Origin of the sequence: Kitasatospora sp. NPDC090091, from assembly GCF_044747365.1 — a bacterium.
Taxonomy (GTDB): domain Bacteria; phylum Actinomycetota; class Actinomycetes; order Streptomycetales; family Streptomycetaceae; genus Kitasatospora.
The window spans coordinates 1-115,343 of record NZ_JBIVDY010000011.1 but is presented as its reverse complement, the minus strand read 5'-3'; the positions used below and the strand labels follow the sequence as shown (position 1 = coordinate 115,343).

General features: G+C 72.5%; 78 protein-coding genes, 1 tRNA gene, 2 pseudogenes and 1 riboswitch. Of the genes and pseudogenes, 42 read left to right on the top strand and 39 right to left on the bottom strand.

From position 1 onward, the window contains the following. Window positions 1–114 precede the first annotated feature (114 nt). Window positions 115–1,941 carry a glutamine--fructose-6-phosphate transaminase (isomerizing) gene (gene glmS / locus ACIPSC_RS20425; protein ID WP_400827298.1) on the top strand — a complete coding sequence of 609 codons (1,827 nt, stop codon included), beginning with the start codon at window positions 115–117 and terminating at the stop codon, window positions 1,939–1,941. A 172-nt stretch (window positions 1,942–2,113) separates the two neighbouring features. Beyond that, entirely contained in the window at window positions 2,114–3,475 is a 1,362-nt protein-coding gene (locus ACIPSC_RS20420) for an aldehyde dehydrogenase family protein (RefSeq protein WP_400827297.1), read from the top strand. A gap of 101 nt (window positions 3,476–3,576) precedes the next feature. Here ACIPSC_RS20420 and ACIPSC_RS20415 read toward each other — a convergent pair whose 3' ends face one another. From ACIPSC_RS20415 to ACIPSC_RS20405, 3 genes are all read right to left on the bottom strand, one after another. Further along, window positions 3,577–4,620, bottom strand: coding sequence for a DUF1648 domain-containing protein (locus tag ACIPSC_RS20415; protein WP_400827296.1), 1,044 nt, complete (start codon window positions 4,618–4,620; stop codon window positions 3,577–3,579). Then, window positions 4,617–4,964 (bottom strand): GntR family transcriptional regulator, encoded by a 348-nt coding sequence (locus ACIPSC_RS20410; protein ID WP_400827295.1) that lies wholly within the window; start codon window positions 4,962–4,964, stop codon window positions 4,617–4,619. The genes ACIPSC_RS20415 and ACIPSC_RS20410 overlap by 4 nt, the downstream gene beginning before the upstream one ends. 147 nt (window positions 4,965–5,111) lie before the next feature. Further along, window positions 5,112–6,941: a beta-galactosidase family protein gene (locus ACIPSC_RS20405; RefSeq protein ID WP_400827293.1), complete on the bottom strand. Its 1,830-nt coding sequence runs from the start codon at window positions 6,939–6,941 to the stop codon at window positions 5,112–5,114. Between the two features lie 168 nt (window positions 6,942–7,109). Between ACIPSC_RS20405 and ACIPSC_RS20400 the strand changes: the two genes are divergently transcribed. Continuing rightward, window positions 7,110–8,528: an amidase gene (locus tag ACIPSC_RS20400; protein WP_400827292.1), complete on the top strand. Its 1,419-nt coding sequence runs from the start codon at window positions 7,110–7,112 to the stop codon at window positions 8,526–8,528. Between the two features lie 44 nt (window positions 8,529–8,572). On the opposite strand, the gene ACIPSC_RS20395 is transcribed toward ACIPSC_RS20400, so the two are convergent. From ACIPSC_RS20395 to ACIPSC_RS20380, 4 genes are all read right to left on the bottom strand, one after another. Further along, complete coding sequence (locus tag ACIPSC_RS20395; RefSeq protein WP_400827290.1) at window positions 8,573–10,603, bottom strand: FUSC family protein; 2,031 nt, start codon at window positions 10,601–10,603, stop codon at window positions 8,573–8,575. A 131-nt stretch (window positions 10,604–10,734) separates the two neighbouring features. After that, window positions 10,735–12,027 carry an MFS transporter gene (locus ACIPSC_RS20390; protein WP_400827289.1) on the bottom strand — a complete coding sequence of 431 codons (1,293 nt, stop codon included), beginning with the start codon at window positions 12,025–12,027 and terminating at the stop codon, window positions 10,735–10,737. After that, window positions 12,024–12,683: an ArsR/SmtB family transcription factor gene (locus ACIPSC_RS20385; protein WP_400827288.1), complete on the bottom strand. Its 660-nt coding sequence runs from the start codon at window positions 12,681–12,683 to the stop codon at window positions 12,024–12,026. The genes ACIPSC_RS20390 and ACIPSC_RS20385 overlap by 4 nt, the downstream gene beginning before the upstream one ends. Before the next feature lie 150 nt (window positions 12,684–12,833). Further along, window positions 12,834–13,916 carry a hypothetical protein gene (locus ACIPSC_RS20380; protein ID WP_400827287.1) on the bottom strand — a complete coding sequence of 361 codons (1,083 nt, stop codon included), beginning with the start codon at window positions 13,914–13,916 and terminating at the stop codon, window positions 12,834–12,836. Window positions 13,917–14,382: 466 nt separating this feature from the next. Between ACIPSC_RS20380 and ACIPSC_RS20375 the strand changes: the two genes are divergently transcribed. Further along, window positions 14,383–15,630 carry an RNA-guided endonuclease InsQ/TnpB family protein gene (locus tag ACIPSC_RS20375; protein ID WP_400827286.1) on the top strand — a complete coding sequence of 416 codons (1,248 nt, stop codon included), beginning with the start codon at window positions 14,383–14,385 and terminating at the stop codon, window positions 15,628–15,630. A 134-nt stretch (window positions 15,631–15,764) separates the two neighbouring features. Then, the gene (locus tag ACIPSC_RS20370; RefSeq protein ID WP_400827284.1) at window positions 15,765–16,508 is read left to right on the top strand and encodes a PIG-L deacetylase family protein; all 744 of its coding nucleotides are present in this window, start codon (window positions 15,765–15,767) and stop codon (window positions 16,506–16,508) included. Between the two features lie 58 nt (window positions 16,509–16,566). Here ACIPSC_RS20370 and ACIPSC_RS20365 read toward each other — a convergent pair whose 3' ends face one another. The 3 genes from ACIPSC_RS20365 to ACIPSC_RS20355 all read right to left on the bottom strand — a co-directional run bounded on the left by ACIPSC_RS20365 (window position 16,567) and on the right by ACIPSC_RS20355 (window position 18,520). Next, entirely contained in the window at window positions 16,567–17,367 is an 801-nt protein-coding gene (locus tag ACIPSC_RS20365; RefSeq protein WP_400827283.1) for a DedA family protein, read from the bottom strand. Between the two features lie 49 nt (window positions 17,368–17,416). Then, window positions 17,417–17,611, bottom strand: coding sequence for a DUF1918 domain-containing protein (locus ACIPSC_RS20360; protein WP_313766838.1), 195 nt, complete (start codon window positions 17,609–17,611; stop codon window positions 17,417–17,419). Between the two features lie 231 nt (window positions 17,612–17,842). Next, window positions 17,843–18,520, bottom strand: coding sequence for a TetR/AcrR family transcriptional regulator (locus ACIPSC_RS20355; protein ID WP_400827281.1), 678 nt, complete (start codon window positions 18,518–18,520; stop codon window positions 17,843–17,845). Between the two features lie 459 nt (window positions 18,521–18,979). Between ACIPSC_RS20355 and ACIPSC_RS20350 the strand changes: the two genes are divergently transcribed. Together ACIPSC_RS20350 and ACIPSC_RS20345 are read left to right on the top strand one after the other, a co-directional pair. Continuing rightward, a complete protein-coding gene (locus tag ACIPSC_RS20350) occupies window positions 18,980–20,932 on the top strand; it encodes a glycoside hydrolase family 5 protein (RefSeq protein ID WP_400827280.1) in 1,953 nt (650 codons plus the stop codon). Between the two features lie 249 nt (window positions 20,933–21,181). Continuing rightward, window positions 21,182–23,242 carry a phosphocholine-specific phospholipase C gene (locus ACIPSC_RS20345; protein ID WP_400827279.1) on the top strand — a complete coding sequence of 687 codons (2,061 nt, stop codon included), beginning with the start codon at window positions 21,182–21,184 and terminating at the stop codon, window positions 23,240–23,242. Between the two features lie 133 nt (window positions 23,243–23,375). Here ACIPSC_RS20345 and ACIPSC_RS20340 read toward each other — a convergent pair whose 3' ends face one another. Together ACIPSC_RS20340 and ACIPSC_RS20335 are read right to left on the bottom strand one after the other, a co-directional pair. Next, window positions 23,376–24,575 (bottom strand): PP2C family protein-serine/threonine phosphatase, encoded by a 1,200-nt coding sequence (locus ACIPSC_RS20340; protein WP_400827278.1) that lies wholly within the window; start codon window positions 24,573–24,575, stop codon window positions 23,376–23,378. 199 nt (window positions 24,576–24,774) lie between these two features. Continuing rightward, entirely contained in the window at window positions 24,775–29,100 is a 4,326-nt protein-coding gene (locus ACIPSC_RS20335; RefSeq protein ID WP_400827277.1) for a LamG-like jellyroll fold domain-containing protein, read from the bottom strand. A gap of 342 nt (window positions 29,101–29,442) precedes the next feature. Between ACIPSC_RS20335 and ACIPSC_RS20330 the strand changes: the two genes are divergently transcribed. Next, window positions 29,443–36,699, top strand: coding sequence for an RHS repeat-associated core domain-containing protein (locus ACIPSC_RS20330; RefSeq protein ID WP_400827275.1), 7,257 nt, complete (start codon window positions 29,443–29,445; stop codon window positions 36,697–36,699). A gap of 25 nt (window positions 36,700–36,724) precedes the next feature. Then, on the top strand, window positions 36,725–37,003 hold the full coding sequence (locus tag ACIPSC_RS20325) for a hypothetical protein (protein WP_400827273.1): 279 nt from the start codon (window positions 36,725–36,727) through the stop codon (window positions 37,001–37,003). Window positions 37,004–37,186: 183 nt separating this feature from the next. Here the strand turns inward: ACIPSC_RS20325 and ACIPSC_RS20320 are convergent, their stop codons facing one another. Next, a complete protein-coding gene (locus tag ACIPSC_RS20320; RefSeq protein ID WP_400827272.1) occupies window positions 37,187–38,131 on the bottom strand; it encodes a LysR substrate-binding domain-containing protein in 945 nt (314 codons plus the stop codon). A 115-nt stretch (window positions 38,132–38,246) separates the two neighbouring features. Between ACIPSC_RS20320 and ACIPSC_RS20315 the strand changes: the two genes are divergently transcribed. The 3 genes from ACIPSC_RS20315 (at window position 38,247) to ACIPSC_RS20305 (ending at window position 41,159) form a co-directional block, all read left to right on the top strand. After that, complete coding sequence (locus ACIPSC_RS20315; protein WP_400827271.1) at window positions 38,247–39,059, top strand: inositol monophosphatase family protein; 813 nt, start codon at window positions 38,247–38,249, stop codon at window positions 39,057–39,059. Window positions 39,060–39,107: 48 nt separating this feature from the next. Continuing rightward, window positions 39,108–39,752: an NADPH-dependent F420 reductase gene (locus tag ACIPSC_RS20310; protein ID WP_400827270.1), complete on the top strand. Its 645-nt coding sequence runs from the start codon at window positions 39,108–39,110 to the stop codon at window positions 39,750–39,752. A gap of 66 nt (window positions 39,753–39,818) precedes the next feature. Beyond that, entirely contained in the window at window positions 39,819–41,159 is a 1,341-nt protein-coding gene (locus ACIPSC_RS20305) for a GH1 family beta-glucosidase (RefSeq protein WP_400827268.1), read from the top strand. 130 nt (window positions 41,160–41,289) lie between these two features. Here ACIPSC_RS20305 and ACIPSC_RS20300 read toward each other — a convergent pair whose 3' ends face one another. Then, entirely contained in the window at window positions 41,290–41,727 is a 438-nt protein-coding gene (locus ACIPSC_RS20300; protein ID WP_400827267.1) for a hypothetical protein, read from the bottom strand. Between the two features lie 706 nt (window positions 41,728–42,433). On the opposite strand from ACIPSC_RS20300, the gene ACIPSC_RS20295 reads away from it, so the two are divergent. The 9 genes and pseudogenes from ACIPSC_RS20295 to ACIPSC_RS20255 all read left to right on the top strand — a co-directional run bounded on the left by ACIPSC_RS20295 (window position 42,434) and on the right by ACIPSC_RS20255 (window position 56,127). Beyond that, a complete protein-coding gene (locus ACIPSC_RS20295; RefSeq protein WP_400827266.1) occupies window positions 42,434–47,107 on the top strand; it encodes an AAA domain-containing protein in 4,674 nt (1,557 codons plus the stop codon). After that, entirely contained in the window at window positions 47,104–47,955 is an 852-nt protein-coding gene (locus ACIPSC_RS20290; protein ID WP_400827265.1) for a hypothetical protein, read from the top strand. Before ACIPSC_RS20295 ends, ACIPSC_RS20290 begins: the two co-directional genes overlap by 4 nt. Window positions 47,956–48,013: 58 nt before the next feature. After that, a complete protein-coding gene (locus ACIPSC_RS20285; protein WP_400827264.1) occupies window positions 48,014–49,366 on the top strand; it encodes a hypothetical protein in 1,353 nt (450 codons plus the stop codon). Window positions 49,367–49,684: 318 nt separating this feature from the next. After that, on the top strand, window positions 49,685–51,787 hold the full coding sequence (locus tag ACIPSC_RS20280; RefSeq protein ID WP_400827497.1) for a DEAD/DEAH box helicase: 2,103 nt from the start codon (window positions 49,685–49,687) through the stop codon (window positions 51,785–51,787). 363 nt (window positions 51,788–52,150) lie between these two features. Further along, a complete protein-coding gene (locus tag ACIPSC_RS20275; RefSeq protein ID WP_400827263.1) occupies window positions 52,151–52,471 on the top strand; it encodes a hypothetical protein in 321 nt (106 codons plus the stop codon). A gap of 431 nt (window positions 52,472–52,902) precedes the next feature. Further along, complete coding sequence (locus ACIPSC_RS20270; RefSeq protein ID WP_400827262.1) at window positions 52,903–53,769, top strand: hypothetical protein; 867 nt, start codon at window positions 52,903–52,905, stop codon at window positions 53,767–53,769. A 135-nt stretch (window positions 53,770–53,904) separates the two neighbouring features. Then, a pseudogene (locus ACIPSC_RS20265) lies at window positions 53,905–54,033 on the top strand (family 1 glycosylhydrolase); the annotation flags it as partial. 309 nt (window positions 54,034–54,342) lie between these two features. Further along, on the top strand, window positions 54,343–54,708 hold the full coding sequence (locus ACIPSC_RS20260) for a hypothetical protein (protein WP_400827260.1): 366 nt from the start codon (window positions 54,343–54,345) through the stop codon (window positions 54,706–54,708). A 6-nt stretch (window positions 54,709–54,714) separates the two neighbouring features. Next, complete coding sequence (locus tag ACIPSC_RS20255; RefSeq protein ID WP_400827259.1) at window positions 54,715–56,127, top strand: caspase domain-containing protein; 1,413 nt, start codon at window positions 54,715–54,717, stop codon at window positions 56,125–56,127. 360 nt (window positions 56,128–56,487) lie between these two features. Here ACIPSC_RS20255 and ACIPSC_RS20250 read toward each other — a convergent pair whose 3' ends face one another. Beyond that, window positions 56,488–56,664, bottom strand: coding sequence for a hypothetical protein (locus tag ACIPSC_RS20250; RefSeq protein WP_400827258.1), 177 nt, complete (start codon window positions 56,662–56,664; stop codon window positions 56,488–56,490). 212 nt (window positions 56,665–56,876) lie between these two features. On the opposite strand from ACIPSC_RS20250, the gene ACIPSC_RS20245 reads away from it, so the two are divergent. From ACIPSC_RS20245 to ACIPSC_RS20230, 4 genes are all read left to right on the top strand, one after another. Then, window positions 56,877–56,953 (top strand) — tRNA-Met (locus ACIPSC_RS20245). A gap of 171 nt (window positions 56,954–57,124) precedes the next feature. Beyond that, the gene (locus ACIPSC_RS20240) at window positions 57,125–57,298 is read left to right on the top strand and encodes a hypothetical protein (RefSeq protein WP_400827256.1); all 174 of its coding nucleotides are present in this window, start codon (window positions 57,125–57,127) and stop codon (window positions 57,296–57,298) included. A gap of 316 nt (window positions 57,299–57,614) precedes the next feature. Beyond that, window positions 57,615–58,355, top strand: a complete 741-nt coding sequence (locus ACIPSC_RS20235; protein WP_400827255.1) for an SDR family oxidoreductase — start codon at window positions 57,615–57,617, stop codon at window positions 58,353–58,355. A 280-nt stretch (window positions 58,356–58,635) separates the two neighbouring features. After that, window positions 58,636–61,350 (top strand): ATP-binding protein, encoded by a 2,715-nt coding sequence (locus ACIPSC_RS20230; RefSeq protein ID WP_400827253.1) that lies wholly within the window; start codon window positions 58,636–58,638, stop codon window positions 61,348–61,350. A gap of 97 nt (window positions 61,351–61,447) precedes the next feature. On the opposite strand, the gene ACIPSC_RS20225 is transcribed toward ACIPSC_RS20230, so the two are convergent. The 4 genes from ACIPSC_RS20225 to ACIPSC_RS20210 form a co-directional block, all read right to left on the bottom strand. Continuing rightward, window positions 61,448–62,290, bottom strand: a complete 843-nt coding sequence (locus ACIPSC_RS20225; RefSeq protein WP_400827251.1) for an alpha/beta fold hydrolase — start codon at window positions 62,288–62,290, stop codon at window positions 61,448–61,450. 334 nt (window positions 62,291–62,624) lie between these two features. Further along, entirely contained in the window at window positions 62,625–63,392 is a 768-nt protein-coding gene (locus ACIPSC_RS20220) for a MerR family transcriptional regulator (protein WP_400827250.1), read from the bottom strand. A gap of 96 nt (window positions 63,393–63,488) precedes the next feature. Continuing rightward, window positions 63,489–63,680, bottom strand: coding sequence for a hypothetical protein (locus ACIPSC_RS20215; RefSeq protein WP_400827249.1), 192 nt, complete (start codon window positions 63,678–63,680; stop codon window positions 63,489–63,491). Further along, the gene (locus ACIPSC_RS20210; RefSeq protein ID WP_400827248.1) at window positions 63,677–64,762 is read right to left on the bottom strand and encodes an alpha/beta fold hydrolase; all 1,086 of its coding nucleotides are present in this window, start codon (window positions 64,760–64,762) and stop codon (window positions 63,677–63,679) included. The genes ACIPSC_RS20215 and ACIPSC_RS20210 overlap by 4 nt, the downstream gene beginning before the upstream one ends. 160 nt (window positions 64,763–64,922) lie before the next feature. Here ACIPSC_RS20210 and ACIPSC_RS20205 point away from each other — a divergent pair, with 160 nt between their 5' ends. Continuing rightward, window positions 64,923–65,807 (top strand): alpha/beta hydrolase, encoded by an 885-nt coding sequence (locus ACIPSC_RS20205; RefSeq protein ID WP_400827246.1) that lies wholly within the window; start codon window positions 64,923–64,925, stop codon window positions 65,805–65,807. An 11-nt stretch (window positions 65,808–65,818) separates the two neighbouring features. Here the strand turns inward: ACIPSC_RS20205 and ACIPSC_RS20200 are convergent, their stop codons facing one another. Next, window positions 65,819–68,566, bottom strand: a complete 2,748-nt coding sequence (locus ACIPSC_RS20200) for an AAA family ATPase (protein WP_400827245.1) — start codon at window positions 68,564–68,566, stop codon at window positions 65,819–65,821. A 27-nt stretch (window positions 68,567–68,593) separates the two neighbouring features. Next, window positions 68,594–69,199 carry a VOC family protein gene (locus tag ACIPSC_RS20195; RefSeq protein WP_400827243.1) on the bottom strand — a complete coding sequence of 202 codons (606 nt, stop codon included), beginning with the start codon at window positions 69,197–69,199 and terminating at the stop codon, window positions 68,594–68,596. 240 nt (window positions 69,200–69,439) lie between these two features. On the opposite strand from ACIPSC_RS20195, the gene ACIPSC_RS20190 reads away from it, so the two are divergent. Further along, entirely contained in the window at window positions 69,440–69,895 is a 456-nt protein-coding gene (locus ACIPSC_RS20190) for an SRPBCC family protein (RefSeq protein WP_400827242.1), read from the top strand. Between the two features lie 63 nt (window positions 69,896–69,958). Further along, window positions 69,959–70,087 (top strand): annotated as a pseudogene (locus tag ACIPSC_RS20185) (family 1 glycosylhydrolase); the annotation flags it as partial. A gap of 73 nt (window positions 70,088–70,160) precedes the next feature. Here the strand turns inward: ACIPSC_RS20185 and ACIPSC_RS20180 are convergent. The 4 genes from ACIPSC_RS20180 to ACIPSC_RS20165 all read right to left on the bottom strand — a co-directional run bounded on the left by ACIPSC_RS20180 (window position 70,161) and on the right by ACIPSC_RS20165 (window position 74,158). Beyond that, window positions 70,161–70,655, bottom strand: coding sequence for a universal stress protein (locus ACIPSC_RS20180; RefSeq protein ID WP_400827241.1), 495 nt, complete (start codon window positions 70,653–70,655; stop codon window positions 70,161–70,163). Between the two features lie 577 nt (window positions 70,656–71,232). After that, window positions 71,233–71,586 (bottom strand): DUF6086 family protein, encoded by a 354-nt coding sequence (locus tag ACIPSC_RS20175; protein ID WP_400827240.1) that lies wholly within the window; start codon window positions 71,584–71,586, stop codon window positions 71,233–71,235. Beyond that, window positions 71,583–73,529, bottom strand: coding sequence for a polymorphic toxin-type HINT domain-containing protein (locus ACIPSC_RS20170; protein WP_400827239.1), 1,947 nt, complete (start codon window positions 73,527–73,529; stop codon window positions 71,583–71,585). Before ACIPSC_RS20170 ends, ACIPSC_RS20175 begins: the two co-directional genes overlap by 4 nt. Beyond that, entirely contained in the window at window positions 73,526–74,158 is a 633-nt protein-coding gene (locus tag ACIPSC_RS20165; RefSeq protein ID WP_400827238.1) for a sensor domain-containing protein, read from the bottom strand. Before ACIPSC_RS20165 ends, ACIPSC_RS20170 begins: the two co-directional genes overlap by 4 nt. A 544-nt stretch (window positions 74,159–74,702) precedes the next feature. On the opposite strand from ACIPSC_RS20165, the gene ACIPSC_RS20160 reads away from it, so the two are divergent. Then, complete coding sequence (locus ACIPSC_RS20160) at window positions 74,703–78,008, top strand: AfsR/SARP family transcriptional regulator (RefSeq protein WP_400827237.1); 3,306 nt, start codon at window positions 74,703–74,705, stop codon at window positions 78,006–78,008. Between the two features lie 152 nt (window positions 78,009–78,160). Here ACIPSC_RS20160 and ACIPSC_RS20155 read toward each other — a convergent pair whose 3' ends face one another. The 6 genes from ACIPSC_RS20155 to ACIPSC_RS20130 form a co-directional block, all read right to left on the bottom strand. Beyond that, window positions 78,161–79,417: a VWA domain-containing protein gene (locus tag ACIPSC_RS20155; RefSeq protein WP_400827236.1), complete on the bottom strand. Its 1,257-nt coding sequence runs from the start codon at window positions 79,415–79,417 to the stop codon at window positions 78,161–78,163. Between the two features lie 18 nt (window positions 79,418–79,435). Beyond that, window positions 79,436–80,371, bottom strand: a complete 936-nt coding sequence (locus tag ACIPSC_RS20150) for an AAA family ATPase (RefSeq protein WP_400827235.1) — start codon at window positions 80,369–80,371, stop codon at window positions 79,436–79,438. Then, the gene (locus tag ACIPSC_RS20145; RefSeq protein ID WP_400827234.1) at window positions 80,368–81,354 is read right to left on the bottom strand and encodes an XdhC family protein; all 987 of its coding nucleotides are present in this window, start codon (window positions 81,352–81,354) and stop codon (window positions 80,368–80,370) included. Before ACIPSC_RS20145 ends, ACIPSC_RS20150 begins: the two co-directional genes overlap by 4 nt. A gap of 100 nt (window positions 81,355–81,454) precedes the next feature. After that, entirely contained in the window at window positions 81,455–83,830 is a 2,376-nt protein-coding gene (locus ACIPSC_RS20140) for an aerobic carbon-monoxide dehydrogenase large subunit (RefSeq protein WP_400827233.1), read from the bottom strand. Then, window positions 83,827–84,321, bottom strand: coding sequence for a (2Fe-2S)-binding protein (locus ACIPSC_RS20135; protein WP_400827232.1), 495 nt, complete (start codon window positions 84,319–84,321; stop codon window positions 83,827–83,829). Before ACIPSC_RS20135 ends, ACIPSC_RS20140 begins: the two co-directional genes overlap by 4 nt. Before the next feature lie 40 nt (window positions 84,322–84,361). Continuing rightward, window positions 84,362–85,243 carry an FAD binding domain-containing protein gene (locus ACIPSC_RS20130; RefSeq protein WP_400827231.1) on the bottom strand — a complete coding sequence of 294 codons (882 nt, stop codon included), beginning with the start codon at window positions 85,241–85,243 and terminating at the stop codon, window positions 84,362–84,364. Window positions 85,244–85,416: 173 nt separating this feature from the next. On the opposite strand from ACIPSC_RS20130, the gene ACIPSC_RS20125 reads away from it, so the two are divergent. The 4 genes from ACIPSC_RS20125 to ACIPSC_RS20110 all read left to right on the top strand — a co-directional run bounded on the left by ACIPSC_RS20125 (window position 85,417) and on the right by ACIPSC_RS20110 (window position 90,398). Next, window positions 85,417–86,424, top strand: a complete 1,008-nt coding sequence (locus ACIPSC_RS20125; RefSeq protein WP_400827230.1) for a LysR family transcriptional regulator — start codon at window positions 85,417–85,419, stop codon at window positions 86,422–86,424. Between the two features lie 145 nt (window positions 86,425–86,569). After that, a complete protein-coding gene (locus tag ACIPSC_RS20120; RefSeq protein WP_400827228.1) occupies window positions 86,570–87,397 on the top strand; it encodes an SRPBCC family protein in 828 nt (275 codons plus the stop codon). Beyond that, the gene (locus tag ACIPSC_RS20115) at window positions 87,390–88,577 is read left to right on the top strand and encodes an XdhC family protein (protein WP_400827227.1); all 1,188 of its coding nucleotides are present in this window, start codon (window positions 87,390–87,392) and stop codon (window positions 88,575–88,577) included. The genes ACIPSC_RS20120 and ACIPSC_RS20115 overlap by 8 nt, the downstream gene beginning before the upstream one ends. A 276-nt stretch (window positions 88,578–88,853) precedes the next feature. Beyond that, window positions 88,854–90,398 (top strand): GMC family oxidoreductase, encoded by a 1,545-nt coding sequence (locus tag ACIPSC_RS20110; RefSeq protein WP_400827225.1) that lies wholly within the window; start codon window positions 88,854–88,856, stop codon window positions 90,396–90,398. Window positions 90,399–90,576: 178 nt separating this feature from the next. Here ACIPSC_RS20110 and ACIPSC_RS20105 read toward each other — a convergent pair whose 3' ends face one another. From ACIPSC_RS20105 to ACIPSC_RS20070, 8 genes are all read right to left on the bottom strand, one after another. Further along, window positions 90,577–90,981, bottom strand: coding sequence for a hypothetical protein (locus ACIPSC_RS20105; protein WP_400827223.1), 405 nt, complete (start codon window positions 90,979–90,981; stop codon window positions 90,577–90,579). A gap of 57 nt (window positions 90,982–91,038) precedes the next feature. Further along, complete coding sequence (locus ACIPSC_RS20100) at window positions 91,039–94,095, bottom strand: AfsR/SARP family transcriptional regulator (protein ID WP_400827221.1); 3,057 nt, start codon at window positions 94,093–94,095, stop codon at window positions 91,039–91,041. A gap of 377 nt (window positions 94,096–94,472) precedes the next feature. Beyond that, on the bottom strand, window positions 94,473–95,903 hold the full coding sequence (locus ACIPSC_RS20095; protein WP_400827220.1) for a BTAD domain-containing putative transcriptional regulator: 1,431 nt from the start codon (window positions 95,901–95,903) through the stop codon (window positions 94,473–94,475). Window positions 95,904–96,053: 150 nt separating this feature from the next. Further along, complete coding sequence (locus ACIPSC_RS20090) at window positions 96,054–96,788, bottom strand: DUF899 domain-containing protein (RefSeq protein WP_400827219.1); 735 nt, start codon at window positions 96,786–96,788, stop codon at window positions 96,054–96,056. 274 nt (window positions 96,789–97,062) lie between these two features. Next, entirely contained in the window at window positions 97,063–98,130 is a 1,068-nt protein-coding gene (locus ACIPSC_RS20085; RefSeq protein WP_400827496.1) for a polyprenyl synthetase family protein, read from the bottom strand. Between the two features lie 74 nt (window positions 98,131–98,204). After that, a complete protein-coding gene (locus ACIPSC_RS20080; protein ID WP_400827217.1) occupies window positions 98,205–100,571 on the bottom strand; it encodes an FtsX-like permease family protein in 2,367 nt (788 codons plus the stop codon). Window positions 100,572–100,575: 4 nt separating this feature from the next. Then, a complete protein-coding gene (locus ACIPSC_RS20075; protein WP_400827215.1) occupies window positions 100,576–101,337 on the bottom strand; it encodes an ABC transporter ATP-binding protein in 762 nt (253 codons plus the stop codon). Then, on the bottom strand, window positions 101,334–101,837 hold the full coding sequence (locus tag ACIPSC_RS20070; RefSeq protein ID WP_238864452.1) for a PadR family transcriptional regulator: 504 nt from the start codon (window positions 101,835–101,837) through the stop codon (window positions 101,334–101,336). The genes ACIPSC_RS20075 and ACIPSC_RS20070 overlap by 4 nt, the downstream gene beginning before the upstream one ends. A gap of 144 nt (window positions 101,838–101,981) precedes the next feature. On the opposite strand from ACIPSC_RS20070, the gene ACIPSC_RS20065 reads away from it, so the two are divergent. The 9 genes from ACIPSC_RS20065 to ACIPSC_RS20025 all read left to right on the top strand — a co-directional run bounded on the left by ACIPSC_RS20065 (window position 101,982) and on the right by ACIPSC_RS20025 (window position 114,893). Next, complete coding sequence (locus ACIPSC_RS20065; RefSeq protein WP_400827213.1) at window positions 101,982–103,289, top strand: ABC transporter substrate-binding protein; 1,308 nt, start codon at window positions 101,982–101,984, stop codon at window positions 103,287–103,289. A gap of 196 nt (window positions 103,290–103,485) precedes the next feature. Further along, complete coding sequence (locus ACIPSC_RS20060; RefSeq protein ID WP_400827211.1) at window positions 103,486–105,189, top strand: alpha-amylase family glycosyl hydrolase; 1,704 nt, start codon at window positions 103,486–103,488, stop codon at window positions 105,187–105,189. Between the two features lie 52 nt (window positions 105,190–105,241). After that, window positions 105,242–106,570: an ABC transporter substrate-binding protein gene (locus ACIPSC_RS20055; protein WP_400827209.1), complete on the top strand. Its 1,329-nt coding sequence runs from the start codon at window positions 105,242–105,244 to the stop codon at window positions 106,568–106,570. A gap of 6 nt (window positions 106,571–106,576) precedes the next feature. Next, window positions 106,577–107,890, top strand: a complete 1,314-nt coding sequence (locus tag ACIPSC_RS20050) for a carbohydrate ABC transporter permease (RefSeq protein ID WP_400827208.1) — start codon at window positions 106,577–106,579, stop codon at window positions 107,888–107,890. Further along, complete coding sequence (locus ACIPSC_RS20045; protein ID WP_400827206.1) at window positions 107,887–108,810, top strand: carbohydrate ABC transporter permease; 924 nt, start codon at window positions 107,887–107,889, stop codon at window positions 108,808–108,810. Before ACIPSC_RS20050 ends, ACIPSC_RS20045 begins: the two co-directional genes overlap by 4 nt. A 225-nt stretch (window positions 108,811–109,035) precedes the next feature. Beyond that, the gene (locus tag ACIPSC_RS20040; RefSeq protein WP_400827204.1) at window positions 109,036–109,767 is read left to right on the top strand and encodes a heparin lyase I family protein; all 732 of its coding nucleotides are present in this window, start codon (window positions 109,036–109,038) and stop codon (window positions 109,765–109,767) included. Window positions 109,768–109,875: 108 nt separating this feature from the next. Then, complete coding sequence (locus ACIPSC_RS20035) at window positions 109,876–112,194, top strand: ATP-binding protein (RefSeq protein ID WP_400827202.1); 2,319 nt, start codon at window positions 109,876–109,878, stop codon at window positions 112,192–112,194. A 282-nt stretch (window positions 112,195–112,476) separates the two neighbouring features. Further along, entirely contained in the window at window positions 112,477–113,685 is a 1,209-nt protein-coding gene (locus ACIPSC_RS20030; RefSeq protein WP_400827200.1) for a GDSL-type esterase/lipase family protein, read from the top strand. Between the two features lie 154 nt (window positions 113,686–113,839). Then, window positions 113,840–113,982: riboswitch (SAM riboswitch) on the top strand. 197 nt (window positions 113,983–114,179) lie between these two features. Beyond that, a complete protein-coding gene (locus ACIPSC_RS20025) occupies window positions 114,180–114,893 on the top strand; it encodes an IclR family transcriptional regulator (RefSeq protein ID WP_400827198.1) in 714 nt (237 codons plus the stop codon). The last annotated feature ends 450 nt before the right edge of the window (window positions 114,894–115,343 follow it).

Here is a 115,343-nt window from a genome sequence, read left to right as displayed (position 1 = left end):
CGGCGTCCCCTCGCCGGCCGCGCCCGACCCGCCCGGGTCGGCCCGCCGCGCGGTCCGGCCGCGCCACCCGGAACACCCGGCCCTCCCACGCCACCCCAGAAGGAGTCCACTCAGATGTGCGGAATCGTGGCCTACATCGGCCCCAAGGACGCGACGCCCTTCCTGCTGGAGGGTCTCGCCCGGCTGGAGTACCGCGGCTACGACTCCGCGGGCGTGGCCGTCGCCGGTCGCACCGGCGGCATCAAGGTCCGCAAGGTCAAGGGCCGGGTCGCCGACCTCGCCGCCGCCGTCCCGGCCCGCTTCAAGGGCGGCACCGGGATCGGCCACACCCGCTGGGCCACCCACGGCGTGCCCAGCGACGCCAACGCCCACCCGCACCAGGACAACGCCGAGCGCATCGCCGTCGTCCACAACGGCATCATCGAGAACGCCGACGAGCTGCGCGCCCGGCTCACCGCCGAGGGTGCCGTCTTCCGCTCCGAGACCGACACCGAGGTGCTCGCCCACCTGATCGCCGCCCACGCGACCGAGGGCGTGGAGCTGGAGGAGGCGGTCCGCGCCGCGCTCGGCAAGGTGGTCGGCACCTACGGCATCGCCGTCCTGGACGCCGAGCAGCCCGACCGCATCGTGGTCGCCCGCAACGGCAGCCCGATCGTGCTCGGCATCGGCGAGAAGGAGATGTTCGCCGCCTCCGACGTGTCGGCCCTGGTCCGCTACACCCGCCAGGTCGTCCACCTGGAGGACGGCGAGCTGGCCACCGTCCGTGCCGACGGCTTCCGCACCTTCACCGAGGACGCCCGCACCACCCACCGCCAGCCGTCCACGGTGGACTGGGAGATCGACTCCTACGACACCGGCGGCTACGAGCACTTCCTGCTCAAGGAGATCCACGAGCAGCCCGGCTCGGTCGAGCGCACCCTCAGCGGCCGCCTCGACGAGCGCTTCGCCACCGCCCACCTCGGCGGCCTCAACCTGGACGCCCGCGAGCTCCGGGAGATCCGCCGGGTGAAGATCCTCGGCTGCGGCTCCGCGTACTACGCGGGCGAGATGGGCGCCCAGCTGATCGAGGAGCTGGCCCGCATCCCCGCGCACAGCGAGCCGGCCTCGGAGTTCCGCTACCGCAACCCGGTGATCGAGGCGGACACCCTCTACATCGCGGTCAGCCAGTCCGGCGAGACCTACGACACGCTGGCCGCCGTCCAGGAGGTCAAGCGCAAGGGCGGCCGGGTGCTCGGTGTCGTCAACACCGTGGGCAGCGCCATCGCCCGGGAGTGTGACGGCGGGATCTACCTGCACGCCGGCCCGGAGATCTCGGTCGCCTCCACCAAGGCGTTCACCTCCACGGTCATCGCCTTCGCGCTGCTCGCCCTGCACTTCGGCCGGATCCACGACCTCTCGCCCGCCGACGGGCGCCGCATCGTGGCCGCCCTCAAGGCGCTGCCGGACCAGATCCGGGAGGTCCTCGCGCAGAGCGACGAGATCGCCGGGCTCGCCGCCGAGTACGCCGACTCCGAGGGGATGATGTTCATCGGCCGGGTCCGCGGCTACCCGGTGGCCCGCGAGGGTGCGCAGAAGCTCAAGGAGATCTCCTACGTCCACGCCGAGGCCTACCCGGCCAGCGAGCTCAAGCACGGCCCGCTCGCGCTGATCAGCCCCGAGCTGCCGACCGTCGCCCTGGTGCCGGACGACGAGCTGCTGGACAAGAACCTCACCACCCTCGGTGAGATCAAGGCCCGCTCCGGCCGGGTGCTGGCCGTCGCCCACCGCGCGCCGGAGGCCAAGCTGGCCGACCACTGCATCGTCGTCCCGAAGAGCGAGCCGGAGCTCGACCCGCTGCTGCTGAACATCCCGCTGCAGCTGCTCGCCTACCACGCCGCGGTCGCGCTGAAGCGGGACGTCGACAAGCCGCGCAACCTGGCGAAGAGCGTCACGGTGGAGTAGACGGTGGAGTAGGCGGCGTCCGATCGCCGAGGGAGGGCCGGTCCCGGACGGGGCCGGCCCTCCGCGCATCCAGATGCTTGACTTTGCCAACCATTCGGACCTACCGTCGGGGGCAAGTGCTTGATGTTGGCAACTATCAAGCAGCTGAAAATTTCTCGCCGGGAGTACTGTCATGAAGGCCACCACCCACCCCGCCCCCGCCGACCCGGCCGCCGCCGGGCCCGTGGCGGCCCCCGACCCGGCCGCCGTCGTCGCCGGGCTGCGCGCCGCCTTCGCGAGCGGCCGGACCCGCCCGCCCGCCTGGCGCCGGGAGCAGCTCGCCGGGCTGCGCACCCTCCTCACCGAACGGAGCGAGGAGCTCCTCGCGGCCCTCCGCGCCGACCTCGGCAAGGGTCCCGCCGAGGCGCACCGGACGGAGATCGCCTTCACCGTCAACGAGCTGGACCACACCGTCCGGAACCTCGACGAGTGGCTCCGGCCGAAGCCCGCCGCCGTCCCCGACGCCTTCCGCCCCGCCACCGCGCGGGTGGTCCGGGAGCCGCTCGGCGTGGTCCTGGTGATCGCCCCCTGGAACTACCCGCTGCAGCTCGCCCTGGCCCCCGTGGTGGGCGCGCTCGCGGCCGGCAACGCCGTCCTCGTCAAGCCCAGCGAGCTGGCCCCGGCCACCTCGGCGGCGATCGCCCGGCTGCTCCCGCAGTACCTGGACCCCGAGGCGGTCGCGGTAGTCGAGGGTGCGGTGCCCGAGACCACCGCCCTGCTGGAGCAGCGCTTCGACCACATCTTCTACACCGGCAACGGCGCGGTCGGCCGGATCGTGATGGCCGCCGCCGCCCGCCACCTCACCCCGGTCACGCTCGAACTCGGCGGCAAGAGCCCGGTGGTGGTCGATCCGGGCGCCGACCTGAAGGTCACCGCGCAGCGGCTGGCGGCGGGCAAGTTCCTGAACGCCGGGCAGACCTGCGTGGCCCCCGACTACGTCCTCGCCGTCGGCGGCACCGGCCCCGAGCTGGCCGCGGAGCTGGCGGAGGCCGTGCGCGGGCTCTACGGAGAGGACCCGGCCGCCCACCCCGAGTACGGACGGATCGTCAACGACCGGCACTTCGACCGCCTCGCCGCGCTGCTCGGCGACGGCCGGGTGGTCACCGGCGGCACCCACGACCGCGCCGCCCGCTACATCGCGCCCACCGTGCTGGCCGACGTCCGGCCGGACGCGCCGGTGATGCGGGAGGAGATCTTCGGCCCGGTGCTGCCCGTCCTGGAGGTGCCCGACCTGGACGCGGCCATCTCCTTCATCACCGACCGGGAGAAGCCGCTCGCCCTCTACGCCTTCACCGCCTCGGAGGCGACGAAGGAGCGGCTGGCCGCGGAGACCTCGTCCGGTGCGCTGGTCTTCGGGCTGTCCGTGTCCCACCTCGCGGTGCCCGAGCTGCCGTTCGGCGGGGTCGGGGAGAGCGGCATGGGCAACTACCACGGCGAGTACTCGATGACCACCTTCAGCCACACCAAGGCGGTGCTGGACAAGCCGCTGGGGTGAGGGCGGCGGGGGTGGCGCCGGGGGCGTGTACGGGGCGGCGTCGCGGCGGGTGGCCGCGGCGCCGCCCCGTGGCGGTGTCCGGGCCGGGCGCGGTGTCCGGGTCAGGCGGCGGAACTGCGGCGGGCCGCGAGGGAGTTGAGCAGCGCGGCGCCCCGCTCCGCGTCGTCCAGGCTCACCGCGAACTCCGCGCCCGTGTGCGGGTGGATCACCAGGCACGGGCCGCCGCGCAGCATCACCGTGGTGCCCAGGCCGCTCAGCCGGTAGCCCCAGCCGCCGACCTGGGCGGGGGTGCGGTCCTCCGCCCGGGCCGACTCGATCTGCTCCAGCGGCCAGCGGCGGACCGGCCGGCCGAACGGGCCGAAGGAGACCTCCAGCCCTGTCGGCGACACCACGGCCTGGACGGCGGAGCAGCCGAGCGTCGCCAGGGCGACCACCGCGAGCGGGGCGACGGCCGCCCAGAGCCCGTCGGCCAGGCCGGCCGCGGCGGCGATCGCCAGCGCGGCGGCGGCCGTACCCGAGACGGCCGCGGTCAGCCGGAGCCAGGGGTTGACGGTGCGGGAGAGCCAGGCGAAGCGCTCGCCGTCGGGGAGGTCGAGCTGCGGCCCGGAGGCCGGGCCGGCCGCCGCGGCGCCCGCGGCGGAGCCGGCCGGGGCGGCGGTGCGCCGGGCGGCCAGGTGGCCGAGCAGGCCGGCCGCGGCCGCGGCGAGCAGGACGAGGACGACGTCCGGGCCGACGCCGCTCGCGTCGTGCCAGTCGGTGCGGTCGAGGTTGGCGTGCACGATCGAGGCCTGGGCGCCGATGAGCAGCACGCCGGCCGACGGCAGCGCCGTGGCGTACCAGAGCCGCCGCACCGACGGGCCCAGCATCCGGGCGGTCAGGGCGAGGGAGAGCGCCAGGACGGCCCAGAGCGCCGCCGGGCCGAGCGTCGCGGCCCAGAACGGCATCGAGCCGTCCGGACCGCCGCTGCCGGACCAGTGGGTGGCGAGCCGCTCGGGCAGCCGGCCGGCCGCCACCAGTGGCAGGGCGAGCAGCGCCGCGAGGACGGCGACGGTCCCCAGGGCGGCGCTCCGGCCGGTGCTCGTCCGTGCGGCGCCCGGCCGTTCCCCGGCCCGTTCGCCCGGTGTTCCGGTCCCCCCGCTGGTCATGGCAGCCTCCTGATCAGTTCCACGAGATCCTCCCTGCTGTAGCCCAGCCGTGCGGCCTCCGCCACCAGCTCGGCGGCCCGGCCGGCGAGCTCGGCCCGCCCGTCGGCGCCGCCGGCGACGGTCACGCCCCGGCCCCGGCGGAACTCCAGGACGCCCTCGTCCCGCAGCGCCCGCAGACCGCGCAGCACGGTGTTGGAGTTGACGCCCAGCGCCCGCGACAGCTCCCGGGCGGGCGGCAGCCGGTCGCCCGGTGCGCACTCGCCCTCGGCGATCGCGCGCCGGATCGCACCGGCCACCTGCTCGTGCAGGGGCCGGGTGTCGGTGAGGTCCAACTTCAGCAGCATGATGCTATCGACAGTAGCACCATCTCGGCGCGCGGTCGCCGGTGCCGGAAGCGATGGGCCGGGACGCACCGCGGCCGGCCGGCTCCCGGAGGGTCCGGGAGCCGGCCGGCCGCGGGCCGGGCCGCCGTGCGGTTCGAAGGGGTCCGGTCAGTAGTCGACGCTGGGGGCGGTCGTGGTGGAGCCGAGGTCGGGCCGGTCGCACAGTTCCAGGGCGGTGCCGTGGGTGGCGAGTTCGAGGACGATCAGCTCGTTCCCGCCCGCGCGCCAGAGCGGCCCGGGGGCGTAGAGGGTGTGCTGCGGGCTGTCGGGGGAGTAGCGGCCGAGCAGGAAGCCGTTGAGCCAGAGCAGGCCGCGGCCCCAGCCGGGCAGGGCGACGAAGGCGTCGCCGGGCGCGTCGAGGTGGGCCTCGAAGCGGTGGAACGCCGGGTCCTCGTCGGCGGCCCCGACCGCGGGGTCGAAGGCCAGGGCGGAGAGGTCGGTGAGCGGCAGCGGCCGGATCTCCCAGTCGAACAGCCGTTGCTGACCGTGCGAGACGCCGCGGCCGATGCCCTTGCGGTCGTCCATCAGCGGTCCGTAGTTCACCCGGCCGAGCGCCTCGACCAGGATGTCCAGGGTCGCACCGGTCGGCCCGGTCTCCAGCGGCAGCGTCCGGCCGGGGGCGTTGCGCTCCAGGACGCCGAGCGGCGCGCCGTCGGCGAAGACCTGGGCGCGGTCGCCGATGCCGTCGATCCGCAGCGGCAGCGCGCCCCGCGGCCCGGGGACGCGGGTGCGGTAGTGGATCAGGCCGAGCGACTGGCCGACCCGCTCCATCGGCTCCGGCGCGGCCCGGCGGACCGGCTCGGAGAGGGCGTCGAGGGAGTCCAGCAGACGGGCCCGGCCGGTGGGGCCGTCCAGCCGCTGCGGTGCGATCCGCGGCGGCGGTGCCGGCAGTTCGACGTCGGGCAGCGGTACGTACTTGCCGATGACCGCCCGGAAGGCGTGGAACTTCTCGGTGAGTTCACCGGCCTCGCCGATCGGCGCGTCGTAGTCGTAGCTGGTGACGTCCGGCTCGTGGCCGGCGTCGTACGGGTGGGCGCCGGTGTGGTTGGCGCCGGCCCAGAAGCCGAAGTTGGTGCCGCCGTGCGCCATGTAGAGGTTGACGGAGGCGCCGGTGGCGAGCAGGTCGTCCAGGGACCGGGCGGACTCCTCGGCATCGCGGACGTGGTGCGGCGCGCCCAGGTGGTCGAACCAGCCGATCCAGAACTCCATCGCCGTGAGCGGACCCTTGGGCTGGTGACGGCGGAGCACCTCGAAGCGCTCGGCCGCCCGGGAGCCGAAGGTGGCGGTGGCCAGCAGGCCCGGGATCCCGCCGCCCTGCTGCATGGTGTCCTCGGCGCCGTCGGCGGTGAACAGCAGGCAGTCGACGCCCCGGGCCACCAGGCCGTCGTGCAGGTGGGCCAGGTAGGCGGCGTCGTTGCCGTAGCTGCCGTACTCGTTCTCGATCTGGACGGCCACCACCGGGCCGCCCCGGCTCGCCAGCAGCGGCAGGAACTCCGGCACCACGGCGTCGAACCAGCCGTCCACCTCGGCCAGGTAGGCCGGTTCGGCGCAGCGCAGCCGCAGGCCGTCGACGGTGAGCAGTCGGGCCGGGAAGCCGCCGAACTCCCATTCGGCGCAGATGTACGGGCCGGGGCGCAGGATCACGTCGAGGTCGTTGGCCCGGGCGAGCCGGAGGAACCGGCCGAGGTCCCGCCAGCCGGTGAAGTCCTTCTCGCCGGAGGGGAGTTCGTGGAAGTTCCAGGGGACGTAGGTGTCGACGGTGTTGGCGCCCATGGCGCGCAGCCGGCGCAGGCGGTCGTCCCAGAGGTCGGGGTGGACGCGGAAGTAGTGCACCGCGCCGGAGATGATCCGGTGCGGTGCGCCGTCGCGGCGGAATCCGCTGTCGTCGTAGTCGAGCATGAAGACCGGCTTTCGGGTGCGGGAGGCGTGGGGGAGCACGGTTTTCGGGTTACCGGGAAGGATAGTTGGGCCCGGCGCGCCGCGGGTGCGGTACGCGCGGAGCGGCGGCGGCCGTCACCCCCGCCCGCGGGGTGTTCCCGTGACCGGGCCGGGCCTAGACTGCGGAGCTCGCGCGGTATTACCGGCCGGTAGGGATGGGGAAGTCGCATGGCGGACGAGCGGGTCCACGCTTTCGGGGACGACGCGCTGGGGGAGCACGACGCGGTGGCGCTGGCGGCGCTGGTGCGGGCGCGCGAGGTCAGCCCGGCCGAGCTGGCGGCGGCCGCGGCGGCACGCGCCGAGCGGGTCGACGCCGCCCTGGCGCCGGTCGCCTTCGCCGCCCCCGGCGGTCCGCGGACGGCCCCGTCCGGCGACGGCGGCGCGCTCTACGGCGTGCCCAGCTACCTGAAGGACAACGTCGACCTCCGCGGGATGCCCACCACGCACGGCAGTTCGGCGTTCCGTGCCAAGCCCGCGCGGCGCACCGCCGGGTTCGCCGAGCAGTTCCTCGGCACCGGCCTGGCCGTACTGGGCAAGACCCGGCTGCCGGAGTTCGGCCTCAACGCCTCGACCGAGTTCGCCGAGGCCCGGCCGGTCCGCAACCCGTGGCGCACCTCGCACTCGCCGGGCGCGTCCTCGGGCGGCTCGGCGGCGCTGGTGGCGGCCGGCGTCGTGCCGATCGCGCACGCCAACGACGGCGGCGGCTCGATCCGGATCCCGGCGGCCTGCTGCGGGCTGGTCGGGCTCAAGCCCACCCGCGGCCGGCTGGTGCCCAACGACCAGGGCCGGCGGCTGCCGATCGACCTGGTCACCGACGGCGTGCTGACCAGGTCGGTGCGCGACACCGCCGCCTTCTTCGCGGCGGCCGAGCGCCACCACCGCAACCCGGCGCTGCCCCCGCTGGGCCTGGTGGAGGGGCCGGGCGACCGCCCGGTGCGGATCGGGCTGGTGGTGGACTCGCCGCTGGCGGTCAGCGACGAGCCGACCCGCCGCGCGGTCGAGCGGACCGCGGAGCGGCTGGAGGCGATGGGGCACAAGGTCGTCCCGGCGACGCTGCCGTTCGGCGAGGAGTTCTCCCGGGACTTCACCAGCTACTGGGGCTACATCGCCTTCCTGATCGCCACCACCGGCAAGCTGCTCCTGGACCCCGGCTTCCAGGCCGGGAAGCTGGACGGCCTCACCACCGGCCTGCGGCGCTCCTTCCACCGCGAGTTCCACCGGACGCCCGGCGTGCTGCGCCGGCTCCGCCGGGCCGAGGCGGCCTACGCGGGGCTCTTCCGCGACCACGACGTGATCCTCTCGCCGGTGCTCGCGCACACGCCGCCGCCGATCGGGCACCTGAGCCCGAACGTCGCCTTCGACGAGCTGCTGGAGCGGTTGCGGCGCTACGTGGCGTTCACACCGGTGAACAACGTGACCGGCGGTCCGGGGATCGCGCTCCCCGGTGAGGCGGCCGGCAACGGCCTGCCGGTCGGCGTCCACCTCTCGGCGGCGCACGGCCAGGAGCGGGTGCTGCTGGAGCTGGCCTTCGCCCTGGAGGCGGACCGGCCGTGGCGGCGGATCCAGGACACCGCGGCCGGGGCCTGAGGGGGCCTGAGGGGGCCGGGGTCCGAGGGGCGGCGGTCGGCTCGTCAGCCCGGCGCGGGGGCGGCGATCGCCCGGGCGGCCCGGACCTCTCGCCGCAGCGGGTCCAGCACACCCTCCGCGCCGTCGGCGGTGTCCGGCCCGGCCCTTTCGTCCGCCCCTCCGTCCGTCCCGCCCGGAACGCCCGGCACGGCCGCGCCGGTGCGCAGCGCGCCGGCGAGGTCGTCCAGCTCCCGGGTGATCTCCGCGACCTCCGCCGCGGGCGGCGCCGGCACCCCGTGGTCCACCCGGACCCGGGTGGCCGTGGTGGCCTCGACGATCCGCTCGACCGCGATCACCAGCGGCCACCAGGCCGCCGCCAGCGCCCCGGTCGGCGGCGGCTCGGTGAGGGCCCGCTGGAACTCCGAGCGCACCGCGGACAGGTCGCGGTAGAGCCCGCGCCGGTGCCGCAGCCGCGCCGGGTGGTCGCGCCCGGGGGCTGCGGCGAAGGCCAGCGAGACGTAGGCCGCGGTGTCCGCGACGGCGTCGGCGAGCCGGTCGCCGATCCGGGTGTGCCAGGACTCCGGCCAGAGCAGGTACCCGGCCACCAGTGAGATCGCGCAGCCGATCAGCGAGTCGTAGAGCCGGGGCAGCACCAGCTGGAAGCCCTGATGGTTGAGCTGGTCGGAGAGCAGCAGGATGACCGGGGTGATCGCGGCGGTCTGGAAGGCGTAGCCCTTCGCCGAGAAGGCCGGGATCAGCATCGCCAGCAGCGCGAGTGTCGGCACGTCCCACCACCCGCGCGGCACCTCGGCGAGCACCGGGATCGCGATCAGCAGCCCCGCCGCGGTGCCGAGCGCGCGGAGCACGGCCCGGGAGAAGACCGAGCCGAAGTCGGGCTTCATGACGAAGGTGACGGTGAGGGTGACCCAGTACGAGCGGGGCACCGCGATCACCGAGACCAGCGCCTGGGCCAGGCCGATGCAGAGCGCGATCCGCAGCCCGTACCGCCAGGACGCCTCGGACAGCAGGGCCGCGCGTGCCGTGCGCCGGGCCCGGATCCTGAGCTCGGCGGGCCGGCCGAGGCGGTCGGTGGCGCCGAACGGGTCGGGCGTGTCCTCCTGCATGACCTCGGCCGCGTACCGCAGCGCCCGGTCGACGGCCCGCTCGGTGGGGCCGGTGGGCGGCGGCAGGCCGAGGACGGGGGAGCTGCGGCCGGGGAGGGCGGTGCCGGGCGGACGGCTGCCGGCGGTGCCCCGCTCCACCGCGTCGGCCAGCCGTCGGGCCGCCGCCGGGTACGCCGGCGCCAGCGGGCCGAGCGAGGCCGGGCGCAGCTTCGCCGAGGAGGCCGCCTCCACCAGCGGGATCACGGCGTTGAGCTGGGCGGTCAGCCGGGCGAGCGCGGGGGAGCGGCCGTGCCGCCGGGTGCGGTGCGAGAGCAGCAGGTCGTACGAGCGGTTCAGCGAGAGCGTGACGGCCTGCCGCCGCTCGTCGTGGGCGGGGCCGCCGGCGGCCTCCAGGAACCCGGCGACGCTGCGGTACGTCCCGGCGACCGCCGACCGCTCCGGCACGCCGCCGCGCAGCGGCCAGCCGAACAGGGCGAGCCCCAGGACGACCAGTCCGCCGAGGGCGAGCAGCAGTGGCGGCTTCCACCAGGGGCTCGGCATCGGCAGGCCGGCACCGACGACGGCGTTGAGCAGGAGCAGCAGCCCCGACGCGGAGGCGACGGCACCGATCGACGAGATCATGCCGGAGACCAGGGCGACGGCCGTGACCACGGCGACGGCCGTCCACCCCTGGCCGAAGACCAGCGTGCCGAGAGTGACGCCCAGGGCACCGAACAGCTGCGGGACGGCGATGTTGAACAGCCGCATCCGGTAGGCGTCCGCGGTGTCGCCGATGACGGCGGACAGCGCGCCCATGGACGCCAGCGCGCCGTAGGCGGGCCGTCCGGCGGCCATGCCGACCGCCAGCGGTGTCGCGAGGCCGACCGCGGCCCGGGCGACGGCGGCCCGGGGGACCGGCGCCGGGTGCGGGCGCAGGCCCTGGGCGAGCCAACTGGGTGGTGCGAGCCGACCGGCCCGCGCGCTCCGTGCCACGGTCCCACGCTAGGCCCTGTCTTGTGGATCAGCCCGGAGCCGCAGCCTGATCCGACCTGATCCGCAGGACGGGCCCTGGGCCCTGCCCGGCCGATACCGCCGTCGGCCGCGGGACCGCGCCCGGGTGGGCGTCAGTGCGCCGAGCCGGCCGGGACGCCGGCGGGGTCGGCCGTGAGCCGGGGTGCGGGGCGGTCCGGGAGGTCGCGCAGCCGGGCCAGTGGGCAGAGGAACAGGGTGGCGGCGGCGAGCGGGACGGCCGCGGTGGCCAGCCACATCGCCGGCCCGACTCCGAACGCGGTGGCGAGCGCCCCGCCGGCGAGTGCGCCCACCGGGATGGTGCCGTAGTTGAGGAACGCGCCGCTGGCGCTGACCCGGCCGCGCAGGTCGGCGGGGACGTAGCTCTGCTGGAAGGTGGCGCGCAGGATGTTTCCGGCCACCACCCCGGCGGCGACGGCGCCGGCGCCGACGACGTAGCAGGCCACGCCGGCGCCCGGCCCGGTGAGCGGGATCAGCAGGGCGAGGGTCGGCAGCCCGAGCTGGAAGAGGAGCATGGCGCGCGCCGTCCCGATCGCGGCGGCCGTCCGGCGGGCCACGGCGGCGCCGGCGATGCCGCCGGCGCCGGCCAGCCCGAGCACGGTGCCGATCGCGCCTTCCCCGAGGTGGGCCCGTTCGACCAGGAAGACGATCTGGATCGCCTGGTAGGACATCAGCACCATGTTGCACAGGGAGCCGTGGAGGACGAAGGTGCGCAGCCACACGTCGCCGGCGATCAGGCGCAGGCCCTGGGCGACCTCGCGGCCCAGCGCCCGCTCGCGCCGCGGCACCGGGGCCTCCCGGTACCGGATCCGGCTCAGGCAGACCAGCGAGACCAGGAAGGTGACGGCGTTGGCGAACATCCCGTTGGCCGCGCCCGCCGCCTGGGCGATCAGGCCGCCGGAGCCGAGGCCGGCGAGCTGGGCGGCCGAGCCGCTGCCGTGCAGCTTCGCGTTGCCCTCGGCCTGGTCGGCGGGCCCGACCAGGCCGGGCAGGTAGGCGGTGTAGGCGGTCTGGAAGAAGACGCCGGCGGTGCCCACCAGCAGCGCGACCGCCAGCAGCAGGCCGACGCTCAGCGCGTCCAGCCAGGCCGCCACCGGCACGGTGGCGAAGAGCAGCAGGGAGGCCGCTGCGGAGGCCAGCATGATCGGCCGTCGGGGTAAGCGGTCCACCCAGGCGCCGACCGGCAGACCGATCACCAGCCACGGCACCCAGGCGGCGGCGCTCAGCAGGCCGATCTGGAACGTGCTCGCGTGCAGGTCGGCGACGGCGATCAGCGGCAGCGCCACCGCGGTGACCGAGGAGCCGAACCGGCCGGCCGTCTCGCCGCACCAGAGCAGCCGGAAGTCCCGGTGGCGGCGGAGCAGCCCGCCGCGCGCGTCGCGGCTCATTCGGCACCTCGCGGCCGGCGCGGGAACGCCTGGATCTGGACGATGACCGGCAGTGCCTCCGGATCGGGTTCGGCGTCCGGGTCGGGGGCGTAGCGGTTGACGAGGTCGGTCAACTCACGGTTGAGGGACTTTAGCTGACTCGGCGTCATGTGCAGGTTGCTCCAGTTGGAGAGGGTGCCGGAGTTGCGCCACTCGTTCTCCCACTCCTCGCCGAGGTAGGAGGTGACGCGGTTGAAGGACTGCTGCACCATCTCGTGCAGGTAGAGCGAGAGCGCGCCGCGGCTGTCCGGATCGTCGCGGAAGTCCACGGTGTCGAGCCGGTTGGACACCGGCACCCGCCGCCACCAGCGCTCGCGCTTGGTGCCGCGGCCGGTCTCCTCCTCGATGAAGCCGTGCTCGGCCAGGTGGCGCAGGTGCCAGCTGACGGTGCCGGTGTTCTCGCCGAGCCGCTCGGCGAGCCGGGTGGCGGTGGAGGCGCCGTCGAGGTTGAGCAGTTCGACGATCTCCATACGCAGCGGGTGGGCGAGTCCGCGCAGGCTGCGGGCGTCGAGCCGGCGCTCGGGCCGGCCGCCGCGGCGCTGCTCGGAGCCTGCCACCGACTGGGGCTCGGGCTGGGGCCGGGAGGGGGTGGCCGGGGGTTCGGGGCGCTCGGTCATGCCGTCAGCCTATGTTGCAGAGAACTCTCTGCATAGGGGAATCTGCAGAGAAACCTCTGCAAGTTGGGTGCGGGGTCGGAGCGGGTCGGACGGCGCGGGTCGGACGGCGCGGGTCGGACGGCGAGGGTCGGACGGCGAGGGCGCCGGGCCTCAGAGCCCGGCGGGCCCGTAGAGCACGTCGACGGTCAGCTGTCCGTCGAACTGGCGGGCCACAGCGGTGTTGGCGACCACCGTGATCAGGGCGTTGGAGTTCTTCGAGGTGAAGACGCAGACCCGGTCGCCCGGCGCGAACCCGTGCGGCGCGTAGCCACTGGCGAACCGGTTGGTCGCGGCCAGGCAGGCGTCCCGGGTGGCGGGCGCGTCGCTCGGGAGGAAGGCCGCCGCGTCCTTGTAGCCGGCGAGCTCGCTGCCGTCGTCGGCCTTGCCGTACCAGCCGAAGGTCTCGTTGGGGCCGTCCCACTTCGACACCGCCGGGCTGTTCGGGTTGCCGAGGTCGACGGCCGTCCCCTGGGGGATGACGGTCCGGTAGCCGCCGGTCCAGCCGGTGGGGGGCGGCGTCGGCGTGGCGACCGGGCTCGGCGCCGGGGTGGCCGGCCGCGAGGTGGCGGGCGCCGGCGGGGCGCTCTGGGCCGGCGGCGGCGCCGGCAGGGGGACGACCTGGGTGCCGCCCCCGCCCGCCCCGGCGCCGCCGTTGGCCGCGCCGGCACCGCTGCCGCCACTCGCGCCGCCGCCCCCGGCGGCGCTGCCGCCGCCGGCCGAACCGCCGCCCGTCCCGGAACCGCCCGTCGCGCCGCCGGCGCTCCCGACGCCGCCGGCCTTGCTGGTGCCGCCTGTGCCGTTGCCGCCGCCGCCCTGCCCGCCGTTGCCCGCGCCACCGGCGGCGGCACCGCCGTTTCCGCCGTTGCCGCCGACGGCGCCGTTCGAGGTCCCCGCGGTGGGCGGGTTCTGCGGCCCGTCCTGGACCGGCGGCGTGGCGTCCGGCCCGGACGGCGTCCCGGCGCCGGTCGGGCGGTCGGTGGCCGTGGCCGCGGCCGTCACCGGGGCCGAGCCCGCCTGGCTCCCGCCGCCCCGGCCGCGACCGCCGGAGGTCAGCGCCACGGTGGCGCCGAGCACCGCCAGGCACACGGCCGTCACGATCAGCGCGACCACGCCGCGCCGGGAGAGCCGCCGACCCGCCCGGGGTACGGTCGGCGCGGCCATGTTGACCGTCGCCGTCTCGCTCTGCACGGTCACGCCGTTCGTGGTGCTGTCGCGAATGGTGCTGCGAACGCTGCTCCGGTCCTCCCCGGCACCGGTCGGGCCGGAACGCGCCGTCCTGCCGTCCTTCTCCCAGTTCACGTGCCGACCCCCACGTCTCCCCGCGGATGTGCGATCCGCCCCGGTGGAGTCCTGCCCGGCCCGGCCCGCTCCCCAACCGGCCCGTCGGGCACGAACATGATCCGGGCCCCCGCCCGCGGCGGCTCTGGCGCGCGTCCGTCCGGATCTGCGCCCGACGGCCGGAGTCCCCTGGCCGGAAACGGGACTGACGGACTGTCCGGCGCCCGTTCGGCCCCGTGATCGGGTAATTCCTCGCCGCAAACCCCGGCGTTCACGCCGGGGACAAGGCGATCCTTGGCCCGGAGCCGCGAAGCGGCGCAGTTCTCTGCGTTGTCAGTGTCCTGTACTAGGGTGATCAACATCAACTCGAAGGGGGTGTTCCATGCTGCAAGGCCGTAAGTACCGGCTTGAACTGACAGGCGTTCAGGCCGAGTTGTGCGAGACGTTCGGTGACGTATGCCGGTCGGTGTGGAACACCGCCTTGGAGCAGCGGCGGGAGTACCGGCGGCGCGGGGCGTGGATGAACTACGTTCCGCAGGCCGCCGAGATGGCGGAGGCGAAGCGGGAGTTCCCTTGGCTCGCGGATGCTCCCTCGCACGTGTTGCAGCAGACCCTCAAGGATCTTGAGCGGGCGTGCAAGGATCACGGCACGTATCGGGTGCGGTGGCGTTCGAAGGCCCGTTGGTCTCCTTCGTTTCGCTTTCCGGCGGGGAACCTGATCACGGTCGAGCGGACCGGCCGTAAGTGGGGCCGGGCGAAGCTCCCGAAGCTCGGATGGGTCCGGTTCCGCTGGGCACGTCCGCTCGGTGGTGACGTGCGTTCCGCGACCGTCACCCGGCAGGGCGCGCACTGGTTCGTGTCGTTCCTGGTCGAGACCGGAACCACGACCCCGGACTGTCACGCCATGCCGCACACGGCCGTCGGGGTGGACCGGGGCGTGAAGGTCGCCGCGACCACCAGCGATGGCGTGTTCCACGATCGGCCGTACGCCACCAAGGGTGAGACCGCGAGGCTGCGGCGGTTGCAACAGCGGCTTTCCCGGTGCAAGCGTGGCAGCAGCCGTCGGCGCGCGGTCGTGGCGAAGATCAACGCGATCACCGGTCGCGTCCGGAACCGGCGCGGAGACTTCTGCGCGCAGACAGCCGCCGATCTGACCACCCGCAACGCGGTCGTCGTGCTCGAAGACCTGCGCACCCGTAACATGACCGCATCTGCGGCCGGGACGGCCGAGGCCCCCGGCAAGCAGGTGGCGCAGAAAGCCGGCCTTAACCGGTCCATCCTGGACAAGGGATGGCACATGCTCGAACTCGCGCTCCGCAACGCGGCGCGCACCACCGGAACGCAGATCGTGCTGGTTCCGGCGGCGTACACCTCCCAGACGTGCAACGAGTGCAAGCACGTGGACCCGAAGTCACGCGAGAGCCAAGCGTCCTTCCGGTGCACGGCTTGCGGACACACCGCGCACGCCGACGTGAACGCCGCGAAGAACATCAAGGCCGCCGGGCAGGCGGTCTCAGGGCGTGGAGACCTCGGGAACACCCGGTCCGTGAAGCGCCAACCACCGGCGACGCGCACCAGCTCGGGGCGAAGCCCCCGCGCGGCACGCGCGGCCGGAATCCCCGTGCTTTAGCGCGGGGAGGAAGTCAACTTCTAGAGTCGCCAGCGGTAGGACCGTAGGACGACCGCACCGGCGGCCGCCCGCTGTGCACGACCGCACCGGACCAGCACGACCGCACCGCGTACACCACGGAGAGGCAAGTATCCATGAGCGAGCAGCAGGCGCCCGAGCCGTTCGAGCCCGTCGACGAGGACTGGCAGACCGCCCTGGCCGTCGTGGCCCACCCCGACGACATGGAGTACGGCGGGGCCGCCGCCGTCGCCCGCTGGACGGCGCAGGGGAAGAAGGTGGTCTACGTGATGGTCACCAGTGGCGAGGCCGGGATCGACTCGCTGAGCCCGGAGGAGTGCGGCCCGCTGCGCGAGGCCGAGCAGATCGCCTCCGCCGCCGTCGTCGGCGTCGACACGGTCGAGTTCCTCGGCCACCCGGACGGCGTACTGGAGTACGGGCTGCCGCTGCGCCGCGACATCGCCCGGGCGGTCCGCCGCCACCGCCCGGACATCGTCATCACCAGCAACTTCCGCGAGACCTACGGCGGTGCCTTCCTCAACCAAGCCGACCACATCGCCGTCGGCCGGGCCACCCTCGACGGGGTGCGGGACGCGGGCAACCGGTGGGTGTTCCGCGAGCTCACGGCCGAGGGGCTGGAGCCGTGGAACGGCGTGCGGCAGATCTGGGCGGTCGCCTCGCCGGATTCGCGGCACGCCGTGGACACCACCGACCACTTCGACCAGGGCGTCGCCTCGCTGGCCGAGCACAAGGCGTACCTGGCCGGACTCGGCGGCGCGATGGCCGAGCCGCGGGAGTTCCTGGAGGGCTTCGGCCGCTCGGCGGGCACCCGGCTCGGCACCCGCTTCGCCGTCCCGTTCGAGGTGTTCCCGCTCCGGTAGCGGGACGGCGGCTGGGGGCGGCGGGGCCGGGCGACGCGGGGGCGCGTCGGCCGCGCCGCTACCGCGGGTCCTCCGGGGCCCGCGGCTCCTGCCGCTCCGGTGGCTCCGGTGGCTCCGGTGGTTCAGGTGGCTCCGGTGGTTCCACCAGCTCCCGGGTACCGGACGGCTCCGGTGCGCCGCCCGGCTGCCCCTGCCCCTGCCCCCGGCCCTGCGCCGGCCCGTTGCGCTGCCGGCCGCCGCGCCGGCGGCGCAGCACGGCCCGGACGGCGAGCACCGCGCAGACCGCGAGCAGGCCGAACAGCAGCCAGAGCTGGTAGCGGACCACCGCCCGGTAGATGGTGCCGATGTTGGTGCCGGCCAGGTAGCCGAAGGCCGACCAGACGCCGACCCAGAGCGCCGCGCCGAGCACGTTGAACGGCTGGAACCGCCGCCACGGCATCTCGGTGGTCCCGGCGATGATCCCGTTGGTCTGCCGCAGCCCGTCCACGAAGCGGGCCACCGTGACCACCTTCCCGCCGTGCCGGGCGAAGAACCCGTCGGCGCGCTCCATCCGGGCCGGTGTGAGTGCCACGTAGCGCCCCCAGCGGTGGACGAAGGCGCGGCCTCCGGTGCTGCCGATCAGGTAGCCGAGGCTGTTGCCGACGACGGCGGCCGCGAAGGCGATCGTCACCACGGCGGCCAGACTGAGGTGCCCGGCGCCGGCGTAGACGGCGGCGAGCACCAGGATGGTCTGGCCGGGGGCGGGGATTCCGCAGTTGTCCAGCAGGACGAAGAGCGCCACCGCCGGATAGCCGTACTGGTCGAGCAGCGGCGCGAGCCCGGCGAGTGCGCCGGGCAGTTCGGGCGCGGACGCGGACACGTGGCTCACCACCCCGCGCCGCGGCGGCGCGGGGTGGTGGTGGCCTGGGTCAGTGGAGCGCCTCGCGGCGTTCGATGTTGCAGTCGGGCCCGGGGTAGATCAGGCCTACGTGGCCGTCCTCGAAGCGGACCATGTACGGCGGCTCGCCCTCCTGGCCGCGCACCTCGATGATCTCGCCCTTCTGGTCGACCATGCCCACCGACCTGCTGTGGATGTGGAGCTGGTCACCTACCGCTGCCTGCATGGTCTGCTCCTCGGGTAGCTGTGGCCGCGCGCGGGCGGCCGTTCTGCTTCCACTGTGCTGCGGCGGAGGCGGGCTCGCAACGTCGTGGTGGGCCGGCACGCGGCCGTGTCGCGCGCCGGGAGCTGCCGGTTCGTGCCGTCCGTTCCCGGGCGGGTGCGCGGTGTGTCCGGCTCGGCGCAGGGTGTGCCGGAGGCCCGTCCCCGGCCCCGCTTCCGTGGGGTCCGGTGGCCGTCAGCGCGGGCCGAACTGCGCGGCGAGGTAGCAGCGGATCAGCTGCTTGCACTCGGCGATCAGGGCCGGGTCGCCCTCCGGGTCGCTGCGGAAGGCCAGCTTGAGGACGGCGTCCGCCGCCTCCAGGGCCACCCGCAGCCCGAGCGTGAGTGCGGCCGGGTCGGCCGTCGCGAACAGCTCGGCGCCGAGCGCCTGCAGGCGCAGCGCGACGGCCGTGTTGTTGTCGAGCTCGGCGTCGAGCAGGTGCTGGTCGTCCCGGACGCCGGCGGGGACGGCCGCGTCGGCCAGTCCGAAGTCCACCTGACCGAAGCCGGGCACCGTCCGCTTCATGACGACGAACTCGTCGACCGCCAGATCGGTGAACCCGGCCGGCCCGGCCGGGGACTCCGCCAGCAGCCGCTGCTCGACGCGCCCGAGGTAGAGGTCGAGGTTGCGGCCGGCCAGTGCCGCCAGCAGGTCCTCCTTGCCGGCGAAGAACTGGTAGAGCGTGCCGATGGGCACCTGCGCGCGGTGCGCGACCTCCTTGGTGGTGAGCGCGCCGGCGCCGACCTCGTCGAGCAGCCCGGCACAGGCGTCGAGGATCCGGCCGTAGCGCTCCTGGCTGCGCTGCTGCACCGGGCGCCGACGGCCCGGACCGGTCCGCTCGACGGTCTGGTGACTCCTCGTGTCCGCGCTCATGGGGCCACTGTGCCGCATCGGGCGTTCCCCCGGCCAATTCCCGCCCCCCGCCGCCGTGCCGCGCCGGCCGCTTCGCGGCCTCCGGGCAGGCCCTTCCGGCCGTTGCGGGACACGGCCCCGTGCCGTTCGCCGGAGGGCCGGACTCCGGATGCCGGGAGTTGTCCGTGAACAGTCGTCAGGAGTGGTAGCGTCCTGCCCTGCCACGACCGCGGCACTCCTCCCCGGTGACCGTTCGGTTCCTGGTGTCCGTGCTCAGCACCGTCCCCCTTCCAGACCGCACGGGGCCCGGCCCCGTTCGCCAAGACCGCTGCGACCGCCCCGGGTTCACCGCTCCGGGTCGTCCACGGCCTCGGGCTCACCGGCCTCCCTCCGCCGGTACGTCGAGTCGCCGCGATTCCCGGGACCGGGCAGCGGGGTGAACGGGTCGCCGCCGCCTGCCTTGACCCACCGGGATGACGAATGAAGAAGCTCGTGCACCGCGCGCTCGCGGCAGGGGCAGCCCTGACCGCGTGCGTCGCGATGACCGCGGGAGCCGGCACCGCCGCCTCCGCCGCACCGGCAACACCCACCACCGCACCCGCGGCCGCCGCTGCGCCGGTGCCGCTCACCGGCCCGCAGCTCGCCACCTCCTGGACCGCCCCGCTCAGCACCCGCGGGCGGTACATCGTCGACGCGGCCGGCAACCGATTCAAGCTGAAGGCCGGCAACTGGGCGGGCGCCCAGGGCACTTGGCAGGGCAGCGGCTCCACCACCGACCCGGCGAACAACCAGGCCGGCCAGGTCTCCTACAACCTGCCGCTCGGCCTGGACCGGGCGCCGATCGCCGACATCCTGACCGGCTTCCACCGCCTCGGCATCAACAGCGTCCGGCTGCCCTTCGCCAACGCGATGATCCACGACACCGCGCCGGTGCCGGACGTCGCCGTCACCGCCAACCCGCAGCTGAAGGGGAAGACCCCGCTGCAGGTCTACGACGCCGTGGTGGCCGCGCTGACCGCCGACGGCTTCGCGGTGATCCTCAACAACCACACCACCAGCTACCGCTTCTGCTGCGGCCTGGACGGCAACGAGCGCTGGAACAGCGGCCAGTCCACCCAGGCCTGGGAGGACGACTGGGTGTTCCTGGTGAGCCGGTACAAGGACAACAAGCGGGTGGTCGGCGCCGACCTGCGCAACGAGGTCCGCCGCGACACCTGGGACGACCCCAACTGGGGCATGGGCGACAGCCACGACGAGTTCGCGGCCTTCGAGGAGGCGGGCAACCGCATCCTCCGGGCCGACCCCGACATGCTGGTCGTCATGGAGGGGATCAACTGGTACGGCATCCCCGCCGCGATCTTCAGCCACGGCCGGCCCAACCTCACCCCGGTCCGCACCCTCTCCAACACCCTGATCGACTCGGGCAAGCTGGTCTACGCGGCACACTTCTACGGCTACACCGGCCCGGCCAACACCGGTGCGGGCAGCGGCCCGGGGGCCACCAGCGACCCGCGCTACCAGGACTTCACCCCCGAGCAGCTGGCGCAGGTCGTCAACGACGAGGCCCTGTTCGTGACGGAGTCCGGCCAGCACTTCACCGCACCGGTGTGGATCAGCGAGTTCGGCGCCGGCGGGCGCGGCGACACGGACGCCAAGGGGCAGGCCTGGTTCGACCACTTCACCGCGATCCTGGCGGCGAACGACACCGACTTCGCCATCTGGCCGCTGGTCGGCTGGCAGAACGCCGGCGTCCCGAACGACAGCTGGGCGCTGCTGCACTTCGACACCGCAGGCCGGGCGCTCAGCCTGGAGGACCCGGGCGACTGGCGCGCCCCGTACTGGAACCGGCTGCTCGCGGCCCCCTCCCGCACCGGTCAGGTCGCACCGGGCCCGCGCTGGAACATGCTCGACCTCGACCACACCGACTTCAACGTCTCCCGGCGGATGCTCGCGCAGCCCGACTGGAGCCCCGGCAACCGCAAGGCCAACTGCCCGGACGGCCAGCGCCTGGTCGGCCTCGCCCGCAGCGACAGCCGGGGCCTGTGCACGGACGCGGGCGCGCCCGCGCCCCGCACCGGCGACTGGGTGACCGTCACCGACGAGCGGTACGTCACCCACGGGGACTGGGCCGCCGGCTACAACAAGCTGCAGTGCCCGGACAACACGTACGCGGTCGGCTACAGCGTCCGCTCCAACGCGATGTCCGCCCTGCTCTGCGCCCCGGCGGCCGCGCTGCCGCTGTCCGGGCGCAACGTCTGGTTCGACCACGGCGACAACCGGCCCGCGACCGGCGGTTCCACGGCCAGTGACTGGGCCCCGGGCTACTACAAGGGCCAGTGCACGGACGACGAGTACGTCGCCGGTGTCGCCTTCACCTGGAAGTGGCTCCACTACGGCGTCCCGGACGCGCTGCTCTGCCGACCGGTGAAGTGATCCGGGGGAGCACCACCCGACGGTGCCCCCGCCGGCGGTCCGACCGCCGGCGGGGGCACCGTTCGTCCGGGCGCCGCCGTTGCCGCCGCCCGGGGTGACACCGGCCACGCCCGCCCGACAGCTTGTACGGACAACTCAAGGCGTTCGCCTGACGTACAGCCGGCCGCCACGAGCGGTCCTCCGGGTGGTACCCCGCCCACGCTGTCCTTGGGGCGCCGTCCTCCCCCCGACACGCAGAGGTCACCCACCATGGCTGAGCTGAGCCGCCGGCGATTCTTCCAACTGACCGGCGCGACAGTCGCGTTCTCGGCACTGTCACAGAGCATCGCGCGCGCCGCGTCCATCGCCCCGCAGGGCAGCACCGGCACCATCCAGGACGTCGACCACATCGTCGTGCTGATGCAGGAGAACCGTTCGTTCGACCACTACTTCGGGGCGATGAAGGGCGTCCGGGGCTTCGGCGACCCGCGCCCGGTGACCCTGCCCAGCGGAAAGCCGGTCTGGTACCAGACGGACAGCTCGAAGAAGGAGGTGCTGCCGTTCCGCCCCCAGGTGAACGACCTGGGCATGCAGTTCGTGCAGGACCTGAACCACGACTGGGCCGGCGGCCACAAGGCCTTCAACAACGGCAAGTACGACCAGTGGATCCCCGCCAAGACGGCCACCACGATGGCGTACCTGACCCGCCAGGACATCCCGTTCCACTACGCGCTCGCGGACGCCTTCACCATCTGCGACGCGTACCACTGCTCGTTCATCGGCTCCACCGACCCGAACCGCTACTACATGTGGACCGGCTACACCGGGAACGACGGTGCCGGCGGCGGCCCGGTGCTGGGCAACCAGGAGGCCGGCTACGGCTGGACGACCTACCCGGAGCGGCTGGAGAAGGCCGGGGTCTCCTGGAAGATCTACCAGGACATCGGCGACGGCCTGGACGCGGCCGGCGGCTGGGGCTGGATCAACGACGCGTACCGCGGCAACTACGGCGACAACTCGCTGCTGTACTTCAACAACTACCGCAACGCCAAGCCCGGCGACCCGCTCTACCAGAAGGCCCGCACCGGCACCGACGCCAAGGCCGGCGAGGGCCTGTTCGACGGCCTCCGGCGGGACGTGCAGGCCGGCACGCTGCCGCAGATCTCCTGGATCGCCGCCCCCGAGGCGTTCACCGAGCACCCCAACTGGCCCGCCAACTACGGCGCCTGGTACGTCTCCCAGGTGCTGGACGCGCTGACCTCCAACCCCGACGTGTGGGCCCGCACCGCGCTGTTCATCACCTACGACGAGAACGACGGCTTCTTCGACCACGTCGTACCGCCGTTCCCGCCGTCCTCCGCCGCACAGGGGCTGTCGACGGCGTCGACCACGGCGGACTACCACCCGGGCAGCACCGGCTACGCGGCCGGCCCCTACGGCCTCGGCCAGCGGGTGCCGATGCTCGTCGTCTCGCCCTGGAGCACCGGCGGCTACACCTGCTCCGAGACCTTCGACCACACCTCGATCATCCGGTTCATGGAGCGCCGCTTCGGCGTCCAGGAGCCCAACATCTCGCCCTGGCGGCGGGCGATCTGCGGCGACCTGACCGCGGCCTTCGACTTCACCAGCTCGAACGCGGCGCCGGCGGCGCTGCCCTCGACGGCCGGCTACCTCCCGCCGGACCGCAACCGCCACCCGGACTACGTGCCGACCCCGCCGGCCACCGGCACCATGCCCAAGCAGGAGCGGGGGAGCAAGCCCACCCGCCCGCTGAAGTACGCGCCGTACGTCGACGGCGCGGCCGACACCGTCGCGGGCAAGTTCGGCCTCACCTTCAGCGGCGGGGCCGCGGCCGGCGCCCAGTTCCTGGTGACCTCGCCGATTCGCCCCGACGGCCCGTGGACGTACACCGCCGAGGCGGGCAGGTCGGTCGCGGACGCCTGGAACACCAAGTACTCCAAGGGCCTCACCGACCTGACCGTGCACGGTCCGAACGGCTTCCTGCGCCGCTTCCGCAACCCCGGCAGGACGGCCGGCCCCGAGGTCACCGCGCGCCACAACGCGACCACCGGCAACCTCGACCTGACGTTCACCAACGCGGGCAGTGCCGACGCCGTCCTGACCGTCGCCGACGCCTACGGGGGCGCGCCGACCAAGGTCACCGTCCGCCGGGGCGCGACGGTCGCCTTCACCGTCGACCTGGCCGCCGGGCACCGCTGGTACGACGTGACCGTCACCTCCAGCACCTCGACGGACTTCGTCCGCCGCCTGGCCGGGCACGTCGAGACCGGTGCCTCGGGCGTCTCCGACCCCGGGATCCTCACCTACTGATCCACCGCCCCGCCGATCCATCGGCAGGGCGACGGCCCGCGCTGCCCCGGGTGCCGCACGGTGCCCGGGGCAGCCGCGCGCCGCTGTCGGGCGGGAGCGGATCCGCCGGCGGCCGGGGGCGGAGGTCCGCGGCTCAGTCGCCGGGCCGCACCGGGTGCCACTCGGCCAGCACGATGGTCGCGTCGTCGCGCAGCCGGTGGTCCTGGTGGGCCGTCAGGCTGTGGATGAGCCGGCGCAGCGCCTCCGGGGCGGGGTCGCCGCCGGCCATGTGCTGGACGATGGTGTCGGCGAGGCGCTCCTCTCCGTAGAGTTCGCCGCTCGCCGAGCGTGCCTCGGTCACGCCGTCGGTGTAGACGAGCAGCCGGTCGCCGGGCTGGAGCCCCGTGTGGTGGGTGACCGGCGCGGTGTTGCTGTGGAAGCCCAGGCCGAGGGGCAGCTGGGCCCGGCGGGACAGCGCCTCGGGCAGCACCCGGCGGTCCCTGATCAGCAGGGGCGACGGGTGGCCGCAGTTCACCCAGGTGAGCCTTCCGGTCGTGGTGTCCAGATCGGCGAGGACGGCGGTCAGCAGGCGGCCGGGGATCCACTCGACGAGAGTCCGGTCGATCGTGCGGGCGACCTCGGCGAGGCTCCCGCCGGCCCTGCGGGTCGAACGGCAGGCGGCCAGGGCGACCGCGCTGGTCCCGCCGGCGGCGAGGTCGTGCCCCATGGCGTCGAACACCGACAGGTGCAGGACGTTGCCGATCATGCTGTGGTCGAAGGCGTCGCCGCCCACGTCGTAGGCGGGCTCCAGCACCGCACTGGAGGTGACGGTCCGGGTACCGATGGTGCGCGGCGGCAGGAAGCCCCAGAGCAGTTCGGCCTGCAGGCTCATCGTCGTGCGCCGCATGGTCCGGGCGATGACGTCGCCGTACGCGGCCCGGGAGACCACCAGCAGGGCGATCAGGCCGGCCAGGGCCTCGCAGTCGGCCAGCGCCCGCTCGTCGAGGGCCGGTGCCTCCACCCGCAGCGTCCCGATCCGCTCCACGCCGTCGATCAGCGGCAGCCAGCCCACCGCCGGCGGGCCCGCCGACACCTGGGTCCGCTGCAGCCGGTAGGCCCGCCCGCCGAGCGAGCCCTCGATCGCGACGGCCGGGTGGCGGACCTCCGAGGCCGGGTCCGGGAGTGGGACGAGCCGGTGCTGTTGCAGGTCGGCCAGGAACACCCAGGCCTCCGACAGCCCCAGCCCCCGGGCCGCCTCCCGCACCAGGTCGGGCACCTCCCACGGCCAGCCCACCCGGGCCCGCGCCATCGCGCGGGTGAGGACGCGCCCGAGGCGTCCGTCGTCGGCAGCCACGACCTCACCTCCTGGAGCGGTTCGCGGGCCTACCGAGCGGCTGCCCGGGGCCGCCGCACCGAAACCCGGAGCCGGCCGTGGGGGCCACGGCCCGCCCCGGCGGCCGCGGCCCGTCCACCCCCGGCCGGGACCGGAACGCGGAACGGCCCGCCCACCCCGGGCGGGGGTGGACGGGCCGCGTCGGTTCACCGGAGCGGGCTCAGCTCAGCCGGGTCGGCACCGGCCGCTTCCCGTCGAGCGAGGCGACCCCGATGGGGGTGAGCGCCTCGGGGAAGAGCTGCACGTCGGCGACCTGGCCGGCGGCGTACTCGCCGTAGGTGCCCTTGTAGAGGCGGCGTCCGAGCTCCAGCGGACCGGTCGCGTTCCAGACCGTGCCCGCGTACTCGGCGGTGCCCGCGGCCTCGCCGTTGACGTACAGGCGCAGGTCCGCGGAGTCCGCGTCGTAGACGCCCACCAGGTGGTACCAGGTGTTGGTCTTCGGTGCCGCGGCGCCGCTGGTGGGGCCGTAGGCGCTGGTGAAGGTGCCGGTGGTGTCGTCCGCGTGGGCGTGGCCGAAGGCGAACGCGTGCGCCCCGCTGGAGTAGTACAGCTGGAGGGCGTTGGCGTTGGTGCCGGACTGCGAGACGAACGTGGAGTTGGCGGTGAGGCCGGTGAGCTTCACCCAGGCCGACACCGTGTAGCTGCGGCCGGTGTCCACCGCCGGCCCGGCGGCCTCGGCGTACGCGGTGGAGCCGTTGAGGGTCAGGGCCCCGCCGCGCGCCGGGTCGGCCCCGACGGTCGCGCCGCCGTTGAGGGTCAGCCCACCGGTCGGGCGGACGCTGTCCGCGGTGCTGTCCAGCTTCCACCAGGCGGAGGGCTGACGGACGTTGCCGATGCCGACCGGGGCCCCGAACTGGGCCAGGCCTGCGGCCGGTGCCGCACCGGGGTACTCGGTCAGCCGGCCGGACCGGGAGCCGGCGTAGAGCGCGGGGAACCCGGTGCCCTGCACGTCGCCCGGGGAGGCGACGACCGGGTGGTCCCGGTCGGCGACGCCGAGCGGCAGCACCTTCTGCGCGGTCGGCAGCACGTTGCCGGTGGTGGCGGCCCACTTCTGGTCGGCGATGTTGAGGCAGTCCCAGATGATCGTCTGGGTGCGCGGGTTGCGGTTGCCCGCCGGGTCGGCCAGGCAGCGGCCGGACTGCGGGTTCTTCAGGGTGCCCGGGTTCGGGCCGGGGACCCACTGCTGGGCGGCGGTGTTGTTGCACTGGTAGAGCTGCACCGGCGTGCCGTTGTCGGTGCCGCCCTTCAGCACGTCCAGGCACTTGCCGAGGGCGTGGACGCTGCCGTCGGCGCCGAGCGTGAACTGCTGCGCGTCGGTGCCGTTGCAGGTGTACATCCAGGCCGCGGTGCCGTTGGCGGTCTTGCCGCCCGCGATGTCCAGGCAGAGGTTCTTGTTGCCGGTGTCGAGCACGCCGGAGACCAGCGGAGCGTGGGTCGGCGCGGCGATCTTCGTGGTCGGCACGCCGGCGCTGAAGGTCAGCGGGAAGGTGCTGACCGCGCCGGTGACGTCGTCCCGGGCCCACAGGGTCGGCTGGCCGCCCACCGTGCCGGGGGCGAGCAGGGTGGTGCCGCTCCAGTCACCGGTGCCGATCCGCACGCCGGCCCCGAGGTTGCAGCCCGCCTGGAACGTCCCCGGGAAGTACCAGAGTTCGCCCTTGTCGACGGTGATCAGGTCGGGGGCGTCGGCGAACTGGGCGAGCTTGCCGGGGGCGAGGATCTGCGTGACGTTGTTCCAGGTGCCGTCCGAGCCCTTGGCCGGGCAGGAGGACGAGTTCCGGATCGGCACCACGTTCTGGGTGAGCGTGAAGCGCCCCGTCGTGCCGCCGGGCGTCACGGCGTCGTTCTGGTAGAGGTACAGCTCGTGGGTCGACCTGGAGTAGGCGAACAGGTCGTCCACGTTGGTGCCGGTGGCGGTGCCCCGGTGGGCGACCAGGTAGTTGTTCCACCCCGTGCCGTCCGGGCTCTGGGCCCTGGCGGAGGCGCTGACCGGCGGACCGGCCGGGTCGGCGTTGCCGCGGACCAGGACGAGGTCGCCCTCGGTGGTGGGGGCGAGCAGGTCGGGCACCGCGTCACCGTCGAGGTCGCCGGCGGTCACCTTGGTGGCCGGGTTCCAGGGAGCGAAGAAGCTGTACTGGCCGACGGTGCCCTGGCTGTTGCCGGCGTTGTCCACGGCCCGGACGAACAGCGTGTGCGCGCCCCACTGGGCGGCGCTCAGCACGATCGGGACCTCGGCGGTGGCGCTGCCACCGGTGGTGGCCACGGCGTTGACCGAGGCGGCGCCGTTGGCCGGGATGTTGGCGTCCAGCGCGTACTCGAAGCGGTCGACGCCGCTGCTGACGCAGCTGCCCCGGGTGCAGCCGGTGGGCGTGGGGTCGTTGGAGGTCACCGTGATCTTGACGCCGGTGTCACCGGCGTGGCCGGTGGGCGCCTTGTCGCCGCCGAGCGGCGGGAAGACCGGCGAGTCGGTGAAGGAGGCGATGCTCGGCGCGCTCAGGTCGACCTTGAAGTAGCAGTTGGCGGACCAGGGGCTCGCCAGGGTGCCGTCCTCGGCCTTGACGTGCCACCCGTACTGGTGGCCGTCGGCGACCTTGAAGCCGATGTTGACCCGGGTGGTGCCGCCGTCGCTGACCCAGCCGCTGACCGGGGCGCCCTTGTCGGTCGAGCCGCCGTCGGCGGCCGCCGTCTTGGTGTCCCAGACCTCGTACCGGGAGCGCAGGTTGACCCCGCTCATCTCGGTGTCGAGGTGCGCGTTGAGCGTGATGTCGGAGGCGTCCCCGGCCAGGCCGGACTGCCCGATCCAGCCGTCCGCCGCGCCGGCGCAGCCGTTGCTTGCCGGGGCACGGGTGGCCGGGGTGGTGCCCAGGCCGTCCGGCACCTCCGGCGCGATGTCGAACACCGTGGTCAGGTAAGGGTTGTTGGCGAAGCGGACGAAGTCGTCGTTGCTGCTCGACTTGGACTCGTTGCCCCAGAGCCCGAAGGTCCAGCTGTCCTTGACGCCGGAGAGCTTCCTGATCTGGCCGGTGACGTCGAAGTTGGCGTCGTGGTTGCCGCACTTCTGGCCGATGTTGGAGCTCTTGACCTTCTGCGTGCCGCCGATGTAGCCGTCACCGGTGATGTCAGGCTGGTTGTTCCAGCTGGTGGAGCCGCTGATCGCGGTCACCGTCGCGAGCTTCACGCCGGTCTCGTTGTCGCAGTCGAACGAGGCCCCGTAGGTCGAGGTCAGGTGGACCACCGACTTGGAGATCACCATCTTCTTGTCGAGGTTGGCGATGTTCAGCTCGAAGTAGGCGCGGTTGAGGCCGAAGCAGTCCTGCCAGCGCTGGTAGCCCACGCCCTCGCCGTTGTCCTGGGCGTCGTCGTACGGGCTCTGGCTCGCGCAGCCCTCCTTGACGGTGACGAAGTGGCTCTTCTTGCTGGTGATCGGGCTGGTGTACGGGTCGATGTACAGCGGCCAGACGGTGTCGGCGCCGCCCAGCAGGCCGGCGTCCGGCACCAGGGTGAGGGTGCCGGCCTCCTGGCTCACGGCGATCCGCTTGACCTGAGCAGAGCTGCCCGGCTGCTCGGGGGTGGAGACCGTGGCGGGGGCGGTGCCGGCGGGCGCGGTGTCCGCGGGGGCGTCGGCCTGCGGTGCGGCCTGCGCGGCCGGTGACTTGGCGGCCGACGACTTGGCGGCCGGTGAAGGCGCTGCGGCGGTCGGGGCGGAGGAGGGCGCGGCGGTCGTGGCCGAGTCCCACATCAGCGGGGTCGGCGAGCGGAAGACCGCGCTGCCGTCGGCGGCGGTGACCGCCACCCGGCCGTCCTGGTCGGTCGTCAGCGACAGGCCCGCGCTCACGCCGGTGGTCAGCTTGAGCGCGCGGAGTGCCGGGTTGGCGGCCGCCTTGGCGTCGTGGACGATCAGGACCTCGTGGAAGCCGCCCTGGTCGGTGCTGGTGACCTTGAGGTCGACGCCCGGCAGGACGCCGTTGTATTGCGCGGTGCTGCCGCTCACCACCGGTGCGGGGAGCGGGAACGGGAGGCTGTAGGAGAGCTTGCGCCCGTCGGCGTCGGTGAGGGTGGCCAGCGGTCCGCCGCCCCCGCCGGAGAGGGCCAGCCCGGACGGGGTGGCCGCGGGGGAGAGGGTGCCGTCGCCGTTCCTGGTCAGGGAGGCGTCGACGTCCTTCCAGCGGCCGTCCTTGCGCACCCGGGCGGGCTGCAGGTGGGAGGTGACGGTGAAGGTACCGTCGGCGTTGGCGACGGTCTGCGTGGTCTCGGTGGTCAGACTCTCGACGGTGACCGGCCCGCCGGTCCGCGCGGCCTCGGCCTTGGCGGCCGCCAGCGGCGAGTCCGCCGCGGGGGTCGCCGGGCTCGCGGGCCCGGCGGCGGTCGGACCGTCCGCGAGCGCCGGTCCGGCGCTGCCGAGCAGCAGGCCGGTGACCGCCGCCGACAGCGCCAGACGGCGTGTCAGTGTGCGCGCCGGATTTCTCCGGGCGCGGAGGAACTCCCCCATGGATCGCCCTTTCAGGGACCGGCGGCGGGCGATCCCGGGCGCCGCTGTGTTTCTCCTCACAGGGTGATCGCCCCGTGGCCCCCCGCCACGTGTCGGAATTGCGGTCGTTTACTCACCCTGGTGCCTGTTGTGAAGGCCATTTGGGGCCCGTGTGGCGGAAGAGGTCAGAGTGGCCGCTGGGGAAGGCTATTGCTCTGACTCGGCCATGGCAATAGCGTTCCGAGCGGCCAGACGTGCCGTCAGCTGGTGATTCGTCAGATCACCGGCCATTTTTGTTTCTCTGGGGGATTGCACATGCGCGCAGGACCGCGCGGAGTCAGATGTGCCCGCAAACGGGCCTGGATGGAACGGGGAATCGTCGCCGTCGCGACGGCCACCCTCTTCTCAATGGCGACCCCGCTCGCCGTCGCCGACTCCATTGTCGGCGGATATCAGTACACGGACCGGAGTTGGGACGCCGACCCGCTCCCCGATCAGCCGAAGGTCCCCGGCGCCCCGGTGGGCGGCCGCGGGAAGAGCCTGCCGGCACCGGCGATCCCGCCCGGGGCGCGGGAGTTGGTGCCGCATGCGGTGAAGCCCGTGCAGTGGCCGGCCGCCGCGACCGCCACCGTCGACCTGGGGAAGACCCCGGCGGTGCGCAGCCTCTCGGCGCCCGCCGGTGAGGCGAAGGCCGCCGGCCTGCCGGTCTCGGTCTCGCCCGCCGCGCCGACGGCGCTCGGCGTCCGGGCCAAGTCCCTTGCGCCGGCGGTCGCCCCGGTCAGCCCGGTCTCCTCGGTCCGGGTGAAGCTCGCCGACCGGGGCCAGGCCAAGCGGGCCGGCGTGGACGGCCTGTTGGTCGGCCTGGACCGGGCCGACGCCCGGACGGAGACCGGCAGTGTCGCGGTCTCCCTGGACTACGGCGCCATCGAGCAGGCGTACGGCGGCGGTTGGGCCTCCCGGCTGCAGCTGGTGGCGATGCCCGCGTGTGCGCTCAGCACTCCGCAGCTGGCCGCCTGCCGCACCCGCACGCCGATCGAGGCGGTCAACGACCCGGTCAACCGGAAGCTGAGCGGCACCGTCGCGCTCGCGGCCGCCGGCGCCGGAACGGCGAAGGCGGGCAGTGCCTTCGCCGCACCGGCCGCGGCTGCGGCCGCGCAGTCCTCCGGCGGCGTGGCGGTGGCGGCGGTGGCCGGCACCAGCGGTTCCCAGGGCGACTACGGGGCGACCTCGCTGTCCGCCTCGGGCGCCTGGTCCGCCTCCGCCTCGGGCGCCTTCACCTACCGCTACCCGATCACGGCGCCCCCGTCCCTGGGCGGCGCGGCGCCGACCGTCGGGCTCGCGTACGACTCGCAGTCGGTGGACGGCGAGACCTCGGCGCGCAACTCGCAGTCCTCCTGGATCGGTGACGGCTGGTCCTACAGCCCCGGTTTCATCGAGCGCTCCTACAAGAGCTGCAAGGACCAGGGCATCAAGGACTCCGGTGACTCCTGCTGGGCCGGCTGGAACGCCACGATCTCGCTCGGCAGCCACAACGGCCAGCTGCTGAGGGACTCCGACGGTGTCTACCACCTGCAGACCGACGACGGCACGAAGATCGAGCGGCTGTCCGGCGCGAGCAACGGCCTCTGGCAGGGCGAGTACTTCAAGGTCACCACGACCGACGGCACCGCCTACTACCTCGGCCTCAACCACGCCCCGGGCGGCACCACCGACGACGCCACCGACAGCGCCTGGGGCATCCCGGTCTACCACCCCAAGTCGGGTGACCCCTGCCACAGTTCGGACAAGGGCGACGACTCCCAGTGTGACAAGCCGGTCGGCTACCGGTTCAACCTGGACTTCGTGGTCGACCCGCACGGCAACGTGCAACGCTACGACTGGGCGACCGAGTCGAACTACTACAACATGGGCTTCGGCCAGGTCCCCGACGAGGACAAGGACGAGAAGGGCGGCACCCTCACCAAGTACACCCGGGGCGGCCGGCTCACCCAGATCTCCTACGGCTACCAGCTGGCGGACGCCCGGGCGGGCCGCGAACCGGCCGCCAAGGTGGTCTTCCGCACGGCGCAGCGGTGCACCACGTCGGACACCGTCTGCAAGGACGGCAACCTCTCCTCGGACACCGCGGCCGACTGGCCCGACACCCCGTACGACCTGAACTGCCCCTCCGACTGGAAGACCAAGATCGGGGAGGAGGGCGACACCAAGGGCGTCTGCCTGATCAGCGGGCCGACCTTCTGGCAGACCTACCGGCTGAAGGGCATCGACACCAAGGTCCGGACCGCGTCCGGCTGGCAGGACGTCGACACCTACGAGCTGAAGCAGGTCTTCTCCGACGCCGGCGGCACCTATGACCCGGTCACCGGCAAGACCCAGGACCCGAAGGCCAGCGGCTCGCTGCAGTCGGTGATGTGGCTCTCCGAGATCGTCCACACCGGCAAGGACACCTCCGCCGGCGGTGACGGCCCGATCACCCTCGACCCGGTCACGTTCGTCGGCATCGAGATGGACAACCGGGTCGACGGCCTCACCCCGGCCGCGCCGCCGCTGTACCACCCGCGGATCTCCAGCGTGCAGACCGAGACCGGCGAGTCGGTCGCGGTCACCTACCGGGCCCCGGAGTGCTCGCGCGAGAAGAAGACCATGCCGGCCTCGGCGGACTCCAACACCATGGCCTGCTACCCGGTGTTCTGGAACACCCCCGGCGGCGTCGAGCCGATCGAGGACTGGTTCCACAAGACCCTCGTCGCCCAGGTCACCTCCAGTGACCGGACCAAGGCCGGTTCGCCGGCCAAGGTGACCAACTACACCTACGCGGACGGCGCCGCCTGGCACCGGGACGACGCCGAGCTGACCGACGACAAGCACCGGACGTGGAACGACTTCCGCGGCTACCGGACCGTCACCACCACCACCGGCGCCGCGCCGGACCCGATCACCCAGAGCACCGTCTCCTACCTCCAGGGCATGGAGGGCGACTACAAGAAGGACGGGACCCGGCGCAGCGTCAAGGTGAAGAACTCGCTCGGCGAGGAGATCACCGACAGCCCCTGGCTGGCCGGCACCCCGTACGAGAGCCAGGGTTTCACCAAGGCCGGCGGCACCGTCGTCACCAAGACCCTGACCGACCCGCCGGCCTCGGTGGTCGTGGCGACCGCGGACCGCACCGCCTGGACCTCGGAGGACCCGAAGCCGGACAAGCTCTCCACCCTGCCCGACCTGGTGTCGCGCCGGGCGACGTCCAGCAGCAGCCGTTCGCTCGGTCTGCTCAGCGACAACAAGACGTGGCGGACCACCCGGTCCAGCACCGTCTTCGACGACCTGGGCCGGATCTGGAAGGCCGACGACCAGGGCGACCTGTCCGACCCCTCCCAGCGGACCTGCACCATCACCACGTACGCCGACGCTCCGGCGGACAACCCGATGATGCTGGTCTACCCGAAGGAGACGATCAGCGTCTCCGGCTCCTGCGACACCAAGCCGGGCCGCAGCACCACGCTCTCCCACAAGCGGGTCTACTACGACGGTGACGGCACCGTCACCAATCCCGGCACCCTGGGCCGGCTGGGCCAGCGCCCCGGTTCGCTCGGCCTGGTCACGGCCACCGAGTCGGTCACCGGCTACGACGCCGCCGGCAAGGCGCAGTTCCAGGTGCTCGGCGCGATGAGCTACGACCGCTACGGCCGGGTCGGCGCGAGCACCGACGCGGCCGGTGGGACCACGTCGACCACGTACGCGCCGGTCTCGGGCATCCTGCCGACCGCAGTGTCGACCGAGAACCCGCTGAAGTGGGCGGCGACCAGCACGGTCTCGCCGGGCCGCGGCTCGATCACCCAGGCCAAGGACGTCAACGGTCGGGTCACCGAGTCCGCCTACGACGCCCTCGGGCGCCGGGTGAAGGTGTGGATGCCGGGCCGGAACAGGGCGACCCAGACGCCCGACCGGACCTTCGCCTACTCCGTCCACGGGGCCGGCGACAACCCGGACCCGTCGACGGTGACCACCCGGACGCTGCGCGAGGACGGGACGTACTCCACCGAGGTCAACTTCTACGACGGAACGCTGCAGGCGCGGCAGACCCAGACGACCACCGCGGACAACTCGGTGGGCCGGCTGGTCTCCTCGACCTTCTACGACTCCCACGGGTGGACCTCCTCCGCCATCGCGAGCTACTACGACGCGGCCAACGCGCCGGGCACCTCGATGTGGGCGGAGACCAACAAGACCGGCCCGGCGGTGACCCGTACCGCCTACGACGGCCAGGGCCGCCCGGTGACGGTCCAGCAGGTGTCGTTCGCCAGCACCCTCTGGCAGACGAGCAACACCTACCGGGGCGTCGACCGGATGGACGTCACGCCGCCGCCCGGCGGCAAGGCGACCACGAAGTACACCGACGCGCTCGGCCGCGCGACCTCGACGGTGGTCCGCGACACCACGCCGGACCGCAAGCTCTCCGGCGGCAGCGTGATCGCCTCGGGGACGTCGGTGGTCTCCCGGAGCGTCCGCCTGGCCGTGCAGGCCGACGGCAACCTGGTGCTGACCGCCCTGGTCGGCGGGCGGACCATCTGGTCCTCGGGCACCGCGGGCCACCCGGGCGCCTACGCGAGCGTGCTCGCCGACGGCAGCCTCGTCGTGCTGGACCCCACCGGGAAGACCACGCTCTGGACCAGCGCCAGCGGCGGGCACACCGGCGGCTACCTCAAGGTGCAGGGTGACGGCCGGGTCGTCATGTACGACGGCACCGACGCCGAGCTCTGGTCGGCCGGCACCGCGGGCGCGACGCCCGCGGACCTCACCACCGGCTTCACCTACACCGCCCGCGGCCAGGTCGAGACGGTCAAGGACACGGTGGGCAACACCTGGTCCTACACCTACGACCTCCAGGGCCGGACGGTCTCCCAGACCGACCCGGACAGCGGCAGCTCCAGCAGCACCTACGACCCGCTCGGCCGGGTGCTGACCGCCAAGGACGGGCGCGGGCAGGTGCTCTCGTACACCTACGACGAGCTCGGCCGCAAGACCGGGGAGTACGACGGCGACACCCCGGGTGACGCGGCGAAGCTGCTCGCCGAGTGGACGTACGACTCCCTCGGCAAGGGCATGCCGGCCTCGTCGACCCGTTACGTGGGCGGCAAGAGCGGCAGCGCCTACGTCAAGAAGGTCAACGGCTACAACGCGGTCGGCCAGCCGACCGGGTCGACCACGGTGATCCCGCCGGTCGAGGGCAAGCTCGCCGGTACCTACAAGACCGCGGCGGCCTACACCGAGACGGTGGGCCTGCTGGCATCGACCACCTTCGGCACCGAGGGCGGCCTGCCCGCGGAGACGGTCGGCTACGGCTACAACCTCCAGGGCAAGCTCGTCGGGATGGGCACGCCCGCCCGGCCGTACGTCGCGACCGTCGCCTACAGCCCGCAGGGCAAGGTCCTGCAGACCACCATCGGCACGCCGAGCAAGCAGCTGCGGACCGCCCAGACCTGGGACCAGGCCACCGGCCGGCTGGCCACCAGCAGGGTCACCCTGCAGAACAACACGGCCAACCCGATCTCGGCGACCACCTACGGCTACAACGCGGCGGGCAGCGTCACCGCCGTCTCCGACGTCCAGTCGAGCGGCGGCACCGACCGGGTCACCGACACCCAGTGCTTCGGCTACGACGCACAGAACCGGCTGACCACCGCCTGGACCGACACCAAGGGCCTGACGGCGGCCACCGCCGGGCAGCTCGCCAAGTGCACCACGGCGGCCCCGTCGCCGAGCACCATCGGCGGACCGGCCCCGTACTGGCTGGACTGGCAGTTCAACCAGCTCGGCGACCGCGTCCAGCAGGTCAGCCACGACGTGAAGGGGGCGGCCGCCAAGGACGTCACCCAGACCCTCGCGTACCCGGGCGGCGGCACCACGCCGGCGAAGAAGCCGAACGCGGCCAACGCCATCACCACCACCGGCCCGTCCGGCAGCACCACCGTGGTGCCCGACTACGACGGGGCCGGCAACACCAAGACCCGGACCGGTCCGGGGACGGCGAGCCAGGGCTTCGAGTACGACGCCGAGGGCCGCACCAAGTCGGTCACCACCAACGGCAAGGAGGCGGGCTACCTCTACGACGCCGAGGGCCAGCTGCTCATCCAGCGCAACCCCGGCAACGACGTCCTCTACCTCTTCGGCGGCACGGAGCAGCTCAGCCTCGACACCGTCAAGAAGACCGTCACCGGCCTGCGCTACTACCGCAGCCCCGACGGCACGGTGATCGTCCGCTCCTCCGGCGGCACGGTCAACTACCAGCCGACCACCCCGCACGGCACCGCGCAGCTCCAGGTGGACGGCAGCACCCTGGCCGTCACCCGGCGCGCGTACGACCCGTACGGCAACCCGCGCGGCACCGTGCCCGCGGCCTGGGCCGACAACCGGGGCTTCCTCGGCAAGCCCTCGGACGTCACCAGCGGGCTCGGTCTGCTCGGGGCGCGCGTCTACGACCCGCTGATCGGACGGTTCCTCACCGTCGACCCGGTCTTCGAGTCGGCCGATCCCAACCAGATGGGCGGCTACGGGTACGCGGCCGGCAACCCCACCTCCGGGAGCGACCCCAACGGCCTGTGGTGGAGCTGGGGCGACGTCGGGAGCTTCTTCACCGGCGTCGGCGACTCGATCGTCGGCGACCCGTGGCAGTGGAGCGTCAACACCCTCTCCGACGGCTGGAACTCGTTCGCCGACATCGCCAACGGCGACAACCAGGCGTTCAACGACATGTTCGGGTACTCGAACGAGACCCCGTTCAAGCTCGGCCACACCGGGTACGTCGACGACTCGCCGCTGGCGGAGCTCTTCGGGGTGGACACCAGCTCGACGTCCTACTTCGCGGGCCAGGTGACCGGCGTCGTCGGGTCCTTCGCGGTCGACGGCTACGGCGCGGTCAAGGCGATAAGCGGCGGCGTCAAGGCCGTCAAGGCGGTCAAGACCGCGGTGTCCGAGGGCGAGGACGTCGTCAGCGCGGTGAAGAAGTTGCTCTCGGGCGACCTCCCCACCACCACCAAGGCGGACCCGGCGCCCACCACGCCGAAGACGGAGAAGCCGAGCAGCCCGAAGTCCGGCACCGGCAAGGGCGGCGACGACCCGGGCGCTCCCGCGTCCGACAAGCCGGCGGCCGGCAAGGACGCCGGGCGCCCCAGCGGTGGCGGCTCGCCCGACACCGGCGGCGGTCAGGCCGGTGTCAAGGGCCCGAAGGCGGGCAAGGCCGAGGACACGCTGGACGGTGCGAACCCCGGCGGGCACAACGACAACTGCGGCGCCTGCGCCCAGGCCGGTGACAGCCGTCTCGCGGGCACCCACAGCGGCGCCACGGCCTGGGACAGCGGCATCCTCGCCCCGGAGGAACTGGAGTACAAGTTCAACTCACTGTTCCACGAGACCCAGGGCGTCGCCGACATCGAGCACCAGCTGGGCGCGCTCGGCTACGGCACCCGTGGCATCGTGTTCGGCTGGACCGACGGCGTTAGCGTCGGCCACTACTTCAACGTCGTGAACGACGCGGGTGTGATCAAGTTCCTCGACTACCAGTCGGAGACCTTCGCCAACACCTCCGAGTGGGAGAATCTCGAACTGATGATCACGTGGTGGTGACCCGGGAAGGATGCAGACTGTGACCATGGACCAGGACACGGCACGGCTGGCGGCGGAAGCGTACTGCCGCGAGCGGGTCCGCGACTGGGACGAGCGCGCGTACCGGCTGAGCATCGAGGAGGGGATCTCCGTCGAGGGCGCGTACGTCTTCGGCTACCTGCCGACCGTGCCCGACTCGCGCGGGCGCGTCCGGGTCGGCGGGAACCTCCCGGTGATCGTGGACCGGGAGACCGGCGAATGCCGGCTCGTCGCCGGCGTCACGGAGTACTTCGCGCTCCGGGACGCGAAGAAGCAACAGGGCTGACCGCCCGACGGTCCGGTGCCCGGGTGTGCGTGAAGCACACCCGGGCACCGCCGTTTTCCCGGCGTACCGCGACGTGAAATCCCGTCCGCGGCGACCGGAGGATCCCGGTCACTTCCTGACCCGGTACGCCCCACTGTCCGGAGCGGGAGTCAGCTGCCGCAGGCCTTCCGCCCGGCGTGTCCGTCACTCGTCGGTTCCATTGGTGAGGGGCTGTTGAGACGCGGCCGGCGGTGCGAACAGTGCCTGGACGGTTTCGGTGGCCAGGTCGCGCAGCCAGGCGTGGGCGCGGTCGTCGTCGTAGCGCTGGTGCCACAGCAGGTACAGGGGGACCTCGGGCAACGGCAGGGGCAGGGGCAGTGTGGTCAGGCCGAGTCGGTCCCGGGCCGTGCGGGTGACCGCGTCGGGAAGGGTCACCACCAGGTCGCTGCCGAGGGCGAGTTGCAGTGCGAAGGCGGCCGTGGGCCCGGCGGCGACGACGCGCCGGTCGAGGCCGCGGGTGCTCAGGGCGTCGTCGATCGGGTCGCGCAGGCTTCCGCGTCGCGAAACGGTGAGGTGTTCGGCGGCCGCGTAGCGCTCGATGCTCAGCGGGCCTTCGGCGAGCGGGTGGCCCGGTCGGACGGCGACGACCAGCCGGTCGCTGCCGGCGAGGCGGTGGCGGATGTCGGGGAGCGTCGGCGTGCTGGAGCTCGATTCGAGGTCGACCTCACCCCGGCGCAGCTCGGCGTCGTCCGTCCCGGGTTCGGCCGACAGGCGCAGGCGGACGCCGGGGGCCCGGTGGTGGACGGCGGTGATCAGGGCGGTGCCGCAGGCGGCGGTCAGGGCGTCGTGCCAGCGCAGGGTGAACACCCGGTCCAGTGCTGTCAGGTCGAGTTCCTGCTGCGCGGAGAGGAGGTGGTGGGCCTGCTGGACGAGGGCGTGGACCTGGGCGCGCATGGCCAGTGCGCGGGTGGTGGGAACCATGCTGCGGCCGGTGCGGACCAGGATCTGGTCACCGGTGGCCTTGCGGATGCGGCCCAGGGAGCGGCTCATCGCCGGTGCGGTGACGTGGAGGCGAGCTGCGGCGCCGGCGACGCTGCCCTCCTCCAGTAGCGCGTCCAGGGCCGTGAGCAGGTTCAGATCCAGTTGCATGGGAGTAACTCTACAAGTGAACAGCATGCACTTGTTGTTAATGATCGGGGGGCCTACCTTCGAAGTGCGGGCGCGGAACAAGCCGCCCGCACCCATCGAACCCAGGGAGCCCACCATGAGCACCGCCATGCCCTTCGCCACCGGAACGACGCTGCTGTCCGAGGTGACCGCCGCGGTGAAGACCGCAGGCCTCACCCTGCGCGACCGCCACACCCCGCAGGCCCGGGGCGTGAGTCTGGAGGAGGTCGTCGCCGAGATCCACGCCAACGACGACGCGGTGCTGGACGTGCTGCGGGAGCCGCTGCTGCGGGCCCGGCCCGGATCGCAGTGGGCCGAGGACGAGCTGGCCGGTGGTGCGCTCCCGTCGGGGGAGTGGTGGGTCGTTGACCCCGCCGAGGGCAACATCAACCACGTTCACGGCATGGAGGACTGGGCCGTGACCGCCACCCTGGTCCGCGACAACCAGCCGGTACTCACCGTCGTCCACCTGCCACTGACCGGCGACACCTACACCGCCGTCGCCGGCGGCGGCGCCCGCCTCAACGACCGGCCCCTGCAGGTGTCCGCCAAGACCGATCTGGGCGCCGCGCTCGTCGGCACCGGCCAGGCCCGGCCCGGCGAGGACGAGCGCACCTTCCGGCGGATCGGTGACTCGGTCACCGCCATGCTCATCAACGGCCTGGTCGTGCGGGTCTCCGTTCCGGCCACGATGCAGCTCATCCACGTCGCGGCCGGACGCACGGACGCGTTCTGGCAGTTCTCCGACGTCCGCTCCGGTCTCGTCGCCGGTGCACTGCTGGTATCCGAGGCCGGAGGCACCGTCACCGACCTTGCGGGCGAGCCCTGGAACACGGGCAGCAGCGACTTCCTGGCCGCCGCCCCCGGTATCCACAGCGCCGCCCGCAAGGTCCTGTCGCCGATCGCCTGACGGGACACCTCTGTTCTGCCCACCTCACACCGCAAGGAGCATCACCTCATGACCAGCATCGGCATCCTGGGCGCCGGCCGCGTCGGCGCCAACCTCGCCGGCAAGCTCTCCGCAGCCGGACACCGTGTCACCCTCGGCGTCCGGAACCCGGCGGAGACCGCAGCCCATTCCGCCGGCACCGCCCCGCAGATCGCCTTCGCCGACCAGCGCACCACCGCCCGCACCGCGGAACTCGTGATCAACGCGACGCCCGGCGACACCTCCCTGGACCGCCTGGCCGGTCTGCGCACCGAGCTCTCCGGAAAGCTCCTCGTCGATGTCTCCAACGCCACCCACGACGCCGATGACGGCCTGCCCGGCGACCTGTGCTATCCCGGAAGCAGCCTCGCCGAGCAACTCCAGGCCGCCCTCCCCGACACCCATGTGGTCAAGACCCTCAACACCATGCTGTTCATGGTCATGACTGCTCCCGAAACCCTGGCCACCCCACCGACCGCCTACCTCTCGGGCGATGACCCGAACGCCAAGAAGACCGTCGCCGGCCTGCTCGGCGACCTGGGCTGGCAGCCCGCATGGATCGAGGACCTCGGCGGCATCACCACAGCCCGCGCCACCGAGGCCATGATCCTCGTGGTTCCCCACATCCTGCGCCGGCACGGCTTCAGGCCCTTCGCCGTCTCCCTCGCGAGCTGACTCTGGCGGTTCGGCGTGACGCCAGTAACATGAGTACTCCTCATATTCTTGTCCAGGAGGGCTGCCATGCCGGACCGTTTCGACCTGCCGACGGGTTTCCGCTGGGGTGTCGCCACCGCCGCCTACCAGATCGAGGGCGCGGTGGCCGAGGGCGGTCGCGGGCCCTCGGTGTGGGACACCTTCTCCGCCCGCCCCGGGGCCATCCGCGACGGGCACACCGGCGCGCTCGCCTGCGACCACTACCACCGGTACCCCGAGGACATCGCCCTGATGAAGGACCTCGGACTGGACGGCTACCGGTTCTCCGTCGCCTGGCCGCGCGTCCTGCCCACGGGGAGCGGGCCCGTGAACGCCGCCGGCCTCGCCTTCTACGACCGCCTGGTGGACGCGCTCCTGGAGGGGGGCATCACCCCGCTGCCCACCCTCTTCCACTGGGACCTGCCCCAGGCGCTCGAAGACCGCGGCGGCTGGCTCGACCGCGACACCGCGTACCGCTTCGCCGAGTACGCGACCGTCATGGCTGACCGCCTGGGCGACCGCGTCCCCGCCTGGATCACCCTCAACGAGCCCTTCGTCCACACCGTCTTCGGCTACGCCCTGGGCACCCACGCCCCCGGCCGTGCCCTGATGTTCGAGGCCCTCCCGGCCGCCCACCACCAACTGCTCGCCCACGGTCTGGCGGCGTCCCTCCTCCACGAGCGCGGTCTGGAGGTGATGCTCTCCAACAACCTCACCCCGGTCGAAGCGGCCTCCTCCTCGCCCGCCGACCGGGCTGCCGCCGCGGCCTACGACACCCTCCACAACCGGCTGTTCACCGACCCCGTCCTCCTCGGCCGCTACCCCGACCTCTCCGTCCTCGGCGTCCCCGGCGACATCTACGGCGCCGTCCACCCCGGGGACATCGACCTGATCCACGCCCCGGGCCTCGACGGCCTCGGCATCAACTACTACAACCCCACCCGCGTCGCCGCCCCCACCGACCCCGCCCTCCCCTTCGACCTCGTCGACATCCCCGACGTCCCCCACACCGCCTTCGGCTGGCCCGTCGTCCCCGACGCCCTCCGCAAGCTCCTCCTCCACCTCAAGGACGAGTACGGCGCCGCCCTCCCAGCCGTCACCATCACCGAGAACGGCTGCTCCGTCGAAGAGTCGATCGACCCCGACCAGCCTCGCATCGACTTCCTCGCCGCCCACCTCGACGCCCTCGCCCAGGCCGTCGCCGAGGGCATCGACGTCCGCGGCTACTACACCTGGTCCCTCCTCGACAACTTCGAATGGGCCGAGGGCTACCACCAGCGCTTCGGCCTCGTCCACGTCGACTTCGAGACGCAGAAGCGGACGCCGAAGGCCTCGTATGCCTGGTACCGCGACCTGATCGCCGCCCACCGGCTCCACCACGCAGAGTAGTTGAGCTCTGTGCCAGCCGTGGCACTCGTCAGGACCGATCCGATGCGATGAGGGCGCCGTCGAGCGCGGGCCCGTGACCGCGCGCGGCCGTGGGGCGTGAAGACAGGGTGTTCGATGCTTGAGAAGGCCGTCACCAGCGGTTCGAAAGTGGCCACAGTCTGGCGGAGGCGAAGTGGTTGGTGGTTCCACCTTGCATGCCGCTGGTCACACTTCGATGCGGTACCAGGGTGCGTTCGCCGAGCAGCCGTGCGAGGCCGTTCACTGGGCCATGTCCTTTGAGGTCCGGGTGCATGACGCGGTCCTCGGCGCAAACCACGTAGGTGCTGGGCCGCTGGTGCCAGGCGGCGATGGTCGTCGGCTGATGGCCGGGGGCCATCCTCTGGGGGACGAGCTCGGAGGCGTGGCGGGCACGTTCTGCTTCGCCGAGTTGGGCGTGGAACAGCCTTCCCGCAGCCTTCGGGTCGATCGTCGTGGTGCCGGCAGGATCACCGACCATGCTGGTCCTCAGGTCGGTGGGCGGTGAATTGGCGAGAGGGCCGAGGGCGGTCTCGCCGAGGTCGGGCATCATGGCGGCGAGGTGCACGAGATGGCCGACGGCATGCACCGCCTACGACGGCGCGGCAGCTGTGCAGGAACGCCACCCAACCGCGCACCAGCACCGCATAGGCCACCCGCTGCGGAGAGCGACACAGCTACCTCCTCCTCCAAGACGCCCCCGCAGTCGTTCGTCCGATGGCTCTTGCCAGCGGTTTGGTTGGTGGCCCGCCCGAGCCGTCGACGGCCTACTGCTTAGCCGGATGCCCGACGGTCCCCCGCAGCGGGCGCCGAGGCGGCTCAACTGCGGTCGCTACCACTTGGGGGTAACAGGTCGCGTTACCGCTCCCAGTCCTTGATGTTCGGATCGAAGGCGACGTCATCCCAGGGGGACCCGCTCCTTGAGATAGCGCACATCGCTTCAGGACGGAAGCGGATCAGCCTCCACCAGCTGCAGAGGGATGCATTTGGTGGCCGGTGTGGAGGCGCACCGTTCTGCTGGAGGCGGCCGAGATCGTGCCTCCTTGCTCGATCCCGCCGCGCCGCTGTGCGGCTCGGAGGTGGGCGAGTAGTGCTCTGGACGGGCGGCCGGATTCCTCGGATGTCGATCGCCAGTTCGCATGATCGGATGTCAGTTCGGCATCGGACAGCGCCCGAGCTGTGGGAGCAGCTGTGACTTGATGTATCCCGGTCATCGCTAAGTGTATTTTTGGCCACTCTGCTGTGACTCTCTTCGAACCGTGGCGTTCGCCCCCATCCTGGAACGTTCGTCACCGACCGAGGGGAGAAAGGTGAGCGTTCCACGACGCCATGCGAGCGATCCGGATGTCATCGGGCAGACCGCTGCGCTGGTCGGGTTCCTGCGCGAGGTCGTGCAGAGCAGTCACCAGCGGCTCCGGGATACCCGCTCCTGGGGCCCGCTCTGGCTGGCAGACCTGCCGGCGAAGGTACCCAGGCCGTCCGACGAGGACGACCGTCCGTTGTTGGTCCTGGACCACGTCCCGCAGGCCGCGGCACCTGAACTTCCGCCGGTACTGGAGGGGTGGGTCGACGAGCGGTCGTGTCAGGACGCGGAGGCCGAGGATCCGCCGCTGGCGGAGGAGGGACCGTGGCGGAGCTGGGTTCCGGGAGCGGGTGATGACGCTCGTTGGCAGGACGGCGAGGCGACCGTCGCGAGGAAGGACGCCGAGGAGGTCCTGCGGGCCTACGGACCATGGCTCGCACGCTGGCGCCTGTGGGCTGAACGTGAGCGGGCCGAGCGGTCGCAGCGGGAGCTCTACGAGAAGATCTACCACTGGCACCAGCAGTTGGCACAGCAGGACGACCAGTACGAACTCGTCCTCGGGGTAGGCCTGTTGTCCTGGAGCGAGCCGAACGGCGGGGTGGTCCACCGGCACGTGCTCTCAAGGCGCGTGGAGACCCAGGTGGACCGGCGGTCCGCGCGGATCACCGTGAGGCTCACCGGAAGCGGGGCAGTTCGTCTCGAGGACCGCGACTTCCTCGACACGGACGACGGATGGGTACCGGAACGTTCCGCGGCGTTCGACGAGGAGCTCTCGGCGAGGCCTCTCCACCTCCTGAGCGAGCAGGCGCTGGAGTGCCTCTCGCAGTGGCAGGACCTGGTGCTCCCCCGACCGGTGGCCTTCAGCAGCAACTGGCGCCCGCCGGCGGGGCCGGAGGCCGGGGCCAGGCTGACGTTCGCGCCGGCCATCCTGATGCGGCCCAGGGACCGCAACGCGGTGCTGAGCTTCTACGAGCGCATTGCCGAGAGCGTGGTCTCCGATCGGCAGGCTCCGCTCGGGCTCGCACAGCTGGTGATGTCGCTGAATTCCGAAGACCGGCAGAACTGGGGCGGGAGGCAGGTTCCCGCGCTCTTCGGCGACGAGCCGTTGTTCCCCGGCAAGACCAACGCGCAGCAGCGATCCGTCCTCCAACGACTCCAGCGGGACACGGGCGTGGTGGTGCAGGGCCCACCGGGAACCGGCAAGACGCACACCATCGCCAACCTGGTCTCCGCGCTCCTGGCCCAGGGGCAGCGGGTTCTCGTCACCAGTGCGAGGGACCAGGCCTTGACGGTGCTCCGGGACAAGCTGCCCCCGGCTGTGCGGGACTTGTGCGTCCTCCTGCTCAGCAGCACCAGCCAGGACGGCGCGAACGAGCTCGAACGCACCATCAACGCGCTGAGCGATCAGGTGGCGGCGGGCGACACCGATCAGTTGCGGGACGAGATCCGCAGGCTGACGCAGCGGCGGTACGAGGTCCGCAGCCGGATCAAGCTGCTGACCGAGCAGGTGGTGTCGTTGCGCGAAGCGGAGGTCTACCAGCACCCGGAGGTCGCACCGGGTTACTCGGGAACGCTCGCCGCGATCGTGCAGAAGGTGCAGGACGAGGCGGTGCGGCTGAACTGGATCGGGAGGCTGCCCGACCGGGCGCCCGCCACGCCCCCGCTGTCGCCCGTCGAAGCGGAGGAAGTGCTCGCACTGCTGAGGGAGGGCGCCGGGCAGTGGGCGGAGTTCGGGGTATGCCCGTCGGCCGAGACGCTGCCGACGCCCGGCCAGGTCGCGGCAGCCTTCGCGGCGAGTCAGCTGAGTGTCAACGGGCTCTCTCCGGCAGCGGTGGAGGTACGGAACCTGCTGGCGACGCTGGAGACCTCCAGGACCGACGAGCTGACGGCGCTGCTCGGCTCCGGTCGAGGCCGGTTGCACCGGCTGGGCGTCCCATGGGAGGCCGTACGCTGGGGGACCGAGAGTTGGGCTGCGCGTGCCCTGGCGGATCGGCTCGCCCGGCGCAATCCTGATCTCTGGCAGCGCGTCACGGATGTCGCGGGTGTCCTGTCCGACGTGACTGATGGCCTCGAACGGGTCGGTCTGCGGACGGTCGTCCTCCCGGACTCCTTGACGCCGGATCGTGCCCAGCGCATGGCGGCGACGATCCCGGCCCTGATGCAGTACCTCGCCGGGGGCCGCCAGCTGCGCACGCGCTTCGCGTCGAGGGCTCAGCGGGAGGCCGACGAGCTCCTCAGTACCTGTCGGGTGGACGGGAATGCGCCGGCCTCAACGGGTGACCTGAGCGCTGTCCTCGCGCACCTGCAGGCCTACGCGGCACTTGCGGCCGTCGCCACCCGCTGGGAGCAGGTGGGAGCGACCGTGCCGGAGGGGCCACTGGAGGTGCGGCTCGCCGCGCTGCGCGAGCGGTACCGGCAGCTGGCCGAGATCGACGAGTTCGGCCGGGTCCGCGAGCAGATCGACGAGGTCCTCGTACGCCACGGCATCTACCTCGACCTGACCCGACCGCAGGAGTGGCAGGACTTCGCCGAGGCCGCGTCGGTCTTGGCGGGTCGGCAGCGTGCCGAGGAGGCGTCGGCGCGACTGGCCCGTTGGGACGCGCTCCTACGTGGTGAGGACGACGGTGCGGCTCCGCCGGTCGAGGCGCTCTCCATGGCCCAGGCCCTGCGGGACCGAGACGTTGACCGGTACGGGAAGGAGCTCGAAGCCCTCGCGGCGGCGCAGCGGCGGGATCAGAGGCGGCGGCGCTGCGCGGAGTTGGTCGGGAGCCTCCACAGGGCGTCGCCCGTGCTCGCGGGTCGGCTCGAAGCCGAGGCCGACGATCCGGCCTGGGACGAGCGGCTCGGAAGGCTCCGCGAGGCCTGGGCATGGGCGAAGGCGTGTGAGTTCATCGACGACGAACGCGCGCCAGGCCGGGAGCAGCGCCTCGACGGTGAGCTGACCGAGCACGAGGTGAAACTGGAGGAGCTCACGGGGGACCTGGCTGCCGCGCACGGCCGGCTGCACTGTCTCGTCCGCATGACCTCGGAGCAGCGCTCGGCGCTGCAGGCCTACCGCACGCACATGGCCTCGTACGGCAAGGGCAAGGGCAAGAACGCGTCGCACTTCAAGGCGGCCGCCCGCAGCGCGATGAACATCGCCCAGGGGGCGGTGCCGGCCTGGGTGATGCCCATCGCACGAGTGGCGGAGATGATCCGGCCCAGGCAGGACGCGTTCGACGTGGTGATCGTCGACGAGGCCAGCCAGGCCGGCATGGACGCGCTCTTCCTCCTCTGGCTAGCGCCGCGGATCATCGTGGTCGGCGACGACAAACAGTGCACGCCCCCGGTCACCGGGTTCGGACGCACCCAGCAGATCCAGGACCGCCTGACCGCGCACCTTCCGGAAGTGCCGGCGCACCTGCGGCAGCTGTACATGCCGCATTCCAACCTGTACCAGCTGCTGTCGGCGCTCTTCCCGTCCACGATCCGCCTGCAGGAGCACTTCCGCTGCATGCCCGAGATCATCGGCTGGTCCTCGGAGACCTTCTACACACCGCCGGGCCTCATCCCGCTCCGGCAGTACGGCGGCGAGCGGCTCGACCCGCTGCTGACGCACTACGTCGAAGGCGGAAGCGCGGAAGGACGCGACAGTCGGATCCGGAACCCCAAGGAGGCCGAGGCGATCGTGGACTGCCTCGCCGAGCTGACCGCGGATCCGGTCTACGAGAACAAGACCATGGGAGTCATCGTGCTTCAGGGCACGTTCGGCCAGGTCAAGCTTCTGGAGCAGCTTATCGAACAGCGTCTTCCTGCTCCGGTTCGGGAACGCCACCGTATCCGGGTAGGCACACCGGCCCAGTTCCAGGGCGACGAGCGGCACGTCATTCTGCTCTCGATGGTCGTGGACCGGGTCAGGCGCATCTCTGGCGGCCTGCGCAGCGAACAGCAGGCCTACAACGTGGCGGCCAGCCGAGCCCAGGACCAGATGCGACTCTTCTACTCCGTGCCGCCGGACCAGCTCAAGTCCGGCGACCTGCGACTCAATCTGCTCAGCTACATGCAGAACCCGCCCGCGGCGGCTGCCGAGGCCGCCGACATCGGCTCGGTGCTCCCCGACGTCCGGCGCGCACCCTTCGACTCCCTCTTCGAGCAGCAGGTCTACTTGCGGCTGAAGCAGCGCGGGTACCACGTGGTACCGCAGTACCCGGCCGGCAGCAAACGCATCGACCTCGTGGTGGTCGGTGCACGAGGCCGCCTCGGTGTGGAGTGCGACGGCGACTACTACCACTCGACCCTCGACCAGCTCCGGCACGACCAGCAGCGCGACCGCGAACTCCAGCGTGTCGGATGGAGGTTCTGGCGCATCCGCGAGAGCGAGTTCAGGTTCGACCCGGACGAGGCCCTGGCCGGACTGTGGCAGGAGCTCGACCGGCAGGGGATCCATGCGGCCAACTACTCCCGGCCGACCGTTCCGCCGGAGGACGCACAGCCGTGGACACCGCTCGAACTACCGGCAGGTGACGACCTCCCTGACGAGGGGACGGAGGACCACGAGCCGGAGGGGCTGCAGAGCCCCGACAACGGGGACGGAATCCCAACGGGATCCGGCCCCGGCCCGAAGACCGAACCGACCGAAGGAGCGGCATGACCCAGTCCCAGACACGGCAGCACGGTCTCACCCTGGACGAGAACACCCTGCAGGAGCTCGCCCGCGTCGTCGCGGGCGACGACGACCTCTACTACCGTCGTGGCTTCGAGATCGCAGGCTTCCTCAAGCGGTCCGGCTGGCAGGAGGTACCCGAGTACGACGGCCAGTACCGCAGGGAGTGGGCGACCGAGCTGCTGATGGAGCGGCGTGACCAGCCCGGGGAGATCGAGAAGGTGCTGCTTCGGCTCGCCGACCCCCGTGAATACCTCGACGAGCCCGAACTGCTTGGCGAGGTGGTGGCGGCGGTCAACACTTTCCTCATCCACGAGGGCTACCGGCTGGAGAACCCCGGCGGTGCCGCCCGGCTGGTTCCGTGTGACCCGGCGCTGGCCCGTCCTACGCACTACGGGGCCTCAGAGCTCAAGGTCGTGATGACGGACCTCATCGTCGACGAGGCCATGGCCGAGCTCCTCGAGTGGCGCCTGGACGAGGCCCGGACCTGCTACGCCAACGGAGCCCACGTCGCGGCGATCATCATGCTCGGTTCCCTCATGGAGGGCGTGCTCCTTCAGACGGTCCTCGAACGGGATCCCTCCCTCCTGGGGCGAGCCTCGGAGGACCGCGTCACCCTTCACGCGCTGATCGAGGCGTGTCACCACGCCGGGTGGATCGGCGCGGACGCCAAGAGGTTCAGCCACGAGCTGCGCGAGTACCGGAACTTCGTCCACCCGAAGGCCGAGGCCCGTCAGAACCACCGGCCGGACCGCGACACGTTGGGCATCTGCTGGCAGGTGGTGAACGCCGCGCTCAACGACCTCGCCGAGACGCGCCCGGGCCGCGCCCGGTAGCTGCGTCGGGGCTTGACCGACTTCGAGCTGTGCGATCCGCAACCTATGCAGGGGAGAGATGATGGGGAAGAACGCAGCTGCCGTACTCAGGGACCTCGTCCAGCCGTGGAACGTAGCGATCCACTCGACCTCCGGCCTGACCGGAAGTGTCGCCGAGGTGTCTGCCGCGGATGACAGGGCGCGGCGTGAGAACAACCAGGAACTGCTGCGTCGGAAGCCGGGGCTTCGCGCCGTGCCCGTCGGGAACCGGGGGCAGTCGATCCAGCTCACGCCGTGGAAGCTGCTGCACACGCTCGGCAGGGCCAACGTCCTGGCGAGGCAGGGAGCCGGCCGAGGGCTGGCCGAGCACTGGGCGAGCCTCAAGTACTGCCAGGCTTTGAACGGCAACCACGGTGGCTTCATGACCCTCTCCGATGAGGGCCGCAACCCGATCCGTCACTACAAGGCGGTCCAGTCGGGCGAACTGGGAATCGGGTTCGCCCTGGCCGTCGCCCAGGAGGTGCTCGGGCGGCGCTTCCCGGACCACTCGCTCTCGGTCATCGATGCCGAGATCGCCCTTCGTGCGGGGTGGACGCTGACAGGGAAGGACCACTCGACGCACCGGGCGCCCAAGCGCCCGCACTTCTTCCTGGAGGTGTGGAAGCCCGGCGTGCCCTCGAAGATCGTGCTCGTCGCCTGCAAGGGGACACACGGTAAGCCCGCGCAGGTGCACGCCCAGCTGTCCACCGCTGCGGTGCACGTCGAGGCCGTCCACATCGGCAGGTCGGAGGAGACGCCGGCCATGGTGTTCGGCACGGAGATTCCGGGCAAGGAGCCCATCACGCTCCATGTGCTGGAGGCGAGCGGATGCGGAACATTGTCCATCCCTGCTGGAGCTGATGAGGTCGACCTGGACAGCCCGCCGGACGACCGTGCCGTCGTACCCGGAATCGACCTCGCGTGGGGGACCGGTGAGAAGCCGCGGATGGTGTCCGGCTACCACGTTCGGCCCGAGGACCACGGATGGTTCCGCCGCGTCCTGGCGCATGCGGACGCGGCCGGTCTGATGGCCTTCACAGGCGGAGGTGAGCCCACCGCGCGGTACCTGTCGAAGCGCCAGGGAAAGCGCCACTTCGAGCTGTTCACGCATGCGGGGACGGGCATCGTCCAGGACATCGCGTACTCCGTACACGGCGTCGACTTCGTGGGCACGGATCACGTCTTTCGGCTGAACGGTACGCGGGTGGAGGCGTTCTCCGGGATCGCGAGGGACCTCTTCAAGGGTCTTGCGGCCGGCCGGATCGAGGAGTACCGGCAGAAGGCCCACGCCCTCCGCGAGGAGTGGCCCGGCGAGCAGTGGGACGCCAAGTGGAACGGGCCGGTCTCCCTGAACCGGGACGGTTCGGTACTGGCCATCCGCGTCCTGGGTTGACACTCGGTCGACAAGCGACGGGTTCGGCTTCGGTGGGAGGTTTCGGCCCCACCGGAGCCGTCACGCGCTGGTGAGCTCAGCCGACGCAGGAGCGAAACGTCCGTGGGGGCTCTGGTTCCGTCGCTGTCGTGCCAGCGGCGAGCGCGAGTCACGGACGATGAAGACGATCGCGGCCGCATGGACGGGGCCGGGTGGAATCATGTGGGGGTCTGGAGAGGCGCTGGACGGTCGAGCCGGGGTAGGGAGTCGTGGGTGGGGGACAAGCAGCGGACCGTTCGGAAGCCCCGGGCTGTCCTTGCGGATGCCGAGCGACTCCACATGGCCGCGCTCGCGGTGACCGAAGATCACCAGCGTGCCGTCTCACAGGTGGCCGAGGCAGCAGCCGCGTTGAGGGACCGGCTGGTTCGCGACGAACTGGGAGCCATCCCCGTGGCCCGGCTCAGGGATGTGACCGAGGGGCGCCTCAGGGTCGGTGCGTTGGAGTCTGCGGGATTCAGGACCGTGCAACAGGTCGTGGACGCCTCGGCCTACTCGCTTCAGCTGATCCCGGGAATCGGCACACAGACGGCTGCCCAGACCATTGCTGCTGCCCGCCGGATCGCCGAGGCGGCCGAGCAGACCGTGGCGATCCGGCTCGACGTCGATCACCAGCACGCGATGAGCACGACCCTGGTCATCGCGCTTCACCGGCTGGTCGTCGCCGGCCCCGAGGCTGCCCGCGCCTATGAGATCGCGCAGCGTGTGGTCGTCGAGGTCTCCGGCCTCATTTCCACTGCTCAACCGGCCCGAGGTGCCATCCGCGCCCTGTTCGCCGGACGGCAGCGGAAGCAGGAAGCCCTCGTGGCGATCGATCAGCTCACGGCTCTGCTCGCGGAGTCGGAGCTGCGGGCGGTGCCGGTGCTCTTCGCCCAGACGTCTGCGGACCTCCTGCGTCCGCCGGCCTCCGAGACCGAGGCGTGGACGGAGTTCGAGCACCACGCGGCCGAGTTCTACAGCATCCTCGGCGAGGTTTCCGGGATCGCTCCGACCGAGGTGAGCGCCTCCGAGGGCTTCCTGCCCGATGAACTGTCCGACCGGGTCCGGGCCGAGCCGTTGGACGACACACAGTGCAAGGTGTCGCTCCGTGGTTACCAGGCCTTCGGAGCCCGCTTCGCGCTCCGGCAGAAGCGGGTGATCATCGGCGATGAGATGGGCCTGGGGAAGACCGTCCAGGCGATCGCTGCGATGGCACACCTCCGGTCGCAGGGGAGCACACACTTCCTCGTTGTCTGTCCGGCGAGCGTCCTGATCAACTGGACCCGGGAGATCGAGTCTCGAAGCGCCCTGCGAGCCTACCGGTTTCACGGCCAGGACCGGGAGACGGCACGTGCCGAGTGGCTCCGTGACGGCGGTGTCGCGGCGGTGACGTTCGACGGCCTCCGCCAGCTGGAAGTCCCTTCGGAGCAGGCCGTGGGAATGGTCGTGGTCGACGAGGCCCACTACGTCAAGAACCATAAGGCGCAGCGCTCCCAGGCGGTAGCGGCGTGGACCGACCGGGTCGAGAGGGTGCTCTTCCTCACCGGCACGCCGATGGAGAACCGGGTCGAGGAGTTCCGCAACCTGGTGCACTACCTCCAGCCCGAACTGCTGCCTCAGATCCACAACGGCTCGGCCGCCGCCGGTCCGAAGGCGTTCCGGAAGGCGGTGGCTCCGGCCTACCTCCGCCGCAACCAGCAGGATGTCCTCACCGAGCTTCCCGATGTCGTTCACGTCGACGAGTGGGAGGAGTTCACGCCGGCCGACTTCGCGGCGTACCGGGACGCCGTCGCTGCCGGAAACTTCATGGCCATGCGTCGTGCCGCGTACGCGGACCCTGAGCGGTCGGCGAAGCTGCAGCGACTTCGGGAGATCATCGAGGAGGCTGCCGACAACGGGCGGAAGGTCGTCGTGTTCTCGTTCTTCCGCGACGTGCTGGCGGTCGTCCGGGAATCACTGGGCCAAGGGGCATTCGGTCCGATCGACGGCAGTCTTCCGGCGGTTCGGCGCCAGGACGTGGTGGACCAGTTCGCCGCGGTGCCGGGCCACGCGGTGCTGCTGAGCCAGATCCAGGCCGGAGGTGTGGGGCTGAACATCCAAGCGGCATCGGTCGTCATCCTCTGCGAGCCGCAGGTGAAGCCCACTATGGAGAGTCAGGCCGTGGGCCGGGCCCAACGCATGGGACAGGTCCGGGGCGTCCAGGTGCACCGGCTGCTCGTCGCCGACAGTGTCGACCAGCGGATGCTGGAGATCCTGCGGGAGAAGGATCGGCTCTTCGACCAGTACGCCCGTCGGAGCGAGGTGGCGGAGTCGACGCCGGAGGCCATGGATGTCTCGGAACAATCATTGGCGGTGCGGATCGTGGAGGAAGAACAGCTGCGCCTGGCCGCATTGCCGCGTGACTGAGCTCGGGGTGCCACTTCGCGGCGCCGCATGGGTCGGGGGCGGGTTCGGGGGAGGCGTATGGTCTCGGTGGTGGGCGGCGGTTGGCTGCGGCGCACCGATCGGAAGTCGGACGGGCTGACAACTTGTTTGGCGGTCCGCGGAGTCACCAGAGCTTCGCGACACTGCCGTCTCCGGGAACCGAGTGACCATTGCACCCCGACCGAGGTTGATCGGTGTATGGGAGACAGGGCTGACCAGACGGATGTTCCACCACCGAGGGATGCCAATGCCCGTCGAGTGATGCAGGCACAGCGCAGCGTGAACACGGGACCGGAACTCGCTCTCCGAAGGGCAGACATCGCTTTCGTGCGATGGCGTACCGCAGTGTTCGTTCAGGGCTGCTTCTGGCATGCGCGTCCCGAACACTTGCACGCGCCGAAGCACAACGCCGAATGGTGGTGGCGGAAGCTCGATGACAACGCCCGCCGTGACAAGGAAACCGATGCGCGGCTCGTGAGGTTGGGATGGCTGCCGCTGCGGGTCTGGGAGCACGAGGCAGTGGAGCATGCAGTGCGCAAGGTGGTGGAGCTGCTCGCGTACCAGGGACACCAGCGGGCACAACGGATCCGGCGAGCGGACGGGCGAGGCGCGGAAGGAGCCCTGGACTTCCGCGGACAACGCGGAGGCGGCCGCTCGCGGTCCTGAATCGCTGCCTCGGGAGTCAGCCGCAGACCGCGAGGATGCTCCACTGCACTGAGGTTTGGGTGCCGGTACGCGACAGCCTCGTACGCCTGGCACGGCGGACCTGATCGCTGGACATCGGAAGAGGTCCGCGTAGTTGGCCAGCTAGACGGATCCGTCAACTCCGTTGTCAGATAGTGCTCTGACCGCATAGGTTCACCGGGTTGGCGGTGGCGGGGCCTGAGCCGGTTGGATGTGGGCGGACATCCGAGGTTCGGGGAGGCCTGGGTGGCGGAGCTGGTCAGGGTCCGGAGACTGACGCATCATGAGGGCCAGCAGTTACGGTCCTGCCCGCCCGTCTCAGGCAGGCGCAGCAGATCAAAAAGCCCTAGCCTGGAGGTGCAAGTTCAGGGAAGCGCATCCCGACGGGGCAATACGGCCTGGAGGTACGTCTCATGGCTGATCATGTCTGGGACTCGTTCGACGCGTCGGGCAATATTCTCGTGTCAGTTTTCCGGGAAAACACACCAACCTCAGCCAGCATCCACATCGATCATGAATGCGAGGTCCCCGATGACTTCGTGGTAATCGGGGGTGGGGGCGACAATAATGCGGGGGCGGGCGCCTTCATGTTCGCGTCCTACCCGCGAGATGACCTCGGGGCATGGCGGGTCTCCACCAAGGACCACCTTGTAAGCTCGCCGCACCTTCTCTCGTGCTACGCCTTCGGAATGCAAGTGCATGACATGACTAAGGACCAGCTTTTGTCCGCTATCCAGGTCACCAATGCGACGGGCCTCTCAGCCGAACACCCCATGGCTTCTGCACAAGCGCCGCTGGGTTCTCACTTCCTGATCGGGGGCGGCTTCCGGGTGAACATGCGGCCAGGCGATCCCGGAAACCTGGCCACTGCCTCCTACCCAGAGTTTGATCAGGAATGGAGCGTCAAGGCAAAGGATCATGGCATGCCCTCCGAAGCCACTATGACATCCTTCGCCATCGCCATCACCAGGCAATTACGCACGGAAAGCTCGGGCACACTCAACCTGGAAGTAGGATTCTCGAGCGCTTTCGCCGGACCGTCAGACCACCCGGTAGCAACGGCAATTTTGCCATTTGGATTTGCTCTCACCGGCATTGGGGCGGAGGTGCGTTACAACGAGCCCGGACAGATGCTTTGGATACTCAGGCCACAAAAAAATGGGTCAACTCCCACGGGGTATGGGGTAAGTGCCATCTCAAAGGACCATGCCGGATTCCCCTCACACGACATACTCAAGGCGTGGGCCCTCGGGGTCCGAGCTGTAGGCCCGCGAGGATGAGAACCGGACGCCACTGCGCATCCAAGCCCGCGGACCCCAACCCGGTGAACCTATGCGGTCACAGCAATAGCTAGCTTGGAGAACCTAGGGTAACTGAACGTGACGGTCTCGCTACAATGACACCCTGTTCGACGGGCTGAGGGCTACCACCAGCGCTTCGGCCTCGTCCACGTCGACTTCGAGACGCAGGAGCGCACCCCCAGGGCCTCGTACGGCTGGTACCGCGACCTGATCGCTTCCCACCGATCCCGGCACAGGAGGTAGGCGGACGGTCTATCGACTGCGCGGTGCCCGTCCCACTCGATGACAGGCGCCGCCGCGCGTGGGGCTCGGCGGACCTGCTGCTACTCACGGTCGCACTCAACGCGGCCGACCTGCAAATCTCCAACGGCCTTGCTGGGCGGATTCATCGAAGGGAGAACGCCCGCGCGCGGTCGCTCAGGGCATCCCACCCAACAGGATCCCAGCGTTCACCTCCGCGCGCCCCAAGTTCGGGCAACCGGTGCACAACGCGCAGGACTCGCGAGAGAATGCTGTCCTTCTTGCGACGGGTTCGGATCTCGGAGGTGGCGGGTGCGTCTGGACATCAGCGTGACTGGAGACGAGGACGGAGTGGCCGTCCCCTCGCTGTACCGATGGCTGACCGCTGATCAGGACTTAAAAGGTTGTGTGATCTCCCTGGGCGACGACGAGCCGGTCGCCAATACCATGGGGCCGGGCCTGGACCTGATCAGCGTGGTTCTGGGTAACGGCATCGCGCTGGGGAGCCTGGCGATCTCTGTCGCCAATTGGCGGGAGTCCCGGGCTCGTCTGCCCGAGGTCAGGCTGGTGCGCGGCGGGACAACTGTGGAAGTCCGAGACGGGACGCCGCAGCAGGTGCAGCGCATGCTGGAAGCCTTGGGAGAGGCGGACGACTCAGCCAGCGACCGGGAAGTCTGAGCGACTGTGTTGTCCGACCCTCAGGCATCGCACGCCGTACTCATTGGCGTCCACAGCTTCACGGAGTTGGAGGACCTCCCTGCAGTCCGGCACAACCTGGCTGCGCTGTCCCGGCTGTTCACTGATACGTCCCTATGGGGACTGCCACCCGACCGGTGCATTGTTGTCGAGCAACCAGGTTCCGCCGACGTGGTGCTCGACGCCGTCAGCAAAGCCGCGAAGAACGCGGAGAACACCCTCGTGGTCTACTACGCGGGACACGGCCTGGTCCACCCGCAAAACGACGAGCTCTACCTTGCCCTCCAGCAGTCCCGTCCAGACCGGTGGTACCAAGCGCTGCGCTACGAGGACCTGCGTCAGGTGATGTTGGGACAAGAGGTCAGGGCGACCCGAAAGGTCCTTGTCCTGGATTGCTGCTGGAGCGGACGCGCACTGGTGGGGGTGATGAGTGGCACCGGTCAAGTCGGCGACGAGGTAGCCATCACTGGCACTTGCGTGCTCACGGCCACGTCCGAGACCCGCAAGGCTCTTGCTCCCCCCGGTGAGATCTACACGGCGTTCACCGGCGAACTCGTGCGGGCGCTGGAACATGGCGTGGCGGGGGCCCCCGAACTGCTGGACATGGACACCCTCTACCGGACCGCATACCAGGAACTGCGGGAGAAGGGCCGACCGCTGCCTCAGCAGCGCAACCGCAACACGGCGGGGCGTATCTGTCTCGCCCGCAACCGGAGTTGGTCGCTGCCGACCATTCCCCGGCCGACTCTGCCGCACAGCACCCGTGTCCCGTCGGCGCAGGTCTCCACGCCCACGGGGTACTGGTCAGTACAGCTCCCGCCCGTGCCGCACGGGTGTGTCACTGTGTCGACCCCCGGAACGCATCCGAACGGGGGATCCACCCGAGTGGGGCCCCAGCAGTCCACGCGCAGACCGGTGCGTGACGTCCTGGGCACGACGCATCCACGCCATCCGGACCGCTCACGTAGGAGGCGGTTCGCTCCGCGTGTCCTGGTCATCGCTGGGCTGTCGTCCCTGCTGGTCGTTGGTGGAGCGGCATTCGGTGGCTACCGCTGGACCCAGACGCAGTACTACGTCGGCGCCGACGGCGACCACGTCTCCGTCTACCGGGGCATCAATCAGACCCTGGCCGGCGTCAGCCTTTCCTCGCCCTACGTCAAGTACACCGATGTCGAGCTCAAGTACTTGCCGGCCTACCAGCGAAGAGTGGTCACCAACTCCATCCCGACCGAGAATCTGGCGGAGGCCCAGGACCAGGTGAAGAAGCTCAGCGAGCAGGCAAGCGTCTGCAAGAAGGTCGCCGACAGCGCTCGCTTTGACTCCACTGGCGGTTCAGAAGGCGAGCGGCTGACACTGACGGGGCAGGAGCAGCAGCTGGCACAGTCCTGCCCTGTCAACTAGGAGTACGAACACACTCATGCGGGCTGCTCCGGACGGTCCTCCGCCGCGAGGCCAGGGTACGGCCCTCCCCGTGCGGGCCTGCCGAGGCCGGCCCGGTAGGCCGGCCGGCCCCGCGAGTGGCCGCCCGGTTCGGCCCGGCGTCCGGCCGGGGCCCGGTGTCCCGGGCCCGGCGCCGGTGGTATCACACCGTGATCTGCCGCCGGTCGATCACCGCCCGCAGCTTGCCGCTGGTGGGCGTCCGCTCGAAGGCAGTGGTGCCGGCTGTGTCGACCGTGCAGGTGAGCAGCCCCTCGGCCACGGCGGAACCCAGCTCGGGACGGCGGTCAGGAAGGCGGCGCGGGCAGCCGTCACGTCCGGGGCTTACCGCTCGTCGAGCCGGACGGTGACCCGCTCCCGGCCATCACCTGCGTCCAGGATCAGCTGCAGCTCGCCACGGTAGCCGAGATCCTCCTCCGTCACCGACGCAACGCGTTGTTCCTCGGCGGGACGGTAGACGGGACCGGTGGGAGTCTCGGCGACCGCCCTGGTGTTGCCCACGGACACCTGGGACGAGCCGACCTGGTGGGACCACTTCCTCGGCTACCTCGCCGTGTACGTCGGGGGAATCACGGTGCTGCCCTGGATGCTCGGGTATGTCACGACGTGGGCGACCCTGGTCGTGCGCGCCCGCCGGAGGCCGTGGACCCGACAGCGGGGTAGCTCATGGATTTCCGTTCCTGCCCTCGGTGCCGTAGGGTCGGTGTTTCCGACGCGGGGTGGAGCAGCTCGGTAGCTCGCTGGGCTCATAACCCAGAGGTCGCAGGTTCAAATCCTGTCCCCGCTACCAAGAAGGCCGGGTCGGACGCACACTGTGCGTCCGACCCGGCCTTGTTCGTTGGCCGGTCGATGACGATGCCGAACTGATCGGTGACGCTACGCCCTGCGCCTGTGCCTGGCGATCAGGTCGGTCACTGCCTCGGCGGAGGCCTGTTGCTGATCCGGGAGCAGGGAGACGTAGATGTCGGACGTCGTGCTCGGCGTCGCAGACATCTCCTGGCTCGAACTGCCCTCCCTGGTGGCCACCGTCCTGGGCGCCGCCCTGGCCATCAACCTCGAACGCGACCTGCTCGAACTCGTCGACGTCCCGGAACGCCCCGCCAGGGCCGTGCCCGTTGACGGCTACCTCTGGTGAGGTCCCCGGGGCCCCGACTTGCAGGCACCCCGCGGTGGAGGTTTCCATGACGTAGGGCGCCGTCGCGCTTCCGGGTCAGCCGCGCCGGCGACCGGTGGGCCGGCTGACGTCACCGGCATCTTCCACCACGCCGCAACCCGCGGACGCGTGGACGGAGCCGCCCCCGAGCACGCGGACTACGGCTCCTTCGTCTCGTTCGGCGACCCGGACGGCAATGGCCGGCTGCTCCAGGAGATCAGGACGCGCCTGCCCGGCCGCTGACCGCAGGACGCCGTAACCCCCGGCGCGACGGCAGCGACGAGAGAGGAGTCCGCGCGTGACCACCCCAGCACACGAGCCCGAACTGCTCGGCCAGAGCGTCGTCGTCCTCGGCGGCAGCGCCGGGATCGGCCTGGAGACCGCCAGACGCGCCCGGACCGAGGGCGCCGAGGTCGTCCTCGTCGGCCGCGACCCGGGTCGCCTGGAGCGCGCGGCCGGCGAAGTCGGCGCCCGGAGCACCGCGGCCTTCGACGCCACCGACGCCGACGCCCTGGCGGCGTTCTTCCAGGACCTGCCGACGCCGATCGACCACGTGATGGTGACGGCCGGCGGCCCCAGCTACGGACCGCTGCTCGCGATGAGCGCCGCCGAGGTACGGGACGCGATCAGCGACCACGCGGTGCTGGAACTCGAGGTCGCGCGCAGCGCCGCCGGCCGGGTCCGACCCGGGGGCAGCCTGGTGTTCATGGGCGGCACCGGAGCCCGGCGCGTCGGCCGGGGCCTCGGCGTCGCCTCCGCCGCCACCAACGCACTTCCACCGTTCACCGCTGCCCTCGCACTCGAACTCGCACCGGTGCGCGTCAACCTCATCGCGGCCGGATTCGTCGACACCCCGCTCTCGGCCTCGCTGCTGGGCGAGAGGCTTGAGGAACGCCGCGCCGAGCTGCGCGCGATGCTGCCGATCGGCCGCGTCGTGCAGCCCGCTGACGTCGCGGCGCTGGCCGTCCACCTCATGACCAACACGGCCCTTACCGGCGCGACGTACGACATCGACGGGGGGCAGCAGTTCGTCTCCTGACGCACCCGCGGACCGCGAACGCACCCGCGCACCCTGCGGACAGGCGGCCACACCCGCGGGCCGGCGGACAGGCGGCCACACCCGCGGGCCGGCGGACCTGCGGGCCCGCCACGAGCAACGGTGTCGACCGCGGTACGCACCGCGGCGCGGGCCGCGTCGGTGTCGGTCACGTGAGGTCGGCGCCGGAAGGATCTTGGCCATCGCGCGATGTTCGTAGGATGGGGGCGAAGCTCCTCCGGGAGGGGGACCCCTGGCAGGGGACACGCGCCGAAGGAAGCACATGGGGCAGGACACGAAACACCAGCTGCTCGGGCGGCACCGCGAGTTGGAGACCCTGGACCGGCTGCTGCGTGAGGTGCGCGACGGGCGGAGCCGGGTGCTGGTGCTGCGCGGGGAAGCGGGCATCGGCAAATCCGCGTTGCTCGACCACGTGGCCGCGCAGGTGGCGCGGATGCAGACCGTTCGCACGGAGGGCATCGAAGCCGAGTCCGATTTCGCGTACTCGGCCCTGCAACGCCTGTGCGCCCCGCTGCTGTCGCATCTCGACCGGTTGCCGCAGGTGCAGCAGGACGCGCTGCGGGTCGCCTTCGGCCTGAGCGCCGGGGCCGCGCCGGAGATGCTGCTGGTCGGGATGGCGGTCCTCGGCCTGTTCGCCGAGGCGGCGGCCGAGACCCCGCTGGTGTGCCTGGTCGACGACGCGCAGTGGCTGGACCTGATGTCCCTTCGGATCCTGGGGTTCGTCGGCCGCCGACTGGACTCCGAATCGGTGGCGTTGGTCTTCGCCGAGCGGGTCACCGACGGCGAGGGAGGCCTCTCCGGTCTGCCGGACCTTCCCCTGCGGGGGCTGGCCGATGCGGACGCCCGGGCCCTGCTCGACTCGGCGCTGCCCGGGCCGATCGACCCGCGCGTGCGGGACCGGATCGTCGCCGAGACCGGCGGGAACCCGCTCGCCCTGCTCGAACTGCCCCAGGGTCTGTCGTCGGCGGAGCTGGCCTTCGGCTTCGGCGGACCCGGTGTCGCTCCGCTGGCGACCCGGGTCGAGGAAGGCTTCCGCCGGCGCATCGACCTGCTGTCCGACGACACCCGCACCCTGTTGCTGCTCGCGGCCGTCGAGCCGGTCGGCGACGAACTGCTGCTGTGGCGCGCCCTCTGCCTGCTGGGCATCGGGCCCGACGCGGCGGGACCGGCCGAGGCCGCCGGCCTGCTCAAGCTGGGCGCCCCGGTGCGGTTCCGGCACCCGTTGGTGCGCTCGGCGGCGTGGCGCGGCGCCGACGCCGGCTCCCTGCGGGCGGTGCACGGTGCGCTCGCCGCCGCCACTGATGCCGAGCGCGATCCCGACCGGCACGCCTGGCATCTGGCCCACGCCGCGGTCGGACCGAACGAGCAGGTCGCCGCCGCGCTGGAGCGTTCGGCCGACCGGGCCCTGGCCCGCGGCGGCCGGGCGGCGGCCGCCTCCTTCCTGGAACGTGCCGCAGCGCTCAGCCCCGACCCGAAGGAGCGGGCACGGCGGGCGCTGGCTGCGGCGGGGGCCCATCTTCAGGCAGGCGCGACGGCCCGGGTGCCCGACCTGCTGGCCGCCGCCGAACTGGGGCCGCTGGACCCGCTGCAGCAGGCCGATGCCAGCAGGCTGCGCGCCAAGGCGTCGTCCATGACCAACCCAGGGCTCGGCGCGGTACAGCCCCTGCTCGCGGCGGCGGGCAAGCTCAGGGAGCTCGACCCGGCCGCCGCGCGGGAGACCTACCTCTCGGCGTTCGGTGCGGCCATCTGGGCCGGCCGACTCGACGAAGGCGGGTTGCGGCGAGCCGCCGAGGCCGCCTGCGACCTGCCGTCCGGCGAGGAGACGGCCGGAGTCTTCCTGCGCGCTCTGGTCGCCTGGGCCGTCGACGGTCCCGTAGCGGCCTTCCCGCTGCTGGCGAGGGCGCTGCACTCCGTCACCGACGATGAGGATCTGGCTGTCCTGTGGCCGGCTGCGAGCGCGGCCGTGGAGTTGGGTGACCTGACGGCGTGGCTGGACATCACGGACCGGGCGGTCCGCTTCGCCCGGACGACGGGAGCCCTGTCGATCCTGTCGACAGCGCTGCCCTACCGGGCGGCCTCGCTGGGCTATGCGGGTCGCTTCCCCGAGGCCTGGGATCTGCTGGCCGAGGGTGCGAACGCCGAGGATGCCACCGGCAGGGCGACGCGCATGGCCACGACGGCCCTGCTGAGCGCGTACCGGGGGCGGGAGCGGTCGGCCTTGGAACTGGCCGAGGCCGTGGAACGGGACGGCGAGCAGCGCGGTCTGGGCCGGTTGATCGCCATGGCGGTGTGTGCGCGGGCGGTGCTCCACAACGGCTTGGGCAACTATCCGCTCGCGCTGGAAGCGGCGCTGCGGGGCTCAGAACATCAGGACCTGGTCGTGCACCACTGGACGTGCAGCGAGCTGGTCGAGGCGGCGACCCGGGCCGGCGCCCCGGCCGTGGCGGCGCAGGCGCGCGAGCGGCTTGCGGACTGGAGCCGGGCCGGCACGCCCTGGGCGCTGGGCGCGTCGGCGGTCGCCGACGCCCTGGCCGGACCGCAGGACCAGGCCGAGGACCGCTACCGCGAGGCGATCGACCACTTCAGCCGGGGCGGGCTCGGATCGTTCGAGGCTCGTGCCCGGCTGCTGTTCGGAGAATGGCTGCGCCGCCAGAACCAGCGGGCGGAAGCCCGCACCGAGCTGCGGACGGCGCACGAGGCGTCCGTGACGATGGGTATGGAGGCGTTCGCGGAGCGGGCCCGGCGGGAACTGCTCGCCACCGGCGAGACCGTCCGCAGCCGAACCGTCGGTGCACCGGTCCTGACGCCGCAGGAGGCGCAGATCACCCGGCTCGTGGTCGCCGGACACTCGAACGCGGAGATCGGCGCGCAACTGTTCCTCAGCCCTCGTACGGTCGAGTGGCACCTGCGCAAGGTCTTCGCCAGGCTGGGGATCACCTCCCGTCGCGAGCTCGACGGCGCCCTGTCCGGCCGATGACCGCGGTCGCCCACGGGGTCGCCGTGGTGGACGGGCCGAGAGGGCGGAGGGGGAGAGCCGCCCTCTCGGCGTTCAGGGGCCACTGGTCGGCGGCCGGTCAGCGGGTGGCGCGGGCGGCCTTCTCGATGACCCCGGCCACGACATCGGGGTGGGAGACGGCGACGGAGTGCGACGCGGCCACCTCGGTGATGTGGGCGTGCGCACGACGGGCCATGAACTCCTGCGCGGCCGGCGGGATGTTCAGGTCCTGCGTGGCGACGATGTCCCAGCTGGGAACGGTCTCCCATGCGGCGACGGTGGCCTTCTCCGTCAGAGCGGCCTGCGCGATCGGCCGCTGCGTCGCGGCCATCAGCGCGGCCTGCCCGGCCGGGACGTCGGCGGCGAACTGGTGCCGGAAGCTGTCCTGCCGGATGTACAGGTCGGTGCCGGTGCTGCCGTCGGCGGCGGTGTACGGCACCGGGTCCAGCGTGCCCGGCAGAGTTGAGCCGGGGAACCGGTTGGTCAGCTCCAACGCGGTCTCGCCCGGGGCCGGCAGGAACGCCGCGACGTAGACCAAGGCCTTGACCTGCGGGTTGTCGTGGCCCGCCGCGCTGATGACCGAGCCGCCGTAGGAGTGGCCGACCAGGACCACCGGGCCGTTGATGTGGGCGATGAGGCTGCGCAGCGAGGCGGCATCGGAAGCCGGGCCGCGCAGCGGGTTGGCGGCGGCGACCACCGGGTAGCCGTCGCGGCGCAGGTCCCGGATGACGCCGTCCCAGCTGGAGCCGTCGGCGAACGCACCGTGCTCCAGCACGATGGTCGGCTTCGGGGCCCGGTCGGCGGCTGTGTCGGGGGCCACCGCGTTCGCGGGCCCGGCGACGGCGAAGGCGCCGATCGCGGCGGCCGTCGCGGCCGTACCCGCGATCAACCGCCGCTTGCGGCCGTTCTCGATGCTGGACATGAGGGATCACGCTCCAAGGAATCCGAACAAGGGGTCTGACAGCCCTCACTGTTGCCCCTGGTGCGGCTTGTCCACATCGGTCATGTGACGCCATGTCGTGTCGCTCCGAAGGGGGGTGCGCGCACCCGGTCGACTGGGCGTCAGGTGACTGATGCGGCGGCGCCGACCCGTCGGCCACTGTGAGGGCGCAACCCCCAACCCGAGGAGCGATCATGAAACGACCTCTGCTGACTCTCGCACTGCGGGCTGGGCGGCGGCAGAGGCCGACGACCTCGCGGCGGCCGCGTGCCGGCGAGGGCCCCGTGCAGGTGGTGGCCTGCCGGGGCCCTCCAGGTCAGGCGAGCCGAGTGTCCGCGTACGCCACGATGGCGTCGCGCTGGTACTCGGCGAGGCCGGCCGCGATCTGCTCGTACGCCGCGCGCCACTGCTCGTTGGCGACGCAGGCCTCGCCGATCGCCGTGAACTCCTCCGCGCCCATCACGTGGACCTGCGCCATCGCCTGGTACTGGGCGTCCACCTCGGCCAGGACAGCCGGGTCGTCGGCCGGCGTCCCGGCGACCATCAGCTCGGCCATCCGGATCATCTGCGCGGTTCGCTCCCGCTGGCCCTGCTCGACTTCCTCGGGGGTCATGGCGGCGGCCCGCCGCTGCGAAGCCTCCGTCAGCTCGGGCCAGTTCTCCCGCACGTCATCGCCGAAGTGGTCCTCGCTCGGGCTGAAGCCCTCGAACAGGTTCTCCGGACGGTTGATGTTCGGCATCGTGTTGTCCTCCTTCGCGTTCTGCAGTTCGGCGATGGTGCGGGCTACCGTCCTGGTCAGGATGTCGAGGCGCTTGCGCTCCTCCACCAGCCGCTGGTGGTGTGCGCGCAGCGACTCCAGCTGGTCCACCTGCTCGCTGAGGATCTCGCTGATCTCGCTCAGCCCGAGTCCCAACTCCCGGAGCACGAGGATCTGCTGGAGTCGAAGCAGCTCGCTCTCCCCGTAGTGGCGGTGTCCGTTGACACCGATCCACGCGGGCCGCAGCAGCCCGATCTCGCCGTAGTGCCGCAACGTCCGGGCGGTCACGCCCGACATCCGGGCGACCTCCGCGATCGGCCAGGCCATCAGCCACCTCCTCTCGCCGTGGGCCGGTTCGTTCCGTCCCGGGTCCGACGGTAGGCGTTGACGCTGCGGCAGCTTCAACCCCCTCGAACAACCGGGTCAGAGGCCCAGGTGCTCCGCCAGGCAGGCGAATCGGACCGCCAGGCCGTCCGGGTCGTAGCCGTCCACCGCCTTCGCGGGCAGCGGGGGTCGCTCCTCGGCGAGGTCCTCGAAGGCGACGCGTTCCGGAAGGGTGCCGAAGCGGGCCTTGCGGACGGCCGCCGCGTTCTCGTCCGTACGGGGGCTGCTCACTCTCGGGTCTCCTGGCCCAGCCGGTCGGCGTCCACCACGGCCTGGGCGAACGCCGTCGGGGCCTCCTGCGGTGCGTTGTGCCCGATGCCGGTGAGCACCCGGTGCTCGTACTCGCCGGTGAAGAACCTCCGGTAGCCCAGGCCGTCGGTAGCGGCAAGGAAGGGGTCGAGGGCCGGGTCCAGGGCGATGGTCGGGACACCGATGCCCGGCCGGTCCGCGAGCAGCTCCTCGTAGCGGTCGTAGCGGCGTTCGCCGTCGGCCAGACCGAGGCGCCAGCGGTAGTTGTGGATCACGATCGCGGCGTAGTCGGGGTTCTCGAAGGCCGCGGCCGTGCGCAGATACGTGGCGTCGTCGAAGTTCCACGTCGGAGAGACCTCGTCCCAGACCAGCCGGCACAGGTCGTGCCGGTTCTGCCGGGTCTGCATGGCGACGCGGCCGCGGTCGGTGGCGAAGTAGTACTGGTACCACCAGGTGTGCTCGGCCTTCGGCGGCAGCGGGTTCTGCTGCGCCTGGACGTTGGTGATGAGGTATCCGCTCACCGCCACCAGGGCCTTGACCCGCTCCGGCCACAGTGCCGCGATGATGCCGGCGGTGCGCGAGCCCCAGTCGAAGCCCGCCAGGACCGCCTCGCGGATCTTCAGGGCGTCCATCAGGGCGACGATGTCGAGCGCGATCGCGGACTGCTGGGCGTTGCGGGCCGTCGTCGGCGACAGGAAGATGGTGGTGCCGTGGCCGCGCAGGTACGGCACGATCACCCGGTAGCCGGCGTCGGCCAGCAGCGGGGCCACGTCGACGAAGCTGTGGATGTCGTAGGGCCAGCCGTGCAGGCAGATGACCACAGGGCCGTGCTTCGGGCCGGCTTCGGCGTAGCCGATGTCGAGCACGCCGGCCCGGACCTGCTTCAGCTCGGTGAACGCGGTGTGCGTGCCCGGCGCGACGGCCGGGATGACCGGGGCGGGACGGCCGGGCCGGTCGGAGGCGGCGCCGAAGGCCGCGGGCGCGGCGGCCGCGGCGCCGAGGGGCAGGGCCGTGGCGCCCACCCCGAGACCGACCGCCTTGGTGAACGTACGCCTGTTGATCACGTCTGATCCTTCCTGGAAGCCTGCTGACGCTCCACTGTCGGTCCGGCCCGGGCCCGAGCACATCAGTCACATGACGCCGAGACAGGCGTCACGCCGGCCGGGCCGTCACATGCAGTCATCCGACTGTTTCCGCCGCGCCGGGCCGTCGACGACGCTTGACGTGCTGCCCCGGGACCGGCGGCGGATCGTCGTACCGCAATCGGAAGGCACTGCCGTGAACCGAACTCCCGCAGTCCTCATCCACGGTGCGTGGTTGCACAGGTCGTGCTGGGAGGGCTGGGCCGAACGGTTCGCGGCGCACGGCTTCGCGGTGTGCGTCCCGGGCTGGCCCGGGGAAGCGGGCACCGCGGCGCAGGCGCGGCGGGATCCCGGCGCGCTCCGGGGCCTCGGACTCGACGCGCTCACCGTCCACTACGAGAGGATCGTGCGCTCCTTCGGGACTCCGCCGGTCCTCATCGGGCACTCGGTCGGCGGCCTCATCGTCCAGCAGCTCATCGGCGCCGGCCTCGGCCGGGCGGCGGTGGCCCTTGCACCCGTGCCGGTCGCCGGCGTGGTGCCGGCCGAGGCCCGGCCCCGGCCGTGGCCGCTCGTCCCGGCCGGATCGGACCGGCATCAGGGCTTCGTATCGCTGACCCCGTCCCGGTTCCGGCACACGGTCGCCAACACGGTCGGGGAGGAGGAGGCCGCGAAGCTCTTCGAGAGACACGCCGTTCCGGCCCCGCACCGGCTGCTCGCAGACCTCGGTCCCCACGCCGTCACCGTCGACACGGGCAATGCCACGCGCGGGCCTCTCCTGCTCGTGTCCGGCCAGGAGGACCGCATCGTCGCCGACGCCGGCACACGCTCCGTCTACAAGCTCTACGGCGACTCCACCGCCGTGACCGGCCTCAAGCAGTACGCGGACCGGGGTCACTCGCTCGTGGTCGACAGCGGCTGGCCCGCGGTCGCCGACCACGTGCTCGCCTGGCTGGCCGCCAACGGCGTCCAGGCCCTGCCCGGCAAGATCGGCCGGACAGGGCCCAGCCCAGGGCCGCCGGAGAGCTGAGCCTGAGGCCGTCATGCCTGCGAGACCTCCTCCGTCCGGCTCAGGGCGTCGCGCAACGCCGCCCGGGTGGTGACGCCCAGCTTCGGGAAGACGCGGTACAGGTGCGAGCTGACGGTGCGCGGCGACAGGTGCATCCGCTTGCCGATCTCCTTGTTGGTCAGCCCGCCGGCTGCCAGGTCCGCGATCCGGCGTTCCTGCCAGGTCAGCGAGGCGGGATTGAGCGTGGAGGAGCGCGGCGGCGTCCCGGTGGCCCGCAGCTCGGCCCGGGCCCGCTCGGCCCAGCCGGCGGCGCCGAGCCGCTCGAACGCCTCGGCCGCCGGGACGAGGTACTGCCGTGCTGCCACCCGGCCCTGGGCGTGACGTGCCTGTACGCCGTGCGCCAGTCGGATCCGGGCCAGCTCGAACGGGAAGCGGGCGGCGTCCGGGTGCGATTCGGCCCGCTCGAACATCTCGGCGGCCTCCGACTCGCTGTCCGCGGTCATCGCCAGCGCGCCATGGGTGATCAGCGCCAGGCGGGGTGACAGCTCCGGCAGTCCGGCGTCGCGCGCGGCGAGGGCGTGGGCCCTGGCCTGCTCGACCCGGCCGGTGTGCCGGGCGGCCTCGACGAGGTCGAGCAGGGTACGGGAAGCCTGATACGTGTAGGGCCGGAAGGTGCCCGGCGGCGTGATGCCGATGGCGTACAGGTAGGCGGCCTCGTAGTCACCGGCGCTCAGCGCGGCGGTCGCACCGGCGGAGTCGGCGAGCTGGGTGAGGAACCCCAGCCCGCGGGGCCGTGCCCAGGCGTCGACCTCGGCCTGCAGGTCCCGAGCCCGACCGACCTGTCCGCGCATCGCCGCGAGCTGGGCCAGGTATGCGCGGCTCTGAACCGCGAACAATTCGTGGCCGTGCTCGGCCGCCAGTTCCAGGACCCGCCGGCCGGTGTCCTCGGCCCCGTTCCACTCGCCGACCGCCATCTGGTCGAGCGTGATCAGGTGCAGCATGACCATCCCGCTGGCCGCGGCCCCGGTCTCCAACTCGCGCTCCACGACGCGCTGCAGATACGGGCGGTACTGGCTCAGAACGTCGAGGTGGTACGCGGACACGGCCAGCCGCGTCACCTCCCAGGGCTCCAGGCCCGGCAGGTCCGCGGTGGCCTGTTCCACCGTCCCGGCGCATTCGGTGCCGTACCGGATCACGTCGCTCCAGGCAGCGCTGTGGATCCGCGTGCGGGCGGTGACGAGGCCACCCAGGGAGGCGAGCAGCTCGTGGGTGCGCTCCCAGGCCGGGCCTTCCCCGGCGTACTGACTGATCGCCAGCAGGAGGACCACCAGCCGGGTGAGGACCTCGTCGGGCCCGGTGCTCCCGCCGTCCCGCAGGTGCTCGATCGCGGCCATGACCTGCCGCCGGCTGGAACGGACGTCTCCGTCCTGGTAGAGCGCCTGGTAGGCGGAGGCCAGGACCGCAGCCGGCGACTCCGCCCGGCTGGGGGTGAGCCCGGAGACGACGAGCCGGTGCGCCTGGCCGAGACGGGCGGCGTGGCCCGCGACGAACGCCGCGTCCGCCAGGCGCCGGGACCGGTCGGAGTGGTTCTCGCTCAGCTCCGCGGCGCGGGTCAGCCAGGTCACGGCCGTCAGCGCGCCGCCGCGCCGGGTCGCCGACTCGGCGGCTGCCTCCAGGATGTCGGCCACCTCCTCGTCAGGGTCGACGGTGGCCGCGGCGAGGTGTGTCGCCCGGCGTTCGAGGTTCTCCCGATGGACCTGCGACAGCGCCTGGTGGGCGGCGCGGCGCTGGTTGGGGGTGGCCAGCTGCACGACGGCGGAGCGCACCAGCGGATGCCGGAAGGTGAAGTCGCCGGTGGCCGGCTCGAAGTCGAGCAGCCCGGCGGTCACGGCCTCGTCGGCGTCGCGCATGCGGTAGCGCGCGCCGGACGGGTCGCCGCCGGGCTCGGTTGCAACGCCGTCGAGAGCACCCATCAGGAGCTCGGCACGCACACCGTCGCCGATGGCCGCGATCCTGGCGCCGTACAGCTGTTGCAGCCGCCGGGGCAACGACACGCCGTGCTGATCGACCTCGTGCACCGTTCGGTTGCCCAGGTGGGTGGGCAGTTCCAGCAGCGCCAGCGGGTTTCCCCGGGCCTGCTCCAGCACCGTCCGGCGGATCTGCCTGCCCAGCCGCGGGTACCTCCGGTCCAGCAGAAGCGCCGCGTCCTCGTCGGCGAGGGCGGCGACGGACAGCTCGGGCAGTGCGGCGGTGTCGAAGCGCGACGCCAGGTCGGCACGCACCGCGACCAGCAGCTTCATCCGACTGCCGGTCAGGCGCCGGCCCACGAAGCCGCAGACGTCGGCGCTGGAGTCGTCCAGCCACTGCCCGTCGTCCAGGACCACCAGCAGCGGCCGGCGCGCCGCCGCCAGAGACAGCAGGCCGAGAACCGCGATACCGAGCCTCATGACCGAGGGCGGGTCCCCCTCGGCCCGGCCGAAGACGGCGTCGAGGACTGCCCGGGTCCCGTCATCCAACTGCGCGACCTCGCCGAGCAGCGGATGAAGGAACTGATGCAGCCCGGCGTAGGGCAGCTCGGACTCGGCCTCGACACCGGCTGCGCGGATGACGGCATGGCCTTCCTGCTCCGCCAGAGCAACGGCGTGGCCGAGCAGAGACGTCTTGCCGACTCCCGTCTCCCCACGGAGCACAAGGGCCCGTCCTGCGGCGGTCGTCACGAACGCCGCAAGCTCCGCCTGCTCGCCTGCCCGCCCCACCATCGGCGTGCTGCCGGCTTCCATGCCAGTCCTCCCCACCGTCACCGGGTGTCAGCCGCTGAGGCCGGCGGCGCGGGCCATGTGGGCGGCGTACCACGACGGCCAGTCCGGATCGTGGTGGCCGAGCTCCTCCTCGTACTCGCCGTGGGCGAGCGCCGCGTCGCGCAGCGCCTGCTCGACCTCGGCGGCCGAGCGGTAGACCACGTGGCCGATCCGGCCGGGCCGCCGCGTCGTGACCTCCTGCAGGACGAAGGTGTTGCCGTCCGGGTCGGCGAACGACGCGAACGAGCCGTAGGACTGCCGGGCCGGGTGCGGGCCGGGGACCCGGTCGGTGGTGCCGGCGTGGTGGAAGACGCCGCCGGCGTCGTGGAACACCTCGCTGACGTCGACGCCGCAGGCCGCCAGCTCGGCGCGGGCCGTCACGACGTCGTCCACGACGAGGTGCACGCCGCGCTCCGACCCTGGCGCCGCGTCGGTCACGCCGCTACCGATGACGATCGATGCGGCCGAGCCGGGCGGGGTCAGGTGCACGATCCGGAAGCCGCCCGAGCCGGAGAAGTCGACGTCCTCGCGGAAGCCGATCCGCGTGTAGAAGTCCTTGGACCGGTCCACGTCCGAGACCGGGACGACCACGACCTCGATCCTGAAATCCACCATCGTCAGCTCCTTCGCCGCAGCAGATGCCGATCGGCACCCGCTGCCAACGATCCCGGGACCGGCGACCTGTCGCCCCAGGGGCGAACCCTGGTGGTGACCCGGGCCCGTGTCCGCCGGGACTCCGGCCAGGGCCCCGGGCCGAGGGGACCAGGGCTCGACACCGGTTCGACGGAGGGTGCCGACCGGGAACCTGGGTGTTGCCGATCACCACACCGATGCGAGGAGCACGAGAAGCACACCATGGCGACCATCCACTTCACCGAGCGGACGAATGCGACACCGGAACAGTTCGTGGCGTGCCTCACCGATTTCGGGCCGGGCCGCCGGCAGCTGTTCGGCAACAGTGCCGACGAGTACCTGCAGGTACACGCGAAGGATGCCGACCATGCCGACGTCACCGAGGGCTCGGGCGGCGTTTGGGAGCGGCTGCACTACGACTGGTCCGATCCGCACCGGGTGGTGATGACGACCGTCGATTCCAACATCTGGGGTGGCCGCTCCGGGCACACGTACACCTTCACGCCCCTGCCGGACGGGACGACACAGTTGGACGCCGTGATCATTCGCGAAGGCAAGAACCTCAAAGGGCGTGTCACCGGGCTGCTGCTGGGCAGCGTGGGCAAGGGCCTGCTGGAGAAGGCGCTGAGGAACACGATCAAGGCCATCGAGGCCCGCAATCGGCCGTTCCGCGAATGACACCGCCACCGTCGGGATCACCGGAGGGGGATGAATCGAACAGAATGACAGGGCGTTCGACGGGCCGAGGGGTTCCACCAACGCTTCGGCCTGTTCCACGTCGACTTCGAGACGCAGCGCCGCACGCCGAAGGCCTCGTATGCCTGGTGCCGCGACCTGATCAGTAATCACCGCCATCTTCAGTCAAGGTAGTTGGCCTCCGTGGCGGCGGCGGGACGCATGGGGCTCGGTCAGGTCAAAGTCGGCGCCGTGCCGGAATCGACGCTCAGGAAGACACGGTGTCGTGTTCCGCGGGGACGACAACGACCGGGATGCGGGCGTGGTGGACGACCTCGGTACTGGTCGATCCGAGGGCGAGACGTCCCCAGGCCCCCGACCCTCGGGAGCCGACTACGAGCAGGCAGGCGTCCTTGCTTGCTTCGAGGAGCACCTGCGCCGGACGACCGGATTCGCAGACGATCTCCACGTCCACGGGCGGTCCGCCGAGTTGTTGCTGCAGTTCCTTGACGGTGTCGGCCACGGCCTGCGTGACGAGATCGCGCTGCTGCGGGATGGGGCCGCTGTCGGGGCCGGATGCGGCCGTCCATTCAAAGCCGGAGTGCCGGGTGGGGGAGTACTCGTACGCGCAGACGGCCCGCAGGCCGGTACCGCGCAAGTGGGCCTCGCGGAGCGCGAAGGTCATGGCCTGCCTGGCGAGGTCCGAACCGTCCGTGCCGACCACGATCGGGCCGACCGGGTGGGGGACAGGAGGATCGGTCACGGGAGACCTCCAAGGATCTCGGCGGGCGTGGAGACGGCCGGGGCTGTTGTGGCGCTTATGACGGTGGGGCCTTCACGGTCGTCCGTCGGCGGGTGTGCACTTCCCAGCCTGCGCCTGCCCGTCGGTGGGCACCAGCGCACGTCGCAGGGAGGAATGCGTCGACGGCGGGCGAACCGTCGACGGGCCGGTCCGGCCGGGGGACCATCGGGACAGCCATCGGCGTCAAGCGGATGATCCAAACCGCCCGGTAGAGCCGTTGTCGATGATCGGGCAGCCGCCGCCGACCGCCATCAGGCGCGGTTGGCCGGCCAGGGCCTGGGTAGTCGTTCCACGTGTGGGTGGGCGTGTGGAAGGAGGCTGCGGTCCACGCCTTGTCGAGGGCTCCGCTTTGTGCAGCACCCGTCCGCTGACGTTGCCGTCAACTACTGCCGTCAAGATGGCAAATCCCCCGCCGGAATCCGTTCCGGCGGGGGATTATAATGTTCCAGCTCAACTCAAGAGGGTCCTCTCTCGACCCTTATTTCGCGCCAGTCATCGGTCTATCGCTCGATCGCATCGAAAGCTATCTGATTAGCCCCTACATCGAGCGTGCGAAGATTTCCACTTCCTCTAGAAGGGATGCTTCCCTCTCGGACTTCGGAGCAATCGCAACACCTCCGCGCTCCAATATGACGAGAGATGTGAGTAGCACACCTCGCATTAGGCCATGTTGAACTGGGTGTCGCGTTGAGGCGTAGCATTCGAGCAGGCCCTCGACGAACTGCCGAAACATCTGCATGTTCACGGCACAAGTATCATCATCCGACGGCGTCAACCCGGTCGGGCGCTGGATCAGCTCAGCCGCAGTCTCCGCGAAGGACAGGTACCACTTTCCAATGCGGAGAGAGGGGTTCCATGCGGTTTCGCCGGAAACCTCGAAATAGTAGCTCATTGAGCAAACTCCAGCCTGATATCCACGCCAGGATTCGCCTGCCTCAGATTATCGATGTGCGATTCAAGTGCAGATCGAAAGCGAGAATCAATCGATGAATTAGTCAGCCGGAAACCGATGGGAGCATTTTCATATCCAGGCATGTACTGTCGAGCCTCGATATACTTCTTCAGCTTCCCGTCAATCTGCTTCGAAATCCATCCGTCATCGCCGTACAGTGCGCTCTTCTCTTCCCAGAGCACACCCCCGCTGACGTGATCAATGTCGGTGATCCTATTTCCGGTCTCTGGATGATACACATCGTAATCCCGCTCACCCTCAAGCAGTCCACAGCCCGGTCCAGTGTTATGCACGAGCACCGGCGTATTACCGGCCAGGACATAGTACGTGTGGACGCCGCTGACGGTGAGGTTGTAGGCGGTGAGGTCCTGCGGGTAGGTGTGGGTTGCGATGACTTCGACCGTTGTGCCGTCGGCTTCGCGTAGTTCGTCGCCGACGTTGAGGTCGGTTGCGTCGGTGAAGTTACCGGAGGTGGCGTCCCAGAAGGGGTGCCGGTCGGTGGCGTGCAGCGTCTCGCCGCCGGTGATCGTGACGTCGACCATGATGTGCGGTCCGGTGTGCTGGACCGTCGCGGTCACCGTGTGGGGTGCAGTGTTCCAGACGGTGGTGTCGGTCGCGCGGACCTGGGTGCCGGGGGTGATCTGTTCGATCGGCAGGCTGCTGCCGTCGGCGAGCAGGACCGGTGTGCCTGCGGCGAAGCTGTTGGGCTCGCAGGCGGTGAGGGTCTCGACTTCGTCGATGATCTTCTTGCCGCCGCCGGTGACGGTGCTGGCCTGGCCGCCCTTCGTGAGCGCGGAGTTGAAGGCCCGCTGCCCTGCGCCCGGCCCGGCCGCGGTGTCCTGGACCGCCAGTGCCTTGTAGTGGCCGTTCGGCTTCTGGACCAGGCCGTCGTACGTGGCTGTGGGGGTGAGCCGGGCGAGGTCGGACTCGGGGAGGCGGCTCACGGCGTCGGGGGTCAGGTAGGCGGTGGCGGGGCGTTTGTCGACCTTGATGCCGTGCCTCTTGGCGTATGCGTCGATGGCCGCGTTCTTGCCGGTCGGGGAGCGGAGGTCGCCGCCCTGGGGTGAGGCGCCGGTGCTGCGGGTGGCGGGGTTCGGCGGGCGCGGGGCGTCGCCGCCACGCGCCATCGAGGCCGGGGTGGGAGGGGTGTCGATGAGGCCCTGGTTTGCGGTGGCCATCTGCTGGAGCATCTGCCGGCGCTGGGAGACCAGTCGCTGCGTTTCGCTCCGGAGGGCCGTCGCTTTCGTGCTGAGGGCGAGCGCGTCCGCGCTGAGCTTCGCCGCCTCGTTGGCGAGCTGCGACTGCCTGGCACTGGCTTTCGACAGCTCCGGTTCGATCGCGGCCCGCTCCGCCTGGAGCTGGGCCGCTTCGGCGTCGAGCCCGGCCTTCTCCGCGTCGTACGCGCTCGCGGCCCCGGCTTCGGCGGGCAACTGGAAGACGTGCGGCGCTGCGTTGTGTGCGGCGATCCGGGAGTTGAGGGCGGTGCTCTTGGCGTTGAGGGCGGCGGCCTTGCTCGTGGCGGCGGAGGAGTCCTTGGCGGCGGCCTCGGAGCCGGCCTTCAGTTCTGCCGTGCTCCTGGTGAGCCTTCCGGTCTCCGCCGCCAGTTCGCTCGCACGCTGGGGCAGCGTCCCGATCTGCTGGCCGAAGGCGGTGATCCTGGTGTTGAGGTCCGCGGGGTAGTTCGCGCTCGGCCGTAGCGGTTCGGGAACGGAAAGACCGGAGGCCGGGCCGGCCACTGCCGGGTCGGCAGCCGGGGCTGCGGCGCTCTCACCGGCCATGGGCACCGGTACCACTGCCGCGAGGAGCATCAGGCACAAGCCGCGCCAGACGGAGCCCGGAGCGCGGGTGGCGGCCCGTCGCCGTGCTGATCGCCGGGCGATCATGCGGTCACCTTCGCGGCGACCCGGTCAGCGATCTTCGCGACGGCCGGTCGGCCGTCGCCTGCTGCGCAGAGCGCCACCTGCAGGACGGCTTTGCCCTTGAGCCGGGCCTGGCGGTAGCAGGCCCAGCCGTCCCCGGTGTCCTGAGTCGCTGTCCAGACGACGGTGTCCGGAGTGGAGGAGTCGGTCTTGTAGGTCCACTTCGACGTGCGGCCGTCCTGGTCGGTCCGCACGGCGGACGGGCATTTCTTGAGCCCGTCGCTGAGCGCTCGGAACGCCGCGCCGGCCTTGTCCGCGTCGGGGTAGACGCCGACGATCTGCGTCACCGTGTAGTCACCGGTCCCTGCGGCGTCTTGGTAGGTCGCTGACAGGAACGCAGACCAGGCCTGCCCGTAGACCGCCTTGGTCGCCGGACCTGCCGCGGGCGCGCAGTCGGCCGGCTCGACGGCGATCGCCTCAGGTGGCTCGGTTCCCCTCGGACCGGAGACCACGGTCGTCCCGGCCAGCCTGCTGACCTCGTCCGGGGCGAGCAGGTCCGCCTGGACGGTACCCGCAGCGATGTGAGGCGGAAAGTCTGACGGTTGACGCGGCCAGCTCCACCACCCGGCGCCGGCCAGCACGAGGCAGGACACGACCGCGAACGCCTGAAGAAGCCGCCACCGGCGCGGCGTTCGACCGGGCCGACCTGTCTGCGGACCCTGTGAAGACGCGGTTTGCGGGGCCGTCGCCTGCTGCACAGGCACCGCCCCCGCGGTCTGTTGCCCGGTGGCGGGTGCCGGTGCTGCGGGGTCCGTGCTCCGGTGATGGTCTGTCACGCTGGCTCCTCTGTCGTGATCGTCCTGCTGGCGCTGTCCGCGGACCCGAGGCGGCCCACTTCGGGAAGAGCGCCGGGAACGTGGTGGAGAGGGAGGCGGCCGCCACGTCGGCGCGGAACCGGACTTGGGGCCGCGGGGAGCGGCACGGCGGATCCAGGGACGGTTGCCGGTGTGGATCGTCGCTCCCCATGCACGCCGAGGGGTCCGACCGACGGCCCGTCGCGGCGTGCAGCCGACTCTCGCAGGCGACACTGGGCGCGGACCTTGCAGAAACCTTGCCGCCCGGGCGCCCTGGTAGGAGAGCATGGCCTCGCAGGCCTCGTCGGCGTGGCCTTGGGCGGAATTCGGGGGTGGCTGCACGGTGGAGTTCCGGTTGCTGGGGCCGGTCGAGTTCCAGGTCGACGGAGGTGGCGTCGCCCTGGGGCCGCGGAAGCAGCGCCTGGTGCTCGCCGCTCTCGTGGTTGATGCCGGGAGGGTGGTCCCGACCGACACCCTGATCCGCCGGGTCTGGGACGCACACCCTCCGCAGGAGGCACAGTCGTCCCTCTACGCGTACGTCGCCCGGCTGCGGGCCGTGCTGCGCACCGCCACCCGCTCCGGCGTCCTTGACGCGCCGGCCATCGGTCGCGCCGGCGGGGGCTACCGGCTCGATGCGGGAGCCTCGCGGGTGGATCTGCGTGACTTCCGGGAACTCGCTGCCAGGGCTCGCACGGCCGATGGTGACCTGCGCGGCAGGACTGCCTTACTGGAGCAGGCTCTCGGCCTCTGGCGCGGCCAGGCCCTCAGCGGACAGACGGGCGGATGGGTCGACGCGCTGCGCCTGAGGCTGGAGCGCGAGCACTTCGCCGTCCGCCTGCAGCGTCACGACACGCACCTCGCGCTCGGCAACCACGCCGAGCTCCTGCCCGAACTGCTGGCCCTGGCCGGGGAGCAACCCGACGACGAAGCGCTCGTCGGGCAGCTGATGCTGGCGCTGCACCGCTGCGGCCGGGCTGCGGAGGCGCTGGAGCACTATGAGAGGACGCGTCGTCGGCTGGCGGGCCGGCTCGGTGCGGATCCGGGTGCGGGGCTTCGTGAACTGCACGAGCGAATCCTGCGGGACGACCCCCGGCTGGGCCCACCGCACCCGGACGATGCCGTACGGCCAGGGAAGGCCGGTGGCGAGGCCGGCGCGGACAGCGCCGCCGGAGGCCCCGAGCGCATCGCGCCGGCGGAGCTGCCCCGTCCCGTTCCCGGATTCACCGGCCGCGCCGACCGGATCGACGTCCTGGACCGGCTGGTACTCGGCGGGGCCGCCTCCCGGACGGAGCCCGTGATCGCCGCGATCAGCGGTACCGCAGGGGTCGGCAAGACCGCGCTCGCCGTCCACTGGGCTCACCGCGCACGCGACAGCTTCCCCGACGGCCAGCTCTGGATGAGCCTGCGCGGCTTCGACCGCGACCGCGAGCCGGTTCGTCCGGCCGACGCGCTGGGGCAGTTCCTTCGCTCGCTCGGGCTGACACCCGCTCAGGTACCCGCGGACGAGGACGAGCAGGCCCGGCTCTACCGGTCACTGCTCGCCCGTCGCCGGATTCTGATCGTCCTGGACAACGCCGCCTCGGCCGAGCAGGTCCGGCCCCTGCTCCCGGGCAGCGCCTCATGCGCGGTACTGGTGACCAGTCGGCACCGGCTCGGCGGTCTGGTCGCGCTCGACGGAGCCGTCCCGCTGCCGCTCGATGCCCTGGCGCCCGCCGAGGCCCAGGACCTCCTTGCACACGTGTTGGGCGAGGACCGACGCCGTGCGGAACCGGAGGCCACCGCGGAGCTCGCCCGGCACTGCGGCCACCTCCCGCTGGCACTGCGGGTGGCGGCCGCCCAACTCGCCCTCGGGGCGCACTCGTCCGTGGCCGGCTTTGTCGAGCGGATCAGCGCCGGAAGCAGGCTCGACGGGCTGGAGGTCGATGGTGACGGTCACTCCGTCGTCCGCAGTGCCTTCAGCCTGTCCTACCTGTCGCTGCCCGAGGACGCCCGACGGCTCTTCCGCCGTGTCGGCCTGGTACCGGGCCCCGACTTCACGCCTGCTGCCGTCGCCGCGCTCGCGGAGCTTCCCCGGGCCGAGACGGAGCGGCTGCTCGCCACACTCCGCGGTGCCCACCTGCTGGAGTCCGCAGCTCCGGGACGGTTCCACCTGCACGACCTGTTGAGGGAGTTCGCCCGAGAGCTTGGCGAGGCCGAGGACCCGGAGCACACCCGCCGGTCCGCGCTCGACGGGCTGCTCGGCTGGTACCGGCGGACCGCTGAGACGTCGGTCAGCGCCCTGCCATGGGTCTTCCCGCACCTTCCGGAGACCTTCGAAGGCGCGACCACCCACGGTGAGCCTGCAGCGGCGGCCGCCCGGCAAGCCATGGATCTCCTGGAGAGCGAGCAGCCCAATCTGATCGCCGCCATCGAAGCCGCGGCAGCCCACCCACCCGCCCGGCCGGCGTGGGAACTGACCACCACGCTGTCCCGCTACTTCTGGGCCTGCGCCCCACGCTCGGTCTGGCGGGCCGTTGCGGAGACCGCGCTGGCCGCGGCGGAGGCCGAAGGGTCGCAGCCGGGAACGGCGGCGATGCACCGCAGCCTCGGTCTCGCTCACTGGGACATGGGGCACACCCACGAGGCCTGGGCCCACCACCGTTCTGCCCTTGCCCTGCACGAGCGGATCGGCCCGCCCGCACAGCTCGCCATGACGCTGGGTGCCCTGGGACTCGTCGGGTCCGGGCTGGGGAGACTCCAGGAAGCCCTGGATCACTTCGGCCGCTGTCTGGTGGTCTGCCGCACCATCGGCCGCCAGGACTTCCTGCAGTGGCCGCTGACCGGCCTCGGCAGCATCCACCGAGACCTCGGGGACCTCCGGACGGCGGTCGAGTTCCTCGGGGAGGCCGTCGCCTGTCAGCAACAGGCCGGCTCACGGTTCGAGACCATCCCGCTGCAGTTCCACGCACTGGCGTTGTGGGAGTCCGGGAGGCTGGCCGAGGCGTCGGCCGAGCTCGACCGGCTCTTCGTCGTCAACCGGCCGTTCGCCAAGAACAGTGCCGACGCGCTGGCCTACGACGTCCTGGCCAGGGTTGCGATCGACCGGGGCGACCACCCAACGGGCCTGGCCGAGGCCGAACGGGCGGCCCGGTTGGCGCACGACGGCGGCAGGCTCCTCGTCCACGCCGGAGCGCTCAACACCGCCGGCACCGCCTTGCGCAACCTCGGCCGCTTCGACGATGCCCGGCAGTCCCACGAACGCGCGCTGGACCTCGCCCGATCCTGTGAGAACCCACGGGCCGAGGCCGACAGCCTGATCGGACTGGCCGCCGCGCTGCGCCGGCTCGGGCGCGCCGACGAGAGTCTCCCGTCCGCGCAGCTCGCCCTCGACGTCGCCCGGCACCACACGTTCCGCCTCGTGGAGGCCCAGGCGCAGACGGAGCTCGCCGAGAGCCATCGCGCCGACGACCCGCGGACAGCGCTCCGCCTGGCGCGGGCCGCACTGTCCCTGCACCAGGACACCGGCCACCGACTGGGCGCCGCACGCACGCACAGCCTCCTCGCCGACATCCACCAGACCCTCGGCGACGCCCCGAGCGCGGCAGCCGAGCGTACCGAGGCGTCCGCGCTGTACCTGGCCACCGGCGCCTGCGCGCCCGCGCACCGATGATGCGGACGCCTCGGTACGCGCCGGCCGTGACGTCATGAAGCGGCATCTCAAAGCGCCTCCTGTGCAGGGCGCTCGGAGGCCGGCCCGGGTGCCTTGTGCCGCGGTAGTCGTAGGAGCCGGGATATGGTCGCGGCCCGAGTCGGGCGTGGTCCCTACCCCGTTCGCGCAGTTCTCTTCGCCGGCGGCGGCCCGCAGTCCGCGATGGCGTCGAAGAGGTCCGCCATTGCTGCGAGGCTGTGCCCGCTCACGAAGGCGTCGCAGTGCGGCAGCGCTGCGGCGATCCCGGCGGCGAGCGGGGCGTAACCGGGCGCGGCCTTACGGGGGTTGACCCAGATGACGCGATGCGCGAGTCGGCCGAGCCGGGCCGTCTCCCGGCCGACGGCCGACGGGTCCTCGCCCTCCCAGCCGTCGGAGAAGATCACTACCACTGCTCCCCGGGCCATGCCGCGCCGTCCGAAGCGGTCGGTGAACTCCGCGAGCGCACGGCCGATCAGCGTGCCACCGGACCAGTCGGGGGCGGCCCGGCCCGCCCGGCGCAGCGCGGCATCCGGAGACGTGTGCCGCAGCACCGGCGTCAGACGGGTCAGCCGGGTGGCGAAGACGAAGACCTCCGCGGCCACCCCGGACCCCGCCCGTGCGCACAGGCGGGAGAAGAACCGCACGTAGACCCGGGTGTACGGCTCCATCGAGCCCGAGACGTCACACAGCAGCACCAGCGGTCGGCGGCGCAGCCGGCCGTGTGAGCGCGCCAGCCGGACGGTCTCCCCTCCGGTCCGCAGGCTGCGCCGCAGGCTCCGGCGCAGGTCGACGTGCCGGCCTCGCGGGTCGGCCTCCCGGCGGCGGGTGCGGCGCAGCGGGATGCTGATCGCGAGATTGTCCAACAGACGGTCCAGCTCCGCCAGTTCGCCTGGCCCGAAGGTGCCGAAGTCCTGCTGTGCGAGCGCCTCGGCGGTACTGCCGACCAGCCGCTCCACGCCGGTGCGGGTCGGGTTCTCTCGCGATCGGCCGACGGTGTCCCGGCGGAGTGGTCCGCTCGGCAGGGGCCCGCTCGTCCGGCGCGGCGGCGGCGCCGGCGCGGCGGCCGGGGGTGCGTCGGGTCCGGCTTCGAGACCGGGGAGTGGCGGGTTGTCGGGGGATCCCCGTTGGTCGGCCGGGTCCGTCTGCCCGCCGAAGAGTGCGAAGAAGACGCGGTCGAACGGCTCGATCTGCTCGCGGGCCGTGACGAAGGCCAGTCGCGCCGCCCAGTAGAGGGCCGGCGGGTCGACGGGTGGCAGCAGACGCAGGATGTCCAGGAAGCGGCCCGAGCGCTCGGGCGTGACCGGCAGGCCCGCCCGGTGCAGTGCGGCGCCCAGGCGGGCGGCGAAGGCGGGCCGGTCGAAGGCCGGGGGCGAGGCGGGCGGAGCGGCCATCGGGATCAGCTCTCGGGATCAGCTCTCGGGAGTGCCGACCAGCCAGGCGAGCCCCCGGTCGCGTACCAGGTCGATGTCCTCGCGGTACTTGACGAGGACGCCGAGCGTCCGGTCGGCGGCCTCGGTGTCGAGTCGCTCCACGCCCAGCAGGGCGAGCGCGCCGACCCAGTCGATGCTCTCGGCGATGCCGGGTGGCTTCTGGATCTCCAGGGTCCGCATCCGGCGTACCGAGGCCGCCACGTCGGCCGCGAGCGAGGGTGTGGTGCCGGGGGCGCGGCGGCGCACGATCTCGATGACCTGTGCGGTGTCGGGGTAGTCGATCCAGTGGTAGAGGCAGCGCCGTTTGAGGGCGTCGTGCAGGTCGCGGGTCCGGTTGGAGGTGAGGACGACGACCGGTGCGACGGTGGCGCGTACGGTGCCCAGTTCCGGGATGGTGACGCCGGCCTCGGCCAGCACCTCCAGCAGGAAAGCCTCGAAGTCGTCGTCGGCGCGGTCGATCTCGTCGATCAGCAGCACCGCGGGCATGGGGCCGGGGTGGGTCAGCGCGGCGAGGATCGGGCGGCGCAGCAGGAAGTCGTCGGAGAAGAGGTCGGCCTCGGCCAGCGGCACTCCCCGGCTCTCGGCGAGCCGGATGCTCAGCAGCTGGCGCGGATAGTTCCACTCGTACAGCGCCTCGGCGGCGTCCAGTCCGTCGTAGCACTGCAGCCGGATCAGCGGGCTGCCGAGGACGCCGGCCAGCGCCCGGGCGGCCTCGGTCTTGCCGACGCCCGGCTCGCCCTCCAGCAGCAGCGGCTGGGGCAGCCGCACCGCGAGGTAGAGCGCGGTGGTCAGGCCCGGGTCGGCGAGGTAGCCGAGGGAGTCCAGCGAGGCGCGCAGGGTCGGCGGGTCCGGTACGATCCGCGCGACTGCCGCCCGGGCCGACTCGGCCGGCCCGGGCGGGACGGCCTCCGTCACGGTACCTCCGCAGGCTGGGCGGGCTCTGCCTCGAAGCGGTCGCGGCAGCCGGTCGAGCAGAACCAGTGCCGGTGCCCGCGGGCGTCCGAGTACGGGGTGTCGGCGACGACGGCGACGGTCATGCCGCAGACCGGGTCGAGGGCGGTGAGCGGTTCGGCGGACGGCGCCGCGGGCACGGCGGCCGCCTCCTCGGTGTGCACCGACAGGGCGTGCCGCGAGGCGACCAGCTCGGCGAGGATCGACACGGCGATCTCGCCGGGCGTGCGGGCTCCGATCCAGAGCCCGGCCGGCGTGTGGATCCGGTCCCGCTGTTCGGGGTCGAGGTCGAGGCCGGCGAGTACGGCGGCGCCGCGACGGCGGCTCGCGACCAGCGCGACATACGGCACCCCGGCCCGCGCGGCGCGGGTGAGCAGCCCCTCCTCCTGCCGTCCGTGGGAGGCGATCACCACGGCCGCCACGCCGCCCAGCTCCTCCGCGGTGACGTCCGCGGTGACGTCCGCGCTCACGTCCGCGCTCACGTCCGCGCTGACCTCCTCGCCGACCGTCCGGACGTCGTACTCCAGCCCGGCGCCGAGCGTGACCAGGCTCCGGCCGATGGGGGTGTCGCCGAGCACGAGCACCACCGGGGCAGGCCGCAGCGGCTCCAGGAAGATCTCCAACTCACCGCCGGACAGGCAGGGGTTGGCGACCAGCAGGGTGCCCGCCTCGCCCTCGTCCGGCGGTGCCGGGGGAGCGTCGGGCGAGATCCGCAGCAGCAGCGACTCACCGCTGCGCAGCAGCCGCAGTGCCTGCACGCGGACGGTCGCCTCGGCGCAGACCCCGCCGACGAAGCCCTCGATCCGGCCGTCCTCCAGGACCAGTGCGGTGTCTCCCGGCTGCGCGCTGGTCGGGTGCAGCGCGCGCACCACGGTGGCCTTGACGAACGGCACCTGATGAGTGGTCAGGTATGCCATCCGCCGGTCCAGGGCCGGGTTCGCGCTCATACCGACGCCCCGCAGGACTCGGCCCGCTCGGCCCGCTCGGCCCGCTCGACCGGCTCGACCCCCTCGACTCGCGCTGCGCGCACCCGCTGATCCAGCCTGTTCACTGCGGCGCCTCCACGCCTCCGTGCATCGCCAGCCACACTCGCCCGGGAGTCAGCGGCATGTCGGCGTGCCGGACGCCGATGGCGTCCATCACCGCGTTGACGACCGCGGCGGGCGAGCCGACCGTCGCGGACTCGCCGACGCCCTTGGCCCCGATCGGGTGGTGCGGGGACGGTGTGACGGTGTACCCGAGCTCCCAGGCCGGCACCTCCAGCGCGGTGGGCACGAGGTAGTCCATGAAGGACCCGGACAGGCAGTTGCCGTCCTCGTCGAAGCTGATGATCTCGCTCAGCGCCATGCCGACGCCGTCGGCGAGGCCGCCGTGCACCTGCCCCTCGATGATCATCGGGTTGATCCGGGTGCCGCAGTCGTCGACCGCGACGAAGCGGCGCACCTTCACCGCGCCGGTGCCCGCGTCGACGTCCACCACGCACAGGTAGGCGCCGTACGGGAAGGTCAGGTTGGGCGGGTTGTAGACCGTGGTGGCCTCCAGATGGCCCTCCACGCCGTCGGGCAGTTCGAGCGCACCGTGCGCGGCGAGCGCGATCTCCTGGATGGTCTTCGAGGCGGTGGGGTCGCCCTTGACGAACCAGCGGCCCTTCTCCCACTCCAGGTCGTCCGGGGACACCTCCATCATCGCCCCGGCGATGATCCGCGCCTTGTCGCGGACCTTGCGGGCCACCACGGCGGCCGCTGCGCCGGAGACCGGGGTCGAGCGGCTGCCGTAGGTGCCGAGGCCGAACGGCGTCTGATCGGTGTCGCCGTGCACCACCTGGATGTCCTCGGGCGGGATGCCGAGCTCCTCGGCGACGATCTGGGCGAACGTGGTCTCGTGGCCCTGCCCCTGGGACTGCACGCTGAGCCGCACCACCGCCTTGCCGGTCGGGTGCACCCGCAGCTCGCAGCCGTCGGCCATGCCGAGGCCGAGGATGTCCATGTGCTTGCGCGGCCCCGCACCCACCGTCTCGGTGAAGAACGACAGCCCGATGCCCATGAGTTCGCCGCGTGCGCGCCGTTCGGCCTGCTCGCGGCGCAGCTCGTCGTAGCCGGCCAGCTCCAGCGTCTTGCGCAGGGTGGCCGGGTAGTCGCCGGAGTCGTACTCCCAGCCGGTCTTGCTCGGGTAGGGGAACTGCTCGGGCCTGAGCAGGTTCTTCATCCGCAACTCGGCAGGGTCGGCGTGCAGTTCGTCCGCCAGGCAGTCCACCATCCGCTCGATCAGGTACGCCGCCTCGGTGACCCGGAACGAGCAGGCGTACGCGACGCCGCCGGGTGCCTTGTCGGTGTAGACGCCGGTGACCGCGCAGTGGGCGGCCTCGATGTCGTACGAGCCGGTGAAGACGTGGAAGAAGCCGGCCGGGAACTTGCTGGGCTGGGCCGTGCTGTTGAACGCGCCGTGGTCGGCGATCACCTTGACCCGGACGGCGAGGATCCGGCCCTCGCGGGTCGCGGCTATCTCGCCGCGCATGTGGTAGTCACGGGCGAACCCGGTGCTCATCAGGTTCTCGGAGCGGTCCTCCACCCACTTCACCGGCTTCTTGGTGAGGATCGAGCCCACGATCGCGCAGACGTAGCCGGGGTAGATGGGCACCTTGTTGCCGAAGCCGCCGCCGATGTCCGGCGAGACCACCCGGATCTTGTGCTCGGGCAGGCCCGCGACCATCGCGTACAGGGTGCGGTGGGCGTGCGGGGCCTGGGTGGTGGACCAGAGGGTGAGTTTGCCGTCGACCGGGTCCATGTCGGCGACGCAGCCGCAGGTCTCCAGCGGAGCCGGATGCACCCGGGGGTAGAGGATGTCCTGGGCGACGACCACCTCGGCGCGGGCGAACACCGCGTCGGTGGCGGCCTTGTCGCCGGACTCCCAGTCGAAGATGCGATTGTCGGTCCGTCCCTCCTGGTCGTCCCGGATCACCGGGGCGTCGGCGTCCAGTGCGTGCCGGGCGTCGATCACCGGGGGCAGCGGCTCGTACTCGACGTCGATCAACTCGACGGCGTCCCGGGCCGCGTAGTGGTCGTCGGCCACCACGAACGCGACCTCCTGGCCCTGGAACCGCACCTTGTCGGTGGCCAGAACGGCCTGCGTGTCCATCGACATGGTGGGCATCCAGGCCAGGCCCAGACCCTCCAGGGCCGCGCCGGTGATCACCGCGCGGACCTTGGGGTGCGACTCGGCCGCCGACGTGTCGACGGACACGATCCGGGCGTGCGCCAGCGGGCTGCGCAGCACGGCGCCGTGCAGCATGCCGGGCAACTGCACGTCGTCCACGTAGAGTCCCTTGCCGCGGACGAACCGCGGGTCCTCCTTGCGCTTCAGCCGCCCGTAGCCGATCGGGCGCTCCTCCGCGGGCGCCGACCCGGTCTCCTGAACGGCGGTCATGGCGTGCTCCCCGTGCTCGCGGCGGCCCCCTCCGCCGGGTGTTCCGCGGCCCACCGGACCGCGCGGACGATGTTCAAGTAGCCGGTGCACCGGCAGAGTTGACCGGAGATCGCCTCGCGGATCTCCTGCTCCGACGGGTCCGGGTCGCGGTCGAGGAGCGCGCGGGCGGTCATCATCATCCCCGGCGTGCAGAAGCCGCACTGCAGCCCGTGCTGCTCGATGAACCCCTGCTGGACCGGGTCGAGGCCGTCGGCGGTCTCCAGGCTCTCCACGGTGCGCACCTCGTGCCCGGCCGCCATGGCCGCCAGCATCGTGCAGCTCTTGACCGGCTCGCCGTCGAAGAGCACCACGCAGGTGCCGCAGTTGCTGGTGTCGCATCCCCAATGGGTGCCGGTGAGGCCGAGGTCGTCGCGCAGGAAGCGGACCAGCAGATGCCGGGGCTCCACCTCGGCCGTGCGGTCCTCCCCGTTCACGTTGATGGTGACCTGCATCAGAGACGTCCCTTCCGTCCGATCAGCCCGTTCCGTCCGATCAGCCCGTACTCGCGGCCGTCCGGGCCCGTTCGGCGGCCCGGCGCAGCGCGCGCTCGGTGAGCTCGCCGGCCAGGTGCCGCTTGTAGTCGGCGGTGCCGCGGGTGTCGGTGACCGGATCGCAGTCCTCGGCGGCGATCCGGCCGGCTTCGGAGAACGCCTCCTCGGACGGCTCGCGGCCGACCAGGACCTCCTCGGCGCGCCGGTAGCCGACGGCCGACACACCGACCGCCGCGAGCCCGACACCGGCCGTCGCGATCCGCCCGTCCGCCAGTGCCAGGGCGGCGCCGGCCGCTGCGATGGCCCAGTCCCCGGTCTTGCGCTCCACCTTCTCGTAGGCGCTGCCGGCGTTCGGCAGGATCGGCACGCGGACCTCGACCAGCATCTCGCCGAGTCCCACGTCCGTCTCGTACGGGCCTTTGTAGAAGTCCGCCATCGGCACCGGGCGCCGTCCGTCGTGGCCGAGCACCACCGCCACCGCCCGGACGGCCGCGCAGACCGCCGACAGGTCCTCCGCCGGGTCGGCCTGGCAGAGCGAACCACCGATGGTGCCCCGGTTGCGCACCGGCGGATCTGCGATCACCCGCTCGGCGTCGTGGAAGATCGGGAAGAGCCGGCCGACCGGCTCCGACTCCAGCAGCCCGCGGTGGCGGGTGAGCGCGCCGATGCACAGCTCCGAGCCCTCCTGCCGCACGTAGTCCAGCTCGTGCAGGTCGTTGATGTCGACCAGGAGCCCGGGACGGGCCAGCCGCAGCTTCATCATCGGCAGCAGACTGTGCCCGCCCGCGACGACCCTGGCCTCCTCCCCGAACCGCTCCAGCAGGGCGAGAGCGTCGTCCACACTCTCCGCCCGCCGGTACTCGAATGACGCGGGAACCTGCACGACGGCCTCCTGGTGCAGTGCCTCTGCCGATGGCCGGCCCGCCGCAGGGACCACCTACGGCACGACCGCACTGTCACCCCGGCGGCCGCCCGGGTCAACAGCGACTGAAGGGAATGGTTAAGAGCCGTCCGCGGCTGACACGTGGGGGCGGTCCGCGATCGCCGGAGGTGGCGATGACCCTCACACAGCTCAGGGCGTTCGTCGCGGTCGCCAGGCTCGGCTCGGTCAAGGCCGCGGCGATCTCCCTGGGCGTGAGCGAGCCCGCGGTCTCGGGGGCGGTCGCCGTCCTGCGCCGCGAGCTCGGCGACCAGCTCTTCGTCCGGCGGGCGGGCGGAATCGCCCTGACGCCCGGCGGGCGGCGGCTCGCCGCCGGTGCGGCCGAGATCGTGGGCCTGGCCGAGGAGACCCGTCGACAGGTCCGGCTGGCCGGTGAGGGCGGCTCCCACCTGCGGGTCGCCGCCACCGAGACGACCGCCGAGCAGATCGTCCCGCCGCTGCTGGAGGCCTTCGTTCGGCGCCACCCGGACGTGGGGACCACCACCCTCGCGGTGCCGTCCACCGTGCTCGGCGAGCTCCTGCTGGACCGGCGCGCGGACGTCGCGATCAGCCCGGTCGCCGCCGACCCCGGTGCAATCGCCGCACCACCCGGGCCGGACACCCTTGAGTACGTCCCGTTCCTGCGCATCCAGCTCGTGGTGGTCGCCTCGCCGCACCACGCCGGCTCCCGGCTGGACCACGCCGGCGGCGGCCGGCTGCACCTGCCGATCGGCCGCCTGTCCCGCGAGCACTGGCTGCTCGGCCCGGGCGGGCTCGACCCCGGCACACCCGGCGGTGCCTTCCTGACCCGCCACGGCGTCGGCGACGCCGACGCGTCGATCTTCCCCAGCGCCAGCGCGGCGCTGGGCGCGGCCGTCGCCGGCGACGGGCTCTCGCTCGCGGTGCTCCACGTCGTCCGCGACGAGCTGCGCCACGGCACGCTCACCGTGGTCGCCGTCCCCGGCACCCCGGTCAACGGCCTGCTGCGAGCCGCCGCCCTGCGCGGAGACCGGCGCTCGCCGTCCGCGTCCGCGCTGTGCCGGTTCGTGACCACGCCGGCGGCCGTGCGGAGCCTGCTGACCCGGGCCACCGGAGTGCCGGCGGACCACTACCGGCCGACCGTCCGGGTCAGTCTGTGGAGTTGACCGGGGACGGCTCCGCAGGGAATCGCCGGGTGGCCGGTCGTCGTTGGAACGTACGTCGACGGTCGGATCTTCGGCGTACCGGGCCTTCTCGGCGCACCGGGTCCTTCGGCGCACCGGGCGGATCCGGGCTAGGAGGCTCGTGCACATGGAATTCACCAACGAGTTCCGGGTGAGCCTGCCGGTGGAAGCGGCCTGGGACCTCTTCACCGACGTCGAGCGGATCGCCCCCTGTATGCCCGGGGCCCAGCTCACCGAAGTCGACGGCGACCGGTTCCGCGGCGCCGTCAAGGTGCGGGTGGGTGCGGTGACCGTGCAGTACCGGGGCACCGCCGCGTTCGACGAGCGGGACGAGGCCAACCGCACCGTGCGGCTCACCGCCTCCGGACGGGACACGCACGGCCAGGGCAACGCCGACGCGCACATCACCGCACGGCTGGTACCGGACGGCGACGGCACCCGGGTGAGCGTCGAGACCCGGCTCAGTGTCACCGGGAAGGTGGCGCAGTTCGGCCAGGGCGTCATGGCGGACATCAGCCGCAAGCTGCTGGACCGGTTCGTGGCCTGCCTGGAGGAGCAGCTGGCCGCCGAGCACGAGCGTGAGCCCGAGCCCGAGCACGAGCACGAGCCCGAGCCCGAGCCCGAGCACGAGCCCGAGCCCGAGCCCGAGCACGAGCCCGCGCCCGAGCCCGAGGCGTCGGACGAGGCGGCGACGGCAACCCGGCCGGCGGCCGCCGGACCGACGGCTGCCGCACCCGCCGCCGGGCCGGCCGCACCCGCCGCCGGGCCGGCCGCGCCCGCGCGGGAGCCGCCGGCCGCCCCGTCGGAGAGCGAGCCGCTGGACCTGCTCGCCGTGGCCCGCGGCCCGGTGGCCAAGCGCCTGGTGCCGGTCGTCCTCACCGGACTGGTCCTGCTGGCGCTCGCACGCCGGCTGCGCCGGCCCTGCCGGTGTCCACGAGGAGGACACCGTGCGTGACGTCCTGCGAGCGGTGTACCCGTGGTACCGCGCGGGCGAGAGCTTCGGGCTCGCCACCGTGGTCAGCACCTTCCGGAGTGCGCCCCGCCGTCCGGGCGCGGCAATGGCGGTGTCGGCCTCCGGCACCGTGGTCGGCAGCGTCTCCGGCGGGTGCGTCGAGGGCGCGGTGTACGAGGAGGCCGAGGCGGCCCGGCTCTCGGGACGCCCGGTGCTGAGGTCGTACGGGGTGAGCGACGACGACGCCTTCGAGGCGGGGCTGACCTGCGGCGGTACGATCCAGATCTTCGTCGAACCGGTGTCCGGCCGGACCTTTCCCGAGCTGCCCGACGTGTTGGCGTCGTTGAACACCGGTGAGCCCGTCGCGGTGGCCACCGTGGTGGCCGGCCCGGGCGAAGGCCCGGGCGCGCTCGGGAGCCGCCTCGTCGTCTGGCCCGACCGCGTCTCCGGCACCCTCGCCTCGGCCGCACTGGACCGCGCGGTGGGCCTCGATGTCCGCGGCCTGCTGGAGCACGGCACCACCGGGCTGCGCCACTATGACCCGGCGGGACGTTGCCTGGACGGCGAGGAGCCCGCCGAGGCCGGTGAACTGGCGGTGTTCGTGGGGTCGTTCGCCCCGCAACCGCGCATGCTGGTGTTCGGTGCGATCGACTTCGCCGCCGCGGTCGCCGAGTTGGGGGCGTTCCTCGGCTACCGCGTCACGGTGTGCGACGCGCGGGCCGTGTTCGCCACCGCCTCCCGCTTCCCGTACGCGGACGAGGTCGTGGTGCGATGGCCGCACGAATACCTGGCCGAGGAGGCCGCGGCGGGCCGGATCGACGGCCGTACGGTGGTGGCCGTTCTCACCCATGACCACAAGTTCGACGTGCCGCTGCTGGCCACCGCCCTGCGGTTGCCGCAACTCGCGTACGTCGGCGCGCTCGGCTCCCGCCGGACCCACCGCGAGCGGCTGGACCGTCTGCGCGAAGTCGGCCTGGCGGAAAGCGAACTGGCTCGAATGTCGGCCCCTGCCGGGCTCGACCTCGGTGCCCGCACGCCGCAGGAGACGGCCGTCTCCGTCGCAGCAGAGATCATCGCCGCCCGCTGGGGCGGCTCCGGCCGGCCGCTCACCCGGACCGAGGGCCCGATCCACGCCACCACCGCGGCCGAGGAGCACCCGCCCGCCCCGGCCGGCACCGGCTGAACAGGTGTCCAGGTGCTCGCCGGTGAGCACGTCCCACACCGTCACCACGCCGCCTTCGCCTCCGACTGCGGCCACGCCCGGCGCTCGGACGGCACCCGGCGGGACACCCTCGTCCACGCGCTGCTCGCCGGCGAACGGCGAAGCGGTCGGGGTGCCGGGCTCCTCTGAACGGCGCGATGACGGGACACGCTGCCGCGCCCGTCCCGGAGGGGTAGAGCCCTGCCGCCGACTGGCCCCGGGCAGGCCTGAGGCGCAGCCTGTAACGGGAGGCGTGCGATGGGCACTTCCTACGATGTGGTGATCGTCGGGGGCGGTAGCGCGGGCTGCGTGCTCGCCGCGCGGCTGAGCGCGGACCCGGCACGGCGTGTGCTGCTCGTCGAGGCGGGGCCGGACTACGGGTCCAGGGCGCTCCCGGCGGACCTCGCGGAGGGCATGCAGGGGCCGGCGGCCTCTCATGACTGGGGCCTGCGCGGGGTCGGCGTCCGCGGTGGACCGCCACTGGACCTGCCGCGTGGCCGGGTGATGGGCGGCTCGTCGGCGGTGAACGCGACCTTCGCGCTGCGCGGGCACCCGGCTGACTACGATGCCTGGGCCGCGGCCGGAGCGCCCGGCTGGGCCTTCGACGACGTCCTGCCCTCCTTCGCGCGCCTTGAGCGCGACCTCGACTTCGGCGCCGCCGACTACCACGGCAGCGACGGACCGCTGCCGATCCGCCGGTACGCGGGCGCCGAGCGGTCCGCCGTGACGGACGCGGCCGAGGAGGCCATCACCTCGCTCGGCCTCCCGCTGATCGCGGACCACAACGCGCCCGCCGCGGTGGGTGTGGCGCCGCTGCCGGTCAACGCCGTGGACGGCCGGCGGATCAGCACCGCCTCCGCCTACCTCGACCCCTGCCGGTCGAGGGCCAACCTCGACATCCTTGCCGACTCGCTCGTACGGGACGTCGTCATCCGCCACGGCCGCGTCACGGGCGTACGCCTCGACGGCACCGGGGAGGTCGTGCCCGCCGGCGAGGTGATCGTCGCGGCGGGCGCCTACCTCTCGCCGGGGCTGCTGCTGCGGTCCGGGGTCGGGCCGGCGGCGGACGTGGCGGTGCTCGGCCGGTCCGTGGTGGCGGACCTGCCCGGCGTGGGGTCCAACCTCGTCGACCATCCCGCCGTCTCGATCGACCTTCCGTTCGTCGGCCCGGTCGGCAGCCACGCCCGGTACCAGCTGGTCGCCACCTGTTACAGCGGGTCGGTCACCGGGCCACCGGACCTGCAACTGGTGGCGGTCGGCCCCTATCCCCTCGACGCCGGAGCCCACGGGTGTTCAATCTTCGCCGCGCTGCTGAAGCCGGCCTCACGCGGCCGCGTCCTGGCACGCTCCCCCGACGCGGCGGTGCCGCCCGACATCGACCTCGGCTACTTCGACCACGGTGCCGACCTGCCCCGGCTGATCGAGGGCCTCCGGCTCGCCGAGGCCGTCACCCGCACTCCGGCGTGGGAGGCGATCACCGCCGCGCCGGTGGCCGGTCTCCCCGCGGGAGTGTTCGACGACCCGGCGGTGACCCGGGCCTGGGTGCGGGCCAACACGTGGACCTACCACCATCCGGTCGGGTCCTGCGCGATGGGCGCCGACCCCGAGGAGGGCGCCGTCGTCGGCCCCGAGGCCCGGGTCTTCGGCGTGGTGGGCCTGTCGGTGGTGGACGCGTCGATCATGCCCGACATCCCCTCGGCCAACACCAACCTGCCGACCGTCATGGTCGCCGAACACGTGGCCGCCCGGTGGGAGGGAGGCCGGCCGAACCGGACTGGTGCGGAACAGGGCGCCACGCCATGAGCAGGCATCGGCCCACACCCGTGCGGGAGTCGATCCAGCAGGGGTGTCGTTCGGGCGATCGGGTCGGCCGGGGCGCAGGAGCGAGGTGCGTCCCGCCCCCGTGAGTGTCGGGGGCGGGACGCGGTGCGGGCTCAGGGCCCGCGGGGGTTGGGGGCGGTGTCACCTCACGCCGGGTGGCTCAGTACCAGAGGTCGGGGCTGAGCTGGTAGTCGTAGCCGCTGCCGGGCTGCCAGTAGAAGCGGGCCTCGGCCTTGTAGTCGTGGCCCGGGGTCGGGTTGGTGAGGGTGTAGGTGTAGGAGTACTGGCCGGAGCGGCAGGGGAACGAGGTGGAGAGCGCCTGGCTGCCGGTGGTGTAGTCCCAGATGATGATCTGCTCGGTGCAGTTGTTGCTGGCGAAGTTGGTGTTCACCTGCGCCGACACCTGGCCGCCGCCGGCGCTGATGCAGGTCTGCTTCCAGCCCGGGCCGCCGCAGCCGCCGCCACTCGCTGCCGAAGCCGCCCCGGCGCCGGTCAGCGCGATTCCGCCGGCGAGCGCGGTGGTGGCCAGGCCAAGGACGACCCGACGGATTCCCTTGACGGACATGTGCATTCCCTCCCTGCTTGCCCGGTCCGGTTGACCGGGGCACGACACGATGCTCGGTCATGGCGATGGACATTCGATGACCACGCCGAGCAGTTGCTCGGTCTCGGCCGCGTCGGCGTCGAGGTTCAGCCGCCGGAAGTGCTCCAGTGCCTGCCCGAGACAGGTCCTGGCCCGGCTGCGGTGGCCCAGGTCGGCGAGGGCCCGGCCGAGGGTGCGAAGCACGGTGCCCTCCAGCATGCCGCCGACGCAGCGGGCCTGCGGAAGCGCCTCCTCCGCGGCCAGGACGGCCTCCGTCGGCCGCCCCGCCGTGAGGTGGATCCGGGCGATCAGGCCGCCGGTCGCGGCCTGGAAGCCGGGCATGCCGAACGAACGGAACCGGGCCAGGGCGGCTTCCGCCCGTTCCAGGGCCGGCGCGAGGTCGCCGCAGAGGTGGAGGATCCGGGCCAGGTAGTAGCTCCCGACGGACGAGGAGATGGACACTTCACCGCCGGTCAGCTCGGCACACCGCTCGCCGGCCGCGCGGGCCCGGGCGAGGCGGCCGCACCGCGCGTGGTTGTAGCCGAGCTCGCCCAGTGCGAGGCCTTCGGCGGTCTCGTCGTCGAGCTGGTGGAACAGCGACGACGCCTCTTCGAGCGGGCCGATCGCCGCCTCGAAGTCGCACAGCACCCGCGCGTTCGCCCCGATCAGCTGGAGGACGTTGGCCCGCAGCCGGCGCAGCGCCGCCCGGGTGCACAGCGGCAGGCAGCGGCGGAGCTCCTCGCCCGCCGCCGCGTAGGAGCCGGAGTGCCAGAGCATGCTGCCGCGGACCGAGCGGGCGAGCGCCTCGGTGTCCCGTTCGCCACGGGCCGGCGCCGCCTCGGCGACGCGGGCCGCCAGGTCGCCGACCGTGGTCGTGTAGTCGCGGCCGAACAGGATCGAGCCCATCTTGTCCGTGAGGTCGGCGGCCTGGGCGAGCGGCAGGTCCGGGTCCTGGCAGGCCCGGCGGATCACCGCCTGGTGGAGGTCGGTCTGGTCGCGCAGCCAGGCGGTGGCGTCCTCGACCGAGTCGAAGATCCGGCCCGGCGCCGCGGTTTCCGCCGTGATCAGGCTGCGGCGGGCGTGGTCGACGCGGTGGGCGGTCGCCTCGGCGTTGCGCGCGGTGGCCAGGCAGTGGGCGAGCAGCCGGGCGTACGCGGCCGAGACCTCCGCCGGGGGGTCCTCGCCGGCGCCGCGCCGACGGGCGAAGACCCGCAGCAGGTCGTGGAGCCCGTACCGGTCGGCGGCCGGGGAGTTCAGCAGGTTCAGGTCGACCAGGGTCTCCAGGAGTTCGCGGGTGCGTTCCGGGGAGCGGTCGAGCAGCGCTGCGGCCGGGCCCAGGCCGAGCACGGGCGTGTCCGGAAGGGCGAGCAGTCGTAGGGCGCGGGCCTGTTCGGGGTCGAGCCGGGCGTAGGAGAGCGCCAGGACGGGCTCCACCGCCGTGTGGTGGTGGGCGAGTTCGGTGAGTCGTGTCTGCTCGTCGGCCAGACCGGCGGCCAGGCCGGCCAGGGACTGCGCGGGGTCGGCGGCGAGCCGGGAGCCGACCACCCGGACGGCCAACGGCAGCAGGCCGCAGGCCGTGACGATCGCGGTGGCGGCCTCGGGCTCGGCCTCGGTCCGGGCGCGGCCGGCGACGCCGGCGAGCAGGTCCAGCGCTTCGGCCGGCTCCATCGCATCGAGGTGGAGGTGGTGGGCGCCCGGGAGGCCGGTCAGCCAGACCCGGCTCGTGACCAGGACGGCGCAGGTCCGAGCGCCGGGCAGCAACGGGGTGGTCTGCTCGGCGGAGGCCGCGTTGTCGAGCAGTACCAGCAGGCGGCGGCCGGCCACGGTGGTGCGGTAGAGTGCGGCGCGCTCGGCCGGGTCGGCCGGGATCTCCCGGTCCGCGACGCCGAGGGCGGTCAGCAGCAGGCCGAGTGCCTCGGCCGGGTCGAGCGGGTCGGCCTGGGCGCCGCGCAGGTCCAGGTGCAGTCGGCCGTCGGGGAACCGCTCGCGCAGGGCGTGGGCGACGTGGACGGCGAGGCTGGTCTTTCCGGCACCCCCGATTCCGTTGACCGCCGAGATGACCACGGCGCCCGGGTCGGGCTGGGTCAGGACGGCGGTCAGCTCCGCAACGGCGCTCTGCCGGCCGGTGAAGTCGAAGAGGGGAGCGGGGAGTTGTTCCGGTACGGGCAGGCGGCCGGAGGTCGTCCCCCGGTCGGGGACCGGCTGGTCGTGGGCAGTGGCCGAGCGGCCCACGGGGCGGGTGTCCGTGCCGAGCGTGGGGTCGGCGCGCCGGATCCGCGCGTTCAGCGCGTCGAGCTCCGGGCAGTCCAGCCCCTCGGCGTGGTAGTCGCGCCGGGCATCGGCGTACGCGGCCCGTGCCTCGGCCGGGCGGTCCGCCAGGTGGTACTCCAGCATCAGCAGGGCGCGGAACCGCTCGCGGAACGGGTGGGCGAACACGGCCTGGTCCAGCTCGACCAGGCAGGACGGGTTGTCCCCCAGGTCGACGTCGAGGGCGAGTTTGGCTTCCAGCGCGTTCACCCGGCGTTCGGTCAGGTGGCGGCGCAGCTCGACGGCATGGCCTCCGGGCAGTCCGGCCAGCGGCTCGCCGTCGTGCAGGGCCAGCGCCCGGGTGAACAGGTCGCGGGCCCGGGGCCGGTCGGCGGCGGCGCGCGCGCCCTCCGCCTGGGAGACGAGGCGGTCGAAGGTGACGGAGTCCAGCGACTCGGCGGGGACGTCGAGGCGGTAGCCGCCGTCGACGGTGACCAGGAGGTGTTCGGCGCGGTGGTCGCGCAGCGCGCGCCGCAGCCGGTAGGCGTGGGTGGCCAGGGCGGACTTGGGCCGGGCGGGCGGGTTGTCCTCGTCGAAGACGCCCTCGGCGAGGCGGACGGCGGTCAGTGGCCGGCCCTGGTGGGCGAGCAGCATGACGAGGAAGGCCTGCTGTTGGCTGCGGCCCAGGTCGAGGCGGTGGCCGGCGACCCGGGCGGTGAGCGGGCCGAGCAGGTGGAATCGCAGGTCCGGTGTGCTGGAGGGTGCGCGTTCGGTGGCGGGCGGGGGCTCGGTGGCGATGACGGCTCTCCCGGAGGCTCGTCGGGCCCGGCCGGTATCGGCACCGGCCACGACGGCCGCGGCGGTCGGCCGGTGCGATCGGCCGGTGCGATCGGCCGGTGCGCCGGGGCTGGTGGACGGCGGTGGCGCGTGGGGATGCACAGCGGGCCGTGGCTGACCGCCAGGCGCTGGGGGTGTGGTGCGCGGGGGCTCAGCAGGCCTCCGGCACCGGCCGGATGACATGCGGGCTCTCGGTGGAGCCCGTGTCGGCGGTGCCGGCCGACCCGCGGCTGATACGTGTGAGGGTCCCATTCATCCGTTCGTCCTCTTCCCGTCACTGGTGATCCCGGGCGGCCTGCCTGATCAGAGGGTGGTTTCGGCCGCCGACGGGATTCTGTGATGGGCCGGTTGACGAGGGATGAACGCTCTCGTTTATTCGCAGACGGATCTTATGCACGAGCGGGCGAAAGGAGGGCGGAAACAGGCCAGGCGGGACGGACCACCAGACGGCTCGCGGCCAGGCGCAGGGCGCGGGGCTGGTGATCGCAGGCAGCGGCCAGGGCCCGGGCCGCGCCCGGTTCCCGGGCCAGGCGCCGGGAGCCCAGGGCGCGGGACAGCAGTGCGATGCCCTCGTCGGGCGTCATCCGGCCGACGGTGACGGTGTGTCCACCGGGCAGCGGTCGGCCGGTGGTGACGAGAGCCGCGCACCCGGGCTCGGCCGGCAGCAGCGGGCGGACCTGCTCGGCACTGACAGCGCCGTCGAGCAGCACCAGGACGCGCCGTCCGGCGAGCAGTCGGAGGTAGAGCGCACGCAGGTCGACGAGGCCCGGCGGGACGGCCTGTTCCTCGACGCCCAAGGCCCGCACGAAGCCGGCCAGGACGGTGGCCGGGTCCGTGCCGGCGGCCTTCCCGCCCAGGCCGGCGTGGAGCTGACCGTCGGGGTAGCCGGGGGAGAGCCGGTGGGCGGCGTGGACGGCGAGCGCGCTCTTGCCGTAACCGGGCGGCCCGGTGATGGTGACCCAGCGTGGACCCGGCCCGGCCAGGGCCGTGGCGAGCTCGGTCAGCAGGGCCGCTCGGCCGGTGAAGTCGGCGATGTCCGGCGGGAGTTGGAACGGTCGACGAACCGGCCGGGGGGCGGTCCGGGAGGCCCAGGGCGTCCAGCTCGCCAGGTCCGGGGCCCGGTCGCGGAGGCGTGCCGCCAGAGCCGCCGCCTCACTGCCGGGCGCGGAGTCGGCGAGCAGGGCGAGGGCCTGCTCGGTGCGGCCGGCCCGGGCCAGCGCCAGCGCGTGGGGGACGGCGGCGGCCGGGTCCGGCCCGGGTTGCGCCGCGAGCGCCAGTCCGAGTTCGACGTCGAGTTCGAGTCGGGCCAGCCGGGCCTCGTCCCGGCGCCCGGCGAGCATCCGGCGGTCGTGCTCGGCGAACGGGCCCGGCACGCCGTCCAGGGCCACCGGAGCGGACCACCGGCCGAGCGCGGCTGTGAGCAGGGCGTGGGCGCGCTCGGGCTGCCGGTTCCGACGGGCGGCGGTGGCGGCGGCGAGCTCGGCGAGGAACACCGTACGGTCGATGTCCGCAGGGTCCACCTCCAGCCGGTACGCCTTGCCGACGTGCCGCAGGACCTTGCCGCCCCCGGCGGTGTCGTCCGCGCCGGCCAGGGTGTTGCGCAGCCGGTACATGGTGGCGGGCAGCCCCCTGGCCCGGTTCGGCGCCTCGTCCACCTCCTCGCCCCAGGCGCCGTCGATGATCTCCGCCACGGGCACCGGCCGCCCGGCGTGGACGAGCAGGACGGCGAGCACCGCGCGGTCCCGAGCCCGGTTCAGCCGCAGCTCCCGATCGCCGCGCCGGGCCCTGAGCGATCCGAGCGTGCTGAAGTGCAGTTCCACTGGGATCCTCCTTACGCGACCGATCTGACATCCGGTCATGTTACGGAGGTGACATACGCCGACAAGGGGGCCGGTCGGTATCACGCCATCGACCGTCGAGCGCGGCGGCCCGGGCAAGGGGGGGCGGATCGGGCTTCGAAGGGAAGGTCCTCAGGTCTTCCCGTACTCGTCGTGGCGGCGCAGCCAGTGGGTCTCCTCGCCGTCCTCGTGCCGGCCCGTCGGCGTCCGGTCGAGGAGGCCGTAGTAGGCCATGGCGGGTTCAAGGCCGCGCGCAGTGGTGACGTACGTCCGGTAGACGGTCCCGTCCGAGAGCGCGTAGGCGCTCAGGCCGGGTCCCTCGGTGACGTACCCGAGCACGTCGGTGCCGCAGGCCTCGGCCATCTGACGCACAGTCGGCGGGATGTCGCCCTCAAGGAAGGGCCGCAGCTCCTCTTCGGTGTACTGGAAGCCGAGGTCGCGGTGGAAGTCGCTGCCGGCGCTGGAGACCCAGTCGAAGTGCCAGCCCATCCGCTCCCGGTAGGCGAGGAGCTTGTCGACCGGCGCCCGCGAGGAGCAGACCAGCGTCACGTCGCGGGCTCGCAGGTGGACCGCGTTGGGGCTGAGGGTGTCCGCGATCGAGGAGCAGACCGGGCATCCGGCCTCGTAGGGCGGGCCGAACATGAAGTGGTAGACGAGCAGCTGCGAGCGCCCGTCGAAGAGGTCCGCGAGCGACTTGGCCCCGCCCGCGGTCTCGAAACGGTAGTCCTTCTCGACCGCCACCCAGGGAAGCTCCCGCCGCTGCCGCGCGAGCTCGTCACTACGTCGGGTGAGCTTCTTCTCCTCCGCGAGCAGCTCCTCGCGGGCGGCCTCGAACTCCTCCTGCGTGCCGATCGTGTGCTCGGGCATGGCTCTTCCCTCCTCCGCCTTGCGATGCACGCACCCGGACGCCGCCAGGCCCGCCCTCCGGCCGGACGACGGGAGTTTGAAGGCAGGCCCTGGGGGAGCAGAACACCGCATCGCGGCGTGCAGTCACCCGCGGTGGCAGCCGGAAGCGCCTGGCACCGGCTACCCGTCCGGCCGTAGTTCCACCGTACGCGCGCGGCGGCGGGCCCGAGAGACCGAGCCGGACGGCCTGCCGGCTGCCGGTGACCGGGTGCCCACCGGAGCCCGGGCCATCCGTTCACCCGCCCGGTATCACGTTCGACAGCGGCAGGCCTTCGAAGAAGGCCACCGCCTCCTCGCGCCAGTGCGGACGCCAGCCCCCGGCCTCGGTGCGGGCCGCCTCGGCGCAGCGGCGCATGTCGGAGCGGAGCTTCCCGTCCACGCCCAGCAGCAGGGCCAGCTCGCGGATGCGTTCGACCGTGTCGGCGGGGCAGTGCGGGTCACCGAGTGCGGACTCGACCACGGCCCGCTGCGTCTCGTCCGCGGCGGCGAGCAGGGCGCTCAGGGCGTAGCTGCGGCGGCCCGCGCGGAGGTCGGTGCCGGTGGACTTGCCGGTGGTGCCGTCGTCGCCGAACAGGTCGAGGTAGTCGTCGCGGAGCTGGCCGCCGATGCCGACCAGGGTCGCGTACCGGCGCAGCCGTGCGTCGTGGCGGGCCAGGTCCTCGCCTGCGGCCAGCAGCCCCAGCCGCAGCGGGGCGAGCACGGAGTACCGGGTGGACTTGTACTCGCAGACGGTGTGCAGGAACTCCCCGTCCGGGATCGGTCGGAAGTCGCGTTCGAGGTCGGCGATCTGGCCGGTGACCGTCTCGGCGCCGGCGTCGAGCTGGACCTCCAGCATCGCCTGGCGCAGCTCGGCGGGGACGTCCGCCTCCAGCAGGACCCGCATCGAGAGGAAGGCGGCGAGGTCCCCGGCCAGGACGGTCAGGCCGAGGGCGGTGCGGTCCGCCGCCGGGAATTCCTGGCGGTAGGCGTAGTAGGTGGAGGGGCCGCCGCGGCGCAGGGGCGAGTCGTCGATGAGGTCGTCGTGGACGAGCCCGTGGGTCTGGAGCAGTTCGATGCTCAGCGCGGCCTCGGCCAGGCCGGGTACCGGGTCGGTGGTCACCAGGCGGGCGGCCTCGTACAGGAGGGCGACCCGCAGCCGCTTGCCGCCGCGCAGCGAGAGGTCCCGCAGCAGTTCCAGGCAGCGTGGGGTGAAGCGGCTGAGCGGCGGGGTGTCGAGGCGGTCCGGCAGGGCGGCGAAGTAGGCCTCGAAGCGGAGGTCGAACCGGCGCCGGTGCCCGGCGGCTCGTTCGCGGGCGGCTGCCATGATCGTCTCGTTCACGGGGCCCACCCTCTCATCCGCGCGGGCACGCCCGCGCCGGGGCGGCCGGACAGGGCCTCCTACCGCCCGGTGCCGTCCGGGGGACGGGTGGGCGGGGGGATGCGCCGCACCGGGAGTGCGCAGAGGGCGGCGGCCGCCGTGGCGCAGACGGCGGCCATGGCGAGGAGCGTCCAGGTGGAGGGGGCGCGGGCGATGCCCGCGCCGATGCCGCTCAGCTCGCCCTGCCGGTCGATGAGCCGGCGGACGAGCGGGACGGCGACGGCCGCGCCGACGGCGACGGCGACGAGGGCGATGGCCGTCCCCCGGACGGCGAGGACGACGGCGGACTGGCCCGGGGTCAGGCCGATCGCCCGGAGCAGGCCGAGGTCCCGGCGGCGTTCGTGGAACCCGGCGGTGGCCGTGGTGAGCAGGTCGACCAGGCCGATGAGGGAGAGCAGGAGCAGGAGGCCGACCACGCTGGCCCGCAGGGCGCCGGGCCGGGTGACCGGGCCGGTGGGGAGTCGGATCTCCGTCTGCCCGGCGAGGCCGGCGCGGGCGGGGAGGTCGCGTTGGACCTCTGCCGGGTCGTGGCCGGGGCGCAGGGTCAGCTGCCAGAAGTCGGGGTGGGTGGGGTCGCCGGGCCGGTCGAGGGTGTCGAAGCCGGTGGACAGGACGCGGCCGCCGTGTTCCGGTTCGAGGTTGCGTCCGACGATGTGCAGGATGCGCGGGGTGCTCCCGGTGGTGAGCCGCACCCACTGGCCGACCCGGGCGCCGAGCAGGTCGAGGGCGCCCTGTCCGGCGACGGCCTCGTCGGTGGCGCGGATCGCCCGGCCCTCGACGAGGGTGTACGGGTACGGGGCGTCGGTGGTGCCGACGGCGCGGAGGGTGAGCGTGGCGGACTGGCCGGGTGCGAGGGCCTGCAGCTCGGTGCCCGGATAGACGCCCTGCACGGCGGCGTCGGCGGCCAGGGCGCCGGCGAGCTGCGCGTCGCCGGGCGTCTGGTCGGGGGTGGTGCGGCGGGCGGTGACGGACGGGACGGTGGCGCCGCCGTCGGGCCGGGTGACGGCATCGAGGGTCGTCCAGGTGCTCAGGGCCAGGGTGGCGGCGACGACCGGGACGGTCAGCCGCAGGGCGCTTCCGACCAGGTCCGAGCGCCGGCGCAGGACGCTGCCGAGCCCGAGGGCGAGGGCCGGCGGCAGCCGTCGGAGCGGGCCGAGCCGGACCGGCCGGGCCGTCATGACGGGCGGGCGGGTGCCGTCGGTCGGGGGCACGGGCGCGACCCGGGCGGCCCGCAGGGCGGGCAGTGCGGCGGCGGCCCCGACGGCGAGGAGCGCGGCGGCGACCACGGCGCCGATGGTCGCCGTGCCGCCGGGGACGAGCCCGGGGAGCGCGTCGGTCCCGCCGCCGAGGGCCGGTACGGTGTGGACAGCGATCGCGGCCCCGCCGGCGCCGAGCAGCACTCCGGTGCCGGCCAGCAGGAGCTGTTCGGCGATGAACATCCAGGCGACCTGGCCGGCGGTGAAGCCGAGCGCCTTGAGCAGGGCGATGTCGCCGGTCCTGGCCCTGATCCGCCCGCCGGCCGCGCCGGCCACCGCGAGGGCGGCGGCGAGCAGTGCGGCGAGTCCGCTGAGGCCGAGCAGCAGGCCGGCCAGCCGGTTGTCCTGCTGCCGTGCGGCCCGCGCGTCGAGCCAGGTGGTGATCCGGGAGACCCGCTCGGCGCCGAGGACGCTGACCACCCGCTGGGCCGTGTACCCGGCGTCGGAGGGGTGGGCCAGCCGCAGGCCGAGGGTGAGTCCTCGGGCCGCCCGTTCCGGCTGCACGAGGTCGAGGGTGGCGGGAGGGGCCCAGCCGAGGTCGTAGCCGGCGGCCTGGCTGGGCAGCTGGTCGGGGCTGTCCGCGATGCCGAGGACCTGGAGGTCGACGGGGCCGCCGTGGGCGTCGAGGACGGTCAGGTGGTCCCCGGGGCGGGCCCAGGCGGCGTCGGCCGCGGACTGTTCGAGCACGATGCCGTGGATGTCGTCCGGATCGAGCCAGCGGCCGGAGCGCAGCAGCGGGCGGGCCGCGTCCGGGGTGTCGCCGCGCAGGACGAGTGTGGTGCGGCCGGGCGGGCCCGCGCCGGCGGCGCCGTCGGCGCGTCGGCCGACCAGGGTGGTTTCGGCGGTGTGCTGGGGCGGTGAGACGGCGAGCACGCCGGGTTCGGCGGCGAGCACGGCGGCCGAGGGCTCGTCGGCGCTGCCCCGGGCGGTCGCGGACGGGCGCAGGTCGATCCGGATGTCGGGGGATCCGGCGGCACGGAACTGCCGCTGCCACGGGTCGGCGGCGGCGCCGAGCAGGGTGCCGGCGAGCAGGAGGGCGGCGGCGGTACCGCCGGTGGCGAGGACGATCAGCAGGGCGTGGAGGCGGTGCGAGCGCAGGTCGGCACGGATCCAGCGGAGGACGGCGCGCACCGGCTCACCCGCCGAAGTCGATGACGTCGCGGACCCCGACGGCGCGCCGCGCGGCCGGGGGCTCCTCCACCCGGGCGTCGTCGGCGACCCGGCCGTCGAAGAGGCTGACGACGCGGTCGGCGGTGCTCGCCGCCCGGGCGTCGTGGGTGACCAGCACGATGGTGGTGCCCTCTTCGTGGTAGCGGCTGAGCAGGGCGAGGACGTCGCGGGTGCTGCGGCTGTCGAGGTTCCCGGTGGGCTCGTCGGCGAGGAGCAGCTGCGGCCGGTTGACCAGCGCGCGGGCCAGGGCGACCCGCTGGCGCTCACCGCCGGAGAGCTCGCCGGGCCCGGCGGCGGCCTTGTGGGCGAGGCCGAGGTCCTCCAGGAGTTCCTGGCGGCGTTCGCGGGCGGTGCGTCCGGACATGCCTGCGAGCACCGCGGTCAGCTCGATGTTGTCGGCGACGGAGAAGTCGGGCAGCAGGTTGCCGCTCTGGAAGACGATGCCGTACTGCCGGCGGCGCAGGCGGGCCCAGGCGGACTCGCGCAGGCGGTCCACCCGGCGTCCGTCGAGCCACAGCTCGCCCTCGTCGGGCCGCAGCAGGCCGGCGAGGAGGTGCAGCAGGGTGGACTTGCCGGCGCCCGAAGGGCCGGTGACGGCGACGAACTCGCCCCGGTCGATCCGCAGGCTGACGCCGCGGACCGCCGGTATCAGGGTCGAGCCGCTCAGGTGCGAGCGCACCACGCCGTCGGCGGCCAGCAGCGGTGGTATCGGCTCCGGGCCGGTCACGTGAGCTCCTCCTGGCAACGCTCCAGCCAGTCGAGGTCGGCCTGCAGGTGCAGGACGGCGCCCTCGATCAGCAGCAGCGAGGTCCGGTTGCCGCGCTCGGTGGCGGCCAGCTTGTTGAGTCCGCGCATCGTGTTGATGCAGTGCCGGCGCTGGTTGTTGATCAGCGTCAGCCGGTCGGCGAGGTCGGTGCCTTCGGCCAGGATGAGCTTCATGAAGAACTCGTCCCTGACCCGGGGCCCCTCGGTGGGCGCCTCGAACCAGCCGGCGAGTTCCTCGGTGCCCTTCTCCGTGATCTCGTAGACCTTCTTGTCCGGCCTGCCCTCCTGCGTCACCTCGGTGCCGCGGATCAGTCCGGACTTCTCCAGTCGGCTCAGGGTCACGTAGATCTGGCCGATGTTCGGCTGAGGGTACGCCGCGCCGAAGGTCTGCTCAAGCCCCTGCTTGAGCTCGTACCCGTAGGCGGGCTGCCGGGCCAGCAGCGCCAGCAGCTGATGGCGCACCGGGCGTCACCTCTTCCTTCTCGTTCCTGTTCGCTGGTTACACCTCGGTCACACAGTACGGGCAGACGCGCCCCCACCAGCAGGGAGGCCGTATAAAGGGACGTGCGTCGGCGCCCACCCGTGCCGGCGGACCGAAGGAGCTCCATGGACAACCGGCCGCCCACCGGGGCCGACCCGGGCCGCCGGCGCGTGACGCGCGCGCTGGTGGGCGGGGCGGCGGTGCTCGCGGCCGGGGGCGCGTCCGCCTGGTACGGCCTGGCCGGACGCGCGGCGGAGGCGGGCGACCCGGAGGGCGTCGGGCCGGTCACGCTGGCCACCGGCCGGGACACCACCCGCTACCTGCGCGGGCTGCTGGCCGACTGGAACGCCGAGCACCCGGACCAGCCCGCCGAGCTGGTCGAGCTGCCGGAGGCGGCGGACGAGGTGCACGCCCAGCTCGCCGGCGAGCTGTCGGCCGGCGGAAGCCGCTTCGACGTGCTCAATCTCGACGTGGTGTGGACGGCCGAGTTCGCGGCCAAGCGCTGGACCGTGCCGCTGGACGAGTCGGACTTCGCGCTGGACAGCTTCCTGCCACCGGTCGTGCGGACCGGCCGTTACGACGGGCGGCTGTACGCGGTGCCGTTCGTCGCCAACGCCGCCCTGCTGTACTACCGGAGCGACGTGCTGGCCGCCGCCGGTGAGCAGCCGCCCACCACCTGGGCGGAACTGGTGCGGCAGGCACGGACGCTGGCCCCCGCGCACGGGCTGTCCGGGTACGCCGGGCAGCTGAGCCCCTACGAGGGCCTCGCCGTCAACGCGCTGGAGGCCATCCGCTCGGCCGGAGGGGACCTGCTGGCCGGCGACGGAACCGTGGTGGTCGACAGCCCGCAGGCCCTGGCCGGACTGGAGTTCCTGGCCGGGGGCGTGCGCGACGGCTGGATCCCGCCCGAGGTGCTCGGCTACCAGGAGGAGGAGTCCCGCGCGGCCTTCGGCCGGGGCGGCCTGCTCTTCCTGCGGAACTGGCCGTACGTCTACCACGCGGTCGGCGCCGCCGGGTCCCCCGTGGAGGGGCGGTTCGGCGTGGTGCCGCTGCCCGGCCCGAACGGGCCCGGCAGCGGTGTGCTGGGCGGCTCGGGCCTGGCGGTCAGCCGGTTCTCCCGGCACCGGCGCACCGCCCGGGCGCTGATCGGCTACCTGACGAGCCGCCGGGCGCAGTACCGCGTGCTGACCGACGGCGGGCTGCCGCCGGTCTGGGCCGACCTCTACGCGGACCCGGACCTGACGGCCCGGTTCCCGTACCTGCCGGTGCTGCGCACGGCGATCCTGGCGGCCGGGGCGCGCCCCGGTGTGCCGCAGTACCAGCAGCTGAGCCTCGCGTTCAGCGAGACGGCGTTCGAGGTCGTGTCGGGCCGTCGGACCGCCGAGGCGGCGCTGCCCCGGCTGGCCGCGGACCTGCGCGCCATCGTCGGCTGAGCCGACGCCGACGACGACCGGGGGCGGTTCAGCCCCTGCTCCGCGAGGCCTCTACCCGCTAGTACCTAACGTGTATCTATCCATGATCGGGCATCTCATCTCGTAACTCCTGGGAAACGGCATCAAACAAGGGCTTAACAGTGCCCGCATCTGCCTGCTATACCTAACGCGAATGCATAACCGTTGGAGTAGCGAGATGCCCAACCCCACCCTCCCCGACGGCGACGCGGTCACCCTGCCGCGCGCTCGTTCGCACACCCCCACGACCACCGCCCCCGCCCGTGCCTGGTGGCGCGACGCCGTGATCTACCAGATCTACGTGCGCAGCTTCCGTGACACCGACGGCGACGGCGTCGGCGACCTCGCCGGCGTCCGCGAACAGCTGCACCACGTGCGGCAGCTGGGCGCCGACGGCGTCTGGCTCAACCCGTTCTACGTCTCACCCCAGCACGACCACGGCTACGACATCGCCGACCACTGCGCCGTCGACCCGGTCTACGGAGACCTCGCCGAGTTCGACCGCCTGGTGAAGGACTGCCGGCTGCTCGGCCTCAAGCTGGTCCTGGACGTCGTCCCCAACCACTGTTCGAGCGAGCATCCGTGGTTCCAGAAAGCGCTGGCGAACGGCCCCGGCAGCCCCGAGCGGGCGCGGTTCCACTTCGCCGACGGGCGCGGTGAGGCCGGGGAGCTGCCGCCCAACAACTGGCGGGCCATGTTCGGCGGCCCGGCGTGGACCAGGGCCACCGAGGCCGACGGCCGGGCCGGCCAGTGGTACCTCCACCTGTTCACCCCGGAGCAGCCCGACTTCAACTGGCGCAACCCGGACGTCGCCGCCCACTTCGAGGAGGTGCTGCGGTTCTGGCTCGACCGCGGCGTCGACGGCTTCCGGATCGACGTCGCGGCCGGGCTCTACAAGCACCCCGAGCTGCCGGACTCGCCCGACCCGGACGTGGACGAGCGCACCCGCGACTCGGTCAACCCGCTGGCCTGGAACCAGCCGGAGGTGCACGAGGTCTGGCGCCGGTGGCGCGCGATCTGCGAGGAGTACACGGTCCGCGACGGCCGGCAGCGGCTGCTGGTCGGCGAGGCGTCCGTGCCCACTCCGGCCGAACAGGCGCTGTACGTCCGCCCCGACGAGCTGCACCAGGCGTTCTTCTTCCACCTGCTGCACGCGCCGTGGGACCTCGCGCACTTCCACCGGGTCATCGACGACGCCGTGCGGGACATCACCGCCACCGGGTCGACGGTCACCTGGGTGCTCAACAACCACGACCAGGTCCGCACGCCGAGCCGGTTCGCGGGGGCGGACCCGGCCTCCGGCCCCGCCCGGGCCAAGGCCGCCGCCCTGCTGATGCTGGCCCTGCCCGGAGCCGCCTACATCTACCAGGGCGAGGAGTTCGGACTGCCCGAAGTCCTCGACCTGCCGGACGAGTTGATCACCGACCCGATCTTCCGCCGCACCGGCAGCCGGACCGGGATCCGCGACGGCTGCCGGATACCGCTGCCCTGGTCGGGCGCCGAGGCCCCGTTCGGTTTCAGCCCGCCGGACAGCCCGGCCGCGCCGTGGCTGCCGCAGCCGGCCTCGTTCGCCGCCCACACGGCCGAGCGGCAGCGGGCCGACGCCGGATCCGTGTACCACCTGTACCGCGCCGCCCTCCAGCTGCGCCGTGAACTCCCGCAGCTCGGCGAGGGCACGCTGCGGTGGCTGGAGACCCCGCCCGGCGTCCTCGCGTTCGTCCGGGGCGAGGGCCTGGTGTGCGCCGTCAACTTCGGCGACACCCCCGCGCCGGCCCCGGTCGTCGGACCGCCCCTGCTGGCCAGCAGCCCGTGCGAGGGCGGCGTCCTGCCGCCCGCCACCGCCGCCTGGTGGGTCAACACCACTGCTGTCAGCAGCATCTGACTATCCATCACATCGCGAAGCCCCCACCCGCCTCACGGAAGAAGACTCGACGATGAGACTCCGCAACGCTCTTCCCACCCTGACCGCCTCCGTCGTCCTGGCCGCCACCGCCACCGCCTGCGGCAGCGGGGGAGCCGGCACCGCCGCCGACTCCGCCGGCCAGGAACTCAAGGGACAGACCCTGACCGTCGCCGCCGTGTGGAGCGGTACCGAGCAGGCGAACTTCAAGAAGGTGCTGGACGCCTTCACCGCGAAGACCGGTGCCACCGTCAGCTACACCTCCACCGGCGACAACCTCTCCACCGTGGTCGGCAGCAAGATCGAGGGCGGCGACCCGATGGACGTGGTCATGGTCGCGCAGCCCGGCGTGATCAAGCAGTTCGCCGAAAAGGGCTGGCTGGCGCCGCTCTCGCCCGCCGTCACCGACGCCGCCAAGAGGGACTACGCCAGCGTCTGGTCCAGCCTCGGCACCGTCGACGGCACCCAGTACGGCCTCTACTTCAAGGCCGCCGACAAGTCGACCGTCTGGTACAGCCCCACCGCCTTCCAGAACGCCGGCGTCCAGCCCCCGGCCACCTTCGACGACCTGCTGAAGGCCGGCCGGACGCTCTCCGACTCCGGTACCCCGGCCTTCTCGGTCGGCGGCCAGGCCGGCTGGACCCTCACCGACTGGTTCGAGAACGTCTACCTCTCCCAGGCCGGACCCGAGCTCTACGACAAGCTCACCCGGCACGAGATCCCGTGGACCCACCCGTCGGTCCTCAAGGCCCTGACCACCCTCGGCAAGGTCTTCGGCGACAAGCAACTCGTCGCCGGCGGCGGGCAGGGCGCCCTGCAGACCGACTTCCCGACCTCCGTCCAGGACGTCTTCGGCGCACAACCCAAGGCCGCCATGACCCACGAGGGCGACTTCGTCGGCGGTGTCATCGCCTCCGAGCTGAAGAAGCAGGTCGGCACCGACGCCAAGGTGTTCCCCTTCCCCGCCGTGGACGGCGGCAAGGCCCCGGTGATGGGCGCGGGCGACGCGGCGGTCGTCCTCAAGGGAGCCAAGCACCCCGAGGCCGCGCAGAAGTTCGTCGAGTTCCTGGCCGGTCCGGAAGCGGCGACCGTCTGGGCCAAGGCCGGCGGCTTCATCTCGCCCAACAAGGCCGTCGACCCCTCGGTCTACCCCGACGACACCACCCGGCAGTTCGCCAAGTCGGTGATCGACGCCGGCGACAGCTTCCGCTTCGACATGTCGGACCAGGCCCCCGCCGCGTTCGGCGGCACCGCGGGCCAGGGCGAGTGGAAGGACCTCCAGGACTTCCTCGCCAACCCCTCCGACGTCCAGGGCGCCGCGGCCCGGCTCGAAGCCGACGCCGCCAAGGCCTACAAGGGCTGATCCACCATGTCCCTGCGCTCACCCCGCAGCGGCCGGGCATCCGGTGGCGCCCTCCGGCGCCACCGGGGCCTCGCCCTGCTCTTCGTCCTGCCCGCCCTGCTGCTGCTCGGCGCCCTCGTCGTCTACCCCATCGGCTACTCGGTGGCACGTAGCCTCTTCGACGCCTCCGGCCACCGCTTCGTCGGACTCGACAACTACGGCACCGCCTTCACCGACCACGCCACCCTCACCGCCGTGCGCAACAACGCGATCTGGGTCGCCGTCGCCCCGGCCCTGGTGACCGCCGTCGGCCTGGTGTTCGCGGTGCTCACCGAGAAGATCCGCTGGGCCACCGCATTCAAGCTGCTCGTCTTCATGCCGATGGCGATCTCCTTCCTCGCCGCCGGGATCATCTTCCGAACGGTGTACGACGCGGACCCGCACCGCGGCGTGCTCAACGCCGCCGCGGTCGCCGTCCACGACACCTTCAGCGACCGCCCGACCTACCCGGGTGCCCACCCGCGCCCCGGCGGCGGCCTCGACCAGGCCCGGGGCGGCGACGTCACGGCGCCCACCACCACGCGCGTGGTACTGCTGCCGCTGGTCGGCGTGCAGCCCGGCGCGCTCCCGGCCACCGCCCGGACGGCCCGGGAGCCGGCCGGCGGCGACGGGGTCAGCGGCACGGTGTTCCTGGACTTCGTCCCGGGCGGCGGCGGCGAGCCCGGCCGACCGGACGCCGGGAAGAAGGGCCTGCCCGGCGTCACCGTCCAACTCCGGGACGGCGGACGGACGGTCGACACCACCACCACCGCCGGCGACGGCACCTTCCGGTTCGGTGCGGCCCCGTCCGCCACCACCTCGGTGGTCATGCCGGCCGCGAACTTCGCCGCCCCCTACCGCGGCGTCGACTGGCTCGGCCCGGCGTTCATCACCCCGGCCGTCATCGGCGCCTACATCTGGATCTGGGCCGGCTTCGCCATGGTCATCATCGCCGGGGGCCTCGCCAACCTGCCCCGCGAGACCATCGAGGCGGCCAGGATCGACGGCGCCGGCGAATGGCAGATCCTCCGCCGCATCACGGTGCCCCAACTCGCCCCGGTCCTCGGCGTCGTGTTCATCACGATGGTCATCAACGTGATGAAGATCTTCGACCTCGTGTACATCATCGCGCCCGGACCGGTGCAGCAGGACGCGAGCGTGCTCGCGCTCCGGCTCTACCTGGTCTCCTTCGGCGGCGGCAACGACCAGGGCCTCGGCAGTGCACTCAGCGTCCTGCTGCTGCTCCTCGTCGTCCCGGTGATGCTCCTCAACGTCCGACGCTTCCGAGGGAGCCGCGCATGACCACCACCCGGACGGCCCCGTCCGCCCCCACCACCACCGTGCCCGCACCGGTGCCCGCCGGCCGGCCCGCCCTGCCGCTCACGACCCGGCTCGCCGCCCTCACCCGAAGCGGCCTCGTCCAGGCCGTGCTGATCGTGGCCGCCGTCGCCTGGCTGGTGCCGACCGTCGGCCTGCTGGTCTCCTCGCTGCGCCCCAAGCAGGTCGCCGCCACCGGAGGCTGGTGGACGGCACTGACCGAGCCCGCCCAGCTCACCCTGCAGAACTACACCGCGCTGCTCGGCGGCGGCGACGTCCCCAAGGCGTTGTGGAACACCGTGCTCATCAGCGTCCCGGCGACCCTGCTGACCGTCGCCCTCGCCGCGGGCGCCGGCTACGCCTTCGCCTGGATGCGCTTCCCGGGCCGGGACGCCGTCTTCCTCGGCGTGGTCGGGCTGCTGGTCGTCCCCGTCCAGGTCGGGCTCATCCCGGTCGCCAAACTGGAGGGTGCCGTCGGGCTGTTCGGCACGATCCCCGGCGTCGTGCTGTTCCACGTCGGCTACGGGCTGCCGTTCGCCGTGTTCCTGATGCGCAACCACTTCCTGGAGATTCCCGCCGAACTCCTGGAGGCGGCACGGATGGACGGCTGCGGGGAGTGGCGGATCTTCCGCGCCCTCGCCCTGCCGCTCGCCGCACCGGCCGTCGCCTCGCTCTGCATCTTCCAGTTCCTCTGGGTCTGGAACGACATGCTGGTCGCGCTGATCTTCGCGGGCAACGACTCGCAGCCGCTGACCGTCTACCTGCAGTCCCAGATGCGGCAGTTCGGCAGCAACATGGACATCCTCGCGCCCGGAGCGTTCCTGTCCCTGCTGGTCCCCGTGGGGGTGTTCCTCTGCTTCCAGCGGTTCTTCATCCAGGGAGCGATGGCCGGATCCGTGAAGTGAGACCGGCGGGGGCGGCAACGCCGGACGCCCCCCGGCCGGGACGGCTCACCGCCGCCCCGGCCGACGTGCGGACGGTCGCGGGCGGGCCGGTGGAGGTGCCCGAAAGTGCAGTTGTCGGGCAGGCTGCTTGGCCCGGTGCTTCGGCGAGTGGTCGAATCGTTCCGTGCGTCCGGGCCGGTCGGCCCGGACGGCGTCCGTTCCGGCACTCATACACCCGGGAGAGGCATGTCCCTGCTGTCCGACCACCGCAAGACCGTTGTCGGCGTCGTGGCCCTCACCACGCTCGCGATCTCCTGCGGCTGGGCCACCGCCGGCAGCTCCGCCGCCGCGGCGGGCAAGGTCCTGTGGACCCCGAGCACCGGCAAGGGACCGTCCTCCTTCGCCGCCGTGCAGTGCGCGCCGGGCGGCTTCGGCGTCGTCAAGGACCCCGCCAAGGGCAGTGTGTGGCGGGCGTTCCAGGCCGCGGGCGAGGAGCGCTGCGAGACGCTGGGCCCCGATCTGAAGCAGGGCGACACGTTCTACCTCGGCTGGTCGTCCAAGGTGGACATCAAGGACACGAACAGCCGCTACGTCTTCCAGCTCAAGTGCTCGCCGAGCACCGACACGGCGAACCACCCGATCGAGATCGACGCGACCACCGGGCGCATCCGCCTCCAGGAATGGGACACCGACCACGTCGCGCACACGCTGTGGACCGCGCCGACCGCCAACAATCAGTGGCACTCCTACGCGCTGAAGATCCGCCTGGGCCGCACCGACGGCACCATCGACTTCTGGTTCGACGGCGTGAAGCAGACCTTCACCACCGGCTCCGGCACCTTCAAGGGCACCACCTGGGACGGCGACCGCAACTACCTCAAGTGGGGCTCGTACCACCCCTCCTCGGGGGACGCGACCAACACCTTCACCAGCCCGGTCATGGCGACCACCCTGGAGGCGGCCACCGCCGGCTCGTGAGGCGCAGGGGGCCCGACGGACCGGCTGGGGGCGGCTCCGGCCCCGGTTCCGGCCGGGCCACTGCCACGGACGGTGGCGCGCCCGGGCCACGACGCGCTGTCATGAACCATGCATCTCACCCGACCTGGGGAACAGGCCATCCCCGCAGAGACCAACAGCCTCGTCGGACGGAGCCGTGAACTCGCCCGGGCCCGCCGCTTACTCACCCGGTCACGGCTGGTCACCGTCACCGGGCCGGCCGGGATCGGCAAGACCCGACTCGCCCTGCGCACCGCCCGCGACCTGCAACCCGCCTTCCCGGACGGCACCAGCCTGATCGACCTCGCCCTCCTCCAGGACGGCGACCGGCTCGCCCAGACCCTCGGCCTCGCCCTCGGCGTCGACCACGACGCGACGACCCCCGACCCGCTCACGCCGCTCGTCCACCACCTCGCCGACCGGCGGCTGCTCCTGGTCCTCGACAACTGCGAACACCTCACGGAGCAGTGCGCACCACTGATCCACACGCTGCTCACCGCGGCCCCCGGCCTGCGGATCCTCGCCACCAGCCGCCACCGGCTCGGCGTCTACGGCGAGCACATCCTCGACCTCCCGCCCCTGGCCACCCCCGACGCCGACCACCTCCCGCGGCCCGACGCCCTGACCCGCTACGCCGCGGTCCGGCTCTTCGTCCAGCGAGCGCGGGCCGTCCTCGGCGGATTCCCGCACGGCGAGGACGAGTGGACCGCCGCCGGCCACATCTGCGCCCGCCTCGACGGCATCCCGCTGGCCATCGAACTGGCGGCGTCCTGGATGCGCGTCCTCCCGGTCCGGCAGATCCTGGACCGGCTCGACGCCTGCCCGCACCTGCCCACGCCGACCGGCGGTGCCGTGCCGGAGCGGCACCGCACCCTCCACGCGGCGATCGACTCCAGCCACCACCTCTGCACGCCCCGCGAACGACACCTGTGGACCGCCCTGTCCGTCTTCCACGGCGGCTTCGACCTCGCTGCGGCCGAGGCGGTCTGCCACAGCGAGGACCTGCCGCGCCACGCGGTGCTCCGCACGCTCGCCGCGCTCATGGACAAGTCCGTCCTGATCCGCGAACAGCACTCCGGGGAGCCCCGCTACCGGATGCTGGAGACGCTCCGCCACTACGGCCTCGCCCGGCTGCGTGAGCAAGGACGCGAGGCGGACACCCGGCGGCGCCACCGCGACCACTACCGCGACCTCGCCGCCCGCGCCGAAGCCGACTGGTTCAGCCCCCGGCAGAGCGCCTGGTTCGCCCGCCTGCGCCAGGACCACGCCAACATCCGCTCCGCCGTCGAGTTCGGCCTCACCTCACCCACCGAGGCCCAGGGCGCGCTCGAACTCGTCGCCGCCCTCTGGAGCCACCGGTTCGGACACGGCTGCCTGGAGGAGGAACGGCACTGGCTCGACCGCACCCTCCTGCTCGGCACCACGCCGACCCCCGCCAGGGCCAAGGCCCTCTGGGCCGACGGCTGGCTCGCCCTCCTGCGCGGCGACGCCCCGACCGCCGCCGCACGCCTCGCCGAGTGCCGGGCCATCGCCGACCGCTTCGACCACGGCCCCACCCACGCCCTCGCCGACCAGCTCGCCGGCCTGAGCGCGCTGTTCCGGGACGACTTCACCCAGGCCATCGAGCTCCTGCACCGCGCCCTCGACCACCACACCGCGACGGACGACCCGGGAGCGCAGTGGACCACCCTGTTCCTACTGGCCGTCGCCTGCACCCTGGCCGCGGACCCCCGCGCCCGCCACTACGCGGACCGGGGCCTGGCGCTCTGCGACGCCCACGACGCCCAATGGTCCCGCCGCTACGCCCTGTGGGTCATCGGACTTCAGCGCTGGCTCGTGGCCGACCTCGACGGCGCCCGCGCGGCCCTGAAGGACGCCCTGCGGGTGGAGGAACCCGGACACAACCTCTTCGCCACGGCCCAGACCCTGGAGGTTCTCGCCTGGACCGCCGCGCAGGCCGGCTCGTCCGGCGAGGGTGCCGTCCTGCTGGGAGCCGCCCGCGCGGTGTGGGAGCGGATCGGCGTCGTGCCCCCCGCGCTCGGCCGCCTCCTGAACCACCGCGACGCCTGCCGCACCCTCCTGCGCCGTCACCTCGCCGAGGACGAGCTGACGGGGGCCGAGAGAACCGGCGCCGAGATGTCCCTGGCACAGGCCGTCGCCTTCGCCCTCGACTGGGAACCGACGCCGCCCGCCGAGGCCGCGCCCGGCCGCTCGCCCCTGACCGCCCGGGAACAGCAGGTCGTCGACCTCCTGGTCGAGGGTCTGACGGACAAGCAGATCGCCGCCCGCCTGGTCCTGTCCCCGCGCACCGTCGAGGGCCACGTCCAGCGCGTCATGACCAAGCTCCACGTCAGCTCCCGGCTCCAGATCGCGACCTGGGCCTTCGGTCTTCGAGCCGCGCCCCACTGAACCCCCGGCTCCCTGCGCCACGTCCCGGCGCCGCGGCCCATCGGTCCGACCGGTCACGTGGTTGTACGTGACCGGTCGGGCGGGGGCGAGCAGGTGATTCCACGCTGTCGCGCACCGGCCCACGGCCCCGAAGCTTGCTGCGACACGCCGGCCCACGACCCGAGCCCAGCCCCCACGTGCGTCCCGCACAACAGTGCGCAGCACGCCCAGCGGGCCGGTGGAGTCACCCCCACCCTCACCCCGGGACCACCCCAGTGCCCGGGACACACCTCTGGAGCCGCTGTGCACGCGCGCCGCCGCACCTCCCGCCTCCTCGCGCCACTGACCGTGGCCGCGCTGGCCCTGCCACTGGCCCTCGCCGCCACCCCGGCACGGGCCGCCGACAGCCCCACCGCGGGCAGTCCCGCTGCTGTGGGTCCCGCCGCCGTGGGTTCCACGGCCGCCAACCCCACGGCCGCCGTCGCCATGGGCGACAGCTACATCTCCGGCGAAGCCGGCCGCTGGAAGGGGAACAGCCTCACCACCTCCACCAGCCGCGCCGGGACCGACCGGGCCTGGACCGGCAGCTCCTACGACCCGTCCCGGGTCTACGGGACCAGCGCCGGTAACGGCTGCGACCGCTCGGACGTCGCCGAGATCCGCAGCGCCCCCACCACCGCGCAGTACCAGATCAACCTGGCCTGCTCGGGCGCCACCTCCGTCAACATCCCCCGCGCCGCCAACGGCGGACAGTCCTACAAGGGCGAGTCCCCGCAGGCCGACCAGCTCGCCCAGGTCGCCCGCACCTACAACGTCAAGCTCATCTCCCTCTCGATCGGCGGCAACGACCTCGGCTTCGCCGACGTCATCGTCTCCTGCGTCGAGGACTACGAGATCTGGAACTCCTACTGCCACGACGACCAGCAGGAGGCCGTCGACTCCCGGATGGCCGAGGCCATGGCCGGCGTCGGCAGGTCCATCGACGAGATCCGTGCCGTCATGGCCCAGGCGGGCCAGACCGCCGACAGCTACCGGATCGTCCTCCAGTCGTACCCGTCCCCGATTCCGCGCAGCTCCGAGAACCGCTACCCCGAGAGCGGCTGGAGCCGGACCAGCACCGGCGGCTGCCCGTTCTGGAACCAGGACGCCGACTGGGCACGGGACCGCCTCGTCCCCCAGATCTCCGACCAGCTCGCGCGGGTCGCCGCCGCAAAGGGTGTGCAGTTCCTCGACCTCCGCGACATGCTCCAGGGCCGTGAGGTCTGCTCCACCGCCACCCGCCTGGCCACCCCCAGCAGCGCGCCCACCGCGACCGGGAGCGAGTGGGCCCGCTTCCTCGACTTCGGCACCACCGTGCAGGGCACCATCGAGGAGTCCTTCCACCCCAACTACTACGGCCAGCAGGCCCTCGGGCGCTGCCTGACCCTGCTGGACGCCAAGGGGAGCGGCAACTGGTCCTGCCGCAACACCGCCGGCCGCGACTCCACCGGCATGTACCTCACCGCCCGGTAGCGACCGCCCGGTAGCGACCGTCCGGTAGCCGGCTCGACGGCCGGCTCCGCGACGGGCCGCTCCTCCCGGCCCCACCCGGGAGGAGCGGCCATCACCGGTGAGCGGCGACAGGCCCTTTGGCGGGTTGCCCGGGGAATCTTGTATGGTGCTTGGCGAATCATCCAGAGGGGTGGAGGGACCGGCCCTACGAAGCCCCGGCAACTCCCCGTTCGACTCGGCGTCCGAAGTACGCGCCGCGCCGTCCGGGACCAGTGCCAACTCCGGCCTGCCGCCAATGTGGCGCGGGAAAGATGAGGAGACACGGTGCTCTCTGTGCTGTCCTTCGTCCGGGCGCTTCCGGCCCCGGCCCTTCCGCGTACCCGTCTCGTGCCCGGCGCAGGCAATCGGCCGAATTCTCCGGCCTGCCCTCGCTGACCACCCCCCGCTCCCCGCGGGGAGCGTCCGCGAGCGAAGCCCTGCAGCGGCTCGCGGGATCTGAGACGGAGTACCCATCCATGGAGAACACGAGCGGCGTCGGCGTGCTCGACAAGGTCACCTCGATCCTCGGCACCCTGGAGGCCGGTCCCGCCACCCTGGCCGGACTCGTCACCGCCACCGGCCTGGCGCGCCCCACCGCCCACCGGCTCGCCGTCGCACTCGAACAGCACCGGCTGGTCGCGCGGGACATGCAGGGCCGGTTCATGCTCGGCCCCCGGCTCACCGAGCTCTCGGCGGCCGCCGGCGAGGACCGCCTGTTGGCGGCGGCCGGACCGGTCCTCACCCACCTGCGCGACGTCACCGGCGAGAGCGCCCAGCTCTACCGCCGGCAGGGCGAGATCCGGATCTGCGTGGCCGCCGTCGAGCGCCTCTCCGGGCTGCGCGACACCGTTCCGGTGGGAGTCACCCTCCCCATGAAGGTCGGCTCCGCAGCCCAGATCCTGCTCGCCTGGGAGGAGCCCGAGCGACTCCACCGCGGACTCCAGGGCGCCCGCTTCACCGCCACCGCCCTCAGCGGCGTACGGCGCCGCGGCTGGGCCCAGTCCATCGGTGAACGCGAGCTCGGGGTCGCCTCCGTCTCCGCGCCCGTCCGCGGCCCGTCGAACCGGGTCGTGGCCGCCGTCTCGGTCTCCGGCCCGATCGAACGGCTCACCCGCCACCCCGGCGCTCACCTCTCCCACTCCGTCGTCGAGGCGGCCGCCCACCTCACCGAAGCGCTGCGCCACTCCTGACCGGTTCGCACCTTCGTCTTCGTCGTGACGGGCTCCCTGCCGAGCGGTGGGACAGGCAATTTGTTTCCTGCGCTGAGCAGGAGTAATCTCGCCCAGTCGCTCGGCAGGGAGCACCGGACACGCATCGGCGCGGACGGTCCCGGGGCGGCCGATCCCTTGAAACACCACTCGTTCCCTTCCTGGGCAGGGTTGCGTCTGTCGCGCTCCTGTTCGGATCAGGGTCTATTCGGTGTGTGCGTTTATCGGGATTGTGGCCGGATTCGCTTTTCGGAGCGGAGGTCGGCTAGAGTTTGAAACGTCGGACGGGGCGAACAGCCGCAGAAGACACAGGCGAGTTGGATGAAGGAAGCCCCGGAAACGGAGCGGAAATCGTCTGATAAGCTGGAAACACGAAAGAACGAAGCGCCCGGAGGGCCGGTGTGAAAGCCGCCTGAAGGAAGTGTCCGTTCC

Excerpts from the sequence above, each read along its gene's own strand:
- ACIPSC_RS20040 (WP_400827204.1), top strand. The coding sequence starts at position 109,036 with ATGTCCCTGCTGTCCGACCACCGCAAGACCGTTGTCGGCGTCGTGGCC.
- ACIPSC_RS20370 (WP_400827284.1), top strand. The coding sequence starts at position 15,765 with ATGAGCGAGCAGCAGGCGCCCGAGCCGTTCGAGCCCGTCGACGAGGAC.
- ACIPSC_RS20195 (WP_400827243.1), bottom strand. The coding sequence starts at position 69,199 with ATGGTGGATTTCAGGATCGAGGTCGTGGTCGTCCCGGTCTCGGACGTG.
- ACIPSC_RS20170 (WP_400827239.1), bottom strand. The coding sequence starts at position 73,529 with ATGATCGCCCGGCGATCAGCACGGCGACGGGCCGCCACCCGCGCTCCG.
- ACIPSC_RS20190 (WP_400827242.1), top strand. The coding sequence starts at position 69,440 with ATGGCGACCATCCACTTCACCGAGCGGACGAATGCGACACCGGAACAG.
- ACIPSC_RS20110 (WP_400827225.1), top strand. The coding sequence starts at position 88,854 with ATGGGCACTTCCTACGATGTGGTGATCGTCGGGGGCGGTAGCGCGGGC.
- ACIPSC_RS20145 (WP_400827234.1), bottom strand. The coding sequence starts at position 81,354 with ATGAGCGCGAACCCGGCCCTGGACCGGCGGATGGCATACCTGACCACT.
- ACIPSC_RS20315 (WP_400827271.1), top strand. The coding sequence starts at position 38,247 with ATGAGCACCGCCATGCCCTTCGCCACCGGAACGACGCTGCTGTCCGAG.
- ACIPSC_RS20345 (WP_400827279.1), top strand. The coding sequence starts at position 21,182 with ATGGCTGAGCTGAGCCGCCGGCGATTCTTCCAACTGACCGGCGCGACA.
- ACIPSC_RS20105 (WP_400827223.1), bottom strand. The coding sequence starts at position 90,981 with ATGTCCGTCAAGGGAATCCGTCGGGTCGTCCTTGGCCTGGCCACCACC.
- ACIPSC_RS20225 (WP_400827251.1), bottom strand. The coding sequence starts at position 62,290 with ATGTCCAGCATCGAGAACGGCCGCAAGCGGCGGTTGATCGCGGGTACG.
- ACIPSC_RS20335 (WP_400827277.1), bottom strand. The coding sequence starts at position 29,100 with ATGGGGGAGTTCCTCCGCGCCCGGAGAAATCCGGCGCGCACACTGACA.
- ACIPSC_RS20140 (WP_400827233.1), bottom strand. The coding sequence starts at position 83,830 with ATGACCGCCGTTCAGGAGACCGGGTCGGCGCCCGCGGAGGAGCGCCCG.
- ACIPSC_RS20065 (WP_400827213.1), top strand. The coding sequence starts at position 101,982 with ATGGACAACCGGCCGCCCACCGGGGCCGACCCGGGCCGCCGGCGCGTG.
- ACIPSC_RS20350 (WP_400827280.1), top strand. The coding sequence starts at position 18,980 with ATGAAGAAGCTCGTGCACCGCGCGCTCGCGGCAGGGGCAGCCCTGACC.
- ACIPSC_RS20300 (WP_400827267.1), bottom strand. The coding sequence starts at position 41,727 with ATGATGCCCGACCTCGGCGAGACCGCCCTCGGCCCTCTCGCCAATTCA.
- ACIPSC_RS20120 (WP_400827228.1), top strand. The coding sequence starts at position 86,570 with ATGGAATTCACCAACGAGTTCCGGGTGAGCCTGCCGGTGGAAGCGGCC.
- ACIPSC_RS20325 (WP_400827273.1), top strand. The coding sequence starts at position 36,725 with ATGGACCAGGACACGGCACGGCTGGCGGCGGAAGCGTACTGCCGCGAG.
- ACIPSC_RS20230 (WP_400827253.1), top strand. The coding sequence starts at position 58,636 with ATGGGGCAGGACACGAAACACCAGCTGCTCGGGCGGCACCGCGAGTTG.
- ACIPSC_RS20375 (WP_400827286.1), top strand. The coding sequence starts at position 14,383 with ATGCTGCAAGGCCGTAAGTACCGGCTTGAACTGACAGGCGTTCAGGCC.
- ACIPSC_RS20305 (WP_400827268.1), top strand. The coding sequence starts at position 39,819 with ATGCCGGACCGTTTCGACCTGCCGACGGGTTTCCGCTGGGGTGTCGCC.
- ACIPSC_RS20220 (WP_400827250.1), bottom strand. The coding sequence starts at position 63,392 with ATGGCCTGGCCGATCGCGGAGGTCGCCCGGATGTCGGGCGTGACCGCC.
- ACIPSC_RS20400 (WP_400827292.1), top strand. The coding sequence starts at position 7,110 with ATGGCGGACGAGCGGGTCCACGCTTTCGGGGACGACGCGCTGGGGGAG.
- ACIPSC_RS20415 (WP_400827296.1), bottom strand. The coding sequence starts at position 4,620 with ATGACCAGCGGGGGGACCGGAACACCGGGCGAACGGGCCGGGGAACGG.
- ACIPSC_RS20410 (WP_400827295.1), bottom strand. The coding sequence starts at position 4,964 with ATGCTGCTGAAGTTGGACCTCACCGACACCCGGCCCCTGCACGAGCAG.
- ACIPSC_RS20330 (WP_400827275.1), top strand. The coding sequence starts at position 29,443 with ATGGAACGGGGAATCGTCGCCGTCGCGACGGCCACCCTCTTCTCAATG.
- ACIPSC_RS20135 (WP_400827232.1), bottom strand. The coding sequence starts at position 84,321 with ATGCAGGTCACCATCAACGTGAACGGGGAGGACCGCACGGCCGAGGTG.
- ACIPSC_RS20025 (WP_400827198.1), top strand. The coding sequence starts at position 114,180 with ATGGAGAACACGAGCGGCGTCGGCGTGCTCGACAAGGTCACCTCGATC.
- glmS (WP_400827298.1), top strand. The coding sequence starts at position 115 with ATGTGCGGAATCGTGGCCTACATCGGCCCCAAGGACGCGACGCCCTTC.
- ACIPSC_RS20200 (WP_400827245.1), bottom strand. The coding sequence starts at position 68,566 with ATGGAAGCCGGCAGCACGCCGATGGTGGGGCGGGCAGGCGAGCAGGCG.
- ACIPSC_RS20085 (WP_400827496.1), bottom strand. The coding sequence starts at position 98,130 with ATGGCAGCCGCCCGCGAACGAGCCGCCGGGCACCGGCGCCGGTTCGAC.
- ACIPSC_RS20290 (WP_400827265.1), top strand. The coding sequence starts at position 47,104 with ATGACCCAGTCCCAGACACGGCAGCACGGTCTCACCCTGGACGAGAAC.
- ACIPSC_RS20125 (WP_400827230.1), top strand. The coding sequence starts at position 85,417 with ATGACCCTCACACAGCTCAGGGCGTTCGTCGCGGTCGCCAGGCTCGGC.
- ACIPSC_RS20390 (WP_400827289.1), bottom strand. The coding sequence starts at position 12,027 with ATGAGCCGCGACGCGCGCGGCGGGCTGCTCCGCCGCCACCGGGACTTC.
- ACIPSC_RS20360 (WP_313766838.1), bottom strand. The coding sequence starts at position 17,611 with ATGCAGGCAGCGGTAGGTGACCAGCTCCACATCCACAGCAGGTCGGTG.
- ACIPSC_RS20055 (WP_400827209.1), top strand. The coding sequence starts at position 105,242 with ATGAGACTCCGCAACGCTCTTCCCACCCTGACCGCCTCCGTCGTCCTG.
- ACIPSC_RS20155 (WP_400827236.1), bottom strand. The coding sequence starts at position 79,417 with ATGGCCGCTCCGCCCGCCTCGCCCCCGGCCTTCGACCGGCCCGCCTTC.
- ACIPSC_RS20310 (WP_400827270.1), top strand. The coding sequence starts at position 39,108 with ATGACCAGCATCGGCATCCTGGGCGCCGGCCGCGTCGGCGCCAACCTC.
- ACIPSC_RS20355 (WP_400827281.1), bottom strand. The coding sequence starts at position 18,520 with ATGAGCGCGGACACGAGGAGTCACCAGACCGTCGAGCGGACCGGTCCG.
- ACIPSC_RS20090 (WP_400827219.1), bottom strand. The coding sequence starts at position 96,788 with ATGCCCGAGCACACGATCGGCACGCAGGAGGAGTTCGAGGCCGCCCGC.
- ACIPSC_RS20035 (WP_400827202.1), top strand. The coding sequence starts at position 109,876 with ATGCATCTCACCCGACCTGGGGAACAGGCCATCCCCGCAGAGACCAAC.
- ACIPSC_RS20280 (WP_400827497.1), top strand. The coding sequence starts at position 49,685 with ATGGCCGCGCTCGCGGTGACCGAAGATCACCAGCGTGCCGTCTCACAG.
- ACIPSC_RS20060 (WP_400827211.1), top strand. The coding sequence starts at position 103,486 with ATGCCCAACCCCACCCTCCCCGACGGCGACGCGGTCACCCTGCCGCGC.
- ACIPSC_RS20320 (WP_400827272.1), bottom strand. The coding sequence starts at position 38,131 with ATGCAACTGGATCTGAACCTGCTCACGGCCCTGGACGCGCTACTGGAG.
- ACIPSC_RS20050 (WP_400827208.1), top strand. The coding sequence starts at position 106,577 with ATGTCCCTGCGCTCACCCCGCAGCGGCCGGGCATCCGGTGGCGCCCTC.
- ACIPSC_RS20175 (WP_400827240.1), bottom strand. The coding sequence starts at position 71,586 with ATGAGCTACTATTTCGAGGTTTCCGGCGAAACCGCATGGAACCCCTCT.
- ACIPSC_RS20420 (WP_400827297.1), top strand. The coding sequence starts at position 2,114 with ATGAAGGCCACCACCCACCCCGCCCCCGCCGACCCGGCCGCCGCCGGG.
- ACIPSC_RS20240 (WP_400827256.1), top strand. The coding sequence starts at position 57,125 with ATGTCGGACGTCGTGCTCGGCGTCGCAGACATCTCCTGGCTCGAACTG.
- ACIPSC_RS20045 (WP_400827206.1), top strand. The coding sequence starts at position 107,887 with ATGACCACCACCCGGACGGCCCCGTCCGCCCCCACCACCACCGTGCCC.
- ACIPSC_RS20385 (WP_400827288.1), bottom strand. The coding sequence starts at position 12,683 with ATGACCGAGCGCCCCGAACCCCCGGCCACCCCCTCCCGGCCCCAGCCC.
- ACIPSC_RS20285 (WP_400827264.1), top strand. The coding sequence starts at position 48,014 with ATGATGGGGAAGAACGCAGCTGCCGTACTCAGGGACCTCGTCCAGCCG.
- ACIPSC_RS20270 (WP_400827262.1), top strand. The coding sequence starts at position 52,903 with ATGGCTGATCATGTCTGGGACTCGTTCGACGCGTCGGGCAATATTCTC.